This window comes from Mesorhizobium sp. WSM4844 (assembly GCF_055811775.1).
The window spans coordinates 57672-167478 of the sequence record NZ_JBVVQB010000009.1 but is presented as its reverse complement, the minus strand read 5'-3'; the positions used below and the strand labels follow the sequence as shown (position 1 = coordinate 167478).

Below are 109807 nucleotides of genomic sequence, written 5' to 3'. Positions count from 1 at the left end.
TCATTTAGGACTATGATTGCTGTCTGCTTTGGCTAACCTGTCGAAGGAATATCCCACTGAAATAATGATGGAGTACCGAACTGCCATGAAAGTCGGAACGAAACCGGCAATCCAGGAAGAAGTGCCATGGTCCGACAGCCTGACCACGTACGATAAGCAGCACCACACGCTGTACCTGAGGTTCCTGGATGCGGCCGCTGATGATGCCAGCTATGAGGAGATGGCGCAGGAGATCCTCGGCATCGATCCGGTACAGGAACCGGAGCGCGCCCGCAAAGCCGCGCGAAGCCATCTCGATCGGGCGAACTGGATGGTGACGACAGGGTACAAAGAATTGTTCGCGGGATAACGGAGAATGGGCGGCAGCCCCGCTCTCCTCAGCAGCAGATTGGTCCAGGCGTCCACTAGCAAGGCGATCCGTTGCTTCCGCAATGGCCTTCCTGATCCGGCGCTGGATCTTGCACCATCGAACCCCCATCTAGCGCCGTTTCCTTGCCCAGAGAGAACTCAACACCGAGACCGGAGCAACGGAGACGGCTCTTTCGTCGAGCCAGTTTAATTTGGAACATTATTTCTATGTTTAAGTCGATTATCTTGTTCAATAGCTCTGTTGACTCGCGATGAGACTTTCAACGCCGCGCGACATCCGCTGGCCGGATGTGACTTGCTGTCCCCTTCCAAGATCAATCAGGAGATCCCCATGAGCAATCCAGTCCTTGTCAACCAGACCATTCCCGACTCCGACGTTGTACCGCTGACCAGCCGTGTTGGAGCTGAAATCAGAGGCTTCCGCCTTGGCGGGGACCTTTCGGACGCAGCGATAGCAGCCATCAATCAGCTTCTTCTAAAACACAAGGTGATCTTCTTCCGCGGCCAGGAGCATCTCGACGATGCGGAGCAGGAATTGTTTGCGCGGCGTCTGGGTGACCTTGTACCTCATCCCACGCAGGGGCCGGCAGCCGGCACGGCCTCAATCCTCAATCTAGATTCCGGCCGTGGCGGTGGCAGGGCAGACCAGTGGCATACCGACGTGACTTTCGTCGATGCCTATCCGAAATTCTCGGTCCTACGTGGCGTCGTCATTCCGGCGGCGGGGGGCGACACGATCTGGTCCAACACGCACGCCGCGTACGAGAATCTGCCGGCGCCGCTCAAAATATTGGCGGACAATCTGTGGGCTATTCATAGCAATGCCTACGACTACGCAGCCGTGCGCCCGCGCGCCACAGCCGAAGAGAAGAAGCACTTCGAGGAAGTCTTCACATCGACGATCTACGAGACCGAGCATCCGGTCGTGCGCGTCCATCCGGAAACCGGGGAGAAGTCGCTGCTGCTCGGCAATTTCGTGCAGCGCCTCGTCGGCCTTTCCAAGAGCGATTCCGCCAAACTCTACGAGGTGTTCCAGTCCTACGTCACTGCCCCGGAAAATACCGTGCGGTGGCGCTGGCAAGTAGGCGACGTCGCTATCTGGGACAACCGTGCTACCCAGCATTATGCGGTCAACGACTATGGCGACCAGCACCGGGTTGTGCGTCGCGCTACGGTTGACGGTGACGTTCCGGTCGGCGTCGACGGTCGCCGCAGTATAACCCATGTCAAGGCAGCCAAGCCGGCGGCGAAGGCAGCCTGACCGTTTGAACAGGGGAAAGATGATTAAACTTCGTGATCGCCGCGGCCATATCGCGCTGCTTAACCGTCCCCCCAAAGCCTTATGATTCCGAGAAGCAAGGCGAGTTGCTGGCTCGAGGCTTGCCCCGAAATCGAGGTCCTGCAGCGTGGCGCATGGCTCGGGTCGCTGCTCGTGGCCTCGCTGCTGCGGTACAGGGCCCTCACCGCCCCACCATCTCGCCCGCCTGCACCCCGGATAGCGATCATTCACCGTTTGTTCATTATAATAGCGCACGATCATAACTCGACATGCTGGTAGCTCGTACATGCCTGAAGGCCCCGGCGCGCGACCCAGCGCAGGGGCCCTTTTTACTTCCCCAAAATCCATTCCAGCAACGCGGGCACTTCGCAGGATGTCGCAATCCCGCGCTTGCGATGATACGCTGTACAGCGAATGCGCGAGTCAAACGAATTTGGGTTCCTCAAATATAGAATCGTCGACACCGATCCTGATGGATCGAGCCTCGACGTGTGCCGTCGAAGCCGACATTCGCGAGGTCGGCGGTCAACAACGATCGTGGCGATCGCCCGCATCTTTCGTATTCACATAATCACCTGGCAGTTTTCGCAGCGGACGTACGCCATGATATGAGTCTTATCTTCCAAGCGCCGATTTGGCCGGATAGGGTTTGTAAGCGGGGCGAACAACCGGATGAACGAACGGAATGATACTGGAAAAACTGCGCGCCTGCTGGAGATTTAGCCCGACCGTCGATAGGAACGTAGCCTTGGTGGAAGGCTTTCTGAAGGGCAAGAGTTTCGCCGACCTGGCGCAGGAACATAGCCTGTCGAAAACGAGGGTGCGTCAAATCATCGAGAAGGCTGATCGGCTCGTGGGCGGCGGCATTCTGACCAAGGCTGAACCGTCCAAGGCCTCGCCTCGATCCGATTTCATGGTCGACTATCCGTATGTGTGGAACCTGGCCGAGATGCACCGGCTCGGTAGCGTCACGCCGCACCATTTCTTTGCGGAGCTGGAACGCGCCGGATCGCTGGAGCGGCTGGTTGACAAGATGAAGCGGTTGCCGTGGCGCTCACCAACGACACGTGAGCTGGCGCGCCTCGTGTGGCAAAAGGAGAGGGGCGAGAGCCCATGGCCTGCAATGAAGCGATCACGCGTTGCGATCGTGGAACCAAGCTGCCCGGTCGACCATCCGGATCGCCGCCTTCAATGCCAACTCGCCTTGGAACCGGCCTTTCAGCAATTGGCTGAGCGGGCAGCGGAATCCGGCTGGACCGAGAACGAAATAGCCTACGCGCTCCTCGAGCTCGCCGGCGCGCGCCTCAAGAACAACTCTGCCAATCGCGTGACTGAGAAGGCGATTGATCGTGCCAAGGCAACGAGATAAGCGGCACCTTCCATTCGATCCATGGTCCTGATCGTTGCTGACCACCAACATAGACATCGTCGTCGTAGCCATCGCAGGCGAATTGGAATCCACCATGCCCGGTAGGGCGATGAAAGTGTCACTGCCGGCGCCACAAATCGTTGAGGATGCCCTCCAGGGCAAGCATTCGGCCCCGTATAGTCGGCGTTGGCACCGTTTTCGCCTGCGCCCGCCCCCACAACATGCTGTCGAAATTGACCGTCAGGAAGCGATCGACGCCAGCGCATCCGCTCTCCGGGTTCGCTGATGTGAAGGATCGCATCTCGAATTTCTGGTTGATCCGCCAACTCGATCTTTCGCAACCCCATAAGAGTTGGAAAGTGCATGATCGCTTGGCTAAGCCATCGGCAGCGTCCGGCAGAGTAGCCGAAGCCCTACCACTCGAAACCAGCTTCCTAGTACTACAGTTGCGGATATTCGCGTCGTTTGTAGTGACAGATGGTGGCCGCGGCCCGATGTCGCCGTAGCCATAGCGACCAGCCGATGATGATGAAGGGCTTTTGTGTCGGCGGGAAGATGGAGGATCCGGGCGAGGAGATATCGGATCTCGGGGACGCTCGGGACCAGCGCAGTCATCCGAATCAGGCGGCGATTGGCTCCTTTGGACTCGTTTGGTTCGGTTGCTCCATGCGCTGTGGCGAAGATCAGCCGACAGCTTGGAGAAGAACGCCAGGGCGGCCATGCACAGGCTCATTTGGCGATGCCATCCGTGCCAGGACCGAGCCTCGCAATGATCAAGTCCGAGATCATCCTTGGCGCGCTCAAAACACTCCTCGACCCCCCAGCGTAGGCCGGCCACCGCCGCCAATTCGGCCAAGGCGGATCCGGGCGGGGCGAAGACCAGGTAGTGGGCTTTTTCTGTCGATGTCGATCGCTTGCGGCGGACCATAAGCCGATGCTGCAAGCCGTCATTTGACGTCCACGGGCGGCGGATGCGTGCCAAGTCGTAGAGCCGAGGCCCTTTGGCGCCTTCACCTGCCGCATGACAGACCCAGTCCTCAGGCGCGAGCTCGCTGGCCAGTTCCTCGGCGAGGCTCCCTCAACCGACAATTCCCCCACGACGAATGAAGTGAGCGCCTCGAACCGCCAGGACATAGGGCTGCTCGCGAGCTTCCAGCATCCGGCGACGGCTACTGTCGGCCCCGTAGACGGCGTCGCCCAGAAACGCACGGGACGCCGGCATCGAGCGCCGCCTCGACCATGGCGCGAGCCATCTTCGGCTTGGCCGCAAATTCGACCGTCTCCGGGATCGACGCCTTGGCACATCGCCCCCGATCCTTTGTCAGCTCTCCGGCAGATAAGGCGACGATCGACCAGCGCTTGGCCGTAGCGACTCGCGTAAGCCAAGGTGGAGCTAACGCGGGCGTATCCGATGATTATGAGTGTTCACTTTCCTCTTTGAGAGTTGGTGAACAATACAGAGTGACGGATAGTGCACACGTCAAGCGGCAGGTTCACGAAGGTATACCGTAGTGGCCGGCACGCGAGGCTGCTGCCGTTCTGGGAAGCTCAGACCGCGCCGTCTGTCGATTGGCCATCTTCGGCGGCCTCGGGTACTTCATCGGCCTCAGCACAGGTGTCGCGGCATTGGGTAGTGCCGTCAGTGGAGCATTCGTCTTCGGCCCCATCGGCTTCGTCATCGGGTGGCTGATGCCGGCGAAATGGACGGGTGCTAAGGCGCCGGCGACCGGCTCGTTGCTGGACCCAGTGGTGTTCGAGGCCGCCCAGGCACCCCTTGAGCAGCCGGCGGACCCTCGTGGAGACTACCAGCGCGTCGAGGACTCCTTGAACGAGATGATCCCTATTGTCGGGCGCGTCCTTGGATCCATCTGGAATCTGGAGATGAAGCTGCTGATGGCTATCGGCCTCATGCCGTACCTAGTGCGTCACATTTGGTTGCTGTTCGGCTTGGGCAGCAGGCATGGGAAGACGCTCCGGTTCACTGGGATAAATCGCAGTGGCACCGATCAAAGGCACCATCGAGAGTTCCCGCTTCGGAGCTTTCTGTTCGCCCTTTAGGTCTGCGATTTCCTCGTCACGTCTTGCTATTCGGCTTTCCAGATTGGCGATACGCTCGGTCAGCAAGTAGCGGCCGACTAGGAAGCCCCCACCTCCGAAGAGAACTGCAAACGTCGCAAAGACGGCCGGGTTCGCCAGCACCAGCGCCGAGTTGGCTTCTAGGAAAGCGATAAGGTCATGCATCGGGCAACATCGTCCTCGCGTGAGCGCCCACGGCTGTCACCCCAGGACTGGTGGCGTGTCGTCGTAGCTGACATGCACCAAGCCCGGATGCCGGTGCGCGAGAGCGACGATCTGGGTCTCAAGCTCACAATTGTAAGCCATGAGCGCCTTCACCGTCTCAAGCGGGCTGTCGTAGCGAGCGATGAGTCTCTCGGCTTCGGAGTGCAGTTCCGCCTTGGCCTCGGGGTCCAGATGCATTATGCCCATTTGGTGCCTCCTATCGCGTTGCCCGGCGCGGTGCCGAGAGTGCGTCAAGCCGCTCCTGAAGGTGGCCGTTGAGGACGATCATTTCCTTGAGCGCCTTCATTACGTCGCCCTGTAGACGGAAACAAACCTGTCGGCCGTAGCCTGTAGGGCGGCCTCTTGGCGGCTGTCCAATGTTACAATGCGGTCCATGGCAGTACCTCCAAAAGTTCCATGGGGCACAGTGAACAAAATAGGAACAAAACTGTCAAGAGCGAATTGACCAGAGGAGGAATGAGTTCCTATTCTGGATCATGCCTGACATTGGTGGAAGACGTAAACGCGGCAGCGAATGGAAGCTCAGCAATGCCCATGAGGTCGGGCAGCTCGTGCGAGTTCAATGCGGACTCTGCAATGTCAAGCGCTGGTATCAGCCGGGGGACCTGAAGGAAATCTTCGGGGACATCGAGGCCGACCTGATGGGAAGCAGAATGAGCTGCGCGCGATGCGGAAAGCACGATTTCATGCATGTCGAGACGCAAAACCCAACAGGTCGGGAGCGGCAGGGCATTCGCGTCAGGCGGCTGGCCGAAATAAGGACAGTGCGGCGGGTGATCTGGAGAGATGAATAGCAAAGGAACCCAACTTTCGACCCAAACGGGACACTAGGCTCCCCTAGCCGGGACGATATTGGCGGGTTTGCCTCAGGCATTCCGTCCCGATGTCGTCGGCAACGCAGTTGGATAATACTTGGAACGGTGGGAAATCTCGGCGGAAGGCCAGGCCAATGCACCAGTCTTTCTTCGCTCCTGGAATTTTCGCCACATGTCGATCATCGTCATTGCCATGCTGAGGGGAGCTCAATCATTTACCTATCCTCGGGAACAGAAATATGCAGCCTGAGTCTCGGCCTGCGATATCGACGCATTCTGCCACAGCGGAGGCGGCGTCGCTACATTGCTTGTAGGCAACGATGCGCTTTCGTGCATATCGTGTAACGATGTTCATCCCTTTGGAATCTTCAAATACTCCTTCAATGTAACTCAATTTATTTGATTTATATGTTAATATAAGTATGCTATCAGATTTAGTACTTGGTATATTTCTCATGTCGATGTTGCCGCTAAAGCGTGGTATGTCTCCCATACTATCAATGCCATAGTCTGTATTAGATGAAAGGCAAATTACTTGCTGATCTGGGAATTTCTGACGAAGGTCCAGCTTCCTTTCATTTGTAAAAACGCGTGAAAGATCGAGACGATTTTCGTTCTTTTTGAAATCACAGGACGCGATCAATGGGAAGAATAGAAAACAACACCATATCAAGTACGAATTATTCAGAGTACGCACCGCCGGGCAGTTGGTTGGGATAGATGTCAATGGACGGCTCAAGGTTGCCCAAGATGTCGCAAGGCGCGGGTCCATTGGCGGATGGCTTCTTGCGATGTGGTGAGGTTGTAGAGGTTGCACATAACGAGAGAATGCACAGAACCACCACGCTGTGCTAGGTACAACGGCTATCGCGGGTAACCAGCAACAAGGGGAAATAGATGTCGGAGCAGGGGGCGGGAAAGGGAAACTCGACTAAACGATCGAAAGTAGCTTTGATCATCGGCGCAATCGTGGTGACGGCAGGGGTCGTTGGGGGGATTGCGAAGTTCTCAGAGGATATACAGAAGCTATTGGGTGTCGCAGTTGCGGGGTTATCTGGACTGTCCGGCAAAAGCACCCCAATCCACGTGAGCATTCGAGAAGCCAAAATAGCTGACGTAAATCCCGCCGGGTTTGGAGGGCCCGAGCGGCCAAATAACAGCTTTCAAATCCATGTGCAGGCGATAGTTGATAAGACGGGAACCAACTCTTTGTTAGGATGCAGTGGAGTTCTAAAGGCCAATGATAGGGAATATGCAGACCACAAGGATGCAATTGCCGATGAGCAAAATCTGTTCGCCTTGCGCGAGGGAGATGACCAGATCATCGCGAAATTCATGTTCTTCGTTCCGGTTGGGGATTACCTCGAGAAGATATTTTTGAGGGTCGTTTGCCCCGGCATCGTCACAGATGAGTTTCCTGTCCAGAAACCTGCAAGTTAGTCGACGAGCCCAAAGTGCAATCGGCCACCCCCGCTACAATCGCTGGGAACGACTACCAGCGAAAGCCTAGTGGTTCCGCTGTATGGGGCACAAAAGGCACCGCTTTTGGCTGGGCTCCGGGGTCGGAAAGACTACGCTAGGGCCTTCTTCAGTGCCCGCCTGGCCACCTCAAGCCGTACCTCATCCCCGCCGTAGTCCTCCCCAACACTACCCGAGGAGTGCCCAAGGACGATGTCTTGGTCTGATTTGGTGACGCCGGCCAACCGCAGCCGATCTTTCATCAGGTGACGAAGGGAATGGGTGGTGGCCTTCGGGTCAGAGACACAGGCGCGGACATGCTTGCCGAGGGCAGCGGAGGCTGACGCCGGACCACGCGGCCTCCCATAGGCAGGAAACAGCATAGTGGCCTCGCCAGCCGCCTCAACGGCCTCCCGAGCTGCCTCTAGGGCGTCACCAATTAGCGGGACGTTCCTGCGAGACACTTTATTTTTAATGCGCCGGTCGGCATGCCATTCGACCGTCATGTGCGGCGATGCATGATCGAGGTGTACGTCGGACACTCTGAGCCCGGAAGCTTCTGCAAGGCGGCTGCCCGTGCCATCCAAGAGCCTCCAGATGTGCTGAAGGTCGTCCTTGGCGGATGACATGAGACGGGCGCGTATCGCTGCGGCTTCGTCCAGGGTGAAAGGGCGACGCGTACTCTCGGCTATAACGTCTCTCGCCACCACTTCGTGGTCGAAATCCCTACCGCCGCCTTGCCAATCGGGGTCAAGCTTCCATTGCCTGACTTGCTTATCGGCGCGTTGGAACTGGTCCAGAGGCGTGTCTACGGTCCCGAGTGAGGCAGCCTGAGGCGCTTTGATCCGCTGTGCGGCGTTTTTCAGTTGCTGATCCGCCTCGGCATGGACCTTCTTGTACCGCGCCAATGCTTCGGCCTCGGTTTTCCGAGCGGCACAACAATCTCACCTCGACCGAGAAACGCCTTGAGGGCGGGGGGTACTTTGCGCCGATAACGCCATCCGGCTTTGCCGCGCTTCTGAAGATATTGCACTAAAATCATCATTCCCGTGTGTACCCTTCGGTGTACCTGAAGGTGTACCTCGGGGGAAGCGCAAACCCTTGCAAACGTTGGAATGTAAGGCTTTGAGGCGTTAAGTGGCTCCCCGGGCCGGATGTGACTTGCTGTCCGTTCCAAGATCAATCAGGAGATCCCCATGAGCAATCCAGTCCTTGTCAACCTGACCATTCCTGACTCCGACGTTATACCGCTGACCAGCCGTGTTGGAGCTGAAATCAGAGGCGTCCGCCTTGGCGGAGACCTTTCGGACGCAGCGATAGCAGCCATCAACCAGCTTCTTCTAAAACACAATGCTTCGCCCTGCGGACAGCAGACGGCGAAGCCTCCGCGGCCGCGAAAATCTCTCGACGACGGCTCGATTCCAGGACCGGCCCGCCATTTTTGGGATGTGATCCGTGCAGATGCTTGAGCCGGGATCGGGACCTGACCGGCGTTGCGTCGAGATCCGGAGACTGAGGCGAAGAGCGCGAATCTCGATACGCCGGCCTAGGTCATCGTGGACGAATTCAATGTCTATGACCTCGCGGCCTCATCGGCTTTGGAGTGTACCGTTCCGGTAGGCCAGTTCACGCGACGTTTCATGGCGAAGGCAGCGGCGGCCATTCGGGCCAAACACACCCGCACATACCGCGGCAATGATCACCGCATGCTCGCTGAAATCCGGCACGTCCCTCAAAGGAGGCGGCCAAGGTGACGGAGGAAATCGCCGGCTACACAACAGAGTCGCAGGCGAAGTTGACGTCAGCCTTGGATCTGGTACGCGACCTCAATTGAAAGCATCCGCAGCCGGGCGGAGCTTCGCCGAGGTGATGGAAGGCCGACAAAAGGCCTCGGGAAGCGCTGTTTGCAATCGGTGCCAGGCGTTCTATGTCCTGTCGGACGTGGTTCCGTCCCTGATAAACACGCGTTCTTTGCGCTTGAAAAGGCAGTGCGTGCGGCGGGGACCACCAGCAATTAAGGGCAGCCAGGGTCGCGAGCGGCCACCGAAAGCTCCCCTGCGAAACGACCGAGTTGCAGACAGATCAGCCTTGGCTGAGTTCTTTCAGCCTCATTCATTTCTGCGTCGCTGCCTTCCTCAACCAGTCGCGCATTTGTCGCGCGGGCCGTGACAGGTGCGCCGTGTCAGGGGTCAGCAGATGATACTGTTCCCGTCCCGGCAGCACTGGGCCGGGAAGCTGAACAAGACGCCCCGACCGCAGATGTTGGCCGCAGGAGAGATGGTCGCCGATGGCAATGCCAAGGCCGCCGAGCGCCGCGTCGATGCACAGATGGGTGCGGTTGAAGAACAGGTGGTTGTCGAGATCGTCCAGCATGACGCCTGCCGCTTCGCAATAGCGTCGCCACCAGTAGAGCCCGCGCTCGTGGATCAGCCTGTGCGCAGCGTAGAAGCCTCGTGAGGCCGGATCTGGGCCCTTGGCGATCAATGCGGGCGAGGCGACCGGGAACGCGTTGAGATCAAGGAAGGGCTCGGAGCGAAAGCCGATCAGCGCCGCCGGTCCCCAAGTCAGCACCAGGTCGACATCGCCGGGCAGGCTGCGCGGCGGGTCCGGGCGGCAGCGGAGATCGACGTTGACCCGCAGCGCCTCCAGCGCCTGCGCCGTCAGGCGTGGCATGAGCCACAAGACCGCCAGATCGGTTTCCACATCCAGAACCACTGTTCCCTTGGCGGTGCCGCGTTTCAGGCGCCCGACGCCGAGCGCCAGATCGGCGAAGGACCGGGCGACGGTGCGGGCGAAGAGGCTGCCTTCGCCGGTCAGCACGACATGGCGTGCATGACGCTCGAAAAGTTCGACGCCCAGTTCCATCTCCAGATTGCGCACGTGGCGGCTGACGGCAGCATGGCTGACGCCCAGTTCGTTCGCCGCGGCAGCGAAGCTGCCATGCCGGGCAGCTGCTTCGAAGGCGCGGGTGGCGTTGAGGTTGGGCAGTTTGCGCATGAGACCAGCATAACAAAAGCGTTCGCTTGCAGCAAAAAATGTCGTTTGAGTGAAAGCTCAATTCGCGCGATTTCCTGGGATCCCCATCGCCAGGAGGATGCCATGACCCGTGCGCAGAACCCCCAAACCCGGATGATCGTAGCGCTGATTCTCGGCGTGACGATCTACGGCCTCGCGATGGGCACCACCTATCCGCTTCTGGGTCTCTTGCTATCGGATCGCGTGTCAGGCGCGCTCAATGGCCTGAATACGGCAGCGACCGGCCTCGGCCTCATGACCGGCGTGGTGCTGGTGCCCGGCCTCGCCCGCCGGTTGGGCGCGGGTCGAACGGCGCTGGCAGGCGTGGGGTTGCTGGCGGTGGCGCTCGTTGCACTGGCCTTCCTGCGGGACTTCTGGCCGGTCTTCGCGGCCCGCGTGATTCTGGGCTGCGGTGCAAGTCTCATGTTCATCGTCGCCGAAACGGCGCTGAACGCGGCTGCGGCGCCAGAGCGGCGCGGGCAGATCATGGGCGTCTATACCGCTGCCAATGCCCTCGGTTTCGTACTCGGTCCCGCGATGATCGCGCTGATGCCCGACCGCCCGGCCGCGCTTCTCCTCGGTTGCGCCGCGATAGCGCTGATGGCGCTGATCCCGTTCGCCGCGGTGGAACGGCCGGTGAGCCGCTTGGTGGTGCCGGGATCGGCGCGCCACATCGTGTCGGCGACCACAGCCTTTCCTTTAGCCTTCGGCTTTCTCTTCATCGCCTCGATGATTGATGCCATCGCCATCAGCCTCATGCCGGTCATCATGCTCGATCGCGATTTCGACGTCTCGCAGGCGGTGCTGCTCGCCGCGGTGTTCCATGTCGGCCTGGTGATCGGGCAGCCGCTGATCGGGCTGGCGCTGGACAAGGCTGGCCGCCGCCGCACGGTCCTTGGTTGCTGCGGCCTATCGCTCGCATGCACTCTGCCGCTGGTCTCCGGACCTGGTATGGGATTCTGGCCCGTAGCCGGGCTGATGCTGGTCTGGGGCGGCTCGAATTACGGGCTCTACACCGCTGGGCTCGCGCTGATCGGCGACCGCTTCCGGGCTGAGATGCTGACGGCGGCCACCGCCGCCCTTGCCTCCGTCTATGCTCTGGCCGCCGTCATCGGCCCCGTCGTCGCCGGCGGCATGATGAATGCGCTCGGCGCGAAGGGTCTATTCGGGGCAGCAGCGGTTGTCTATCTGACGGCGCTCTGCGCTGGCCTCTGGCTATTCCGGCCGGTCGAGCCGGAATGGCAGAAGCATCAAATCCGCTGATATCCGCAATGGCTCGATCGTGCCATTCGCAATGCATGTCGAGACAACTACAACCGCTCGGCTTCGACTGCGAGCGACTGCCGCGTGTGTCGCCCCTCGGACCTCGAACATCTGGAAAGGGACCTCGTGGTGGAAATCTGCCAGTCCAGCTCGTGTTCAATGTGCGAGCCGATCGGCCGGCACGCGGGCTCGGCCCGCAGCCCAATCCCGCTCTCTTGAGATGGCTTCCTGGTCCAGCTCCGGATCTTCCACGATCAACCCCTGAAGGGGTCCGCTCACATGGGACGTTTGTTGTCAATGCTGCATGCTAACCTCCGGAGAATTTCAGAATCCAGGTCTGAGCCAATTCCATGACACGGCTCACAGCTGAGCCTATCAACCTCACATCCGGTCGCCGGTAAAAGTCGGCTGCACCAATATCCCGCATACGGCGGCCAGGCTCAGGACGACGAGACCATTCTAGCAAAACGGCGGTTAGCCATGCGGACCCCCGGTTCGTCGACCTGGATCTGCCAGAACTGATCAGGTCCCGGTAGATTTCGAGAAGGATTGAGAACTTAGACTTTGTTTGTGATGACGCCTTCCATCAGCACACCTGATGTCACGTACTTCCAAAGTGCCACAAGCAATTTTCGCGCCAGCGCCACGATCGTCGATTTCTTCCGACGACCATGATTGGCTTGCGTACGCTCGCGAAACCACTTGGAGAGCGCGGAATTCGGTTGATGCCTCAACCAGAGCCAAGCCGTCTGTACAAGCGTGACCCGGAGTCGGGGATTGCCGGCCTTCGACACGCCTTGTTCCCGATCGATTGAACCGCTTTGCCACGGCGTAGGGGCAAGACCCGCGTAGGAGGCTATCTGGCGGCGATTATCGAAATGGCGATATAGTGCCTCCGTCCACAAAATCGTTGCGACCTCAGCGCCAATTCCCTTGATGCCCAGGAGCATTTCGACCTGAGGCTGGTTGGCTTTCTTGACCTGAGACCCAAGGAGCGCATTGCGTTCGGCTTCTACAGATTTGATCTGTTCGAGCAGCAGCTCCAGGCGATCCAGCTCTCGGCTGACCTGTCTTTTCAGGTGGACAGGTAGGTCGCGCCCGTCTCCAGTCTTCAACTCGTCGAGGCGCTTGCGGCGGTCTTTGTGCAGCGGCTCGTAGCCCGATATTCCCTGTGAATACAGCAGGCCCTTGATCCGATTTACGTGTGTAACGCGCTCACCGGTCAGTGTCTTGCGCTCGCGGGAAACTCGCCGCTGATCCTCTTCCTCGGGTGATGGGACGTGCACCATTGCGCATACGCGAGGCTCTCCTCTTTGTAGGCCATTAAGGTCCGCAGCAACGTTTCACCGTCAATACGGTCAGTTTTGGCTCGCCGGCGCCGGCGTGATGTTGAGATCGATGCCGGGTCAACGACATTGCTCTCGACGCCTTCCTTTTCCAGAACGCGATGTAGCCAGAAGCCGTCGAGACCGGCCTCCTGAATGGTGATGATCGGAAAGCTGGAGCCGGTTCTTTGGCGGCATTTCTCACGCAGCTGCGTGAATCGCGCGAACAGCCCGGCTGTATCGCCAGCCCGTACGGAATGCTTTGACATCTTCTCTCCGTTCGCCGGCGACAACGAGGTTACCAGCCAGGTTGATCGGCTGAGTTCCAACGAAACGAATATTGCGCGGAGATCAGTGCGGATGGCGGTCGGCCTTACGGGTTGGTCTATCATATGCATGGGTCGCCTTCAGAATGAGTGGGATGAATCAAGCAGCCTCATTCTGCAAAAACGCCGGCCGCCCTCCACCCATGGGATCTAGCAAGCTGCGGCCGCGCCGGCTTCGCCTTTGCGGTGATCGCGCCCGGAGCCCAACCTTTGAGGAGCCATCGAGCGGGAATTGGCCCGCTCCAATGATGGAGCCCTCAGATGCCGCACGATCTTTGCCTCGCCCAAAGCCACGCCTTCCAGCTCGCCCGCACCCTCATGGTCCCTGTCACGCTCTTCCGCTCCGGCGACGAATTCGGCGTCCTGCCGAGCGCCGAACTCGACAACGATGAGGTCGAGACCCTCGCCGAATACGATCCCTTTGAACACGGGCCGGCTCATTGAGCCGGCGTCTCCTCCCGGAGGTGCCACTTGCGAGCTTGCGGCGGCAAGGGAAGCTGCGCCGCGGCTGGCCCGCGGGCGGCGGCGCGAGGTGCAAAAACACACATTGGCAGCCGCGCCCTTGCCGCCTTTGCTCTTCGCGGCATCCGGAAGGCGTCCCGCAAGATGCGGGAAAGAAAACCTGAAGGAAGGCGGGCGCCTGCGGCGCACGAAAGAGGGACATGGAACAGAACGAACTCGATGAACTTCGACAAAGGGTGGCCTGCGCGGCCGCGCTGGATCACGCTGGTTACTCGATCGACCTGAAGGAGAGTACCCGACGTGCGGTCAAATACCGGCACGGCGACCAGATCGTCGTCGTGATCCATGACGGAAAAGGCTGGTTCGATCCGCTCTCCGACGCGAAGGGGGATGTGTTCTCGCTGATGACCCATCTGCATGGGGTCGGTTTCGCGGAGGCGACGTTGCTGGTCGCCCGGCTGGTCGGCCACGAGCCGCGCGAGCCTGTGTGGAAGAGGCAGGCCCGGAAGCGCGGGCCGGATCTCGGCGTCGCCGAACGCTGGAGCGGCCGCCGTAAGCCCTGGCCGGGATCGACGACATGGCGCTACCTGCGCGACGACCGCCATCTTCCGGAAGCCGTGATCAGCGCCGCCATCCGTCATGATCTGCTGCGGGAGGGCCCTCGCGGCAGCATGTGGGCCGCTCACAGGGACGGGGAGGGGGTTGTGACCGGCTGGGAGGAACGCGGTCCGGAATGGCGCGGTTTCTCGACCGGCGGCGCGAAGGTGCTGTTTCGGTTTGGCCCCTGCGATGCGCTCCGCCTCTGCGTCACCGAGGCCGCGATCGACGCCATGAGCCTCGCCGCGCTCGAGAGCACTCGCCGCGATAGCCTCTATGTCAGTACCGGGGGCGGCTGGGCTCCCGTCACCGATGCGGCTATCCGGCTGCTGGCGGCGCGGGAGGGCCTATTGCTGGTCGCCGCCACGGACAACAACGCGCAGGGCGACACCTACGCGGTTCGCCTCGAAGCGGTCGCCCGCGAGGCTGGCTGCGGCTTTGAACGTCTCCGGCCGGACGAGGAGGACTGGAACGCCGAACTCAAGGCAAGGGTGAAGAACCGGGTAAAGGGAGAAAAGAGGAAATAAGAAGCCTGGCTGCCGCATGCCCGCCGGCCGCGTCAAGGGTAAAGCGGCGCCCGCTTCGCGGCCCTTGACCCGGCCGGACGGAGAGGCGGCCGCGGAGGAGGGGTCAGGAAGGGCGGAAGAGGATGGCGACATCGAGAGGATGAGCCGCGCTCCAGCCCGACGAGGCTGAAAGGAGCCCACCCATGACCCTCTTGTCCGTCCGCAAGGTTTATCGCGGCATCGCCGATCGCCGGCAGATGTTCCGCATGTTCGACCGCCACGCTCAGCGTCCTGATCGGTTCCAGGACGATGCCAGTGCTTTGTACCGCGGCGAATGGTTCGAGATATCACAGGCCGAGCACGACTACATGTTCGAGATCCTGCCGCCGCTCTGGATGCGAGGCGAGATGTTCGCGCTGCGTGAGTTTCTCACCGACCGCATCACCAGCATCTTCAACGCCCTGAACATCGATGGCCGCACGCGGTATTTCCACGGCTATTGCGACCTGCTCGACAAGGGCTCGCCTGAGCGGATGCGCGATGCGATCGTCGAACGCGAAACCCGTCCCGTTCGGGCGATGACCCGCGAGGAGCGCCTGGAGCACATCTGGTCGAGCACCCACGACGACTATCGCGGCTACGCCGGTGAGCGCTGGCCGGAACGCGACCGCGGCAAGCGCACGGTGATGTTTTATGGCGGCGGCCAGGGCACTACGCTGAAGCTGCTGGACGACCTTACCGATCCGGAGATCGCGGCGAAGCTGCCCGTGCATCTGCGCTATCTCGCCGACGCAATCGCGGCGTGACGGAGGCCTGAGATGATGTTGACCTTCACCATCACCGCCGTCCGCGAGGTCATCGCTCGCGGCATTGTCGACGCGAAAGCCAATGGCGGCTTCCGCGATCCCCACCTCGGACTATCCGCCGCCGATAACCGGAAGCCCGGCCTCTGGCTCGTCGGAGACCACGGCGTCTACCTCTGCTCCAACGGCGAACTCGCCAAGGGGGCGAAGCCGTTCGTCGCCTACGCCGAGGAATGCGATCCGCGCAAGAACGACGACTGGTTCGAGATCAAACGCCGAACGTTCGGCGGCGACGACGGCGTGGACTTTCTCGACGCCGCAGGCCTTGAGGCCCTGATCGCAGCCAGTCCCGGCTGCACGCATCTGCGCATCGCGTTCCTACAGGACTCGATGCAGCTCTTCGTGATCGAGCGAGACTAGCGCTCCGTCGGCGGGCGCCGTCCGGCGGCGTCCAACATCCCAATCCCCCACATCCCGCGCAAGTCCGGCCGGCTGGTGTCTTCCAGCGGAACGGCGACGTGCGCCCTCATTCAGGAGATCCAGCCATGTCGCATGACGATCCTTTCACCATCGATCTTTTCGGCAACACCGCACTTTCCTCCGGCCTCGGCCTCGGCGTGACGGCCTTTGGCGACACTGTCGAGCCCCACGGTGACGACGATCCTGATCCGTCGTCGCCGGCGCCCGCGCTGCCGAGCGCGGCAATCGTGCGGCGACCATCGACCGCCTGCCGGGCGCGCGGGTCGAACTTCCATCTCGCTGGTAGCCGTGGCCTGGCGCGGGGCTGGAAGGAGCGTGCGCGCGACAATATCGCGGCGATCCGGCTCGCCGCCGAGATCGAAGCGGACGAGCGCCCGGCCACGCTCGGGGAGCAGAAGAGGCTGATCCGCTTCACCGGCTTCGGCGCGTCCGACCTTGCCAATGGCGTCTTCCGCCGCCCCGGCGAGATCGACTTCCGCAAGGGCTGGGACGAAATCGGCTTAGAGCTGGAGGATGCAGTCGGCGAGGTCGACTACGCCTCGCTCGCCCGCTGCACCCAGTATGCCCACTTCACGCCGGACTTCATCGTCCGGGCGATCTGGTCAGGCCTGCAGCGGCTCGGCTGGCGTGGCGGCCGTGTGCTCGAGCCCGGCATTGGCACGGGCCTGTTTCCGGCGCTGATGCCCGAAGCGCTACGTGATGTGTCACAAGTCACCGGGATCGAACTCGATCCGGTCACGGCACGCATCGCCCGGCTGTTGCAGCCCCGGGCACGGATCGTCACCGGCGACTTCGCCCGCATTGATCTGCCGGCGAATTTCGATCTTGCCATCGGTAATCCGCCATTTTCCGATCGCACCGTTCGTTCGGACCGTATCTATCGTTCACTCGCCCTGCGCCTTCACGACTACTTCATCGCCCGGTCCGTCGACCTGTTGAAGCCGGGCGCTTTCGCCGCCTTCGTCACCAGCTCCGGCACTTTGGACAAGGCGGATTCCTCTGCGCGTGAGCATATCGCCAAAACGGTCGACCTGATCGCCGCCATCCGCCTGCCCGAAGGCAGCTTCCGGGCCGACGCCGGCACGGACGTCGTGGTCGACGTGCTGTTTTTCCGGAAGCGCAAGGTCACCGAGCCCGAAGGTGATCTGTCCTGGCTCGACATCGAGGAAGTCCACCAGGCGACGGAGGATGAAGGCGCGATCCGCGTGAACCGCTGGTTAGCGCGCCGCCCGGATTTCGTGCTCGGCACGCATGCCACTATCTCGGGGCCTTACGGCGAGGCCTATTCCTGCCTGCCTCATCCCGGTGTCCATCTGGAGCGGGCGCTCACGGCTGCGATCTCCCTCCTTCCGCAAGCCATTTATGACGGCGAGCCGGACGAGATTGATCATGACGCCGAGGACAGTGCCGACGTTGTCGATGCCCTGCCGGAAGGCGCCGAAGTGCGCGAGGGCAGTTTCTTCGTCGCAAAAAATGCCGCCCTTGCGCAGATGATCGATGGCGCTGCTGTGAGCATCACCGTCCGCAAGGGCCGCACCGCCGAAGGCATCCCCGAAAAGCACGCGCGGATCATCCGCAAATTCATCCCCATCCGTGATGCCGTGCGTGAAGTCCTGAAGTCCCAGGAGTTCGACCGGCCGTGGAAACCGGCTCAAGTCAGGCTGCGCATCGCCTGGTCGAGTTTTGTGCGCGCCTTCGCCCCGATCAACACGACCGTCGTTTCCACCAGCGAGGACGCCGAGACCGGGGAGGTCCGCGAGACGCATCGCCGGCCGAACCTGCAGCCCTTCCTTGATGATCCCGATTGCTGGCTGGTCGCCTCCATCGAGGACTACGATCTCGAGACCAATACCGCCCGGCCGGGTCCGATTTTCACCGAGCGCGTCATCGCGCCGCCCGCAGCACCCATCATCACATCGGCCTCCGATGCGCTTGCCGTCGTGCTCAACGAACGCGGCCATATTGACATCGATCACATTGCCGAATTGCTGCATGAGAATGTCGATGACGTCATTGGCGAGCTGGGTGACGCCATCTACAACGATCCGGAGACCGGTTCGTGGCAAACGGCCGACGCCTATCTCTCCGGTCAGGTCCGCGACAAGTTGAAGGTCGCGGAAGCCGCAGCCGCCCTCGATTTCGCCTATGAGCGCAACGTCACGGCGTTGCAGGGCGTGCAGCCGGCCGATCTTCGTCCCTCGGATATCACCGCGCGTCTCGGCGCGCCATGGATCCCCGCCGCCGATGTTGTCGCCTTCGTCAAGGAGACGATGGGTGCCGAAATCAGGATCCAGCCGGAGCTGGCATCGTGGACCGTCGAGGCGCGGCAATTGGGATGGATGGCGGCCGGCACGTCCGAATGGGGCACCGATCGCCGTCATGCCGGCGAACTCATAGCCGACGCGCTGAACAGCCGGGTGCCGCAGATCTTCGACACGATCAAGGAGGGCGATGCTGAAAAGCGCGTGCTCAATGTTGTGGACACGGAAGCTGCCAAGGAAAAGCTGCAGAAGATCAAGACCGCTTTCCAGAACTGGATCTGGTCCGATCCTGACCGGACCGACCGGCTGGCGCGGGTCTATAACGACCGCTTCAACAACATCGCCCCCCGAAGATTCAACGGGGATCACCTGCAACTTCCAGGCGCCTCCGGCGCCTTTTCTCTTTATGGGCACCAGAAATGCGGCATCTGGCGCATCGTCTCGGCCGGCTCGACCTACCTTGCTCATGCCGTCGGCGCCGGCAAGACCATGACGATTGCGGCGGGCGTCATGGAGCAGCGCCGGCTTGGCCTGATCGCCAAGGCCATGCTGGTCGTTCCCGGCCATTGCCTTGCACAGGCGGCCCGCGAATTTCTGGCGCTCTATCCGACCGCGCGAATCCTCGTGGCCGACGAGACGAATTTTTCCAAGGACAAGCGGCATAGATTCCTGTCCCGGGCGGCGACCGCCGCCTGGGACGCGATCATCATTACGCACAGTGCCTTCCGCTTCATCGGCGTGCCGTCGGCATTCGAGCAGCAGATGATCAGGCAAGAGCTGGAGCTCTACGAGACGCTGCTGACCAAGGTCGAGAGCGACGACCGCGTCTCGCGCAAGCGCCTCGAGCGGCTGAAGGAGGGGCTCAGGGAACGGCTGGAGGCGCTGGCGACCCGCAAGGACGACCTGCTGACCATCTCCGAGATCGGCGTTGACCAGATCATCGTCGATGAAGCCCAGGAGTTCAGGAAACTCAGCTTCGCCACCAACATGTCGACGCTCAAGGGAGTCGATCCGAACGGCTCGCAGCGGGCCTGGGACCTTTATGTAAAATCCCGGTTCGTGGAGACGAAGAATCCGGGCCGGGCGCTCGTGCTGGCCTCCGGCACGCCGATCACCAATACGCTTGGCGAGATGTTCTCGGTGCAGCGCTATCTCGGTTACGAGGCGCTGCTTCAGCGCGGCCTGCACGAGTTCGACGCCTGGGCTTCGACCTTCGGCGACGTCACGACCGAACTCGAATTGCAGCCATCCGGCAAATACAAGCCGGTGACGCGCTTCGCCACCTTCGTCAACGTGCCGGAGCTGATCGCCATGTTCCGCTCCTTCGCGGATGTGGTGATGCCGGAAGATCTTCGGGCATATGTGAAAGTGCCGGCGCTTTCGACCGGCGCGCGTCAGATCATCACCGCCAAGCGGTCTGCGGCCTTCAAGCGCTACCAGATGGTGCTCGGCGCCCGCATCAAGGCCATCGAGGAACGCGACCGTCCGGCAGAACCTGGTGACGACATCCTGCTCTCGGTCATCACCGATGGCCGGCACGCCGCGATCGACCTGCGTCTGGTCGATCCGAACAATGACGATGAGCCGGACAACAAGCTCAACGCTCTCATCGGCAATGCCTTCAGCATCTGGCAAGAGACCGCTCGCAACGCCTATTTCCGCGCCGACGGCAAGCCGTTCGAGCTTGCGGGCGCAGCGCAGATGATCTTCTCCGATCTCGGCACGATCGGCGTCGAGAAAAGCCGCGGCTTCTCAGCCTATCGTTGGATCAGGGATGAACTGGTCCGCAGGGGCGTTCCGGCATCGGAAATTGCCTTTATGCAGGACTTCAAGAAGGCGCAAGCCAAGCAGCGCCTGTTCGGTGATGTGCGGGCCGGCAAGGTCCGGTTCCTGATCGGCTCCTCCGACACAATGGGCACCGGCGTCAACGCGCAGCTCCGCCTCAAGGCGCTGCATCATCTGGACGTGCCATGGCTTCCCTCCCAGATCGAGCAGCGCGAAGGCCGTATCCTGCGGCAGGGCAACCAGCACGATGTCATCGATATCTTCGCCTACGCCACGGAAGGATCGATGGACGCCCAGATGTGGCAGAACAACGAGCGCAAGGCCCGGTTCATCGCGGCCGCCCTTTCCGGAGACACGTCCATCCGTCGGTTGGAGGATATGGGTGAGGGGCAGGCCAACCAGTTCGCGATGGCTAAGGCGATCGCCTCTGGCGATCCGCGTCTGATGCAAAAGGCAGGTCTGGAGGCAGACATTGCCCGTCTGGAGCGCCTTCGCGCGGCCCACATTGATGATGAGCACGCCGTTCGACGGCAGATCCGCGATGCCGAGCGCGATATCGAATACTCGACCCGGCGCATCGGCGAGGTCGGGAAGGATATCGAGCGCCTTGTGCCGACCACCGGCCATGGGTTCAGCATGATGGTCGGGGGCGACGCGTTCACGGAGCGCAAACTCGCCGGTCGCGCGCTGATGAAGGAAATCCTGACTCTCGTGCAGCTTCAGCAGCAAGGCGAAACCACTATCGCCTCCATCGGCGGGTTCGATTTCGAATATTCCGGCGAGCGGTTCGGCAAGGACGGCTATCGCTATGCCACCATGCTGATGCGCACCGGCGCGGATTATGAAATCGAGCTCCCCGTCACCACCTCGCCGCTTGGCGCCATCGCCCGGCTCGAGCATGCCTTGGCCGGCTTCGAGGGCGAGCAGGCACGATATCGCCAGCGTCTTGACGATTCCGAGCGCAGGCTCACCTCCTATCGCTCGCGTGAGGGCGGCGAGTTCGGATTCTCTGGTGAACTGGCTGAGAAGCGCCGGCAGCTTGCGGAAATCGAAACCGATCTCGCGTCTTCGATTGATGGCCAGGATCAGCGTGCAGCCGCATAGCAGGCTCGACACAGCTGCCGGTCATTGTGTCAGGCATTGACCGGCGGCAAAGGCTCAAGGTGGCTCGGGTGCCGAGCGATGCAGGAGGCGCGCCGAACCCAACACAGTGCGGAAGCCGCGATAGAAATCGTGGCGGCGCCTGTCTCGCATCGTTCGGTTCTGGATCCACGTCGGAGGGAGGAGGAAGGAAAACGGAGGAAGGATAAGCCCGCTCGCAGATCGGGCGGGCCGCTGACGCTGGCGCTCAACCGCGCCGCTCGCGATCCCGGCCGATCGCTCTGCGCAGGGCTCGAGAGCCCCGCTTGATCTGCCCGGCAGGGATGCTCGGCCGCAGTTGCACCGGCCCGTCCGCTCCGCGGGCCGGGGGATGTCTTCGGGAAGAAGACGAGGAAGGACCCGCGAACGGCGGTGTCCGCAACCCTTGAAGGAGCATCTCCATGGAACTGAAGTTTGTCGATCCGCGTGCGCTGAAGGATAACCCTGACAAGGCGCGACGCTCGAAGTCCAGCCCGCAGGCCGACGCGCTGCTGCTGGCTACCATTCGCGCCGTCGGCATCGTGCAGCCACCTGTCGTGGCGCCGGAAGCGGATGGCGGCAACGGCTATGTCATTGATGCCGGACATCGTCGTGTGAGGCAGGCGATTGCCGCGGGTTTGGATGAGATCGCCGTGCTGGTGATCGAGCGCGCCGAGGATGGTGGTGCAATGCGGTCGCTGGCCGAGACGCTGGCGCATGAGCAGCTCAATCCCGTCGACCAATGGCGCGCGATTGAGCGGCTGGTCGCGCTCGGCTGGACCGAGGAAGCGATCGCCCTCGCTTTAGCGCTTCCCGTCCGCCAGATCAGGAAGCTGCGCCTGCTCGCTAATGTTCTGCCGGCCATGTTGGACCAGATGGCCAAGGGCGACATGCCCAACGAGCAGCAGTTGCGCACCATCGCGTCGGCTTCGCTTGATGAGCAGAAGGAGGTCTGGAAGAAGCACAAGCCGTCCAAGGCCGATCCCCAGGTGTCGTGGTGGAGCGTGGCGCAGGGCCTGACGAAGCGCCGCATGTACGCGCGCGACGCCAGCTTCTGTGACGATCTCGCTCACGCCTATGGCATTGCCTGGGTCGAGGACCTGTTTGCGCCGGCTGACGAGGACAGCCGCTATACGACGGATGTCGAGGCCTTCCTTGGCGCACAGCAGGAGTGGATGGCAAACACTCTGCCCAAGCGCGGCGTGATCGTGGAAGCCGGTCAGTGGGGCGAGCCGAAGCTGCCGCCCAAGGCCGAGCGTGTGTACGGCAAGCCGTCGAAGTCCGATCACACCGCCATGTATCTCGACCGCGACGGCAAGGTGCAGTCGGTCGCGTACCGCATGCCGGCGGCCAAAAAGCCCAAGGGCAAGAATGGCGCTGATGTTGAGGCCGATGGCGATGATATCGTCGTTGCGGCTAAGCCGCGTCCGGACGTGACGCGCAAAGGCATAGAGATGATCGGCGACCTGCGCACCGACGCGCTGCACGCGGCGCTGTCGCGCGCACCGATCGAGGACGACACGCTGATGGCGCTGCTCGTTCTCGCCTTCGCCGGCCAGAATGTGACAGTGGCATCTGGCGCCCGCGACATCTCCTGTTACGGGGCCGCAGGCCTTGGCGAACATGCCGCGCGCCTGTTCGACCAAGAGGGCAGGCTCGCGTTCGAAATGGACACGCTGCGCATTGCCGTGCGGTCCTTGCTGATCGACGTTCTGTCCTGCAGGGAGAATCGCTCGGACAGCGGCGTTGTCGCCCGTGTCGCCGGCACCGTCATCGCCGCCGACCACTACCTGCCGAACATGGGGACGGAGGACTTCCTGTCATGCCTGTCGCGGCAGGCATTGGAAGCCGCCTGCGCGGATACATCCGTCCTGCCCCGTCAGAAGGTCAAGGACACCCGTGCGGCCCTGGTCGAGCATTTCAAGGAAGGCCGCTTCGTCCACCCGTCGGCGCTGTTTGCGCCCACTCCGGAAAAGCTGACCTCCTGGCTGAAGATGAACGAGGCCAGGCAACAGCCTGAGGACGACGGCACGCCGGACCACCAGGATGAGCTCGACGGCGACGCGGTCGTCGAGCCGCCGCACGATTATGCCGGCGATGACGCTGAGGGCTTCCGCGAGGCCGCCGAGTAGCAGCACGCGCCTTCTTCCTTCCGATCGCATTACCGCCGCGGGTGACCTCGCCGGCGGCGGTTTCGTTTTCACCCTAAACACCGGAGACCCATCATGTCGGCTCAATTGATCTATGACCTTGTTCCACTCGGTTCGATCGTAACTTATCGCGATGGAACACCACGCCCGCCCGAACGGCATCGCAAGAAGCTCGCCGCCTGGGAGAACCGCAACAGCGGGGGCCGGCTGATCCGCAAGCAGGCCAAAACCCGCATCGGCAACACCACGTTGCCGGCGTCCATTACCCTGCACAAGGGTGACTATGGCAGTCAGAGCACCATCGTCCTGCGCGTTCACCAAAGCTTCTCGGTGAACAGCGACCTGAAGTTTGCGGTCAAGGAGCGGCCCGCTATCGGCACGGTTCTCGTGCTCGACCGCGACGGCGAAGACGCCGAACTGGTCTATTTCGCCAGCCATCGTGCGGATGCCGAGGAATGGCTGACGCAGCACGGCTATCCGCGAGCCGTTCTGCAAGAGATCACGGCCGATGCCGTGGCCGCGGATACCGTTGAGGGGAGGGCGGCGGCATGAGCGCGGCCGCTCCCCGGATACGAGACGACGAGGCGCCTGGTTATCCGGAGGTTTGTTTTGGCCGCAGCGCCGACGGTTATCCCGTTGCGCTTGTCGGTGAAACGGCGTTCGCCATGGTTCCGGCCCGGAATGGCCGGCACTATCTTGTCACGGGCTGGCGTATCCGCCGGCCCATGGCCGAATGGACGCGCAGCGATTTCTACGGCCATGCCGGTGAGCTTGCCGACGAGGCGGCGTTTTGCGCGCATGTCGAGGAGAACGCCCTCCACCAGCAGCAGCGCGTAGCGCTCGGTCGTCGCAAAATCCATTCCCGCGCCCACACGCCATGGGGAACGTCGCAGGGAGCGACCGTCTATGCCGAGGGCGTCGTGGCTCACTCAACGGCAGGCCATGGCGGGTTCCATCTGTCGGCGGAACGAAATCGCAAAGTCCATGACATGCTCCGTGCCGATGGCGGCTGGTATGAAGAGGACTGCCATTGGGCGGCCGTCGCCCAAGCCTTCCCGCAGCTCTTCACGGACTTCGAGAAGGGTTGAGCGGAAAAGACGATCCGCGACTGGTATCCGGACGCCTGGGAGGCGATCCACGGGAGGGTGCTCGAACCCGGCCTATCTGCGAAAAAGGACGAGCGGGCATTTTTCGAGAAGCATACCGATGACTGGGTCGTGGTGTCGGCGATCCGTTGCGAGAACCAGGCCGGTTTCACCGAGGTTATCGCGACGCCAGGCGGCAAGCGTGGACCGGGCACGGAGGAACGTCGCTTTCTCGTTCCGACCGACGAATACCATGTCGGCTGCTTTGGATTCGTCATCGATGTTGCGCGCCATCGTGTCTATGGCGGGCAATCGAGCTTCATGGATTGGCAGGGGAGGGACACATAATGTCTGTCCCCGATCGCCGCGCGCAGCTCTTTCGCATGGAGGAGGCACGGCGCCAGACACAGCGCCAGCTTGCTATGATCGACCGGGCAGATCATAAGGCGGATGACGGCGATCATTCCGCAGCTCAGACCCCATTCTGCCGGCTCTGGACGCGGGAGGGGCCCGGGGCCGGCAATGTTTCTCGAACGATATCGGGCCAACCTTGCAGCGATCACACTGGAGAGGCAGCACGAGATCGACGCTCTCTCCCGCAAGCTCGCAAGGCAGGATGCTGCAATCGAGGTGCTGCGTACCAGACTGCCACCGGACCTGAGGCGCGCCTGATACTGCGGCCTGGTCAGCGCTTGAATACGAACTCCGTTCGCAACACCAGCCCCTTGATCGCGTCATGCCGGCAGTCGATTTCGTCGGGATTGTCGGTGAGGCGGATCGACTTGATCACCGTACCCTGCTTCAGGCTCTGCCCAGCGCCTTTGACTTGAGATCCTTGACGAGCGCGACGGAGTCGCCGTCAGCCAGCACCTTGCCGGCGGCATCGCGCACTTCGATGCTTCCGGCAGTAGCTGCAATAGGAGCTATCTCCGACGCTGGTCGCCATTCCCCTGTCGCGTCGTCATAGACGTAGTCGTCGTTCTGATCTGTCATTGCCGCGGGTGACTCCAGTGCGTTGTCAGCCCGACGTGTGGGCAGGCCAAAGATCTGATCCGCAGCAGCGGACCGGCGCACTTCTCCGATACCGGCAGGAGCGAAGTTCAAACGCCGTCCCTCGCGCAGCCTGGCGGGCAGGCGGATCGTGTGGCGGCGGGAATTGAACAGTGCATTTCCTCCCGTATGCCGATGTCCGAATTCATCCCTGGCCGGTCTTTCCGGCGGGTTTGCTGCGGTCTGAACCGGCGGCTGGCCCCTTCAAGGCCGCTATCGCGCCGCGGAGCGGCCGGAACCCGCCGATCTCGGCAAGGCCGGCCCGCGTCCTGCGCAGGGACCAGTGAAGGACTGGCCCCCGCTTTTCCGCAAGCCGACCTCGCTCGCCTGGCAGGTCCCGGACCCTGAAGCGTCCAGCTTCCGCCGGTTCCTTTCGACCGCACCCGCAGGGAAGACCGGCAAGGGCCGGATCACCTGAAGGGCATCGCTAGAAAGGAAAGCTCAATGTCCAGTTCAACCCACTCCACCAGGACCAAGGCCCGCGTCGTCCAGCTCCGCAAGGGCACAACACTCGAAATGGTCCGGCTCTGCTGCCCGGACGGCCATCAGGCTACGCTCATCTCCGAAAGCTTCGGCCTTCCCGTCCTCGACAGCGACGGCATCCGCGAATTCCACGAGCGCAGCCTGATCGATGGCGCCGACTCACTCTCCGAGGGACTTTCCGACAAGGCGATGCAGATTCACCTGCAGAGGATCGTCGGCTCCTATGTCGGCTCGGCCTATGGAGCAGGCCAGTTCTACTCGAAGGCCGTCACCGAGGCCAAGGACGCCACAGCCAGGCTCGCCAACGACACCCGCGACGAGGACCTCGACGGTCCTGTCGGTTTCGACAGCAAGGCCCAGCGCAAGCGCGAGTTCGCCGCCGACATGGGCCTTCAAGCTCACGCGTTGCGCATGGCGGCCGAGGGCGCCGTCGCCGCCTACGAGCACATCGTCGGCGAGAGCTGGAGGCCCTACGAGCGACAGTTCGAGAACCCCGGCCAGGGCGTCAGCCGGCAGGCAGCCGATCTGCAGATGGCGGCTCTGGGCTAACTGCCACCAGGCGGAGCTTCGGCTCCGCCCGACCTTCTTCGTACGACGGGTTTTTGCGACACACTCATGTGACGTAGCAAGTCCCAGGATTAGCGCGGCTCTTGAGCTTTGCTCCAGAGGGACAAGCCGCCAACGCAGGCCGCAATGGCGAAGCCACACACCATGTAGAGGGTTGCCTCGTAGACTCCGGGCACCATTGTCGGTAGCAGATATATGGCAAGGCCAAACCCACTGGTAAGCAGGGTCGTGAAGGCTTGCACGCGGCCGATCATTGTGGTGTCCACGACTGTCAGAAGATGCCCATTGGCTGCCGCTCGGGCCACGTTCCAGAGCATGCCGGCCACGCAACAAAGAACAACGGCGACTGCCGGACTTGTAGCCAGGGAGAACAGAATCAGGGAGGCGCCCGCCGCAATCAAAATTGTGGGCGTAAGATTTCTGAGGCGTTCGGCAATTGATGGAATGCCGACAACCGCCAATGCGACCATCCCAGCGACAGCGGCTGTCATCTCGAGCAGTCCGAACAGTCCGCTATCTCCGCTGAGTGATCGGGTCACAAAACCTGGAAGGAGCAGATTGGTGATCTGGATCACGGCAAAGGCCAGGCCGACAGTCACCGCCGCCGAGAGCCTAGGGGTATTGTCGAGCAAATAGCTCAGGGCCTGCTTCGAAGCGGGAATGAGGCTGAGCCGGTGAGAGGTTTGAACATTGCCGCCATGCGACGTGATCATCTTCAGCATGGGAAGACAGGCCAGCGCCACCAGTGCGAACAACAGGGCAGACATGGGACTGCCGAGCCTGTCGATGGCAAGTCCGGCAGCACCTGTTCCGATCGCTATGCCAGCCTGGTTAAAGAGGGAGAGCCGAAGGGCGAATCCCATGCGCTGGGCTTCTGGGACAATCGCCTGCAAAATACCACTCAGCGATCCCGCCAAAAGCGCGAACCCGAAGGCTCCCAGTACGCCGGAAACGATGAGAAGCACTGGCAACAGAGAATCTGCGACAATTCCGGTGGGAGCGAGAAGGAGCAGCCCCAAGGCCCTGATCATCTGCCCTGCCACCGTGACGGTCCGCCGATCGTGCCGATCGACCAGATGACCCGCGACCGGCGCAAGCAACAGACCCGCCACGCTGGATGAAAGCAACACCAGTCCCACAAGTCGAGAGCCGCCGCCATGGAAAGCTATCCAGGCAGGCAGAACGAATCCGACACCAACGATGAAGAAAGAAGCGCACGAAAATGCAATGAATACCGGTCGTTCAAAAGCTCTCACGCGGTATTCCAGCCCTGATCATCATTGCTGCGCCTGGCACGCGATTCGCTGCAGGCACCTTGGCCTAAAAGCAATAGATGAGAAAAAGCAGGCAGACCACCTGATGCGGCCGTGCCAACCGCGGTCGTCACGAATGTTGGTCCTGCTCCGGTCCTCGGTCCGCTAAACGGCTTCGCCGTCCTCCACTAACGTTGCGGCCCTCAAGCGACGTGTGCCATCCTTGCGATTGCTCTTCTGCGGGTTCGCGGACCTGCGGTCCTGCGCTGTCGGACCTCGTGACGGCCGCGATTGGCGCGGCCTCGAATGGAGGTCCGGAAAATGGACAGGAAGAGCAACAAATCCCGCGTCGACATCTACACGAAGATCACCGACCGCATCGTCGCGGACCTAAAAAAGGGCGTGCGTCCGTGGGTGAAGCCGTGGAGCGCGGCGAACACCACAGGGCGTATCACGCGCCCGCTGCGCCACAATGGATTGCCGTATCAGGGGATCAACACCCTGCTTCTCTGGTCGGAGGCCGTTTCGAGGGGTTTTGTTTCCCCAACCTGGATGACGTTCAAGCAGAGCGTCGAGCTGGGCGGTCATGTCCGCAAAGGCGAAACCGGCTCGATGGTTGTCTATGCCAGCCGCATCGTACGCACCGAAACCGATGCCCATGGCGAAGAGATCGAGCGCGGGATCCCGTTCCTCAAGGCCTATACGGTGTTTTGCGCCGACCAGATCGACGGCTTGCCCGCGCAGTATTACGGCAATCCCGAGCCGGTGTCCGACCCGGCAGAGCGGATCGAACATGCGGATGCCTTCTTCGCAAATACCGGGGCCGTCATCCGCCACGGTGGCGACAAGGCGTATTTCAATCCCGCTCTCGATGTTGTGCAAATGCCGCCGTTCGAGAGTTTCCGCGACGGGCCCGGCTACTATGCGATCCTCGGACACGAAATGACCCATTGGGTCGGGTCGGAAAAGCGGCTTGATCGCAACCTCTCCCGTTACCACAAGGATCGCGAGTTCCGGGCCCACGAAGAGCTCGTGGCCGACCTCGGCGGCTGCTTTTTAGCAGCTGACCTCGGCATCGTGCCAGAGCTCGAGCCGCGGCCTGATCATGCCAGCTACCTGGCAAGCTGGCTCGAAATCCTCAGGAACGAGAAGCGATTCATCTTTGCCGCGGCGGCCCATGCCCAGCGTGCTGTCAACTATCTGCATGATCTCCAACCGACTGCGACACAGATCACGGAGGCTGCGTGATGTTGCATTCTCCGATCGTTGCCGGGGGTGGCGTGGAGCCATCCCCCATCCGCCTTCGTGTGCTCAGCCTCGGGGCAGGGGTCCAGTCCACCACGCTCGCACTGATGGCCGCCCATGGGCATTTCGGCCCATTGGATTGTGCAATCTTCGCCGATACGGGCTGGGAGCCTGCCGCAGTCTACGAGCATCTGCGCTGGCTGATGTCGCCGAACGTCCTGCCGTTCCCGGTGCATATCGTGTCGGCCCGCAATCTTCGGGAGAGCCTGATTGCCGCTGGCAACGGCAAGAGATGGGCGTCGATCCCGGCTTTCACCCGCACCGTCGACCGCCGCGGTAATATCTCGATCGGCATGATACGGCGACAATGCACCACCACCAGCAAGATCGAACCGATCCGCCGCAAGGTGCGGGAACTGGCTGGTCTCACACGCAAACGTTCCCCGACATACCCCGTCGTTCACCAGTGGCTGGGAATCTCGATGGACGAGGTGGTGCGCATGAAGCCGAGCCGGGCAGCGTGGCAACTCAACCGCTTTCCCCTCATCGAGAGCCGCATGACCCGGAAGGACCGTCTCGATTGGCTGAAAAGCCATGGCTATCCGAAACCGCCGAAGAGCGCGTGCATCGGCTGCCCCTTCCACAGTGACGCCATGTGGCGATCCATGCGGAACAACGACCGGGTGGCGTGGGACGATGCCGTGGAGGTGGATCGGGCGATCCGCACCGGCCTGCGTGGCATACGCGGCGAGGTCTTCCTGCATCGCTCCGGCGTTCCCCTCGACGAAGCCGATTTGTCTACAGCGGCCGACCACGGCCAGCTCGACCTCTGGCCGAATGAATGCGAGGGCATGTGCGGTTTGTAATCGTCCCGGCTGGCACACGTCGATGGCTTCAGCGCACAGGCGCCCCGCAGCCGGCTGAAGACCCCGCCATGGCACCGGTGAGTTCGGGTAGTTGCCCAAGGGGCCGAGTCAGATCAGCCGGCCGCTGTCAACGTCCACCCCGAGATGGGTATTTCCATGACCGTGTAGCGGCCATCCATCTTGAAGGGGCAGACGCCGGACCCGGACTTTCGCCAGTCGGCCGGTCGTCCTTTGACCGGATAGGAGGCGGCGGTGGCGTCCCTTTCCGGTTGGACGGTCTGTCGTTATGCGATCGCGCGTGACGGGGAGGGACGTGTTTGATGACGCCTCACCGTGGCTGCGGTTGCGCTGAATCATGCCGATAGGGTTCGCCTGTCGTCTGGCCGGCGGTTTCATGGAAGGGCGCACCACCTGCGTCCTCGATGTGGCTGGTCTGACCGAAGGCCGTCTTCGCTTCGCTACGCCTCGTTCTCAAACCCGCAACAGCCGGTCGCGACCTTCTTCCCCTGACGGCTGCGCCGCCATTCCGCGCGGAACAAGAAAGCCTCGCCCTGGCTGCCCTCCACTGCGTTGCGTCCCCTGCGGGGTGCGGGCCGATCGCCTCCGGTCTGTCGACCGCCATCGAGGTCGCGATGGTCGCGGCCCGAGAAACTCACGGAGACGACATCATGGCTACCATCGGCACCTTCACTTCCTTGGGCAACGGTTTTGCGGGCACGATCAAGACGCTCAACCTCAACGTCAAGGCCAAGCTGGTTCGCATCGACAGCCCCTCCGACAAGGGCCCGCACTTCCGCATCTTCTCGGGCAATGTCGAGCTGGGTGCGGCGTGGCAGAAGGTCTCCAGGGAAACCGAGCGCGACTACCTCTCGGTCAAGCTGGACGACCCGAGCTTCCCCGCTCCGATCTACGCCACCCTGATCGAGGTGGATGGCGAGGAAGGCCTGCAGCTGATCTGGTCTCGCCCCAACCGGGACTGATCGCCTCGACGAGGGCTCCGCCGCAAGGCGGGGCCTTCGGCCTTCCAAGCGAACGCCGGCAGGCGGAAGGAGTACCAAGCGCCGCCTTTCGGGGGTGCTGCTCCTCGCCGTCCATAACGGAGAACCACGGCAGTTGGCATGAGGTCGGCGCAGTCCACATGGCGCCCGGGGCTGTCGGTCCCGCGTCCGCCTGCGGCGGCGCTATGCTGACGCTCCTACTGCCGCCCTGTGAAACCGGGCTCAGGGCCACGAACTTTCTCCAGCACCGAACTGACTGTACGCCCTCGTTTGCTTTGGGTTGGGAGAGAGGCGCGCGTGAGCAGCCACTCTGCAACCTCACTGTGTGAGGCTCCCACGACCGCGATTTAATTTGGTGACTTCTCAGCGGCAAGGATGCCGAGTGGCCGAGGCTGAAAACCATGCTTAAAAGCCTCAGGCCCGGCGACCAGGTGCTAGCCGTTGCGCCAGGCAGGTCGCCATCCTAGAAGATCCAATCTCCGCCATGCAGTGGATCGCCGCCTGCAAAAAGCGGCGCGCGTAGGGACAGGTTGGGTTGTAGTTAAGCTTGGGGGCATTCCGTTCAGATTTTCACCGATCGCGGACAAGAGCGGAAGAATCTCCATCATCGCCGGTAATTCCGGCAAACAGGGATGACAGTGCTTATGGCGATCGGCTGGCCGCTGAGGCATCGAGTTGGCCTTTCGGGCCTGCGATCTTTTGCGCGATGTCGCCAGCCGCTAGTCCGGATCACAGTCGCGATATCCGCGCCGGCGCTTGGCACGCTGAAGCTTCATTGATGCGGTGGCCGCACTGTCTTCGGCATCGAAGGTTTCCATCATCGACTGGCCGCTGGTCCCGATGCGGCCCCAGTTGCGAATGACGGATGCTCCGCCGAACAAGGTCGGTTGGATCGCAACCACATAAAACCGCCGCATGTTCTGCGAAGGGTCGATGCGTCGAAGATGAACGGGCCGTGCCTCTTCGTTTTCCATGGCCGCAGTCTCACTTGGCTTGGAAGCGGCGTCCAACGAGTTCTTTGAATCCAACCGGCTCGACCGATTCATTGCGGTTATGGGTGCGGCGCGGTCGCTTCAGGAAGGTCATGATCACCGCGGTGGCCAGCAAGCTCGTCGCCGCACTGTGCATGATCGAAGGCGCACGCGTCGGACCGTCACGACGTAAGCGCGCAGCAATTCGGCCCCCGAGCCTATCAGACCGCCGGAACCAGGTGGGCGGCCCCTTGCGGGGGTTAATCGTCGTCATCAAGACTGCTCTCATCGCCTGAACCTTTGGCGGCGTTGCGGGATCATGTGCGGCCGTTTGAGCGGCGACCGGACAGGGCCTAGACCTCGTGCCTCTGGTTTCGTGGCGGCATCGATCGTGCCGCTTGTGCCGGATGCATGGCGGACATTCCGATATCTCCACTATCGTTCTTCGATGCCCGGACCCTCCCTGAACGGCCTCTCTTAAGATTGGTCTGACGCCGGCCCGGCCTTTGCCTGCAACGGCTTCGCCGACCTTCTTCCCCTGCGGCTTCGCCGCATTCCTCGCGGGACAACAAGCTCGGCTTCCGCCGTCCTCCGCTCCGCTGCGGCCCAGTGGATGCAGTCGGCCGGACCGTCGTCTCACGACCGCTATCGAGGCCGCACAGGGCGGCTTCGGACAAACCAGTCAGGAGCACACGAACATGGCTACTATCGGCAACTTCCAGCTGGCCGGCGAAGAATTCAACGGCGAGATCATCACGCTTTCCCTCCAGGCCAAGAAGGTCCGGATCGTCCCCGATACGCGCGCCAGCGGCGAAAACGCACCCAGCCACCGCGTGCTCGTTGGTCGAGTCGAGTTCGGTGCCGGCTGGTCCAAAAAGTCCAACGAGGGCCGCGCCTATCTGGGCCTCAAGCTCGACGATCCGAGCTTCACCGCCCCAATCTACGCCAATCTCGTCGCCGACGAAGGCGGTCAGAGTTACAGCCTCATCTGGTCTCGGCCGAACCGTCAAAACGGCGACTGACGAACACCGAATGGCGCCCCGCAAACAGCGGGGCGTCATTCAGATCGCCCAGCTACTCAGCGCCTCAGATCGATAGCTGGACGCGCCATGGGGCGGCTTCGGGCAAACCGTAAGAAAACGAACGCCAGGCATCCCCGCGTGATTCTTGTCTGTCAGACGGCGATCTCAATAACCCGCTCGCGGATTTTTTGATACTTTACTTTGTATGCTCCGCCTTGCAATCATGCCGAGTGAGTCTGAACGGAGGAAAAATCGAGCATAAAAAAACCGGCGCGGAGGCCGGCTTTTTCCAGGGAATAGGCTACAGGAGTTGGCGCTCCTGATCTCGCCCGAAGATTTTGTGAGACCGTAGCCCGTCTTTCCCGGCATTGCAAGAAAAAATGCGCTTCCGCGCCACGGTTTTGCACGGCCTGGCGAGAGGAAAGAAATGGATCTCTATTCAACGTTGAGCCTATGGCTCACGAACATTCGGTCATTGGCCGAGCTGGACGATTTTTGCCGGCAGATATGGAAGCTCTACGGCGAGGAGTTGCTGGGCGAGGCCGATGCGGAGCGGCTTTGCGAGAAGGCTGAGCGACAACGCGCCAACCTCAAGAAGGCCCCTGCGGATGGTCGCGCACTACCCCGCTCCTCTTATCCGCAACGCCCTCGCAGTGAGCGAGGCCGGCGCGAAGCTGCCCGCGGCTTGCGAGATCCCGTGCGGTGGAGACGCAAGCGGCGTCTCGCTCGCATGCAGGCTATCCGGCCCGAATTCGCCGGCGAGTTCACCGAAGGCGAAAGCGCGGCGCTCTACATCGTCATGTGCGACTGCCGGCAGCACGGCAAATGCGACCGATCCGTAAAAGAAATCGGCGATCGCGCAGGCGTCGGGCCGACAACGGTGCGCAATGCGCTGCGAAAAGCCGGCACGCTCGGCTTGCTGCGCGTCACCGAGCGCCGGCAATGGCGAGCCAGGAACCTGACAAATCACATTGTTGTCGTGCATCGGCGTCAGATCGCCTGGATCGCGAAATTTCGGCCCAATCTCGGCCTTAAATTTTATCCGACTGCCTTCAAAAAAGCGGCGTCCACAGGAAGCTCCCGCAATAAATATAGCAAAAGACCGTTTAACAGCCGATCCGACTGGCCCCCGGACGGGTTGAAGCCATTCCCCAGTCACGCATCGCCGACCGGCTGACGCGTTAGCCGCCAAAACCACGCTTGCCGCGGAACCCCTAAAAGCGGCACGAGGCTGTTTGAAAAACAGCCCTTGCGATCGGCTGCGCCAAGTCAGGCCGGTTGATGCTGGCTGTCGGGTTCCCGAAACAAAAAGGTCGCCGGATCGCGGCCGAGCGCCTCGCCGACGGCGGCGATCGTGTCGACGCTGATATTGCCGCTCGCGCGCTCGAGCTTGGTGAAGGTGATCTCCGACACGCCCAGGACCTCCGCCATTTGATAGCGGACCAGGTTGCGGCGCTTGCGCTCGCTGTCGATGATGGCGGCGAGGCGCGCGCGGATCGATTTTTCGGTGAGCTTATGTGCCCATGGTTCCACCGCCGCGTCGCCGACCAGAAGTGTCGCGATCGACACCTCGAGCGCCTGGGCCATCTGTTCGACCGTGCGCAACGTCACGTTGTTTCGTTTTCTCATGGTGCGAATGTAGGTTCGGTATGCCAGCCCTTGACCAGGCGACGTCTTGAACAGTTCCGCCATGTGTTGATGGCGAAGCTTTCGCCTGCGGCGCTCGGTTTCGAGGAACCAGGCGATATTGTCCCGAAGCGGGTTGTTCACCTCGCCCGCTTCGTTTGGCAGCATGAATCTATGTATTCGCACGAACCCGCCTGTTCGGTCTGCCCTTTTCCTTGAGCAAAATCCATAGTAAAGTGTCAAAAACGTTTCAGAGAGAAAGAGCCATCACCATGCTCAAATGTCTGATTATGGGCGCTGCCGCGATCGCGGGTGCCGGGTCTGTTCCCTCCCAAGCATTCGCATCCGAGTGGGGCTGCCAGGTCCTGCTTTGTCTGTCTGGTGACTGGCAGGGTACGCCCTCCTGTCATCCGCCGATAGATCGGCTGATCGACGCCATGGGCTTGCCGGGCTTTTCGTGGCCGACTTGTCCGCAGGCCAATTCGTCCGGGGCCCGCTACGATCCGTACGAGGCCTGCCCGCAGGGGTGGATGCCTTACGCACCGACTAGCGACCGGCCGGGACAAGGCCAGGCCAGCATGTGCCGAATCGCGGCTGGCAATCTCGGTCAGCCTGCCAACTTTGGAGCGCGGCATGGTCAGGCAGACGGAAGTCCGACGGGAACCGTCCATCTCGGCGACCGCACCGTGCCGGTCCAGCTTACTCATGTCTCCAGCGGAGCACATAACGATCGAACGACCACCCATTACGACATTCAACGCCCGCGCCGCGCGAAGCCTTACTACATCGATTACGACGACGCGAACGGGCTGCGGCAGCGCACCTGGTTCAACCTTAGCAGACCATGATCCCGAGTCACCCCGGGCGGCTAAATTAGTGGTAGGAAAAGAGGCAGTTACCCCGATGAAAAGCGTCAACAGGTTCACCATTCATGGCAATCTCGGGTCGGTCGCGCCCTTCGACAAAAGCACCAAGGTCAACATTGCCACCAATCGCAATTGGCGCGACGAGCAAGGCCATCCCAAGGAAGCCACTGATTGGGTCCAGGTGACGGTCCTGGAGGAGAAGCAAGCCGCCTGGGTGGCGGAGAACGCCAAGCCCGGCGATGTCGTCTTCGTCGAAGGCCGCATAAGCAACAACTCTTTCAAACGAAACGGCGAGACAGTCTATACGACGGACCTTATCGCGTCGACGTTCAACGTTTTTCCGAAGCCGTAATCATGTTCAATGCGGGGGCCCTTATCATGGCGGCGGCATCCGGAACATTGGTCGGCATAGGCGGCACGCTCGCATTCTATCCGGCTCAAGGCCAGCTCTCCGCGGCGATTGCGTCCGAGCCGGCACTGTGTGCGAAACTGGCCGCGGCCGGCCTTGAGATTCCATCGCCGGCCGAGGCTTTGGACGCTTTCCGGCGAGCGAAAAATACTGATCAAGCGACGTTGCGCATCGGAGAGTGCTCGAAGAACATCATGGGTCCCGGCGTGCAATGCGCCGTGAAGTATAAGCTTCGCACTTCCTGGAAAGGCGAAGGTGATGGCCTGGTCGCATTCTCCAGGGGACCCGATGGCTGGCAAGCGATGCAGCTGCAATAATTGTCTGCTAGCGAACATCTGGTTTTGTTCAGTTCCGGCGTCGATCAGCAAACCCTCGAAACCCTTCCTGCAGTGATCACCTCGCGAGCGGCACCGGGCCTATCTGACCCGCCATCCGGTCCGTCGAAGCACCTTCTTTTGTGTCGCCGCAATTCCCATGCCCAAAGAGCCGGAGCCGGAGCGCGCCCCCACTAGCGCCGTAGGGACGGCGGAGGCCGGAGAGAACGGGCCGCCGGCGGTTCCGGCTGTACAGAAGCCGTGCAGCGCTTTGGCGCGGGCCCGGTTCGCGACGCTCACTTGTGTGGGGTGCAGTACACGCCTTGGGATTCCAAAAGGACGGCGCCACCCTTCAATTCAGTGAGGGCACCCACCCAGGCGTCGGAATAGGTGCGACTGGCGTCCACCGCCGTCAGCCAGATGACGCGATTGTCGGCGAGTTCCACCTTGACCTCGCTTTGGAGAGGGCTGCCTTGCACTGTCTGCTGATAATGCCGTTTGATGCGGACATCGCCGCTCGCAAACTCGACGTTGTTGCTGTCGTAATTGAGCAGGAAATGAGCATCCCCTTGAGCGACCTTGCAGGAGCCGTCGCGCTCACACACAATTTTCGCTGCCGTCGCGCAATCCCATCGCAGCCCCGCGGGCCACATCGGATTGCTGCCGGCCTCCTTGGACTGATCACCTTGAGCGGCGGCGCCGACGCTCGCCGCCGCCGCTACGGCCACCAATACTGCCCTAATCATCCGTTCCGCACACCTTACTGTTCGGCACCATCAAGATCAGCTCGCGCTGGCGCATCATGCCGACGGACGCAAGCGCGCTGTAATGCGCCAGCGTGGCGGCTGCCGCATCAAGCGCGGCCTCGCAGCCGTCGCGCGTCGAGATCTCGGCCAAAGCTGCCCTGAACATCACTGTCCTGTCCGGTTGATCGCTCATAAATTGACACTACACTTTGGGTTCAGTTATGACAATTGCCGGGCAGGCGGTTGGCATAAAAAGCGGTTCATCGAAGGTCCCCCGAGCTATGATCATATCTGCCGCTATCGCCAAAGGTGGCACTGGCAAATCGACCCTGCTGCGCGCGCTGGCATCCGTCGCCCTTAAGCGCGGCTACGCGGTGACACTCATCGACGGCGACGTTCGCCAGAACATGAGCCGCTGGGCTCAGATGCTCAAGGAGGCCGGCAATCGTCCCGAGACACTCGAGCTCGTCAGCGCCACGAAGCCGCGCGAGATCCTGGAGGCGGCGGAACTGCACAATGGCGAGCGTAGCGTGGTGCTGATCGACACCGAAGGCACCACGAACGACAATCTCATGGCCGGGCTATTTGCCGCCGATATCGTCGTGGTGCCGATCTTCTTTGCGCTCGATGACGTGACCGCCGCAATCCAGATCACTGACCACTACATTCCGCTCGCGGTCGAAACGCGCGGCCGGCCGCTGCCAGCCGTGTTTGTCCTGACAAAACAGACCATCATCGATGCGAAGGCGAGAGCCTTGAGCGAACTGCGCGCAATCATTCAGGCGAACGGCACGCCGATCGCCGACCATGCGCTGCAAAACCGTGTCGCCTATCGCGACCTGCAAAGCGGCCAGACACTCTACAGCCCAGATCAGCCCGACGCGAAGGCGATTGCCGAAAGTGAAGGGGTCTTCGACGATGTCCTGAAGACCTTCACCGAAGCAATGAGGCAGGCCGCATGACCGACAAGAGCTTCCCGGAGTCACAGGACGACAAGAAGGCTCGCATAATGAGAGCGATCTCCACTGAGCCGCCGGCGCTACCGAGCATGTTCATCGCTCCCAAGTCCGATCCCGCCCCTCAGCCGCTTGCCGCCGCATCCGCGGCGGCATCGGAGGCCGAAGCTGCGCCAGTGTCACCTCGGCCGGATTTCCGCAAAATGCTGCGACAGGGCCAGAAGAAGGATCCGGTTGCCGGCAAGAAGATTCGCGACGAGGAAATGGTACGCTGCGGCTATTACCTTACGGCCGGGGAGCAGCGCCAATTCAAGCTGCTCGCGATCAGCAACGGCCACAGCATGACCGAGTTGCTGCGCCAGGCGGTGCAGGACTACATCAGGATTCATAAGCACAAGCTGCCGAACGATTAGGTCGGCCCGCTCCGCGGCATCCGCCGCGGTGAGGGTTAGCAGAGAATGCTGGAGGCCCATCGGCGAGGCCGCGCCATCGATGCCTGGCCCTGCGCAAGTCGGCCGTGCCTGTTGGCCCCGGTCGCGTGGCTCAGCTTATCCGCCTTACGTAGCCCATGGGGGTCGCGGCGATCCCGATCGCACGAGCTCATGTCCCTGCTCCTTGCGATCTGTCTCCATGTCAGCATGATGATTCCGCAGCAAGCTAACATGCTGAAAAAGAAACATGTCGCTAAGTCGGCTTGTCGCTAAGTTGACGATGCAATATGTTTCCGAGGGAGCATGTTTCCTTGCTAACATGTGCAGATGATTTGGAAATGAAAGCTGGGGTGATTTAGAGTACCACCGCAAAGATATTTGATGATGTTGTTTTTGTCTTTGGCAGGATAGCCTTTTTTGTGTTACACACGAAAAAAGGACGGCGCGGCCCAAGGGCCTTAGCGCCCGCAAGCGGGCTTGAAGATGAGACCCAACAACGGCCAAACAGAAACGCAGAACGCATCCCGGCGCTATGGCGACGTCCTGCATGTGCGCTTCTCGAGCGTCGAATTGGAGCGGCTGCGCACTATGGCTGACGGTGAGTCGGTGACGGTCAGCGAAGTCGTTCGCCGCCTTGTCCGCGCCGAGGCGGGCTTTCTGCCGGCAGCGACGGGGGAGCTGCGACCGTCCATTGAGGAGGCCACCGACCAGCTTCGGCGTGTCGGTGTGAATTTCAATCAGGCGGTCCGCGCGATGAACGAGGGCCGGGTGCCGTATGACGAAGACCTCGAGCGCGCCTTGATCGCCATTGGCGAGCTCGTTCGCCGGTTCCGCGAAGAATTGAAGGCGATGATTGCGAGGCCGCGGAAGCGCAGCGAGGTCAAGGCATGAGCGGTCGTCTCGCCGGATATGCTGCCGAAATCGAACGCTATCTGCGGATGCCGGGCGCTGGCGATCTCGAGGAGCTTAACGATGATAAGCTTTTGCAAGCGGCCCGTCGGGAGACGGCCGATCGTCAAGCGATGAACATCCGTGCGAGTGGCGTGACCCAGGCCCGCGTGGCTTCGCCTATGGCCGGCGTGGAATCGTCGATGGCGAGGCACCCGGGAGCGAGCTCCTGCGTCGCAAAGGCACCTGTTTCGTCCTCAGGTCGAGGAGGACCGCTCAGCGCGATACCGCTGTCTGTGGGCACCAGCGGGAGTCTGCGTTCATCCAGCGACGCAAATGGGGCGATAGCGATTTTCGGCCTCGCACTCGGCGCCTTCGTCAAGGAAGAGGAAGAAGAATGGCGGCGCCGTGGTGGGGGCGGCGGAAGGTCGGGCGCGCTCCCGTCCGCTCGACACTTCGCGCGGCCAACGCGAGAGGCGAGAGCGGTTGCGGCGCGAGCAGCCTATGCCGCCGGCGCGCAGCCGGCGGTGTTCAAGGTCCTGTCGAGCGCGGCCAATGGCAAACAGGCGGGCGCCTTGCTTGCCTATATCGGCACACGCGCCAATGAACAGGGCGAGAAGCGCGATATCGAGATCTTCACCGATAGCGGACAGGGGCTTGCCAATGCCCAGGACCGTCGCGGCTTCCTGCACCAATTCACGGAGACATTCGAGCCGCAGCTTAAGAATACGAATTTCATCGAGGTGCGGTTCGAGCTCGCCGGCGACGTCACGGACGAAGCGCTTGGCGAGGCTTTGAACGCGGCCTTCGGATCAAAGCCGTTCGTCTATGCTCGCACGGGCGACAGCGTCGCCGTTTATGGCCACACGGGAGAACGCGCCGGACCACTTGCCAAGATCTTAGCCGCCGGGCGGGCAAATTCACGCAGCAAAGCGCTCGGCAAGATCGAAGCAGGCTTGGACGAAGCCATGGGGAAGGCCGGTATTCGCGCGGCAGCGGAAGTGACCGCGGCCGTCGGGAACGAGCGAAAGGCGCAATATTTTCTGCAAAAATTCATTCGGGCGCACGAGCAGGTCCGTCGCGCGAATGGACAGGCGGTTTCCAGCAAACAGCCAACGAAGGCGGCCACGGCGATTTTTGAGGAATGGCGGCCACAACTTTCCGGCCGGGAGCGGCGCAATGCCTATCACCTGCTTTTCTCTGCCCGGGCTGGTACGGACGCGCAAGCCATCATGGCGGCCGCCCGTGCGGTGCTCGAAGAACGCGCTCCGGGGCACAAATTCGTGCTTGCACACCATGCCGAGACCAAGCACGTCCATATCCACGCCATGGTGCAGGCGCGCTCGGCCGATGGCGAGCGGCTGACATTCTACAAGGCGGATCTCCATGCCTGGCGGGAAGCGTACGCTGAGAAGGCGCGCGAACACGGAATAGCGATGGCCGCAACCCGCCGGTACGATCACGCAATGAGCCGACCTTATACGAAGGAACATGCGGGCGCCTACAAGCGCGCGCAGCACGATCCGCGCTACCAGGTCAGTGACAAGACGGTCGCGCGCGTGGAGGATAAGCGACAGCGTCGAATGGATAGCGGGTTGCTCGTCGCCAATGGCGGAGCGATCGCCGCCGTGTGGCAGCAGACGGCCACCGTGATGCGGGCGGCTGGCGTCACCGGCCAAGCGCTGACCGCAGCCCAGGCGATCGGTCACACTGTCCTCCAGGTTCATGCGCGTAGGGGAGGCGAGGAGCCGGCAGATGCCCGCTCAAAGTACGGCGGGGGACCGAGGCTAACCCCGTCGTTCTTGTCCCATCCCGGCATGAAAGAATTGACCAGGCTGATAGGAGCTACCGAAATGGCGCAGACACCTTTGGAAATGCGGCAGAAGATGGCGCGTGTGAACCAGGCGTTGGATCAGATGCGGGACACGCTTCCCAATGCTGAGCAACCCCGTTTCGAGCAATACCGCGATGGCGTGAACGACAAGATGCACGATCGACTGGCCCGCCTCCAGTTCGAGCAGCAAAAGGGTGCAGGTGGAGCCGGCGAGGCCGCGCCCCAAAGGGAGGCGCGCGGCCGCGATTTGCCGGCCCGAGACGATACGCGTCAGCCCGAAACCTCAGGACCGCAGGCCGAGAAGGCGCGACGGCGTGTTCAGCAGCAAAAAGACTCAGCCAAGCAAAAGGGCCGGCAGGCCGACGAACAGGACCGCAAGGCGCAGCGCAGCCAGGACGACGAATACGAGCGCTAAAGCATTTGGGCCGCAACCGCAGCCCGTTGCGAGACAGAGACATGCCCGAATTCAGCAATGGACTTGGGCGCTCAAGGCCTCGTCGTCTTCGACCGGCAACGCAGCAGCGAGTAGCAGCACTGGAGGTGTGGCACCCCGAAGGGACCGAAATTCACGATCCTTTATGACGCCAACGGCAATCAGTTCCAAGGTTTGATCAATGAGAAATAGGCCTTGTGCGCAAAGCTGCTGAAACGAAACCTTTCCGCTCGTGGGAGCCTCAGAATTTGATCTGCAGCCTTCGTGCGCGATCGCGGAACGCGGCCTCCCCGCCCTCGAGGATGTCGCACACCGTTTTGCGGATATCCGCCTCATCGAGACCGCCAGACCGGTAGGTTATGCCCGGGAGGCCGCTGCCGCTCATCTCCGAGACGTTGGCGATGATCACCTGGTCGGCGTCAGTGTTGATGACCAGATTGGCGTTATGCGTGACCATTATCACCTGACGATTGCGCTTAGCGCTCCGGAAAAGTGGGACCAGTTCATCGTAGATGGATTTGGGGTCCAGATTCTCCTCCGGCTGGTCAATGACCAAAGGCTTGTCATCAGCATCATCCAACGCGAGGTACAGGAGGATCAGGACAATCCCGCGGGTTCCGGGGGAAAGCTTTTGGATGTCGACGCCGTCGTACTTGATGCCGTACTCGATGGAGATGTGGTCCGAGCTGTAGAGCCACTGCGCAAACGTTTTCAACCATTTGCGTTGTTCCACTGGATCTCGGGGGCTCGGTTCGAGCAACTCCTCCCGATGTTTGTCCCAGAAACCTTCGACCGCACTGGCGATCGTGTCCGCATCCTGAGACTCCCAAGCGCCCTTCAGCTCCTTTGTGGCATCGTCAAGCAGCGTGCCTTTCCTGCGAAAAGGGCCGGTGCGCAGGTCAAAGAGTTCCTTCTCGGCCTTGTCAGCCCACGCCTTCACATCGGCGACCCTCGAGACCGTGAATGAAAGCCTACCCAAGGTCCCGCCCTGGGTGGCCAGTCTCACCATGAGCGGTGCGTAGAGATCCCGTAGCACAGCTTCTTCGGCGAGAATGGCCTCAAAACAGCGCCTGTAACCTTTCTTGCGCGACTCTATCAAATCACTACGGCGCTTCGAGGCCGCCTCGCAGTCTGTCAGCTTCTCTTTCAGAGCAGCAAGCTTGGCGGTCTCCTCTGCGATCCGCTTGGCGTTGAGAGAAAGTTTGTCGGCAGTCTGCCGGTCGGCAGCGACGACCTTCTGAATTCGCTCGATCTCCGCCTCCAAAACCGCCAGGGGGATCCTCACCAGGTCGGCATCGTCAAGGACATAGCTTCCGTTTTCCAGCAGCTTGGGCGCAGAGCCCTTCCAGTAGGCAAGCTCTTTGGTGGATTGGGCGGCTTTCGCTTTGATCGCGTCATCCACATCGCCGCTGAAGTCGAGAAGGAACCTCTCCCAAGCAGCTTCATCGAGCTTGCTCGCGGCATGTGCCTCTTTCAGGTCGCGAAGATGCTGGGGCGCCCGGTTCTGCCGCTGATCAACGACGTCGTTCTGAAGGTTCTCAAGTCCAGCCTGTTGTTTGGCATAATACCGGAGGTAACCCCGGACCTTGTCGGCGGCACTAAGGAGATCCTGGAGCCTTTGGGCGACCGCAGCGCTGGTCGTCGAAGGGACCAAGGCGGATCGGTCCTTCTCATACCCTTTGATGACGGTTTCCTTCTCGGCAATCTGCTTCTTGAGACCGTCGACGGCCAGAATCTTTTCCCGCTCCAGCGCGATTTGTTCAGACATCGCGCTGATGGCAGACTCTTCTCGCTGCCGCGATTCCCGAAGTCCTTGGGCGCGGAGCTCCAGCAGCTCGTGGAAATTCACCGCGCCGTCGCGATCCGTGTGGGCTTCGAAGATGACCCGCTCAATTTCCTTGATCATCTGAGGCATGCCCTCTGGAGAGCAAAGCCGGTCGACGAACTGCTGCGACAGATAGCGGACCCGCGGAAAACTATCCCAGTCCGCGCCAGGTTGATCCAGACGCTTCGCCGAAGTTGCTTCCCCACTCAACCAGTGGACCAAGACCTTCGCGTTCTTCAGATGCTCACCTGCCCTTTCGAGAAACGACGGGCGTTCTTCGTCCTCAACATAGGCGTCGCATCCGGCTGCGATCATATCGGCAAGCGCTGTCTTACCGGACCCCCTCGCCCCAATGATGGTTACCAGTCCCGGATTCAGGCCGATGGCCGGGGTGCGGGCCCACGGCGCATCCAGAATCTCGATGTGACTGATTGTCTGCGACTCTGATGACCATGCAGGCGGATTCGGGCCTACATAGGCCCTATCGGGATCGATACAGGCCTGCCGCAGGCCGTCAAACGTTGCCTTGCCCTTGATCCAGCAAAGGCGATCTTCCGCAGGCTTGCCAACGAGCGACATTTCATGGGCATCACATCCCCATAGACAAGGCTTGAGGGCGCCATAGTCGTCTTGGATCTCCTGGGGCGTTGCTGCAGGGCCTAAGCCAAGCCAGAAATCCCGCTGCTTGGGGCTGCTGGCAAAGATAACCTGGGCAAATTTTTCAATCTCTTGTCTGACCGCCCGGTCGGCGGCCTCCCGGACGCCTGAGGTCCCATCGGCATTGCCCGATACGGCAACGATGATGTTGTCGCGAGCCCACTCCATGCTCCTGAAGGCTGCCTGCAGTCCGCTGCGGGATACCTTGAACTGGGTGACCCCCGCCCGCAACGCCGAGGCGTTGTCACTGATCGACCGATCCATACGCTTGCCAAGCTTCGTCAGGTCGTCGGGCGTACAGCTGTATTCATCATCCGCGGTCGAGAACTTCAGATGCCGCAGAAACCTGTTCAGTTCCTCAACGTGCCCCGGATCCTCGGGACTGACGAGGAGATGGATGTTGACGAAATGGCCCTTGACGGTCCCTATCTCGAGCCTCAACTCGACATTGGGGAAGAGAAGATCGCATTGCTTCAGGCGGCCGGCATCCTTGGCCGCTTTTACCCGCTGGTAGGACGCGGTGACGCAATAGTCGGTGATGCCAATCGCGCGCATCGCCGGCGTCGCAGACTCAAGGGCATTGAGATAGGCCTCAAATCCCTCGGCCGGATAGCGGTCTTCCAAAACGGTACCTGGCGCGTGGATATGTGGCTCCCACCGCAGCCAGTCAGAACCTTTTGACAACATGGTGACTTCTGCCCCCCCGCCAGAACTGTGAAATGCAGTCGGCACTTCAGCAAGTGATTCGCATCTGCTCCACTCGCGTTTATGCTTGCTGGCGGCTCAGCACATTGTCCATTCCAATTACATAGATCGCCTTTCGTCCGGGACGACCTCGGCTTCTCGGTCGGTGACGGACTGTGGTCGACAATCGGGTTTGTTCGCCGCTTCGCTGCTGGTTTCCGCACCCTATGCAACCCGGACATCCAACTTTGGCTGAGATGTAGCGCCTTGCATGGATTGACATCGCCTCGCTACGCTTGTCGGCGGAATTAATCATCCACAACGTCCGGCAATTCTTCTGCGATAACGCTTAAATTGCGGTCGAACGTCTCGGGGTCGGTCGACTGCGGACGGAAGGATTTGGCCTGAGCAAGAATGGCCGCAATCACGGCCTCTTTTTGCGGCGAGATCCTGGTCGACGCCGCCCGGGCGGCCAAAGCCGAAAAGTCGACAGCCTGTGGCGAAACGGGCGCCGCCGTTTCCGACGGGATATGGGTCGCCTCAAGCTCATTCTTTTGTGCGGCGGGAAAGCGACGGCGAGCGACTGGCCGCTCGGCACGTCCGATTTTTGCAGCGAAGGTCGCACCGCGCTGCAGCCGCGACTGTGTGATGCCGGAGCGGTAGCGTGGCCCGACTGGCACGATCGACTGGACGGACGGAGAGGGGAGGGCAGCGGCGGCAGTGACTGGTTTGGCGTGCTGTACGTTCGCCGGGAGCGCCATGAACGCCCGCCTGGAGAGCTCCCGATCAGCGAAATAGAAATTGCGAGTCGCAAGGATTGCATTTTCGCCGCGCGGCAGAATGACGACCTTGTTCTTGTCCATGGTGCGAATTTCGTCCGGACGCATCAACGGCCGACGAACTTGCTTGCTGTGAACGGAGCGCGTGTAATAGGTGTCGAAAAGGCTGGCCTGCGTCCTGGTGACGTCCTTCTGGGGTTCGGACGTTTCGCCTATCTGCTCGGAGACGTAGCGCAGATCGTCGGTCTCCTGGGCGCCGAAGAAGATCTGGACTCGGGCAGCGTTGATCAGCGTTTCGCGGCTTTCTTTCCGGTAGATCTCGTCGACCGATTTGAGCGACTGCACGAAAAACCACATCGGCACGCCGTGCCCGCCAAGGACGGTCGCCATGTCCGTCACCTTCTCGAGCTTGCCGAGGTTCTGAAATTCATCGAGCAGGACAAGCACCTGGTGCTCGTCGGGGCGCGGCATGGATTCGGACATGAAGTTCATCATCTGCGTGATGAGCACATTGAAAAGCGGGCCCAGCGAAGCCATCTGCTCGCGCCGGAAATCGAGATAGAGCGAGACTCGCTCGCTCTTGAAATTGCGGATGTCGAACGAGCTCCGCGAGGTTGCCCGCATCAGCCGCTCGTTCAGGAAGGGCGCCATGCCGGTGCGCACGCCGGCATAGAGACCGGAAAACTGCTTCTCCGCCATATCCACGTAGGGGAGAAGCGTCTGCAGCGTGAAATCGGACACTTCATGCCGGCGGGTGTCGCGCAGGCTCGCCAGGAACTCCAGGATCGGCTCGTCGACGCCGTTCATGATCTTGAGGATGGTGGCGAAGCTGCGGTTTTCGTTGGCGATCCGCGGGGACTCCATGACGTAAGAGGCAATGCCGGTGAAGAGGAGGCGGGCATCGTTGACCCAATAAGGGTCGGCGTTGGCAGGTGGCCGCGGAAAGAGCGCGGCCGCCATGTTGCGCAGGTCGATGTCCCGCTGAGCCGAATCAAGCGAAATAAAATCCATCGGATTATAGAAGGCGGTGTTGCCATCGCGGTCGGCCGGCGCGAAGCGGACGACCTGGCTGAAGGTGGCCCGATGGCCGGCCGTGGCTTCATAGGTCTCCCCGCGCAGATCGAGCACGACCAGCGAATGGGGCCACATTAGCGCGTTCGGGATGATCAGCGCCGCGCCTTTGCCCGATCTGGGCGGTCCAATGACGAAGCCGCCGACGTCATCGCCGTCGATCCAAAGTTTCTTGCCGCCGCGAACTCTGGGGCGCGTCAGCCGCAATTTGCCGGTGCGCCGATCGCGGTGCGGGGCAAAGACGTTGACCAGTCTGCCGCCGGCGCGTCCGATGAAGATCCCCTTGGGCTTCAGCAGGCCAGCCCGGCGAACATCGGCCATCGACATGAATTTCGCGTCGTTGCGCTTGGCCGGCCGCATTAAGAATGCGATGACGAGGGGCAGGACGAAGCCGAATAGGGCCGCGGCGCTGGCGTATTGCAGCTTTGCGAAGCTTCCAGCTTTCAGGTCCGTCCAGGCGTAGGCGAAGACCGGCCGCGGGTCCGCATTCAGGCTGTCGAAAAGAAAATGCGATCCGGTCCTGTACCAGTCGGTCGCCGCGTATGCGACCACAAACAGCAACGCGCCCAGCGCCACAGCCATCAAGGCCAGAAAGGTCCTGCCGGCGATCTTTTCCATCATGCGACCTCGTCAGATCGTCTCAGCCTTCGTGAACTTGATTTCGCTGATTGATCGGCGTCCGCCGTCGCCGCGCACCATCTGCACGACGACCGGGATCACCTCGCGCAGATAGTCGAGGATCTCGCTGTGAGAGAGCCCGACATTGCTTTGCATGACCATGAGAGCCAGGCGCTCATAGGCCGAGCGGGCTGAATTGGCGTGAACGGTTGTCAGCGAACCGGGATGGCCGGTGTTGATGGCTTGCAGGAAGGAAAATGTCTCGGCACCGCGAAGCTCGCCGAGCAAGAGCCGGTCGGGCCGCATGCGCAATGACGCCTCGAGCAGCTGTTGCGGCGTAACCCTGGCAAGGCCCTGATCGCCTTTCGAGGCAAGCAGCGTCACGGTGTTGGCCGTCGCCGGCTTGAGTTCTCGCGTATCCTCGATGGTTATGATGCGCTCATGAGAGGGAATGATCTTCAACAACGCATTGAGGAACGTCGTCTTGCCGGTCGACGTGCCGCCGGAGACAATGAGGGAAATCCGATTGCGAACCGCGTATTGCAGAAATTTCAACGGCGAGGTGTCGTTGAGCATCTCGGCGAGCTGCTTTTCTTCGGCCGAGAGCGCCAGGCCACTACCCATCTCGGTCTGTTCGAAGGCGCCCATCTTGGCGTAGTCGCCAAGGGTCATGTCCATGATGACCTGCTTGCGGATGGAAAACGCGCCGCCATCGGGGGCCGCCGGCGGCAGCACGCATTGAAAGCGCTCGCCTGAAGGGAGAGCTGCCGAAAGGACCGGGGTGACCTCGTTGACGACCTGGTTGGTGGCCGAAGCAACGCCGACCGAGACCGAGCGAATCCAGTTTCTGGTGAGCTCGCGTTTGACGACGTGCTCCATCTCCTTTGTACCCAGGCGCTCGATGAAAACTTCGCCGGGTCGGTTGACGGCGATTTCGGAAACCGCTTCTTCCTCCATGTAGGGCCAGATCGGTTCCAGTTCGGCGCGCAGCACCGGTGCGCGCGCCCAAGGGTTCGGCACAGGCTGCACATTCATCTCACCGGACTCCCGTAGCCTGGATAATCCGGATCAGCCCCCGACGTCGGCGCCATGAAGAGCGGCGTCGGATCGACGGCCTTTGCCGGCTTGCCGCCGCGCTTCAGTCGAGCCAGCTCCTCTTCTACCGGATCCGAATAGAGCTCGGAAAAATCCAGATCCCGGCGCACGAAGACGACGATCGGCGTCCCCTGGTCGACATAAATTGTCGGCGGGATGTTTTGTGTGTCGCGGAACGCTTCTTGTGCCAGCTGCTGCAGCGCCGTGGATGATTTGTCGAAGGCGATGCTGCGGGCGTCGCGTTGGGAACCGGAGCCGCCATAGGTGGTCGTGACGGTCTGCCCTGTCACCGGATCAACGGTCGTCACCTGCCGTTGCTGGCTGTCGCTGCCATTATCGGCCAGGGAGGACAGGTACTCCGAAACGCCGCCAACGACCGAAAGCATGATCGCATTGCCATAGCGTTCGAGCCAATGCGTATCGACGCGGCCACCGAGACCGCCCCGTCCGAGACGGTCGGCGCCAGGCGAGGCGATGTCGACCGAGACGCCGTCGGAACGGATGACGCGGTTCCAGACGATGAACACACGCTTTTGCCCGCGCGCAATCCCCGAACGATATTCGCCGGTCAGCCGAGACCCCTTCGGGATCAGAATGCGACGGCCGTCGAGCGCATAGACGTCTTCGCGCGCCACCGCGCGAACCATGCCGGGCAGATCGGTGTTGATGGCGGTTTCCAGAAATCCGCGGATCATCGTGCCTTCAGGGATCAAAGCATCGGTGCGACGGAAAACCCGCGCCTTCGCCATCGCGTTCGAATGTGTTTCCGATTGCGCGAGGAAAGCTTTGTTCGGGTCGTTGTCGGCGCCCGGCACCGGGACAAGCTGACCGTCGGCGGCGATCTGCGCCTGGGCCGGCTGATCGTGCGCGGCGGCCGAGTTGGCTTCCTCGCTGGTAATCATCTGGTTCGACCGCAGGCGCTCCCACATTGCCTTTTGCCGCTCAGCCTCCTCGGCCTTGCGGCGCGCCTCCTCGTCGGCCGCTTGCTTGCGGCGGGCCTCTTCTTCTTCGGCTTTGCGCCGAGCCTGCTCGGCCGCCAATTGGGCTTCGATGGCGCGCCGCTGCGCATCGAGATCAGCGCCCTGCTCAACCGTCTGATCGACATTGTCGGCCTGTTGCTTATTGGCTTCGCCTTCCGCGGGCGGCGGAACAACGATCTGGTCGATAGTCTTGTCGGCCGCTTGTGGCGTCTCGGCCAGCACCGGCGGGCGAAATTCAGGCGGGTTGAAATTTTCGCTAGCGGTCGAGGCCGCATCGCGAGAGCGCGGCTCGCGGGGCCAGTTGATCCAGATCAGCGCGATCGCAACAATCAGCCCTGCGGCGACCATGGCGGCTTTTGCACCCACTCCGGCATAGCGTCGAGCGACGGTCGGACCGCCATCAAGCTCGTTATAGTCGATGTTGCTCATCTAGCGTCCCCTCGCGGTCGGGGAGGAGAACGGGCCGGACCCGCGCACCAGCTTCTTCGGCCCGTAGACGTCAGAGACAGGATCTGTCTTCGACGGCCGGGTTCGATTGTAGAGGCAGAGCGTTTTGCCGTCGGCCCTCAGCGTGAATTGCCGGCCGATCTTGTCGACGATCGTGTATTTTCCCTGGGTGCGCTGATTGACGAGCGATTCATGGCCTTTTTCGTCGACGACGAAGATGGCCGGAATGTCGCCGGTGAACTCCAGGAACATCTTGGTGCCGTCGTCGAACGCAACGCGCGGTTTCAGGCCATCGTCGCCGATATAGACGTAATTGTAGTTGAGATCGGCATAGTTGAGGTTCTTGAGATCGGGATCGGCGGCGCTTTGCTGGGCCAAGGAGAGCAGGCGCGCGTCTTGATCCTCATCCGCGTATCTGAATCGGACCTGGAACGACGCACGGTCGCGATCGCTGTCGGTGGCTTTGAGCAACAGCGAATAGACGCGCCGGTCGGTAACGACGTTGACGTTCGTCCAGGCGTCCCGTTCGAGCGGCTTGATGAAGAGAAAGCGCGAGCCGCGTTTGGGCACAATCGACCAGCCTTTCGTGTCGCCGGCCGAAACGGTCTCGATGACTTCGGACGGGCTGAGCTCGATCATCGTGGAGACGCCGAGGGCGGCATTGACCGTGGTCACATTGTCGTTGTCGAAAGGCACGTAGCGAATACGAAAGTCGCGCGCCGCAGCTGAACTGGCCGTGCCAAGCAAAATCAGCAGGGACAGGGCGGCCCCAATGTGGGTCTTCATTGCGCGCTCCCTGCCGTCGGCGCCGACTCCTGATCGCGACGGTATTCCATCACCTGGAAGCCGAGCGGATTGTCGAAGCGCCATTCGTTTTTTATCGGCGTCGTCGTGTAACGGAATTTCACCACGGCCACCCAATTGTCGGTCGTGGAAGAATTCTCGCGACGCGTCGTGGTCGAAAACCGCACCGACGCGGTCGTGCTGTTGAGCAGGGACACCGACTTGACGTCGACGGAAACGGTGACGTTGCGCCCGTAGACCTTGTCGAGCGATTGGGCGTTGGAAGGCGTGTAAGCCCAAGTCAAATCCCTGGCCGCCGTTCCCGTCGAATAAAGCTGCGCAAGATCGTAGTTCTGCTTGATCTCGCGTGCGTCATAGGTTTCGCGGGCGCGAATATAGCGAACGAGATTGGCGGCCGTGACCGCCTCATTCTGCGACAGATCGCCGGGTTTGAGCGCGCGCGCAACTTCGAGATATCCGGTTGTCTTGTCGACCTCAATCACATAGGGCTCGAATTGCTTGAGTGGGAGGATGAGCACGAGCGTCAGCAACGACAGCCCCGCAACCACACTCGCGACGCCGCTGACGAGCCAGGCCAGCGTGCGCGAACGTCTCAGAGACCGGTGTGTGTCGTCTTCCCAGGTCGCGCCGGCCTGATAGTAGCGCTCGTCAACGAGTTTGCCGGTCTCGGCGGGGATGCTTGCCTGTATTTTTGTCACTTTACTTTAGCCTTATTGCCAAACTCCCACTGCAGCCCTGAAGCCGCGCCTCTTAGGCGGATGCCTGCGCTTCTAAGCCAATGGTCTCGCGTTATCGCGCGCCGCCTGCTGAATGGATGACCGAGCCGCCTCGCTGCTGCGGGATGATCTCAGCCGCTGCCACCGGGTTGCGACAAACCTAGCTCCGGAATAGCGGGCAACATTGCTGGGCACATTGCCGTAGGAGCGGTATGCGCCGACCGTGCTTAGATACCCGCCGCCGTTCAGGATCGAGGCGATCGCCGGGATCTGCATGAGCACATAGATGCCGATGATCGTGACCAGGACGAGCGGCAGGACCATCGACATCTTGTTGTCGACGCTGGCGCCTCCCGACGTGGCAGTGTTCAAGGCAAGATTGACCAGCGAAAAATAAAAGCCCAGGAAGCCGTAGATCAGGATTTGCTGGATGATCAGATAGGTGGTGAGCGAAATGAATCCCTCGCTCATCCGCGTTGACCACCGGTAGAGCCAAAGCACAATCCAGATCGGCGCCAGCGCCAAAGTGATGAACAGCATGATCTTGGCCGCGATGATTGCGGCGATCGCAAGCGCCGAAAAAATGATGGCGGCCAGTAGCACGATGGTGGAAAGCAGCGCACCGAATATGTCGTAAAAAGTGCCGCTGTAGACCTGATTGGCAACGTCCTGGGCACCTCGGTAGAGATTGTCGATCAGGGCTGGGATCGCATCTTGATCCGAGAGCTGGTTGCCGGTGGCGCGCGAGACGGCCCCGACGATGATCTTGCCGATTTCGCTCGGCACGGCCTGCACCAGCTTGTAGATCGTCTCGGAAAACGTGCCCCAACCATTCAGCAGCAGATAGATGACCACCGCGCGTCCGAGGCGATATGCCGACTCGATCGGGGAGATCGTCTCGCGGCCGCTGAGGATCGAGTAACCCCACCAGATGATGTAGACGGTAAGCATGAGCGCGTATACATCCCCCAGCGCATAGCCAAGCTGCATGTAGACGCTGGAAACAAAGCCCTTTCCCACGTCGTCGATGCCTCCCAGAATGCTTGTCGCCAGGCCGTTCATTCATCCTCGACAACACGATCGAAGGGCGGGGCGTTGACCGGCTTCAAGGGCCCGCAGCTCGCATCGCCCACATAAGCCAGCGGCGCGCAGGGCGCCTTGAGCTCGCGAGCTGGCCGGGCGCAACCACTCACCATGACAATCGCGACCGCGACGGCGACCACACCGGCCCGCCGCCACCAAGGCGGTATCAGTTTCGCACACACGGTCAACGATCAGTTCCCGCTTGTGCCAAAATTCTGGAACGGATTGATTTGCGTCGGCGTCATCAGCTTTTGCACCTGGCTTTGCCGCAAAAGCCGCGTCTTCATTTCCTCGTTGAGCGCGGCGACGGCACCATTCTGCACGCCGATGAGCTCGTTGACCGCACGCGCGTTCTCAAGCTGCATGCGCGTGTTTTGATCGACCGAGCCTTTGACGTCCTCGGCCTGTCCGATCTGGCCGCTGGCCGACTGCAACGACTGTTCGCGTTGCGCGACCCCTTGCGAGGCCTGCGAGGTGAGGGCGCTCAACAGCGACGCGACGTTGACGCTGCCGCTATAGGCAGTGTTGACGGCACTGCTGCCATCGCCGGTGAGTTGCTGGAGCTGTTTGACCAGCTGCAGGCCGTTGATCACCGCTCCGGCGATCTTCTGGATTTCCGGCGACAGCCCGCCGAAGGAGAGGGCGCCGCCATTGAGGATCGAGCCGAAGCTCGGCGCCTGCGCAATCGACATGTTGCCGCCCAGGCCCATTTGGCCGATGCCGAGAGAGCCGTTGCGGCTGCCCGTCAGGGCTTGCAGGATCTGATTGCTCTTCTCGAGGATGTCCTTGTTGGAGCCCATGATCGAATTGGTGTTGTCCGCATTCTGGCGGGCAATGTCCAAATTCGCATTGTCGATGACGGCGATTTGCGCATGAGCGGCGCTCGCCAGAAGTGCCGCCCCTGCTGCGATAGCGATTTTTCTCACATCAGCCTCCTATTCCTGGATTGCTTCGATCGCGCGCGCCGCGCCGGTTGGATCGGCGTTGATCTGCACCGACTGTGCGTTCCCGGAAGCGGTGTGCGCGTTCTGGCTGGCACAAGGTAGCCATTGGTTTTGATCGATCCGTAGGCGTTGAAGCTCGGCCGGGTCGCATGAAAATGGATTTGGGGATCCTCCTTGAGGCGGGGCAATGATGCGCGCGGTCTGCGAGGCTCCGACGTTGTTCAACGAAAGAAACTGACCGAGGAGGGCAGTGAAGTCAGAGGCCTGACTGATATATTGGCCGGTCACGCCGGCATTGAGACTTCGAGCGGACGAGTTCAGCTCCCAGGCGTCCTTGTATTCTTCAACCTGTCCGACGCCACCGCTAAGCGCGTCGATCTGCGAGGAATTGGCAGTCATCTGTGCGGAGCTGGTGTTGAGGCCGGCCGCGGCCTTGGAGAGGGAATCGAGGGCGCCGCTTTGGGCAACGCCGCCAGGTCCGCTCGATGTCACGATGCTGATCGCCGGCGGGGACGCCGCCGGCGCCTCTCCGCTGGAGACGTAACTGTCGAAGGTGCCGTGCCATCGGCCGACGCCCGAGGCCCACTCAGCTCGTTCGGCGGCATTCGAGCCGTTATAGAAGCTCGCCAGGCAGCTGTAGTTGCTGGCGCCACACTGCGCGACGCCTTTGCCGAGATACTTGACCCCACCCTCGACGTTTTGCTCGTTGATGTCGCGATCGAACCCGAGCTGCCTGCCCGTTCCCTTTGTCAGTTGCATCACGCCCTTGACGCCGGTGTGGGAGCCGGCGCAGCTGTCGAGGCGGGATTCCTGGTAGGCGACCGACAGCGCCAGCCCCTCCGGAACGCCATATTTTTGCGCATAGTAGCGGATGAGCTTTGCGTTCTCGGCGTCGCGGCTCAGCGCCTCGCCAGGCGAGCGGCTGAACATTTGCGACCTGTACTTGTTCGAATAGGTGCAAACGAGGCTCTTTTTCTTCTCCTTTTCGTCGGATTTGGTTTCTTGCGATTTCGTGCTGTGCTCTTCGTCCTGCGCGCGCTTGTCCAGGTTGGAACCGTCGATGACGGCGATCTGGGCCAGCGCCGGGAGAGCCGTGATCTGCCCAGGCATGATCGCGACCGCTGCGATCACGTTGCTAAGCCGCTTCTTCATGCTCGCTCTCCCATCCGCAAAGGTATGGCAGCCACGCTTCCGGCTCCTGCCCGTAAGTCTCGCGCAGCCGTTCGCATTCCTTGATGTTGGCTTCGTTGGTCGACAGCACCTTGATGAGGTCGGGCATGGCCGAGAGATCGAGTTTCGCCACGATGGAATCGCTGTCGTGCTTGACCAGGAAGGTGCGCGTTTCCTTGGCGGTGCGGCGCACGAACTCGAACTCTTTCGCTGTCAGCGAGAAGCGCGCCATGTAGGCGTCCTTGCTCGCCTTCGGATTGGGGAAAAAGATGTTGGTTTTCGTCTGCTCGATCAGCGAGGACGAGATGGACGAGTTGACCACATCCTCGGCCGTCTGCGTGCCAAAGCCGACGACACCGTTGCGCCGGCGGATCGTTTTCAGCGTCTCGTTGATGAAGGCGGCAAACACCTCGTCATCGAGCAGCTTCCAGCCTTCATCGAGGAACATGAGAAGCGGCGTGCCGTCGATGATCTCTTCGAGCCGATGGAAGATGTAAAGCAGGGCGGCCGAGCGCAATTTTTTGTCGGCCAGGATTTTTGTCATGTCGAACCCGACCACCGGCTTCGAGAAATCGACGAGATCGACGGGGTTGTTGAAAAGCCAGCCCTTGTCGCCAGGATCGAGCCACGGTTCAATTCGCGCCGCGAGATCGTTCATCCCCGGCGCCAGCGAGCCGCGCAGCACTTCCGGCAGCAGCTCGAACGTGCGCTGTTGGCGCGGGATCTTGTAGACCTTGTCGACGGCCGTGTTGATCACGCGCATTTCCGCCACGTCGAGCGAACCGTCGTCTGGGGTCAGGATGTAGCGCAGCAGCCCCTCGAGAAACGTGCGGTTTTCTGCCGTGTCATCCAGCTGGAGCGGCGCAAAGCCGGTGGCCTGCATCGGCTCCATCACCTCATAGCGGCCGCCGAGCGCGCGAATAAAGAGCTCGGCGCCGCGCATGTAGTCGAAGTAGACCGAGCGGGGTCGCGGCGAAATCCGCATTGCCTGCGCCATCAGGAATGACAGCACGACCGTCTTGCCGGAACCGGTCGGTCCGAAAACCGTGAAATGGCCGACGTCGTGGACGTGAAAGTTGAAATAATAGGCTGTCTGGCTTGTCGTCTCGAGGAGCGCGATCGGCCGCTTCCAGTGCAGTCCCTCACGCTGGCCTGAGGGAAAATTGTGGCCCGAGAACAGTCCGGCAAAGTTCAGCGACGAGATCAAGGCGCGGCGCGCAATGTAGCTGAAATTGCTGGGCAGCTGTGCCCAAAACGCAAGTTCGGTGTTGAGCGTTTCCCGCACCGGCACGATCGACATGCGCGACAGTTCGGCCGTGATGTCGGACAAGGAGCGGTTGAGCCCTTGGACGTCGGCAGCGAGCGCCATCACCGTCATGTGGTGCTGCCCGAAAACCACCTCGCCGCCGGCAAGCTTGTCAGCGCCGGCATGCACGGAATCCTCAACCGTGGTTCCCGCCTCATCCGAACCGCTGACCTGGTTCGAGATGGTGTTGATGCGGCGCATGGCCGTCACGCGATCTTCAATCGCGAATGACTGCGTCAGGATAAATTCATGCGGCAGCCGCAAAAGGCCATCGAGCGACCCGGGTGCCGTGAAGGGCGGGTATTCCTTGATGGACACCATGGCGCCGATCTTGCGTTCATGCGCCCCCCTGATCTCCAGAGCGGATTTGCCGAAGAAGATTTGTCGGGTCGCACAGGCGCTCGCCAAACTCATGCGCGGCAGCGGCATTTCCACATCCGCGCCGCCGGCAAGGACCTTGGCGATGAACTCGGCAGGTTCGGAAAACACGCTGTCGCGTCGCGTCACCACGCCCAGGAGCCGCGCGCCATAGGCGGAAAAGTCCTTGGTGACGCCATTGAGGACATCGTGCAATTCGGCGATGGCCTCTTCACGAGTCTCTTCGCCGGCCGTGCTGATGCGCAACGCATTGAGCGCCTTGTCGACCCAGCCGACGCGCCCGACCATCGGGCGGCGGATGAGCGTCAGGAAAGCCTCGTTGACGAACAGATTCTTCGAGCCCAACTCGTCCATGTAGCGGGCATCGAGCTCCGCCACGAAAGGATTGTCGAAATCCCCTTCGATCTCTGGTGTCACATGACGCCGGATGATGGTCGCATAGGCGGCAAAACGGGACGTGGAGAGATTGCGGAATGTCGTGTTGCGATTGAACATGCGGTTGTTGAGCTCTGCCTGATCCATGGTCTGGAAGGGCAGGCCGCTGAGCTGAATGACGCCGAGCAGAAAGCCGCTTTTGGTGACGACCAGGTTGTCGTCGACATGGCGCAAATAGGGGACATGGGCCTCGACAGGCTTTTCCCGCTTGCGCGCTTTCGCGAATTTCAGGTCGGCGTTCACGCTCACGGCGAATAGCTCCTGGCGCCCCAAAAGCCCGAGTTCGCGACCGCGTCCCGTTTCGACAGTCGGCGTTCGACTATGTGGAAGATGTACGGGTCGCGCTGGCACAGATAGGCGCTGATCAAATGGGTCGCGCTGAATAGACCGAGGCCGAGCGTGAAGCTGCTGGTCGCGATGAATGCGATGACGGCTGCCATGCCGTTAAGCGCGAACACCTCGTAGCGCACGCCCCATTTCATCGGCGGGCGCGTCAGAGGCAGGCTTACCGGCTCGACATAGACCTCTTCGTCCTCCATCCGTCACGCGCCTCCAGCGGTAGACCGGATGGAATCGACCAGAGCTGCAGCACCGAAGACCAGAGCGATGCCGATGATGATCGAAAGCGCCATCATCCATACCAGCCTGCCGGTCATGGCAAGGAAGCCGAGAAAGCAAACGGCTATGATCCCGAAAGATCGAGCAATGCTGCCCTGCAGCACACCTACGAACCATTCCAGTACGCCCTCGACCGGGGCGGCTGACTGCGCGTATGCGCTCGCCGGCGCGAGCGCCGTTCCGATCACCGCAGCGGCCATAAACTGGACGGCGAATTTGCCCGCCTTTTTATAATCCATCGTCATCTCACTCCTTTTCAGTTGCCAAAATCCATGACGTGTCCGTCTTGCCAGGCGACGCCATCGACCGCCTCGGTTGCGGCTGCAGGACGATGATCAACAGGGTTGGGAATGGGAGCCTTGATCAGCTTGCCGAGCTTCCAGCGATTGAGCACCTTGACCACATATTTCGTGGTCTCGTCGTTCACGGGGATGCCGTTGGCTTTGTAAACGTTCTGCTCGCCTGCATTGTAGGCCGCCAGCATCAACAGCGGATCATGGAACTCCTCATAGAGCGCTTTCAGATAGCGCACGCCGGCACGGATATTGGCTTTCGCGTCACATCTGTCGGTCACACCGAGACGCGACGCTGTCGCCGGCATGAGCTGCATAATGCCGAGAGCGCCCGCGCGAGACGGGCCTTGATTGCCGCCCATGTCGCTTTCCGCCCAAGCGACGGCCTCCGTCAGATCGGGATCGAAGCCCTCTTCCTCGGCGATCCGGCGCACCAAGGCCGCGGCCCGCCCGCGATCCGTCGGCGCACACCCGCCGCCAATCGTCGAACCGTGATCAGCGTCCGAACGGGTCGAAACCGCCGGGCGGGCCGGCAGCGCAAACGCCGCCGCGATGCGCGTGGAGGTCGTGTTGTCCGCATGTGCGCCGAATGGCGCCGTGGCGGCTGAGAGAGAAAGCGCAAGGGCGATCCGGTTTTTCATTGCGCTACCGATTTTGACATTTTACTATGGGTACATGGTGCCAAAGTAAAGTGTCAATACGAGAAGCAGAGTCGAGGCCATTTTTCCGATGAAGCAGTTTTTCTTCCTCGCGGCATTGTTGCTCCACAGCACCGTCCTAGGCGCCGCCGATCTGGGCACGAACGAGCCGCATCCGTTCGTGCAGCCGTCGACCGCGTATCTGCACAAGTTCGCCAAACCTGGCGAAAAGACCTTCGTCTACGAGCGCTACCACGCACGCGGAGGCCTTTTTCAGCGCGACGTAACAGCGCTAACCAAGCCGGTGGAGATCACGTCCGCGACCGAACGCGTCATAAACGGCGTCACCTATAGGCTGCGGGGCCTCGCGGCCTGTCCGAAGCCCAAGATCACCTACAAGGCTGAGGAGTGGGATTGCACGAAAGCCGTGCGGGACTACGACGAGGCCGTCTATAACACCCGTGCATCCGTCGTGTTGTGCAAGACGCTGGTCCTCAAAAGCCAGCCCAGCGTTCCGGACGCGGTTTCGTGCTTTGCGCTCGTCGGGGCCGGCAATGCCAACGATCCCTATTCGGTCGCTTACGACGACGATTCCATGGTCTTCTTCGACATGGCTGCGATCGGCCGCAATAAGGAGGGCAGGTCCCTGCGGCCAGATCTCGAACATGCCTCCGAGCTCGGCAAACAGTTCCAGACCGATGAAGCGAACTAGCCTCGCCGCGCTCTTTACACTCACGTGCGCTCACGCCGTGGGCGCCGAAGGCGCCGCGCCAGTAAACGCGACAGCCGCGCCCTTCCGGGTGTCGAAAAGCGTCGAACTGCTGACCGGAGATACGTGGCGCGACCGCGGCAAGCTCTACCGGCTTTATGGCGTGCAATCATGCTTGCGGGGCACGATCGCCCTGGATGCGAAGGGCAACGAGCTCGATTGCGGCAACGTCTCGCTCGCCCACCTGGCCGCCTTGTTTTCGACGGCGGCCGTGACCTGCCAGCCGATCGCCTTGGCGCTCGACAAAGCGACGTTTGTGGTATGTGGCGCGAAACTCGACGGCAATACGATCGACCTTGGGACCGCCCTCATCGCGGCCGGCTACGCGTTCGCTGCCACCGACCAGAAAGGCAACACCGTCAGCGCCAGCTATCTGGTGGCTGAGCTCAACGCGAAGATGAAGGCGGATGGTCTGTGGGCGACGAAGTTTCAACATCCCATCGAAATTCTGCTGAAACGGGCAGGGGAGCGCAAGCAATGAACCACGAGGATCAATCGAGCCGCTACTACTACCCTGTCGATGGCCGCACGGACGGTGCCATAGCCGGGGCGTTCGCATTCATCGCCATCATCGCGGTGCCGGCGCTGACCTATGCCGCATGGCACGCGTTCGCGTCTTGGATGTCCGCCCTCTTTTCTTAGATTTGAAAGTCCACGAAAGATCGCAGCAGCTCATGCAAGTCATCCGCATCCACGTCGCACCAACCGTCGTTCATCAGCCGCGCGAAATATGCGGCCTTCATTTTCAGCTCGCAAACATCGGCCACCGGCGCCATCGCTGCCTGGCGGCGGACAAGCGCCTCGTCCGCCATCACGGCGTCAAGCCGTGGTCCGATCAGCGCGGCCTCGGCCTCTTCGGCCTGCATCAACCGTTTTCCGAGACTCTCCACCTTTGCCACGGCATGGCGATGCGCCGCGATCAGATCCACGACTCCATCCGCCTCTCGTGGCTCGCCATTGCTGCTGCACACAAGGTGGATCGGCATCGACTGCTCCGAGTGGTTCGGCTCCTCCCGCATAACAAGACTGTCCCGGTCCCGCCGCGGAAAAAAGGGATGATGGCATCCCTATTTTTCCGTCGCGAAAGATGAAAACCTGCCTGCCAAGTGATCAGTGAGGACCTGCTGCCAGTGTTTCGCGCGCTCGTTGTCGAAGATCAGAATCTGATGCGGCTGGCGCTTATGGACCAGATTCGGGCGAGTCTCGGAAATTGCGTTGTCCTTGGCGCCGAGACATTGGAAATCGCTGCGCGAGAGCTTCGGAGCGCTGAGTTCGATCTGGTCGTCATTGATCCGGGACTTCCCGGCTTCGATCCGACGCTGGACGCTGATCGCGTTGCCGTCGTCGGCACAATCATCGAAGCCTCGCCAAGCGCGATCCACATCGTCGTGACAGGCTCAGACAGCGATTCTGAGGCCGAAAATTTTCGTCAAATCGGCGCGGCCGGCTACCTCGGCAAGACCGGGCTGGAGCCCGGGGTGTTTAATGACGTGCTCGACGACATTTCCACCAACGGATTTGCAGTTCGGCTTTCGCGTGTGGCGATGACCATGCCCGACGTTCGGTATTCCGTCCTGACGCCAAGAGAACAGGAAATTATCGACATGATGACCCGTCGCGAGCCAGGCATGACGCGTACGCAGGTTTACCAGGTAATGGCGGATCGCCTCGGCATCGATCCCAGCTCGGCGGAAAAATATTACAAACAGGCGCGGGCAAAATTGATGAAGAACGGACACAGGTTACCGCAGGGTCTCTAATCAGATGTCATTGATAACCGTCCATGGGGTCAAGGTGCCCCTGCGTCCTGACGACGTCTCGCCTGTCATCTGGCAGGCCCTCGACAACGAAACCTATGAAGCCAAGGAAGCCAAGTGGATATCGAAGGCCGTGAAGCCCGGTGATCGCGTTCTGGAACTCGGCTCAGGCATCGGCATCATCACCTCGCTTATCGCTCAGATCCCGGACGTTCAGGTGTGGGCCTTTGAAGCAAATCCGGCGTCGGTTGCCCTTGCCAAGCGCGTCGTCGACGCCAACGATCTGGACAACGTGGTGCTACTGAAAGGGATTCTTGCAGCCGGTCCGCCACGCCCATTCACCTTCTATCTCCGCAAGGACCTCTGGATGTCCTCGATGGACAAAGATCAGGGGCCGTACGAGCGCGAAATGACGATTGTCTCGACTGACGCCGACGACTTCATCGTCCAGCATGGCGCCAACGTCCTTGTTATGGACATAGAGGGCGCCGAAAGGGAACTCTTGCAGCACGCCAAGCTCCCAGGCATCGAGCGCATCTACCTAGAGCTGCATGATCACTTGTATGGCCTGGATGGAATCCGCGATATCACCCACGCATTGGCGCTAAAAGGCTATGCGTATGATCCCCGCGGGTCCCGCGGACCGTGCGTGCTTTTCACCAAGGACGACGGCCCACGCGAATATGAAGAGGTTGAACCAGATGCGGCGTGATGCTCTTGCTCCTTGTCTTGCCTTCGCAGTCGCCATGGCTGTTGCCGGGCCAACGGCCGGCAAGGGCGCCTTCGCGGATCCCGATACACTCACGCTCGAAGATGCATCGGGCAAGGCCATCCAAACCCTTACCGTCGAGCAGTTGAAGACCGAATTTCCGCAACAGACCTACGATACGCGCACGCCCTGGACGAAAGAGGACGAGAAGATCGTCTATCGGGGGCCCCTGCTGAAGGACATATGGGCGAAAACCGGGCTCGCCAACGTCGCTAAAGTCAAGGTGGTCGCCTACGACGACTTCGTGTCTGAACTCCGCATGGACGAGATCCAGTCATATGCGCCTATCCTGGCGGTCGAGCGCCAATGTACAAAGGATGACCGCAGCCAAGGACGATGCAAAGGCGATCAGCAGTTCCGCCCCATCACCATGAACGAGAAAGGTCCGATCTTCATGGTCTGGCCATTCGATCGCCTGCCCGCCTCCTATGTCCCAGCCCGTAATGCTATCTGGGTCTTCTTTCCGGTGGTGCTGCGCGCGGACCAATGAGATTGGGCACCAGCCGCTTTTTTGCTGCCTTGCCTTATCTTGGGCTGGCGCTCGCCCTCCTCCTCAGCACTTGGGCGTTCGTCCGATCGGACCGCTACAGGCAAGAGACGGACGAGATCCTCAACCAGACCTACGAGATTCAATGGCGTGCGACCCAGGTGCGCGAGCGGCTTGTCAGGGTCCATGGCTATATCCGTCTCGCCGACGAAGCCGGCAAGCTCGATCCTGACATCAACCGGCAAATGGCTCTTGTGAGCGTCAACATCGCTCAGCTTCTGGCGCTGCCGTACCTACAGCATTTCTTCCCGCAGAAAGACATCGAACTCCTGGAAAACGTGCGTCGGACAGTCGAGCAAAACGTCGCGCCGGTCGTCGAAGCTGGTTCCAATTATGCGGATGCCCTCGACCACATGACCAATCTCGAACAGGACATGTACGAGATCTCTAGCGCCACCGTTGATCACAGCACGACGCTCCAGGAAACTGCTCAAATCGATATAGCCGCATCCCGCAACTGGTTCATGTTCGCGATTGCGCTGGGACTGGTCGCGATCTTCTATCTCATAACCCACCAGCGTCACGCTTACGTCAGCCGTCGCGATCGACACATGCGCTCATTCGCCTCGCTGTTCGCGCATATGACGCGCTCCCGCGTCACCGCTTTGCGACTGTTTCTGGAGGGCACCGGTTCGGAGCAACCTCTGAGAGAAGAGATGTTGAAGGCTGCCCGCAGTGCGGCGAATGAGCTCGAATCCATCAATGACGGTTTGCTCAAAATCGCCTTTTCGCAACGAGATTCGCATGTCCTGCCGCTCGCCAAGCTTTTGCTGGACCTCAAAGATCGGAACGGTATCGTGCAGCTGTCAGTCGATTCCGAGGCGGGAACACAAGCCGTGCCGGCAACCCAGTTTCAACTGGTGCTGAGCGAGCTCGTGCAGAACGCGCTCACGGCGGTCGAAAACACCGACAGGCCGAGCGTTGTCGTAAAGGCATCGGTCGTGCACCGGCCTATTTTTCGCCGCAACGTTCTGTTCCTGGAGGTCGCAGACAACGGTGTCGGCATGACGCCAGAAGTCCTGCGCAAAGCAAAGACGCCCTTCTTTTCGACCCGGGCCGGGAATCACGTCGGCCTCGGCCTCACCGGCTGTTCCCAGATGGTCGCCACACTCAATGGGAGGCTTTTCATCGATAGCAAACCCGGAGCGGGCACTGTCGTCAAGGTCCGCATCCCAATAGGTGCATAATGATTGGCCTTATGGGGCATAGGCCTGGCTCTTCCCTTCATGCGTGTCACTCGATGTCGAACAAGACTCCTGGGCGAGTGGCAGTGCATTGGAGCAGTTTACGGTATTGGTCGCGCGCCGAATGTACGCCTTCCAGGCGTCCGAGCCGGACTCGCGGCCGCCGCCTGTGTCCTTTTCGCCGCCGAACGCGCCGCCTATTTCGGCTTCCGAGGTGCCGATATTGACATTGGCGATACCGCAGTCCGAGCCGTCGGCGGAGAGGAAGCGTTCGGCTTCCTGCATGTTGAGCGTGAAGATCGAGGACGAGAGGCCGGCGGTTACCGCATTGTGTTCCGCGATGACCCGGTCAAAATCGGAATACTTCATAATGTACAGGATCGGCGCGAACGTTTCATCGAGCACCGGTCCGGACTGCCTCGGCATCTCGACGATCGCGGGCCTCACGTAATAGGCGCTATCCCTGCCGGCATCGAAGACACGGTCGCCCCCGTCACCGAACCGCCTTCGGTCTTCGCCGAAGCGAGCGCCTTCTGCATGTTTTCGAACGCTTGCTTATCTATCAGAGGACCGACGAGGGCAGACGTTTCCAGGGGGTTGCCTACCGAGACGCTCTGGTAGGCCTTCGTCAGGCGCGGAACCGGCTTATCGTAGACACGCAGCGTCGCGCAGCGCTGTCCGGCCGTACCCATGGCCCCCGAAGGCTAGCGCGCTGAGCGCCATATCGAGATCGGCAGACGGGCATACGATGCCAGCGTTGTTGCCGCCGAGCTCAAGGATAGAGCGTGCGAAGCGCTGCGCCAGGCGGGACCCAACCTCTCTGCCTATGCGGGTCGACCCGGTTGCGGAAACCAGCGCCACCTTCGGGTGATGAACGAGGACCTCGCCTATGGAGCGGTCGCCGACAAGAACCTAGGAGAGGTTCGCCGGAGCTTCGCCGAAGCGCGCGATCGCGCGTTCGAGGATCGCCTGCGACGCAAGGGCAGTCAGCGACGTCGTCTCCGAAGGCTTCCAGACCACAGGGTTGCCGCAAACCAGCGCAAGGGCCGCATTCCATGACCAAATGGCAACCGGAAAATTGAACGCCGAGATCACACCGGCCACGCCCAGCGGATGCCAAGTCTCCATCATTCGGTGGCCAGGCCGCTCGGTGGCAATGGTCAGCCCGTAAAGCTGGCGCGACAGACCGACGGCGAAACCGCAGATGTCGATCATTTCCTGGACCTCGCTGAGCCCCTCCGACGTGATCTTGCCCGCCTCGATCGACACGAGGCGGCCGAGGTCCTCCTTGGCTGCTCGGAGTTCCTCGCCAAGCAGGCGGACGAGCTCGCCGCGCTTCGGCGCGGGAACGAGCCGCCAGGTCTTGAAGGCTTCGTGAGCGGCTTCGATGGCCTGCGCGGCGTCGATGCCCGACACGGTCATCAGCGCGCCCACTTGCTCACCAGAAATCGGACTATAGGTCGCCATGTCGCCCCCGGACCCCAGACCACGCGGGAGACGGCCCAGCTTGTCCAGGAGGCGCGAGGTTTCCTGTTTCACCTCGACGGTCTTTGTCATAAGTGGTCTAAGTCCAGTGTGCGCGGCGTCAGATGATTGATGTGAGGCCCTTGAACGAGACGACGTCGGCGACTAGCCGATGAGCGTTGTGGAGCCGCTCGTACATGTCAGCGCTGACGATCGCCTTGTCGTGCCATCTGAAAGTCTGGAGCGCCTCCCTAACAAACCGCTTGGCGTCCTGCCCGTCTAGGCCTCCCTGTCGCTCCGCCTTTTCGACAAGGTCGAGAGCGCCGTCCGTGAATATTTTCCGCTTCGACAGAACGTCGGCGGCCTACTAGTTGCGCAGGACCTCGTTTTTGATGAGGTCGAGGCGGACCAGCGAGGTGACCGCGCGGAACGGGTTGATCTTCAGGCTGGCGTCGCCGACGGGCCGGAACGCCGTCGAATGCACGGGGACGCCCGCGGTGGAGAGGCTGCCGGGTCCACTTCATGAGGAACGTGCTGACTCAGAGCTGGTTGCCCGCCGATCCCGCCGTATTCACGGAGTTTGTCACGGCGCTGATCGAGCGCGCGGAGCAGGAGGACGCCGACATGAAAATCGACGGCATCATTCTACCTGAATACGCGCTCACTTGGGATCATCACGAGCATCTCGTCGAGCATTTGGCGAACAATCACGATGAAATCGAGTTCGTCGTGTCAGGTTCTCGGACAAACCTGCGAACAGGCGGAAGGGAATTTCGCGCTTACAAGCTCGATTAATCGATCGCGGAGCGGCAAGCCGATTATCCAAACTAACTCGCGAGGCAAGCATCACCGCTGGCGCCTGGATAAGCCCCAGATTGAAACTTACGAGCTCCAAGAGCGGCTCGATACAAAGTTGAAATGGTGGGAGGGTATCGCGCTGCATCGTCGTCAGGTTCATACACATGTCCTTCGAAACGCGTCCTCTTTCATGACATTCATCTGTGAGGATTTTGCACGCTCCGACCCATGCCACGAGACTGTGCGAGCGCTGGGGCCAACATCGTGTTCTGCCTTCTAATGGACAACGTCCAAGTACCGATTCGCTGCCCTGGGCGATACGCGGCGATCTTGGCTGAAGATCCAGGCTCGTCAGTTCTGACTTTCACTTCGCGCGGCCTGATCGCTCGTGCAGCCGAGTCCGAAAAGCGATGTGAAAACGGTCGGGGAAGCGCGCAGAGAGCGGCTGGAACCGGATACGCAAGAGCCGTCAACTGGTCAGTAGGGCTATGGCGAGACAATGAGAAGACCTGCGAACTGCATTGTCCGCCAGGAGATCATGCCGTCGTCCTCAGGCTTAGGAATCGGCCTGTTCAGGATGCCTCGTACGATGACCGTGTGGACCGCGACGGTATGGTATGGATTCACGAGGAGTCTTATCCCGTTCGGTTGAAAGAAAACGATTCTCGTCTAGTAGCCTTAGAGCGTTACGACCGTATGAACTCGTCAGATCGACACGGCACTGCAAGCGACCCACGCGACAAACAAGCAGGATGAGACGCGCGCAATTTGGGATCTCGCCGCCGCAGCGCATTCATCAGGCAGCCGTTAAGGCAACACTCTAAATGCTTTCGGGGAACTTTGCGGAATTTAAGTGCCCCGACCCCTTTCAAATTTGGACCGAATTCCCGCGTCCCCACTGCAAATAGCTGGGATGCCGTGATCACGCCTGCTGTTGACAAGCATATGATGCTGCCCGCTCGTTCGCGTTCATCCAGCGAACACTTCCTTGTAACCGGTCGTCACCATCCAGTTCGCCCGGTCGAGATGGCTTCGCACGGCTTTCCGCGCCCGCTCCGGTTCTTTCGCCGGATCGATGCCGAGGATGATCTTCGCCATCTCCTCATAGCTGGCATTGTCGGCACCGGCATCCAGAAACCTCATGTAGGTCGTGAAGTGCTCCTTGTCGTAGGCGGTCAGGCCGTCGGACCAGGGGACTTCGTCTTTAAGACCTGGTTGAACTTCTGGGTATTTCGTCATGATTTCGGACTCCGGAAAAAGTAGTCGGGAGTTTTCTTTTCGATGGGCAGCGGATGGAAACATCGTCCCTAAGGCGAGATCCGTCATGGTCCGCAAATGCCCGCTCGATGAGATAAGCGATCCTTTTAGCGATGCAGCTCTAGGTTAGGGATGAATTGCAAGAAGCTCAAGACTGTGTGGCTCTAGCGGTGGTCAACGCCCGAGGACGACTGAAAGAGGCTCTGCAACGTAGCCGGGATGCGGCGTTGTGTCGTTGGCCGCGGGCACGATCATCGGCGCGGGCAGCGATTCGTCGATCTTGGCCGGTCCGATCCTTTCCCAGTCGTAGAGGAAAATGTCCTCGTAGAACCTGGCAATGTCGCGGTCGTAGAAGATCAGGCTCGCGTCGCGGTTGAATCCAGTTCCGGCCGTAGTCCAGTTGTGGCTTCCGATAAGTACCGATTCGCCGTCGATGAGGATGCCTTTGGTGTGACAGTTCATCTGCTTGCGGATTTTCCCCGTGTCGAAGCCGTAATCCTTGGCATTGCTGATCGTGTCGCGGTCTTCCGAACCGAAAGAACGGAAGATGATGCGGACGTCGAGACCTGCATTTTGCTGTGCCAGAAGGGCATCGAGCAGCTTGCGGTAGTTCTCTCCCACGGTCTTTGTATTGAAGCTCTGGTTTTGGAAAAAGACCGTACGCCTTGCCGATCGAATAAACGGCAGCACAACGTCGATGTAGTTGTCAGGTGTAAGGACCGGCTGCACGTCGATCTCTCGAGTGTCCGTCATCGGCTGGAAGTATCGTGGCTTCGCTGCTGCTTCGAGCGTATCGACCGTCTGATCAGTCGGCACCCACACCAGCGGCTCGTCCATCACCGCTTCTGGCGCTCCTTTGGCCTCCTCGAGGTCGCGCAGGATATGCGCTTCGTAGAGCTCGCTTAGCTCCTTGTCTTCAAGCACCACGTGCCACTCGCGGTTGTAGAGCCTGAGTGCTGTCGCGTCCCCTGGGTTGGTGAGAGGCGCTACGTCGGGCTGATTTGAGCTCTGCCAGTTTCCGCTCGACAGCCACATTGCCGAGCGGTCGCGCACCGCGACCTTGATATGGTAGGCGGAATCGAAGATTCCTGTCTTGCCTACGCTCGCCGGAGCGAAGTTGAACTTGCTGCCCTTTTCGTCACGGATTTTAGTCACGGCTTCGTAATCGGTGAAATCGCCCGCGTGTACCTTGCCGCCCATCTGCAGCACGAGAGACATCGTCTCCGCTTTGGCCTTGACCGCGTCGAGAACGCCGTTCACCACGTTGACGGCGCCAAAATCGTACATCGCGACAACCAGTGACTTCGTCGTTGCTGCCAGGAATGGCCCCAGGACCGGCCAGCTTGCGTCGGGTCCCGTATGCAACGTGAACTTTGTCGATGTCTTGCGCCGCGTGAGAGGCAGATCAGGCCGCGGCTTGTAGCTGGTATGCCAGGTCGGAGGTGCCTCGTCCCCGGCACTGAGTCCCGTAAGATCCGCTGTCGAGGCAACCGTAACGTCGGTACGCACGCCATCGATGTAGGAGGGCAGCGGCATCACCCCGCGGGACTCAAGCGCGCCGAGGTCGATCTTGCGTTTGACTGCGATGACCACTGCGCGCTGGTCGGTAATCTCGCCATTCTCGAAGCGATAGCCCGGTTTGACCGCAACGACGTCTTCGCGATTCGCGAGGAGAGCGCGTGCGGTGCGTACGGCGGCGAGCGTCTTCTCCTTGTCCGGAGGAGGACCGCCCGGCGGCGGTGCAGCGGTGGTCGAACCCGGGCCGGCGGAAGGAGTTGGCATCGGGCCGGCCGGGGAGGCGGCAGCAAACGTTGGCGATGCACCGCCGTCGATCTCCACTGTAATCCTGAGTGGCACCGTGAAAGTGACCCCACCCCGTCCCGAGGTCGGACTGCCTCCCCCTCCGCTGTTTTCTGGCATGACAGATCCTCCAGTGTTTTGTAGCAGGCCGCGGGCGCGTGCAAGGCAGCGCCTGAGCTGGTCCACTGGCACCGCGTCGTTCTCAATGAACTCAATGCCGCGATAGTGCAGCGCCACCACTTGTCCGGTACCGATGTCTATGACGGGTGAGCCAGAGTTTCCACCTAGCGTCGAGCAAGAATGGGTAATGTTTTCATCACCAACGCCGAGCAGGTTGCCCACCGCGACCCGCTTCTTGTCGTAGACGCCACCGAAAATCTTGTTGGCGAGCTGCTGATCCGAGAACCGGATGTCGCTTGCCGGATATCCGACCACGGCCACAGGCAGCTTCGCCGGCGGCGGGTCACTGGCGAGCTGCAGTTTCACCCGACCGATGGCCGACGAGCTCTGCCCGAGCTTTAGGAAGGCGACGTCGGGTAGATTTTCCGGCGCCACCCAGACGACGCGCTCGACAGTCACAGGATCCGAAGCAGCGTTCCCGTATTCCTGGAGGAAGTCGATATCGGCGCCGATCGGGGTGCGCGCGTCGAAGCCGAGTTTGAAGGTGAAGCCTGCCCCGCTAGTCTGCGCAAAGAGGTTTGCGACATGCCGATTGGTGACAACCAGCCCGTCGTCGATCACCCAGGCAGTCCCGATGAACGGGTTGTCGAAATTGCTGACGTCGACGCGCCCGATCGAGGCCATGCTGCGATTGAGCATCGGCGCCCTGGTCATCAGGATCTGCCGCCAAGCCGTCGCCTCGGCGCGGGCGCTGTTGATGTCGATAGTATTGTTCTGGACGAGGAAGACCGGAGTACCCACGGCGAAGACGATGGTTTCGTCGTTGGTGATCGGCGGCGGCATTGCGCCACCCGCCCCGAAGGGCCGTGGTGCGGTGGGTGGGGGCGGTGCGCCGCCGGCCGGTTCCACGCCCTCCTGGACCGGCTGCGGAGCGGCCCGCGACATGCCGCCATAGCGCGCGTTCATCGCCTTGGTGGCATCGTCCACCCATTCGGATTGCTTCGCCTGTCTCTGCACTTCGCCGATATTGGCCAGCACTTCCGACGAGCTCGCGTTGGCAATTTGGTTCGCTACGGTGCGTAGGCGTTGCGAGTCGGGGAATGTCATTTTGGTCCCTCCGTCCAAAATCCCACACGGGTTTCTTGGCCCGCATAACGCAAAGCATACGATGCCAACGCTATTAGCCGACGCAAGTTATTATACGATTTCTACATCAATGTCGTCTTAAATCACAGGAAGATAACATTCGTGATACATCAATTGTCGGCACAATACTAGACGGTTTGCATGGAAACCAAAGGACGCTGTCCACCTGGCTCTACTGCTGAACGAGATTGCGCTTGGTTCCAGCGCATTAACGACCTGCATCCGTCCTACAACTCCCTCCGAAGCGAGCTTTGGCTGATATCGTTGAAAAGGTGCGGGATCTCGGCCCCATCGGCGGATATAGGGTCAGGATCAGACGTCTCGTGCCGGGTCAAGCGGCGAGCGACCATGTCAGCGCAGTACAAAGGCGCTGTCAGGTCATGGAAGTCGGCCTGCCGGTGCGGCGTGCATGCTGCACAGCGACAGCTTCAACTCGCTCGGCGTCGGCATGGCGCTGCGCGAGCCGATCGGCATCGCATCCTCGCCTCGGGCTGCACGATGGTGGTGAAGTCTTCGGAGGTCACGGCCGCAACGACGATGCTGCTCGCCGAGGTGCTGGCTGAAGCGGGCCTTCCGGCTGGTGTCTACAACGTCATCACCGGCTCCGGCCGCACGATCGGTCAGGCAATGTCAGAGCATCCCGCTGTTGATTGCTCTCCTTTACAGGCTCGACGGCCGTCAGCCGTTCCTGTGTCCACGCTGCAGCCGTAGCGACACGGACCTGCCGTCTGGTATTGTCGAACCGACGCGTAGGTTGTAATGGCGTCATATGACGCTAAGGGCAGGAACTTTCCCTCAACCGGGACAAGTGTTGATATGCGATTTTGGACCAGAACCCGACAAGATTGAAGAACCAGGGATGATGAAGGGCCCGCTCGGCGTCAAGCCTGAGATGTACAAGGAGCGTCACTTCGTTGTCCTGAGTGCGCTGCGGTACCGTTGTTCGAAGAGGCGCGGGAGATGTTTTCTTCGATCGGCCGAAAGAGAACGGACGAGGTCTTCACCTGCGGAGAGGCGCTCTCGAGGGTGCGCGAAAGGGCCCCCAGCCAGGAAGTGTTCGAGCGATGGTCGAAAAGCGCATGCAGCCTGACGAGGCGAGCGGCGAGCAACTACATCGCGGTTCACAACAACCTGCGTGAGCATCGGAACGTCTTGGTCGATTGCAGCATGCCGGCAGCGGCAATGTACGCTCTGGCGACAGCCGAACAGGAACTCGTCGCTTACGTAGTCGCGGACCTGAAGGCAGGTAAGCGGGCGACTGTTCGCGAAATCAAGAGCCTCGTTTCCGGTGAAAGCCAAAGCCCGAAACCAGATCCTGCCGACGCCGCTGGAGCGGAGGGCCTAAGGGCGCTCGCACGGCAGAAGATCCAGGAAGCAGTTCCGATCCTCGTCGAGCGGCTGTGGGGCATCCTGAAGGATGTCCAGGAGGCGCTCGATCCGCATTTCGAAGGCAAGAAAGTCGCCAAAGGAGCCCTCGTCGGGAAAGTGGAGCATTCAGCATATAGAGCCGGAGCAGAGCTGCAGAGCCTGGCGGTCTTCGTCGAACCGAACTCCCAAAGCAGCAGCGATTGGATCGTACATCCGGCGCGATTACCGCACGGAAGCCAGCGGTGGAAGGTTTCCCAGGTTCTTTACAAGCTCGGCGGCCGCGAGGATTGGCCGGATGCTCGGAGGCTGGCTCGTGAGGGACGTCGTGCCGGCGCTCGAATTCGCTGTCGGGCAACCCACTAAAAAGGTGCTGGGATAGGTAAAAGGAAAGCGGTCGCCTCCTCACGGGGCGAACAGCTGACGCCCAGCGCGTACCTGGCATTGCGGCCCGCACCGACCACGTCTCGGTGGGATCCTTCACCCAGCTCGGCGAACTTCCGCGTCGCGGACAACCGTGGCCCGCGGCCGAAGCTCCAAGAGAAAAGGACCCGCTGATCGGCGAAGGCAAAGGCGTCGCTCTCCGTTGCGACGTGGTGAGGAAGGTAGGCCGTCAGCGGCAGCTTAGGTGGGCTATTCGTGACGCTCCTGCCCACTTCTCGGTGCGAAGAAGCCCTTCCGCCTGCAGGAGCGGCTCGACTCGCGTCATCCGGGGAGGGTAGCGAGAGAGTTGCCCGAGTCGGACGGGACCGTTGGTGGCGTCGAGATCGAGCACACCGAAACGATCCGAACAATGCCGCCTACCGAAGGAAACGCTTCTCATCAGCCTTGGTCTTCTCCATGCGCTGAAGCCGGAAAATTTCCTCGACGGGGACGATATCCTTGTGGACGTTCAGCACGCCACCATCGGCGATGATGCGACGGAAGGTGTCCTGCATGCCAGTCGCGGCGGCGCGGATGCCGTAGTTGCCATAGATCACCATCCGGATATTGCCGAGCGCCTGAATGCGCTTGGCGTCGAGGTCCGGAAAGGCGTTCGGCACGATGGTCAGCGGCACATCGCAATCCCACGCCCCCGCGAAGCTCTCGATCTCGGACGGATCGTTCTTCTTGGAATGGATCAAGATCATGTCAGCCCCGGCTTGCACATAGGCCTTGGCGCGCTGCAGCGCCTCTTGCTCGCCGAGACCGGCGATCAATGCCTCGGTGCGGGCGATGACCAGAAACTCCGGATCGCCGCGGGTGCTGATGGCCGCTTCTATCTTGCCCTGGAATTCCGCGACCGGGAGCAATTCTTGGCGTCCGCCCGCGGCGAGGCTGGTGACCTTCGGGAACGTCTTGTCTTCGATCACAACCGCCGAGGCGCCGGCGCGCTCATATTCGGAAATGGCATGGATCACATTGACCGCATTGCCGTAGCCGGTGTCGATATCAGCAACGATCGGCAGCGACGACCGGCCAGCGATCGCCCGCAGCATGTCGAGGTGCTGCGTCATCGAGATGAGGCTCATGTCCGGCAGACCGTAAAGGGCGGAGAGCTCGAAGCCTGAGGCCCAAATCCCGTCGAAACCGGCTTCCTCGGCCAGGACGGCCGAAAGCGGGCTGTGGGCGGCCATGATATGGAGGAGGCCGCGTTCGGCTATACGGTCACGCAGTTGCTTTGCTTTGCTCATGGGTCTTCTCGCTTTCGGAAAGGGCTGCGCAGGCTGCGAGGATGCGGCCGCAGGCGCGCTTCAACTCGTCCTCGCATGCGGCATAGGAAATGCGGATATAAGGCGAGGCCATGAAGCCGCTGCCGGGCACGACCGCGACGCCGAACTCTTCCAGCAGATGCATAGCGAAATCCATGTCACTCTCGATCACCTTGCCCTTGCCGGTCACTTTGCCGATGACGCCGGCGCAGGAGACGAAGACATAGAAGGCGCCGTTCGGAACGCGACACTTCAGGCCCTCGGCACGATTGATCTGCTCGACAACGAGATCGCGGCGCTTGCGGAAGGCGGATACGAAATCGGCGATGTGGTCCTGGTTGCCAGCAATGGCTTCGATCGCTGCATATTGCGAGATCGAGCTGGTATGCGACGAGGTCTGGCCCTCGATCGTGTTCATCGCCTTGATGAGATCCTTTGGACCGGCACCGTAGCCAAGGCGCCAGCCGGTCATGGCGCTGGACTTGGAAACCCCGTTGACCGTCAGCACCCGGTTGATGAGGTCCGGCGCGGCCTCGGCTATCGTCGCGAAGGGCATATCATAGACGAGTTTTTCGTAGATGTCGTCGGACAGGACGTGGACTTCGGGATGCCGGCGCAGGACTTCAGCCAGGCCGGCCAGATCGGCCTTGGAATAGACCGCGCCAGTCGGATTGTTGGGCGAGTTCAGCATCAGCCATTTGGTGCGCGGCGTGATTGCCGCCTCCACGTCTTCCGGCTTCAGCTTGAAACCCAACCGCTCGGGGCAGGGGACCAGCACCGGCTGGCCGCCGGCCAGCCGCACCATATCAGGGTAGGAGACCCAGCAGGGCGTGGGGATGATGACTTCGTCCCCCGCGTCCAGGCTGGCGAAGAGCGCGTTGAAGACCACCTGCTTGGCGCCACAGCCGACGGTGATCTGGTCGATGTCGTAATCGAGGCCGTTGTCGCGCGACAGTTTCTCCCGGATTGCCTCGCGTAGCGGCTTGACACCGGCGACCGGCGTATAGCGCGTCTTTCCCTCGAGGATGGCGGCGACGCCGGCTTTCTGGACAGCCTCGGGCGTGTCGAAATCCGGTTCACCCTGGCTTAGCGTGACAATATCGACACCTTGTTCGCGCAGGGCGGTCGCCTTGGCAGTCATCGCTTTTGTCTGGGAGGGACGGACGGCCTGCAGTCTTTTGGCGAGCAAGGGCAATGGACTTTCCTCAACGCAAGGGAGTTTCTGCCCAGAGCTAAATGAGGCGTCCTTCGCACGCCAGTTTTGGCATCGCGGAAAGCGGCCGAAACGATCGCGTTTTGCGATGCATCATTGAGGCCAGGCCTATTTCCCGGTGTTCTCCTCCTCGGACTTTTTCCGGCAGAGCCGGGTAAGCCAACGGCAGAAAGCTCGGGCGAGATCCGGATTGCCGCTGCGGTCGACCGCATAGGCCCGGTATTGCATGCCGCTCGGCGCACGCGAGCCGGGAAACACTTCCAGGAGGCCTTGCTTGATCAGATCCACAACGACGATATGGGGCGTCACTAGCAAGGTCTGGCCGGTCGTGACCGCCGGCAAGGCCAGATAATGGTGCTCGTAGCGTGCCCCCGAGATGATGTCCGACGTCTTCAGATCCATGCCGCGAAGCCAAGTCGGTAGGATGTCCGGCCGCGAGGTGACGGAAATCACAGGTGTGGTGCGCAGCGCCTCTAAGCCGCGACCGGCGATACAGTCCGGCGCGCCGACGCAAACTAGCTGCTCGTCGTAGAAATCCCAGCGATCTCCAGGTTCGGTCAGGGTCAGGTCCCGGGTCAGAAGCACGTCGAAGCTGTCGGTTGAGGCCGGGGTCGACAGGGTGCTGATGACGTCGACCGTGACGCCGCCCATTTCCTTCGAGAAGTCGCGCAGATTGGGGATAAGCAGCGTGAAGGCGAAGGTCGAGAGCGACGTCCTCACGACAAGCCGGTTAGCATCTTTCCCGTCAGCGCGGCGCATTCGCTTTGCCGTAAAAAAAATCGCGTCGAGCGGCTCGGCAACGGCATCGGCGAACAGCCGCCCGAAATCCGTCAACTGACTCTGGCGTCCGTACCGTTCGAGCAGCTTGGCGCCGAGATATTCCTCCAATACCGCGAGGTGGCGGCTCACCGAGCTTTGGGTTATGCCAAGGGTTTTGGAGGCCCGGGTGACGCTGTTGTCTCGTGCGACCTGCACGAAAGCCCGAACGGCGTTGAGCGAAAGATCCTTTTCCTCGGTCAAGTCTCACCCCTTGCGCACGTGCGGCAACCATCCGGATTCGCCGGTTTCCCATCGCATTATTCGATATATGTCACGCACCTGTAACAAAAGGCTTTGATCATCTGCCGCAATAACAGTTCAGTAGTGGTGGCTTTCCGCCGCGCTCGGCTGAAAGAGGTAAAGCACCATGGCGGCCATCACCATCGAAAAAATAGAAAAATCATTCGGCGTCACGCCTGTGCTGTGTGACGTGTCGCTGCAGATCGCTGACGGCGAGTTCCTGACGCTTCTTGGCCCTTCGGGTTGCGGGAAATCGACGCTGCTGCGAATCCTCGCCGGGCTCGAGGTGCAGACTGGCGGCTCGATCGCGATCGGCGAGCGCGTGGTCGACGGCGTGCAGCCGAAGCGGCGCGACGTGGCGATGGTGTTCCAGTCTTATGCGCTCTACCCGCATATGACGGTGCAAGAGAACATGGCCGTACCGCTCCGGATGCGTCGGCTGTCGGCTTGTCAGCGCCTGCCGATGGTCGGGCGTATCCTGCCGGGTACCAAGGCCATGGTCGCGGAAATCGAAAAGGACGTGATGCGCACCGCCAAGGCGCTCGGGATCGGGCACCTTCTGGCGCGCAAGCCGGGCCAGCTTTCCGGTGGCCAGCGGCAGCGGGTCGCCGTCGGCCGCGCCATGGTACGCCAGCCAGCCGTCTTCCTAATGGATGAGCCGCTCTCCAATCTTGACGCGAAGCTTCGAGTGCAGATGCGCGCCGAGATCAAGGAACTGCACGACCGACTTGGCGTCACCTTCGTCTATGTGACCCACGACCAGTCCGAAGCCATGACCATGTCCGACCGGGTCGCGGTCATGCTGGATGGCGAATTGCTGCAGGTGGCCGCGCCTCAGGAGATCTATGCCGATCCCGATGATCGGCGTGTCGCCGAGTTCATCGGCTCGCCGAAGATCAACATGCTCGAGGCACGAGCGCGCGATGGCGGGCTGGCCGAGACGGCAGCCACGAGCTTCTCCGTTACTGCCGATATCGCGCCGGGGACCAGCCTCGCTCTCGGGATCCGGCCCGAGGCCTTCCACCTCGTCGAGGCGGGCGGACATAACGTCCTGACCGGTGCTGTCCGGATGGTTGAGCACATGGGCTCCGACCTTTATGTGCATCTCGACGTTCTGGGGGCGGACCATCCCGTCATCGCACGCCTGCTTGCCGAGCGTGCGCCGCAGATCAGTTCCGGCCAGACGCTGCATCTTGGCGTGAAACCGGAACGGCTGCTGCTCTTTGGCGTCCACGGACAGCGCCTGCGTCCTCATGGCCAGACGAGCGCGACCGTGCTGCGGATGAAGGAGCGCGCGTAATGAGCATTGCCTCTTCATGTACAGCGGATGCGGTCACATCCTTAGCTGATCGCCGCGCTTCCCAAAAGGCGCTGCGCCGTCACCGGATCACTGAGATGCTCGCCGCTTGGTCGCTCGCTGGTCCGGCACTTCTGCTACTCATAGTCCTGTTCTTCCTGCCGGTCTTCGCCGTCTTTACCATCGCGCTCACCAACTGGCAGTTCGGGGCAAGCTCGCTTTCCTTTGTCGGCCTTGGAAACTTCGAAGAAGTCTTCGCTGACGAGGGGTTCCGTACCTCGCTGGTCAACACGATCGTCTACGTCGCGATCGTCGTGCCCGGAACGATCGTCTTCGGTCTTGCGATCGCGCTCCTGATCGAAAGCGGCAAGTCGTACCGGGCCTTCTACCGTGCCATCCATTTCCTGCCCTACATGGCGACGCTGACCGCCATGGCGATTGCCTGGGAGGCGCTGCTTCACCCGACCATCGGCCTCGTCAACCAGACGCTTGCTTGCCTCGGACTTCCAACGGCCAACTGGCTGCGCGATGACAATACGGTCCTACCAGTGCTTGCGGTCATCGGCATCTGGCAGAACCTCGGCTTCGCCATGGTGCTCTTCCTGGCGGGGCTGAAGTCTATCCCCCAGGACCTCTATGACGCGGCCGACATTGACGGCGCCGACCTTTGGCTCGACCGGCTGCGCACCGTTACCCTGCCGATGCTCGGGCCGGTCTTCATGTTCGTCTTCATCGTCGTGGCGCTCAAGGCGTTCGAGACCTTCGACACCGTGCAGATCCTGACCCAGGGCGGGCCGGGGCACGCCTCCGAGATGCTGCTCTTCACGCTCTACCGCGAGAGCTTCGAATATCTGCGCGCCGGCTATGGCGCCTCGGTGGCCGTCGTCTTCCTCTTCATCGTTGTCGCGCTGACGCTGATTCAGGCCCGCGTCATGGACAAGAGGGTTCACTACCTATGAGCGCCCATCGCCTTGCATTCCCGTCAGCCATCTTGCGCCATGCCGCGCTGCTGATCACCGGCGCGTTGATCCTCATCCCCTTCGTCTGGATGGTCTCGCTCTCGATCAAGCCCCCGGGCGAGATCTTCCGGGCCTCCTTCAGCTTTTGGCCGGAGCAGTTCTACGGGATCGAGAACTACACCAAGGCGCTGACGAACTCGCCGCTGCCGCGCTACATGCTCAACGGCGTTATCGTCTGTGCGATGATCCTGGCGCTGCAGATAGTCGTCTGCGCGCCAGCCGCCTATGCACTGGCCAAGCTCGACTTCCCGGGCCGCAACCTGCTGTTCGCAATGGTCCTGATCGCGCTGATCCTGCCGCATGAGGTTCTGTCCCTGCCGCTGTTCGTCCTGGGCTATCAAATCGGCATTCTCAACACTTATGCGGCGCTGATCTTTCCGTACGTCGTCTCGCCCTTCGGCATCTTCCTGTTCCGGCAGTTCTTCAAGACCATTCCCGACGACCTCATCTACGCCGCTCGCCTCGACGGTCTGTCGGAACTGGCGATCGTCTGGAGGATCATGGTGCCGATGGCGCTGCCGGCGATCATCGCCTTCGGGATCTTCTCGGTGGTCGGCCACTGGAACAGCCTGTTCTGGCCGCTGATCGCGATGCGTGATCAGAACCTGATGCCGCCGCCGCTTGGCATCATGGCCTTCAAAAACGAGGAGGCTGGCAACGACTTCGGCCCCCTCATGGCGGCATCAACCCTCGTCGTGCTCCCACTCATCATCGCCTTCCTGTCCGCCCAGCGCTGGTTCGTTGAGGGGCTCACAGGCGGAGCAGTTAAGTAAGCCAACCAAACGTCGAACGGAGCTTCACCATGTCCCCTATCACGCGACGAGACGCACTTATTGGGGCGGGCGCGATCGGCGCAGCGTTCTTCCTCAATCGCAGCCCACTGCTAGCCGAGGAGCGGATTGAATTGCGCGTCACCGCAGCGCCCTCGACTGTCGCCGATATGTACAAATCAATCGCGGAGGCTTTCGAAGCCCAGCATCCCAACATTTTGGTCAATCTTGACACGACCCAGCGTGATTACGACGCCCTCGTGGATGACACACTTCGTGACGTGCTGACCGGCCAGTTGCCTGATCTTTCCATCCAGGGAAACAATAAAATTCGTCTCTTTGTGGACCGCGGCCTTGCCGTCCCTCTCAACGACTACCTGGCAGAGGAAGCAAAATTGCCAACCAGTACGTTGTCGCCGTCCGTGGCTTCGATCGGACGGTTTGGCGATAAGGTGTACGGGCTAGGGCTCTCGGTATCCACGCCCATAGTTTTCTACAATCTCGATCTGGTGAAGAAGGCCAATGTGGACGCAGTCGCACTTCCTACCACATGGGAAGGCATTCTTGATCTCGCGGCAAGGATCCATGATCCGAGGACCAGCACTCTAGGCGGTTATCTGAATTATACCGGCGGGGGTTGGATGTGGACGGCCCTGATCGAGAGCCAGGGTGCACGAATGATGACTGCCGATGAAGGGAAAGTGGGTTTCGACGGGCCTGAGGGGCTGAAGGCCTTGGAGGTTTTGAAGTCCTTCGGCGAGATCGGGCAATCCACAGTAGACATGCCGCGCGATCAGGTCCGGCAACTTTTCTCCTCGGGAAAGCTTGGCATCCTGGTCGATTCAAGCTCCAACCTTGGCATCTTCGAACGGCAAGCTGGCGGACGCTTTGACATCGTCACCCGCGCTTTTCCCCTTCTTTCGCCGGATGCGCGCCTGCCGGCAGGCGGTGCGCTCGGTGTGGTCTTTGCCAAGGATCCGGCGCGCCAGAAAACAGCCTGGGAGTTCCTGAAATTTGCCGCCAGTGCAGAGGGGCAGACGATAATTGCCGACAAGTCCAGCTACATGGTGGCAAACAGCCTTGTCGCGACCGACGCTGCCCTACTCGGCGGATATTATGCCGAAAGATCAAACATGGCGCCGGTTGTCAATCAGTTGTCCATTCTCGACGGGTGGTACGCCTTTCCTGGACAGAATGGCAGCAAGATCACCAAGGTCATGGAGGACCATTTGCAGTCCGTCGTCAGGCTCAGGGTCGAACCGGCAGAGGCACTGGCTGCCATGTCACGGGACGTGACGGCCCTTCTCCCGCGCTGAGGCTCGCCAGGCCATCAACACCAATGGCGATTGGAATGATGGCGTGGCCGCCGCTTTGGCGACGCACCCTTATACAGGACTCGTTTTTACGTGAGAGAGCTACCCGCCTGCGCCATGCATTGTCGGTAGTGACGTCGTGCCCGACCGGCAAAGATCGTGTCAGGCCGGCCATATCCGTGTTGCTCAGCCGCGCTGAGATCGGGCCGACCCGGCGCCGCCCAAATGCGTTCAGAGGCGTCGGGACAATCGGTCGACCGCGGCGGCCTGAGAGCCGCCCCGACATGTTCAGCGAACAAGACCATAGAAACAGGATTTGTTGTGACACCCTCGGACACGCTCAATCATCTCTTCCCCGAACAAACAGGAGACGCGGGATCGTGCAGATCTGGCGCGGGCGTACTGCACGAAAGCCCTGACCCTGCTCCCGTCGAATACCGGACGGCCACGGACCTTGCTGCCGCGCTGGTGGCCCGCAAAATTTCATCCCTAGAACTGGTCGAGAATGCCATCGCCCACATCGAAGCAGTCGATGAGAAGATCAACGCCGTCGTGGTGCGCGATTTCGACCGGGCTCGCTACGCCGCACGCTTGGCGGATGCCAAACTCGACCGGGGAGAGCGCGCTCCGCTGCTCGGCATTCCGATAACGGTCAAAGAGCACTTCCACGTTGCGGGGCTGCCGACGACTTGGGGAAATCCGGCCTATCAGGAATGGCGATCGAACATTGATGCTCTCGCGGTTCAGCGGTTGAAGGCTGCCGGGGCGGTTCTCCTTGGCAAAACCAACGTGCCGGACCAGAACGGAGACTGGCAAAGCTACAATGACAACTATGGAACGACCAACAACCCCTGGAACCCAGCATTTACTCCAGGCGGGTCGTCCGGCGGAGGGGCTGCGGCACTCGCTGCCGGTTACGTCCCGCTGGATCTTGGGTGGGACGGTGGCGGGTCATTGCGGACGCCAGCGCATTTTTGCGGAGTATTCTCACACAAGGCGTCACTCAACCTCGTGCCTCTGCGTGGCTTGAGCCCTCCGGATGCGCCCATCGTTCCGCGCCGCGACGAGGGGGCCGCGATCGGCCCAATGGCGCGTGGCGCAATCGATCTGGAATTGGCTTTGTCAATCATCGCCGGACCTGACGAACTGTCGGATGGCGTTGGTTATAATCTTTCGCTGCCGCCGGCACGTCATGCGCAGCTCGCTGATTTCCGCGTGCTTGTCATCGACCAGCATCCGTTATGCCCTACCTCCGATAGCATTCGCACGGCATTGAATGACATTGGCGACCGACTTTCCAAGACCGGTTGCATCATTCTGCGCCATAGCCCGAAACTTCCGGATCTGGCACTCACATCCCAAGTATTCGAGAAGCTCAGTTTCGCCAAGCGAAGCGCGAAGCTGCTGCCAGAAGAACGTACCGAAATTGAGCGGCAGGTGCGGGAATTGGCCCCGCACGATCACAGTCTGGTCGCCTGCATGTTACGCGGTTACCTGATGAGCCACGCCGAGTGGGCGGCGCTATGCCAGCTTCGAGATGACCTGCGAGCCCGATGGCAGGCCCTGTTCGAGGATGTCGACGTGGTATTGTGTCCGCCATCCTCCGTCCAGACCTTCAAGCATGACCATTCGCCGGTGCTTTCCCGCAAAATAGAAATCAACGACACGTCAAGGCGCTACCGCTGTGATTTACATGCCTGGGCCGGTATCGCCAATATGATTGGGCTACCCTCAACGACCATGCCCATCGCGGAGAGCAACGGTCTGCCGATCGGTATGCAAATCATGGGTGGCTTTCTAGAAGACCGCACAACGATCGGTTTCGCTGCGCTTGTCGAACGAGAGTTCGGCGGGTTTAGGCCACCGCCGGCCTAGCCGGACGGGGCGGAAATTCGTGAGTTTTCCACTTTGCGTCGACGTGTTCAGTTCCCGGATCGGTGGCGTGGCCGACGATCCGGCGGAGGTTAGCTCAGGGTGAAGGGTGGCCCATCCGGACGCTGGTGTGACCCGTCTGTGAGAGCATGAAGAACTGTGTGGCAGTGTGCCAAAGCTCGCCTGAACGAGACATAGGCTGATGGGAAATTTTCGATGAGGCCCTCAGTATTGAAGCCGACACGCAAGAGAGAAAGTTCGCCCGCGGCGACGGGCCAATCCTCTCGGACCGGCAGGCATTCCTTAGCGAACGAGAGGAAACAACGATGAATTCCACCAGCGTCTGGACAGACATCGATCTGGAGCGCGAAGGCCGCTCCCAAGGGTATATCCGAGTACCTTATTCGGGCAACGACACCGGCCACGGCTGGATCCCTGTGCCGATCGTCGTTTTCAAGAATGGAGAGGGACCAAGCGTTCTTTTGATGGCCGGTAACCACGGTGACGAATACGAGGGCCAGGTCCTCTTGATGAAACTCGTGCAGAACCTTTCGGTCGACAAGATTCGGGGAAGGCTCATCGTCTTGCCTGGCGTGAATTCGCCAGCCGTGGCAGCCGGTACGCGGCTTTCTCCTGTCGACGACGGCAATCTTAATAGGCTGTTTCCGGGCGACCCGGACGGCACGCCGACCCAGATGATCGCACATTACATTGACAGCGTTCTGCTGCCGCAGGTCCGCTATTGCTTCGATTTTCATTCAGGCGGCTACGCCTCGGAATTCATGCCAATGGCGCATCTCGCTGCACCGGCCGACCCTGAGTTGCGTGCCGAGGCGATCGGCTTCCTCAAGGCCTTCGCCATGCCCAATTCGATCCTCGTCGAAGGACTCATCGGTGGGGGAAAACGTCTCCTCGGGTCGTGTCGGCGACTGGGGATCGGTCACATGTCGACAGAGCTTGGTGGTGCCGGGGCCTTTTCCATTGAGGCATACCGCGCCGCCGAACGAGGGTTGCCCCGGCTCTTGCACCATGTCGGCGTGCTGTCCGACGTGGACGAGGAGGCGCCGCCGAAAACGCGCTTTTTCGTTCGCCAACCGATGCGGGATTTCGTCTTTGCCGAGGCGACAGGCGTCTTTGAAGCTTATGTCGGACTAGGCGAGACGGTGCAAGCTGGTGCGCCGGCCGGAGCTATCCATTTCACCGAGACGCCGTGGCGCAAGCCCCATCCCGTCGTTTTTACAAGCAGCGGAACAGTCTTGTGCAAGCGCAGCCCCGCACGCACCAAGATCGGCGACTGCCTGTATGTGATCGGAGCCGCGCTGGACGATGAATGATCGCGCGAATGCTGCAAACGACGTTCTCACGCCGCCTCGTCTGCAGCGGTCCGATGGCGCAGGCGATCAATGCGATACCGAAGGAAGAAAGAACATGACGACGATCGACCCAGACATGTTAGCGGCGATCAAGAAGCACAAAGAACTTCAAGAGGGTGACGGTGGGGTTCCCGATACGCTGATAGAGAACCGCCGGCAGCAGGATCGTTTGGCTCCATATTGGTCCGATGGAGCACCGGCCGTCGCGAATATTGAGGACCGGAGGATCCCCATTCTGGGGGGAGATCGAGAGATCCGCATCTACCGGCCTCACAATGTGAAGTCAGATGCGGTCATTCTGTTCTTGCATGGCGGCGGATGGGCAAGGGGAACGATTTCGACAGGGGACTGGCCATGCCACACATTTGCGGCAAAGACCAGTCTTGCCGTCGTCTCACTTGCCTACAGTCTTGCGCCGGAAGCTCCATTCCCTGCCGCGATCAACGATATCCGTGCTGCGATGGACTGGTGCGCAGAGCATGGCGATGAGCTCGGATTTGACGGACATCGCATTTTCCTGACGGGCACCTCCGCCGGCGGAAATCTGTCTCTCACAGGGGCACTGGCAAGACGCGATCACCGTGAGTTCATGCCGATCGGGCTTGGGCTGCTGTTTGGGGCTTTTGGGGACAACCTGGAGACCGATAGCTACAAAGAGTTCGGTCCCGGTCAGTTTGGCCTCTCCTGTGCCAGGATGAAGCAATATTTCGAATGGTATGTGCCGGCCGGAAATACCTCTCGTGACCCGCTGATTTCTCCGCTCCATGCGGATCTGTCCGGCCTGCCGCCAACCTTTATCGGCGTTGCGGAATTCGATGTCCTTCGTGACGACTCTTTCTTGCTGGCAGGCAGACTCGCTGCAACGGCAACGTCTCTGACTGTGCGTCATTATGAAGGCCTTGCTCATGGCTACGCGATGTTTGCCCGGAACATCCCTGCGGCGCGCCGCGCCTTGTCGGACACGGTGGCCTTTTTCCGCGAAATCGCTTCAGCCCCCCGTGGCCAATGAAGTGGAGGGGCAACGATGCATGATCTTGAAGCCTTTTCGCGCGGTCTTGCATTGGCAGGGCAAGGGGTAAGCGATTGTCATGTCCATATCTTTGGATCGAGCCGCGATGAATCAGCCCCCCGTTTTCCGCATCCGGAAGAGCCCGCAACGTTGGCGGATGTCGAAGAGCTCAGCGCACCGCTCGGCGTTCGGCGATACGTACTCACTCAGCCCAGCTTTCTCGGCTTCGACAACAGCCTGATAATGAGCGCGCTTGAGGCACGCCCTGGCGATCTCCGGGGAGTGGCCTGGCTGGCGCAGTCCGAACCTCCTGCCTCAATCGCCAAGCTCGCGGCGAAGGGCATCGCCGGATTGCGTTTCCCCCTGAAATACTCCGACTGCGTTCCCGACTGGTCTGCGTATTCGGATCTTGTCGTGGCCGCCGCGCAGAGCAATGTGCATGTCGAGCTTAACCTGACAGGTCGCGCGCTCGTACAGGCCATTCACATGGTCCTTGAGCATGACGGACAGGCGGTCCTGGCCCATCTTGGCATGTTCGATCGCGAGCTGGGTCCCGATAACGATCCCGTATTCGATGCAGTCATGGAAGCCGCGCAGACGCGGCGCGTCTGGATAAAGCTGTCCGCCGCGTATGCCTATCAGAAGGCTCACGCGGATCGTGCCTGCGAACGCATTCTCGATTGCGTTGGGCCAGATCGCGCAGTTTGGGGATCAGACTGGCCGCATGTCGGTCCAGGGCTCGACCGGCGAAGCACATATGTACTGACTTTGAATTGGCTTCTGAGCATTGCAACCGATGAGGCCATGCGTCGGCAGATTTTCGTGAAATCGCCAGAGAAACTGTACGGCTTCACGCCTGCCGATGAGCTCCCAACACCAACCCAATCTCAAGAAAATGGAAGAGCAACATGACCAACGCAGATTGCATCCCACCCACGCCGATTAGTCTCGAGCGCTCGACTCCGCCCGCTTCGGCATATTTGAAAGCTGCGGTCCAAGAAGGGCTGCAGGCGCTCAGCGAATTGCCGCAGGTTGACAACGTTTTGAGGATGCACCGGTTTTCCGGCACGGAAGAGGACAAGTGGACAGCGGCAAAGTGGCTGGCCGCTCGCTTCGAAACTTCCGTGGATCCGAAACGCATCATCCTTACCAATGGCGCTCAGAATGCCATGGTTCTTGCGTTGGCCTCCATTGCGGGACCGGGCGACACGGTCCTCATGGAGCCGCTGAGCTACCACGGCTTCCGAAAGCAGGCGCATCTTCAGGGTATTCGTACCGAATTCATTGCCATGGATGATGACGGCGCCGAACCGGAGGCGTTCGAGCGTGCGTGCCGTGAGTTCAAACCCAAGGCGCTGTTTCTGATGCCCACTGTTCACAATCCGACGACCATCGTCATGTCGCGGCAGCGTCGGGAGGAGATCGCCCGGATCGCGCGCAAATACGGGGTCGGAATTATCGAGGACGATGTCTACGGTCTTCTTCCGCAGGGTGTTCCGGTGCCCTTCGGGGCATTGGCTCCGGAAATCACCTGGCACATCACAAGCTTCGCCAAATGCGTCGGGGCAGGCGTGCGAGTGGGTTACCTCGTAGCGCCTGATGACAAGACAGCGCGAAAGACATGGGATCGTTTCTACGGCATGTCTTCCTGGTACCCGGCGTCGCTTTCGGTGGAACTGCTGAACCTTTGGCTTGCGAATGGTGCGATGGCCAAAATGGTGTCAGGTGTGCGCGAAGAGGCCATCGCCAGACAAAAAATCGCGGTGGAGTGTCTCGGTGATGTTCCGTTTCAGACGCGGGATGATGCGCTCTTTCTTTGGGTCAATCTTGAAGGGATCATCGATCAGGATGAACTGGTCGCTGAGTGCGCCTCCAGGAATGTGATCATCAGGCCCGGCAGGCTGTTCGCAACGGACCCCCAACATTCTCCAAACCGTGTTCGCCTGGTGATCGGCAGCCCGGATAGCCGCAATGACCTGAAAGCGGCCATGACGGTGATCGGAGAACTGCTGCAGTCCGCACGTGGAGCAAGGGCGGCGAGGCTCGCACGGGATTTCGCCAGGCCCGGTTCGGCGGCGCAGGCTTCGTCGCCTGCGCCATATCCGAACGTTCGAAACTAGGCGCAGGGGTGCGGATTGCCGGCCCGCCGTCGTTGAAGAGCGGGAGTCCACGACGGTTGTCGGCAGATGCGACTGCCAGCGTCGACCGAAGCGTCAATCATCATCAAAATTCAAAGCTGACAATTGGAGATGACCTTGAGTCGGATGAAAGTCGCGGTTCTCGGACTGGGAGCCATGGACAGTGCCGCCGCGGCAGTTTTAGCACATCGCGGCTGCGAAGTGATTGGTTTCGAGCAATATTGGCGCGCGCACAACCAAGGCTCAAGCCATGGTGACACGCGCGCAATTCGTAAGGCTCATGTACGGAAAGAGCAGTATGCACCCCTCGTGCTACGGCGCCGGTTGGAGCAGGACACCGGTGCCGAGCTCCTGCGCGAGATCGGCGGGTTGGTTGTTGCGCCATCCGATAGCCGAACGCTGACACGGTCGATTGCCACTGCGACCAAATATGAAATCCACTTTGAGATTCTGGAACCTTCAGAAGTAACGCGCCGTTGGCCGACGATGTATCCTCCCGCTGGAACGGCGGCATTCTTCGAGTGCAGCCAGTCGATCATGCCGCCGGAAAAGACTGTTGCAACCCACGTCGAAATGGCCATTCGGGATGGTGCCAAGCTTCACTTAATAAACCGGTGGTTTCATGGAGGTGCACGTCGCAGGGCGTCGAAGTCTCCACTGGTGAGAAGACTTTTCAGGCCGACAAACTTATCATCGCCGGTGGCGCCTGGTCCGAAAGCCTATTCGGCAACGCGTTTCCGATTAAGGCCGAACGTCTGTTCCAGGTCTGGGTCGAGCCGGAAATTGACGCTGCGGCTTTTTCGGCCAGCCCACCACCCGCGTTGGGTGCTCGAGAACGCCCAGGGGAGGACAGCCTACGCGTTCCCGATCCTTGAAGGTCAGGATGCAATTAAAATGGCTTTCACTGCTGGAACTCCGTCCGACCCCGGTCAACTGGAGAGGGCTGCGTTCCCTGGAGAGGTGGAGGCCCTCGTCGACTTCATGGCAGAACTCGTTCCCTCTATCCGAGGCAGAAGCGCTGCTCGTGTTGCGGCATGCTTTTCGGGCAAGGCGCAGGATGACAACTTCATCATCGGGCCTCATCCAGAATCCGATAACGTCATCGTTGCGGCCGGGTTTGGGAGCCACGGCTTCAAGTTTGTTCCGGTGCTTGCGGAAATTCTGGCTGATCTTGCCCTGGATGGACGGACAAGAAGAGGTGTCAGCTTGTTCGATCCAAGGCGCTTCGGCCGTCAAGCTTGAGTGACGGGAAGTCCCTAATGAATACTTCAGCTTACAGGTTCCTGATCGTAAGTTTTGACGGTTTGCGTCCCGAGCTCGTCTCGCCCCAACTAACGCCGAACCTCTACCGCTTGCAGTCCTTGGGCGTGACGTTGTCAAATCATCGCACGGTCTATCCCAGCGAGACCCGTTCGGCCTTCCCGAGCCTAGTGACTGGCGCGACAACCGGTCGGCACGGCATGGTGGGCAACAAATATGTCGACCGCTCGGTCTCGCCACCGCGCTATATCGACACGGCCGACGCGGTGCTCCTGCGCAGCCTCGACCTGGAAAGCGGTGGCCGCTTGATGTCGGCGCCGACAGTTGGCGAAATCCTCGCATCGGCCGGACGCAGTCTTGCCGTGCTCGCGACCAACACGCCAGGCACGACGCGCTTCTTCCACCATAAGGCGGAGGATTTCGGGCACGTCCGCCTCTCGGGTCATTTCCGCGAGGCCTGCACGCCAGACGAAGTATTGGCGGAAGCCGAAGCCGGCGTCGGTCCTCTGCCGGCGGAGCCGCCGAAAGTCGAACCTGATACGGCCGGGCAGGACTGGATCACCTCCGCGTTTCTCCAGGTGGTCTGGCCGAAACATCGGCCGGATGTCACAATCCTCTCCTACGGCGAGCCAGACATCACCTCGCATTTTCACGGCACGGGCGCCTCGCCGACACGCGGCGTCATCGCCCATTGCGACCGACAGTTTGGCCGTGTGCTCGACTGGTGGGAAGCGGAGGGACGCGCTGAAGGCGTGCAGATCATTGCGATCTCGGACCATGGTCACATCACTGGTCATACCCGTGTTTCTGTGATCGACAGCCTGCAAGGAGGGGGATTCAAACCGGGAACAGCACCTGCGCCGGATGTCGATGTAGTGGTCGTTCCGGGACAGGTCGGCGCGCTCTATCTTTCCGATCCGAGCAAGGAACAGATTGCTCGGCTCGTGGCGGCGATCACGGGCGAGCCGTGGTGTGGGCCGATCTTCACACGTGCGAAAAACGAATCCGAGGGCATCACGCCGGGCAGCCTCGGCAATCATCTGATCTTTGCTGATCACCCCCGCGCACCGGACGTCTCCTTTTCCTTCCGAGCAGATGACGGCGTCGACCTCTTCGGCCTCTCAGGTCGCACGTTCTATGACAACGACCGCCGCACGGGCCTGGGCGTACATGGCGGTCTTCATCCGAAAGAACTGGCCGCCCTCGGCATTGTTGCCGGCTCGGCCTTTCCCGCGCAGGGGTCCGTTTCAAAGGTCCCGTCGGGCATCTGCGATTTCGCTCCGACCCTTCTGCACATTCTTGGGATTGCACTGCCCGAAAGCATGAGCGGGCGCGTCTTACACGAGGTTCTGGAACATGGATCGAAGTTGGCCCCGAACATCCGCAATGAAGCCTTCACAGCAAGGCTAGGCAGTTTCAGGCAAGTTCTGCGCCGTGTTCACGTTGGAGGCGCCACCTATATCGAGAGCGGCACGGCGGTAGGGTGAGCGACCTAGAAGAACTCGAGTAGCCGTTCCCGAAACCGGAATCAAGGCGACGCCTCGATTGAAGTTGCAACAATAGAGTTGAGGCGCAGGGAGGATTGGTGCCCTGTTGGAGCGAGAATGGCGAACTGTTCACAACTGTTCCGCCGTCTCAGACTGTTAGGCTCACCTTGTAGTCGGTCAGGAAATCCTGAAGGGTCAAGATATGCTCCACCCATCTGGTGTTGTCGGTTGTGTTGAGCAATGCGCGGGAGCCATCCACGGACAGCAGCGGTGCCACCGCCGCGCTGCGGTCATTCAGGAGCGCGGCGAACTGGGCGCGCAGCATTCTGTCGTAGTTCGGATCCTGGATAGCCGGGTACCCGCTCTTGACGCGCTGCACCACGGACTGCGGCAGTAGGTCCGCGGTCGCGGCCCGCAGGAGGCTCTTCTCGCGCCTGTCGAAAGTCTTGTGCGACCATGGGGCTCCGAACACGTACTCAACGAGGCGGTGGTCGCAGTAGGGAACCCGCACCTCGAGACCCCACGCCATGCTCATCCGGTCCTTGCGGTCGAGCAATCTCGGGAGGAAACGCGTGAGAGAGAGGTAGCAGACCTCTCGCATGCGACGCTCGTGCGGATCGGCTGAGGTCGGCCCGGTCAGGGCGGGTACTTCCGAAAGTGCCCTGCGGTACTGCTCGTCGAGGTACCCGGGGAGGTCCAGTTTCTCGAGAAGGCCTGGATCTAGGTACTGCCGGCGGATATCAACGTCCAACCAGGGAAACGTGTCGGCCTGAACGCGCGCGGCATCGTGGAAGTACGAGTAGCCGCCGAAAATCTCGTCGGCCGACTCCCCGGACAGAACCAACGTCGAGTGTTGCCGGATTGCCCGGAACAGCAGATAGAGCGAGCTGTCTTTGTCGCCCAAAGTGAACGGTAGGTCACGGGCGCGGAGTGTGCTGGCCCGCACGTCAGGGTCCATGAGTTCGTCCGCGGACAATGTGATGTCCGCGTGGTCGGTAGCAATGAACTTCGCAACCTCCTGCACGTACGGCCCGTCGGGTGTGGTGCGCCTTGGGTGGGCGGTGAAGTTCTCCGTGTATCCGACGAAGTCGACAGCGAAGGATCGGATCCGTTCGCCGCTGAAGCGTGCCGCGAGGGCGGTCAAAGCCGAGGAGTCAAGTCCGCCCGACAAGAGCGTACCCAGCGGCACGTCTGCGATGAGCTGGCGCTGGATCGTATCCTCGAGCAACTCGCGGACGCGCCGAACGGTGGTAGGCACGTCGTCGGTGTGGCCACTGTCGGTGAGCTGCCAGTAGCTCATCTGATGGATGCCGTCGCGGGTCACGCGGACGATATGGCCGGGCGGTACCTCACGCATACCGCGAAACACGGTATTATTCGGGTCCGCGATGAAACTTAGGGCGCGCCGAAGCCCGTCCGCGTCCATAACCCGTTCTGCGAGATCATTGGCAAGGATCGCCTTTGGCTCGGAACCGAACAACACTCCATGCTGGGTGGGATAGTAGTAAAGCGGCTTGATGCCGAGCCGGTCGCGTACGAGAAGTAGCTCGCGCTTGGCGGTGTCCCAGAGTGCGTAGGCGAACATCCCGTTGAGTTCGCTCACCGCGGTGCTGGGGTCGCGTCGGCCCCACTCCCTGTGGGCGTGCAGCACCACCTCTGTGTCACTGCACGTGTCGAACCGATGGCCGAGGGCGACGAGCCGTTGACGCAGCTCGCGATAGTTGTAAGTCTCGCCGCTGTAGACGAGCACCAGTGTAGATCGGCCGTCCTCCTCGAGCGTCATCGGCTGGCGACCGCCCTCGAGATCGATGACCGCAAGGCGGCGGTGTCCCAGCGCCGCGGTCCCGTCCATCCAAGTTCCCTGGTCATCCGGACCGCGGCAGGCCATGGTAGCGGTCATATCGGCAAGCTCCCGTCGCGCCTCGGGATCCCCTAGGTCACGATCGAAGTCAATCCATCCACAGATACCGCACATGTTTGGCTCCTTGGGTTCGGCAATTGTCGCGCAACTTCGGGGGCTCAGAGGCATCGAAGGCCGCGAACACATGATAGTCCTCGTGACCGTCACATCGGCTCAATCCAAGTAGATTCGATGAATCGTGACGGGTTTCCAACAAACGCTGCCCCTAGCACACACTCCAGGCAATGCTTACCGACCTTTTCTAGTAGGCTAAGATTGGCTTTAGATGCGCTGATTTCCGCCCTCATACAAAAACGGGCTGCTTGAGATCTCTGACATACAACGCATGTAAGCCGACACCGGTGATGTCGAAAGCCTCGCCCAAGGCTCGAAAGCCATTCCCGAGGTAAAACGCTTCAACCGACGTGCGCCCATAGCACCAAACCCTTGTGCCGTTCCTCGCCATCACTTCTGCCAGACTGCCTTCCATAAGTTGCCCACCAATACCGCGCCTTTGTTGATTCAGTTCGGTGGCCATGCCGCGCAACCGCCAAGTACGACCCACGTCTTTGCTGTCGTCCTTCATCGGTTCGATCAAAAACGAAACCACCGCTACAAGCTGGCCGCACCGGAACGCCCCCATGTGAAAAAAGTCGGACGTCGGATGGAACGGGAATTCCCAGCCAGGGATACCGGGACGCAGCACTCTCCTTCTAAGGTCCGCTCCTTCTTCCAGAGGGATGAGCCGTAAGTCGAATTTAGCGGTCGGGGTGTGCGGTGCTGCGGAGTTTTCGCAAGGCATGGTTCTGCTCTACAATCTTCTTTTCTCTTCGTCTCCAAATTTATTGCTAAGAGGGAATGTATTGCGAAACGATTGTCAGCGCGTATTCCAGCAAGTCCACTGTCTCTGGATTTCCTATACCGATTCGGATCGCCTCAGGAGGCTCAAAGCTTTGAGATGCATATGAGTTACTGGCGGCGACCTGTACGCCATCGTCTTTGATGGCGTCCTCCAATTCTCGACTGGATGTGCCTTCGGTTAACGGCAACCATACATGCAGGCAGCCAGGATCCGTGACATAATGGCAATTGCGAAGGATCTGGTCGAGAAGTCTGTGTCGGCTGCGTAGCTCGTTCCTCACCGCCGACAAGACCGCCTGATCGTCGCCTCGGCGAATGAAACCGGACATCAAGGCAGCGCTCATCGGCGTTGCCATCCAATAGGTCGCACGAACTCCCGGCCAGAACACGCGGGCAGCTTCGTCCGTTGTAGGAGCGACGAGATACGCCAATTTCAGCCCGGCTGCGAAACTTTTCGCTGTTCCCAAGAGGTACCAGGATAGTTCCGGCGCCATTGCTGAGATCGGCGTCAAGGGCGACGGGCTTAGAAGGCTATAGACGTCATCTTCAATGATTTTGACGCCATAGCGCCTGGCGATCTCCGCGATAAGCGCGCGGCGCCCCAAAGACATCGTGATGGTTGTGGGATTCTGATAGGTGGTCAAAAGATAGATCGCGGCGGGTTGTGCTTCTTTGCAAACATCCTCGAACGCATTCGGCTCAACACCGTCGGCATCGATGGGCACGTCAATAACCGGAATTCCGTAGCGCTCGGCAAAAGTTCGTACCGGCGGATAGGTCATTTGTTCTACGACAAGCGCTCGACCTCCAGGGATAATCCCGGGGAGGATCATATGCATGGCCGCTTGTGTACTGTGGGTCAAAACAACCCGGCCCGCATGCGGTTGTGTTCCTAATCGGCGGCCCGTGAATTCGGCTCCTCTCGACCGATCCTCGTCGGTGCCTGTCCAACGATGTGTCTTTACAAGGCTGGAGGGCGACACGGTCAGAAACAGTTCCGCAAGCACATCCTTGAAGATTTGATCAAAAGGCTGGGGAACAGGAGGGGGATGGTTGAGATTAAGTCGGATCAATCCATTCTCATCGACACACCTGTCGACCAGCGATCCAGATTGGACGTTTATCCTATTCATTTCCTAGACCTCCCGTCTTCAATGCTCACCAGCTTTCATTATCAGCCGCATTAGGTGAGACAGACTCTCTCGTGCCAAAACAGCAGAAGTCCAGACCGCAAGGGCTGTTGCGACCGGAATTGCCCGGCCCCGTATCGCCGGCACCTTAACCGCGCTAGTCACGTGCAGCATGGCGAGGGCGATGAAGGCGATCGCGAAGACTGGCGGAAACGACGCAACCGGGAAAACTGGCCGCGCCATCAGCAGGATCGCGACCAACGGAGTATCATAGGAGACAGGAATGCCGGTGAACTTGGCATCCGACGTCAGCCCGAAATTCTCGAAATAGCTGAGGCGGATGGCGCCGGCCATGATGAGGGCGAGAATGGACACGAATGACAGAACGCTCCCGTTCCCAACAAGTACGACAACGACGGACGGAAATAGAACGCCGTGGATGAAGTCGCCGAAGCCATCGAGACATTTTCCGAAGTCCGCAGCTCCTGGACGGCGGCTGTCCTTCGTCTTGCGGGCGACATGACCGTCCCAGTGGTCCAGGAACCACATCCAGAGCATTGATGCGGTACCGAGCTCGATTCGCCCGTTCAGCGCTAGGAAAAGTCCGAGGATCGCGAAGACATAGCCCGCTGCTGTAATGGCATTGGCGTAGTCTCGAAGGTAGATCAGCATGGGCGTACTTTCTTGACAAAGCTCTTGGCGGCGGCACCGGGCGCCGTCGGTCCGCAAGTGGAAAGGATGGGCGTGCGATCTCCATAGTTGATTCCGGAGAGCGAACGCCGCTCGCTGCTTACCTTTGTCAACCCGGCCTCCAATGGCTTCGATCAGGAGCCGCCTGACGGCTTTTCAGGCCCTTGAGTGCAGCGACGACTTTCTCCAACGCCGGTTCGAGTTCTTCCGGTGGCGCTCCGAATGAAAGCCGCAGTCCTGCCTCGTCGCCGAACGTGGTTCCGGCGACCGAAGCGACACCTGCTTCCTCAAGAAGGATGCGGGCAATATCATCTACCGTCCGAATTGAGGTCGTCCTTGGCAGGTTGCCGAGAAGGGGCGCGAGATCGAGATAGAAGAAGAACGAGCCATCGGCACGGGGTGGCGCGACGTCCCCCAGCTTAGAAAGAATACTTAGCCCCGCCTTCCGCGCAGCGGCGAGGCGCTTATGCACCTCCCGCTCATAGCTGCCGTCGCCGACTTCGAGGTGATGCAGTATGGCGTGTTGAGCAATCACATTCGCATTCGATGTCGTAAGGCTCTGAAGCTTCTTGGCCGCAGCGACGATTTCCGGTGGTGCCGCGAAATAGCCGAGACGCCACCCGGTAATGGCCAACTCTTTGGAGAACGCGTTGACTAGGATGGTTCGCGAACGAATGCCCGGATGAGCCATGGTAATCGACTGATGACGATCACCGGTGAAAACAAAATTGGAATAGCATTCGTCGGAAAGGATCCAAAGATCATACTTTATTGCGAGATCACCGATGGCCTGGAGGGTCGCCCGGTCATACACCGCTCCCGTCGGATTATTCGGCGAGTTGATGATAATCGCCGCGGTCTTTGATGTTACGACGCCACGGATGGCGCGGATTTCGGGAACATAGGAAGGCGGCCTGGCGTCCACGAAGACAGGCTTTGCGCCCGCCAGAAGGATCTGCGATGCGAATGTCGGCCAGCAGGGACGAACAACGATGACTTCGTCGCCTGGATCGAGGAGTGCCAAGGTGGCATCAAGCAACCCCTGTTTCGCACCTGCAGTGATGACGATGTTGTCGGTATCCCAGGCAAGCCCGGTTTCGGTCGACAGCTTCTCGGCAACGGCTCTGCGGAGGGACGTCAGGCCAATGGATTCAGTGTAACGGTTTGCACCGGCATTTATGGCGGCGATCGCGCCTTCGCGAACCGAGGCCGGTGGCTCGGTGATCACCTCGCCGGCGGCCAGGTCCACAATCTCGCGACCTTGAGCTGCCGCTGCCTTGGCTGCTTCCCGAGCTGCCGCGGTCCCTGATCCGGAAAGGAGCGAAATTCGTTGCGCCAACATGTCTGTCTCCTGTCTGTTGTCCGCCTCTGCCACGCCTCAGCCTGCAGAACCGCTCGCTGCCAGGAGCTGGACTGCCGTCAGGCCCTCTGGCGCGAAGATCCTTTCGGCGATCAGAAGATCCTCCTCGCTGTCGATCTCGTACCATTTGAGATCGTCGCACCGGGCCGCCGCGATCTGCAGGCCCTTCTGCTGAACCAACTGAGACAACAGCTCTTCGGTGTAGGATTTGACGGCGCCGGCGCCGATGAGAGCATCGAGATGCGGGATGATTGTCGTGCGCAGATCCTCGCCGGAAAGGCGGATGAGGTTAATGGTCTTGAACAGCTGCAGCGAACCGTCCGTCAGGTTTGCAGCGGTCTGTCCCATCCGCACTTCGGCGATGTAACCGCGATCCGTCAGGACCACGGCGGAACCTTCCATCGATGCGCCGAACGGGGCGACGGCTGCTACATTTTTTGCCTCGCTCATTGCGAGGCAGTGAAGCGCGTCCGGCTCGAAAAAGACATCACCTTCGAGAAGATAGGTATCGCCCATCAAGAGGGCGTGGCGCGCCAGCCAGAGCGAATAGGCGCTACCGGTTCTGTCGAAAACATCCGATTCGACATAACTGATGTCGAGACTTCCGAAGCAGTTGCCGCAGGAGTATTCGATTGCGTCCTTGCGATAGCCGACGACGATAGTGACTGCTTCCACACCAACCATCTCGAGGTTTCGCAGCGCGTTATGGAGGATCGGAGTGCCATTGACTTCAACCAGGGGCTTTGGCCGCAAGTCGGTCAGCGGTCGCAGACGCGACCCGAAGCCAGCGGCGAGAATGACGGCTTGCCTTGGATAGTTGTTGGTCATGGGTTATCCCTTGGTGCGATGCTTTGGCGGACTATTCGTAGTTGCCAGGCGCTGAGGCCAGCAGCGAGCCAGCGAAGGCCATGTTGGGGCCTTTCGGCGGAATGCCATCGAGATGCGCAGCCCGTGGGCTGATACAGCCCGAGCGGGTGTTGCGATCAAAGCCGTTCGGATGGCTTCGATCGGCCCTCCCCAAATCGTCGGGACCAGATCGCTCCAGATTTCGCTAGCCGTCAGATTGACGATCTTCCGGCCGGCGTCGCTGGCAGCCTTGGCGGTGGCGCCCGCCGCCGCCGTTCCCGAGGATTTTAACAAGCGTGTCCGTTGCGCCAGCACGGGCGCCTCCTGCGTTTGCAAATTGCACTTTCAAGTCGACCGATCGTCTCCGGTCGCTCATGCGGCACCGTTTCCGGTCTTCGGCTGAAGATAATGCGTCTCGGCGGCGGCGAGCTCGTCATAAGCCATCAATTCGAATAGCTCTTCTAGCGGGGCGACATCCGGCTCGATGCCAGCTATGCCTTCCTCGCGAATGATGCGATTGCAGATGTCGCGCATGGCGGCGATCGCAGCGCGCAAATTGTGGTTTGCCCAGATCACCGTCGAGATACGTGCGGCGCGATATTCGGCGACCGGCGTGCGGTAGTATTTCGTCGGCACGATCACAACAGGAAGGCGGTTCTGCCAGGCTCGCGCGAAGGTGAAGATCTCCTCCGCGTCGGACTTGCGGGAGTGGATCAGGATCGCATCGGCGCCGGCGTCCGCGTAGGCGTGCGCTCGTGCAAGCGCCTCGTGCTGACAATATCCGGCGATCAGCGCCTCGGTTCGAGCGACGAGAACGAACTCTGGATCCGGAACCTGGTCCTTGACGGCCTTAAGGCGACCGCAGAACTCGCCAATCTCCGCCAGCGTATGGCGGTCGCCGACGAAGGAGTTCATCTTCGGAAACGCGGTGTCTTCGAGACAAACGCCGCTCGCGCCATGCTGCCGCAGCTTGCGAGCGACCAGACGGGCGTTGTTGAAATTGCCAAATCCGCTGTCTCCGTCGACGAGGATTGGAATTTCCGCTGCGTCCGCAATCCGTTCCACTACGTCGACCACCTGGGTCCAAGAGGCCTCGTTCGCATCGCGGTAGCCGAGGCTGGAGGAGATCGAGAGGCCGGACGCCCAAAGCGCCTTGAAACCGGCCCGCTGCGCGATCGCTGCGGAGAGCGCGTCATGGGCTTCCATAAGGAATGACGGTTCGTCACGGCTGCAAATGAGGTCACGAAGCGTAGATATATCTGCGTCCGCTTTGCCGCCCGGATTCCGCGGGTGATGCCCTTTTTCCGATAGTATGCGCACCCGACGCAGATCTGACATGCTTGCTTTCCTCCCTTAGTTCCATCGATCGCGATATCAACCACGACATGAAATCGCTCGGCAGCTTCTGCTGCCTTCAGGAGGAAGCATCAAAACCCATGCCAACTGCGCAGAAAAAGCCTCAGAAAAGGGTGTCCCCGATATTCAATGACTTGAATGATGGTCCAACGAAGCCAAGCCGAAAAGCCCCGTGTCACAGACTCGACAAATCTGGCAACAGTGTCGATTGCCCGACGTCTTCCCAGCAATGGCGGACAGAATTCCTCCGTGGAAGGCGGAACTCATGCGTCATTCGGACCGCTTTCCGCGTTGTCCAATGTCCGCCATGTCATGGCTTCTCCCAAATTCGCTGTAATCAGTCCGGTTCCAGAGACTGGGTCCGCAATCGGGCAGGTGCCCTGTCATCTCTGTCGACAGGGTGATTGACACGATGGAGGAGGCGACCTTGACACACCTTCCGTTCTGACCAAACGCCGTTCCCTTATAGGTTTGCGCTCCGTCAAGGTAGGCCAATTTGCGAGAGCCATGGTGACCTTGCCCCCAATTTCTATCCAGTTTTGAGTTCGTTTCCGGCGTGGGTTGACGTGCTCCCCATCTTTGGATCGCCCCGGGCAGGAACTTCCGGGGGTGATGGCTCAAGGCGGAGCGGGCGAGCGCAGTGCTGTTCGCCGATGCCGCGGGCGCTGTGGTACTCGCCCATCCAGCGATCCCACCCACGGCATCCTCGGCTCTTCCTTTGCTTCCGATGGGTCCGCTTATGGCCTGATTCATATCCCGGCGGGCGGCAGCAACCGTCCCTTCACGCAGCAGATCGACATCGCCGAAACCCGCATGACCATTACCAACGGCCGCGAGGTCTTCGCGAAGGCGGTCGAGATGATGAGCCGCTGTTCGAACGAGGCGCTGGCGGCAGCCGGTCTTTCGGCGCCGGACGTCGCTCGCTTCGTGCCGCACCAGGCGAATGCCCGCATCTTCAACGCGGTCGGCAAGTCGCTCGGCATCGACGACGAGCGCATCGTCAAGACCATAGCCGAGTACGGCAACTCGTCGGCCGCAACGATCCCGCTATCGCTGTCGGTCGCGCATGGCGCCAATCCCTTTCAGCCAGGCGAGAAACTGCTGCTGCCTGCAGCCGGCGCCGGCTTGACAGGCGGTGCACTGGTGGTCGGCATTTAACCGGCGGATCCCCGTCAACCCGGTGCGCCGGCAGCGCCATACAAATCCAATCTCAAGGTTTGATTCAAGATGACGAAGCCCTGCCTCGTATTCCGGCCAGTTCGTCACCCTGGTGCCAAAGCGGCGTCTGTCGATAGCAGCAGCAAGCTACTTACGGTGCGTAGCATCGACTTGTTATTATTGTAACGCTTCATGAGTTAGATATCCAATTCAAGAGTGGACCCGAGCGAAAGCTACAAGGGGATCTCCGTCAGCGATGGGTTGCATGCCACGCGACGTAAATAAGCTGAAAGTTCCTCACCATTTCGGCGGGACATGATCGGGAATACGGTTGCTTACCACATTGTTTCTCCCAGTCTGGCAGCTCGTCGGATCGGCCAACGTTGCGTCTTCGCCGGCAGCTCTCTAGCAGCCACAAATCGCAAAACCCATGCCAGTTTCCTGACTTGGCTCGAAAACATAATTTTCTCACTGCTCTTCTTCAGCTATTTATGTCAGGGCGAAACAAGAGAATGGCCAAATATTTTGTCGGGGATCAAACAAATCCGACATGGTCGAAGCGCGTGCTTCTGACATCCTCGACGGATGTTCCGAGCCACATATGCAATGGCGCGTCCTCAGTGTACCGGCTATTGACATAATCCCGCATGCGGGATCGGGCGTTTGGTCAGAACCGGAAAGGCGCTTCGTCGACGCACTCAAAGCGAGAAAGAAGGGTGGCGGCCCGCCGGAACAGGCGCTCCGGTTCTTCGAACAGCTCTATCGGGTTGAAAGGCAGGCGCGGAACGAAATCCCCGATGACGGCGAAACGCGAGATGAGTGCATTCGCCGCTTCCGCCAGCAACATAGTGTCCCCATCCTCCATGCTCTCAAGGCATGGCTCGACGACATCGCCCCAAAAGTCTTGCCCGGACAGCAAGCTCGGCGACGCCGTCTCCTACGCCCTGAACCAATGGGAATATCTGACGCGTTACACCGAGGACGGCAGCATGCCGATCGACAACAACCTTCTGGAGCGGGACATCAGGACTAGTATCGGAGGATGATGGCAACCGGTGGGTGTTCCGCCATCCAACGATTACCGACGCCTTCGCCACCCTCGTCGCAGCCTCGCCCGAACTGGTGGAGCTTTATGCTCACGGCGCTAAACTCGACCGCCTGCTCGGTGAAGTCGCGTGTAATTCAAAGGCAGCAGAAGACGGGCGGATCCGGGTCCCTCCCGCTCTCTACCCGGGGCTCATCGAGCGGCTGAAGGCCAGCCCTTTGGATAAATCGTTGAAGTCTTTCCTAGGCGCACGCTGCGAAAGAGCCTTTCTTGTCATGGTACTCGAGGCCCGGCCAGACATTTTGGAGTGGGCCGCACGGGCGCCTGCGAGCGGTCAGGCGCTTGGCGGAAAACTCCTGGTCGTCTGGCGTCGTGGGACCTGCTGCCGGAGGAAGTGCGCCAGAGAATGGTGGCGGACATCCGCGAGCAATCGATCACTTGGCTGGACGCCAAGCCGCTGACGGACACATTGCTCCGACAGATATTCAAGGATGCTGAGTTCGCCGACTACGCCGAGGGCGTTTCGTAAGTCGATTTTCCTCCGACGACGAGGCGGGCATGTACAAGGAATTCAAGGAAAATCTGAAGGTCGCGCAGGCCTACTTTGAGCTGAAAAGCGACGACTCTTTTGACGAACTTTACGCCGAGATCGACGCCCACATCGAAGAACTTGAGTCCCTGCAATCGGCTCCGGATAGCTCGGCCCGGAGCCCCACCTCGATGAAGAAATCGGCAGTACTGCCCTCTGACGGACCTGGCTTAATTTTCCACGACGTCGACAGCTAGGCGGTCAGTTTGCCGGATCGGGTTTCGCAAGAGGCGTGATCGCAATCGAGCGTGTTGGTGACGATGCGTTGCCTTCTGGTTAAGGAGCATTCGTCAATGTCCGACGACTGTGGCAATGGCTGAGCGGCGATCAACGCTCACGCAGCAGGCATCTACGGCCAAGCCGCATTTCCTTGACGATCTAGCATGGGAAGAAAATGTGTTAGCCGTCAGTTTTCAGAACTGGTCCGCCGTAAAATATCGTCGGTACTGACATTCCACAATTGAGCTTTCGAGAGGATGAGCCGGCGAGCCAAACTTTGAACGTTGAAAACCTCATAAGGGCCAAGGAATTCAGAGGAATCGCTGAATCCATGTGCCGTCATGAAATTTCGAATGAAGCTACTGGTGTGGAGTGCGTCGGGGATTGTCAATTCGATATCACGAACAACTTGGCCGTCACCGTACGGAGTCGGCACTCCAAGCGTTGGCTTGATGCTATCTTCCGACTTGGATTTCTTGCCCCTCACGATCCAATTCACCTTTTGGTCAACATCTATCCCCGCGTCCTGGAGTCTATCCAAAATATCTTTCAACACGGCAGTGTTCCACTCGCCTGCCAGAAACCGCACTTTAGCTGGGCTCGACTTCACTTGGAGTTTGATCTCTTCAATCGCTGAGAAGGCAAGATTGATTGCTATCGAGGTGTTTACGTGAGCTGAGTGGAGCTCGGAGTGTTTGTCGAATATCTGGCCGTACCTAGGGTGAGTTGACCACCACGTGATGCTCTCCGTTTCGAAACTTCGCGATAGTTTATGGATTGCATACACCAGACGTCTGTCCTGCCACGCAGTTGCAGCCAACGCCACTGCAAGCGGGAAGTCAGAATCATGGTTGAATTGCTCAAAGAAACCAAGACTCCGAAACATATCGCGGAAAACGCCTGTTTGTTCAGATGGATCGTCAGGCAGTTCAAAACCTTCGCGGAATGGGGCGTCTTGCTTGTAACTTCCCTCCATAACGTCGTTCGCCGCGCGGACCAGGCCAATAATGTTGTTGGCCGTCGTCTCGTCCGAATCGATGACCATTAGTTGGCCGGCTATAGAGCCGGTCGGCCGCATAGTGAGCGCGTCAGGATGCGAGATCTCTGTCACCCCATTTTTGTAAAACCAAAATCGTTCGGACGGGTCGGCAATAAAGCGAGTTTTCCAGCCCGCAGCGGAGCACATAAAATCGACGGCCTCGACGTGAGTGGGATTGAATACGAGGAAAGTGCAGTACGACGTCATCCTATTCCTACACAGTGAAGCCGGGCAAATTCTTCAAACGGATTATGATGAGACGTCCCGCGGGATCTTTCGTTGCGCATCTCTCGCAGAAGGTCATGCCCGTTGACGAGGAACGAACGTCCAGAGCGAGAGTGTACCCCTCTTGCCTTGCCATTCCCGACCCGCCGTGGTGAAGCCGGACCGCTTAAGATTGTTTCTCATGGTGTTGCTGTCGGTCGTGGCATAGGCAGGCTCGCGGAGCTCTTTGAGGATAGCGTCGACGAGGCCGCCGGAGAGCCCTTTGCCCTGCATCTCTTTGGCGATCACAACATATCCCAACTCCGGCGCGGTTTCGTAGCCTGCGATCGGAGCCGCGGCCGCGGCGAACGAATTTACCCGGTATCCTGGTTGGGGGTTTTTTAGTGTGGCGACGCCGACGATGCGGTCAGTCGCCTTGACGCGGAGTAGCGCCAGCGTCCGTGTCCGCCCCAGTCGCGCATCAATTTGATCCGGGGTGCCCTTGACGGCACCGCCCTTAATGACGAGTTGGGTCACCGACAGTCGGTCCTCCGAGTTGAGATCGCGGAAGACGCCGCACCACAGGTAAGTCTCGTTTTCGTCCATATAGAACGCTCGGCGAGTAAGAGGGTAATCCAGCCCGATGTTGGGCCCTCAATTGGGCTTTGGCTGGTAGTAGATAGCATCGAGCATAGCAACACGCACATCCCACAGCTCCATTTCCCATGTCGTGGGGCGCGGGGTGTTGTACCAAGGCGCCTGTTGGATGGGGTCGATCACCCGCTCCCAGTTGTTCTCGAGCTTAATGGTGGTGGGCGTAACGCGAGTGCGGTGGCGAGATCCTGCCGTGTTGCCACCGTTCACGCAGACGAAGAAGTCGGGGCGTTTCATTGCGAGGAGCCGGGTTGCCGGAGCAAGACGCGCGGTACGCGGGGATTGCGAGAAGGCAGCGGTGAATGCCGCGACGTAGTCGTCAAACTGCGCCTCCGTAACGTTCCCGCGCTTCGGGATTGCGTCGAGCGCTTTAGCCAGTGCCTTATTTTCCAGGCCAATCAGTTCGGCAAAGGTTCCCGCGCCACCCATTGATCCGAACCATCCCCAATCCAGACCGTCGAGGCTTGCCTCCTGAGCTTCCACGCGGCCAAGAACGCCCGCGACGCCCTTTGCTTCGGCGATTGACAGGTTGGCGAACGAAGAAGTCTTTGCGAAGATTTGTTGGATCGCGAGTACCAGTCTCAAACGCTTCTTGTAGTCATGATGCAGGTCCTGCTGAGCCAGCCTGGCAAACTCCTTCCATGGCATAGTCGCGAGAGGCGAATTAAAGCTTTTCCGGTGCTTTCCTTCATCCGGTAGCACTGGATTCTTGGGCCGCGGCGAACTGCTGGCGGCTCTCGATTGTCGACGATAGCTGTCAGCCAGTGGTTGGGTGATCGGAAGGCGCAGAGGTTTGTAGCGGTCGAGCTGGTCCCTAACTTGCTTGAAAAAGGGATCTTCAACCGCACCTCTGACGTGGACGCTTGCCTCCAGATTTGGCCCGAGGCACCCCTTGTGAAGTTGGGCACTGCCGACGATCGGTTCAGCAGTGGTACCGGACTCGAAATAGAAGATCTTGGGGTGGAAGCAACCTGGTCGATTCTTGACGACGAAAGCATTCGGGACATTGACGAGACGATCGATGAGGTCAGGATCTGTCGCGGAAAAGTCGACGCCGATGAGAATGGATTCAAACTTGGCGCTGTTCGCGAGAAGTGTATCGGCAACCGACGTGATTCCGCCCCAGGCGACAGCGAAAGAAATACGATCATGCTTTTGGATCAGCGCCGACAGCCAGCGCGAGTCGATTTCGCCTCCAACAGTGATACTTGCATGCCCCACGTTCCCCCTTGGCTATTTGAAGTGATCCCGGATCGGCGCACGATCTCACATCGACGCAGCATAACCCAGGCCATCGCTTGGAACGGAGCGGCGGAATCTGTTAAAATTGGTCGGTTAGGTGGCCTCGCCGAAAGCGAGGCTGCTGTGGAGGAATCCACGTCAACAATGATGAGATCGGAGTTGCCTCATGGCCGACGTACGCCAATATTCCAAACTATTCGCTTGCCTCTATGACGAACCGGCGCCGGTTGGTGCGCTCGGCCGCGGCACCCATTATTCAGTCTTTCGTAGCGTCGAGTGGCTCGACGTCACGCGGCGCCGGCTTGATCACCCGCAGATCCATGACTTCGCCGTGATCTGGGACGAGGATCACGACGAGCGCGTGATCGAGGCGGTGGAGCGGATCTACATGGCCGGACTGCTCTCGCCTGTGCAATTCATCGGCGAACGCAAGGGCGGGCTGACCGCGATCGTTGCTGCGAAATTCTATTTCACTGGAAGCGATGATGACACCGAGGCATATCGCGCCGCGATCGAGGCGATCGCCCAAGGGCTCGACGATCCGTGGCCCTCGCAGCTCGGTTCTTTCGACCGGTCACCCGGCAGCCCACATCAGAGCTTTTTCAAAGGGCTGATCCAGGACAGCGATCACCGGGTCGGGCTCTATCTCGCCAACATCGACTCGCTGTGGGGCCTTGGCACCAAGCCTTATTTGCCGGCGGCACCCGCCTGTTTCCCTCCGCCGATACAGCCAGCGGCTCCGGGTGTCATGCCACCGCCACCGCCACCGCCGCCGGCGCGTAAGCCGTTCCCGCCTATGCCGCTGGCCCCGCGAGGCTGAGTCTTGAATGCGCACACTCAGTGAGCAGCGCTTCCAAGCGCTAGCGGGCTACACCCGGCGGCCCGATTTGATAACGCTTCTGCAGGAAGCGGCGTGGTTCTCGACGCCTGACGAACGGCTCCTGGGTATTGTAACCTGGGATCGCATAGACCACGATTTCGGGTGGGTACTGCTCGGCCGCGATCGACGCCTGCGATTTCGCGGCATCGCCGTTAACACTTCTCTGGCGTCGTTCGAAGTTGCCCGCGCTTCGCTCGCCGCTGCGATGGCAGCCCATGCGCTCGAACCAGACTCCACCTACTATCAGGGCGACGAGGACGGTCCGCCGATCGATTTCTTCGCGCCGATCGTCCTCGAGACGCGGCTGAACCCAACGTTCCGCGTCTTGCTCGAGGATCTGCGCTATTCGCCGGCGCGCGAACTTATCCAGGCGATGATGCGCTTCTATGAGGATGCCAACGGTAATTTTATCGAGCAGTTCCAGACCACGGGCTTCGATCCTCGCGTGTGGGAGCTGTAGCTTGGTTTTGCACACGAACAAGGCGTTGCTGTGCCCGACCTCCTGCTCACCAGCCCCAGGGGTCGGTTAGCGGTCGAGGCGACGACGATCAACCCGCCGCTCCGAGGTAACGCGCCCCAGCCTAACACTGCTGCCGAAGCGCGGGCATATCTTGAGAATTACATACCGATCAGGGTCGCGCGTGCGCTCAAGCGGAAGCTTTACCATAAGACGCGCTACTGGACGGTGCCTGGGGTTACGGACATGCCGTTCGTAATCGCGCTGCAGCATTTCCACGCCCCGCAATCGATGTCGCGTATCATTATGCCGGCGACCGAATATGTGTTCGGTGTGCGCCATTCAATTGTTGACGGTGCGCGCCGGATCGAGCGGATCCGCGAGCACGCCTACGAAAGCTGGCAAGAGCCGTCGAATTTCTTCGGCCTGCCCGAGGCAGAAAATGTCAGCGCGGTGATGCTTAACCCCGTCGGGACGATACCGAAGTTCAACCGCATGGGCTTCGTCGCGGGCTTCGGAGATCGCCGTCTTAAGATGACACATGCTGGCATCCGGCGCGGCGAGATAGATCCCAAGGGGCCTGCCCCCCTGCCCTTTTCACGGGACGTCCACGCTCCTGGTTATTCGGAGAAATGGATAGAGGGGGCGGTCATTCTTCACAATCCGAGCGCGCATTCCACTCGAGCCGGAGATGATCCCGGGCGCCAATCATGAATTCCTCCAGCCCGATGGCTCGATCCTCTCGGTGCTGCCAGACTTCCAGCCATACAGCTCCGGGACGTTCATCACGCTAGAGCGCGATGATTTTAGGTTGGGACATAGCCGGCCTCGGTGAAGTAGTTGGCGCATTCCTTTGATGTGACGGTGTCGAGGATTTGGCCGATGGCGCTGCAGACGGCGTCGGTGGTGCGTCTGGCGGCCTTTCGCAGCAGGTGCTTGAGCTTGGCGAAGAGCAGCTCGATTGGATTCAGGTCCGGCGAGTATTTGGGCAGGAAGAAGAGCTTGGCGCCGGCTTTGCGGATGGCGTGCCGGACGGCCTTGCCCTTGTGCGAGCCGAGATTGTCGATGACGACGATGTCGCCCGGCTTGAGGGTGGGCAGGAGCACCTTCTCGACATAGAGCCGGAAGCGCTCGCCGTTGATCGGCCCGTCGATGAGCCATGGGGCGTCGACGCGGTCGTGGCGCAGGGCAGCCAGGAAGGTCATGGTCTTCCAGCGTCGATGCGGCACCTTGGCTTTCAGGCGCTGGCCGCGCGGCGCCCAGCCCCGGAGCGGAGCCATGTTGGTCTTGGTCCAGGGGTGAGTAGGCCGGAGGAATTTCACCTGCCGGCCTCTCGCAGAACGGTGCGTGAACCTCTCGATTCACACCGCTCCCATCAGGCAAACGTATTCGTTCCGAACGCCTTCCAGTGCACAAACAGTCCTGGATTTTCCCGCGCCAGCTTTCTCACGAAGAGGCTGGCACGCGTCTTATGGGACTGAAAGCGCTTGAACTTACGCATGATCCACGCCCTGAGCTTCCGGTTGACGTAATCAGCCAGAGTGGACAGGGCCGAACGGCTGTAGCGGCCATAATAGGCTATCCATCCGCGAAGGAGTGGATTGAGCTGTTGGGCGATTTCAGCCAGCGTCCCCGGCGTCTGCCGCGGGATGTTCAAGCTTTTGATCGTGGCCCGCATCGACTTCATTGCCGTTGGGCTGGCCGCAGGCGTGTAACCACAGAAGAACTCATCTCGCCGTGTGTTCGCCACGCGTCGCGGCCGGAACTGATACCCGAGGAAGTCGAACACGACATTCGGGTATTCCCCCCTGCGCCTTTGGTCTTTGCAGTAGACGATCTTGGTCTTTGTCGGATGCATTTGAAGCCGGCATGCTGCCAGTCGAGCACCAAGCTCCGCCTTGAGGGCTTCTGCCTGCTGCTCATTCCGGCAATGCACAAGGCCATCGTCCGCATATCGACACCATGGAAGGTCAGGATGCGTCCGGGTCATCCACAGATCAAATGCATAGTGCATGAAGAGATTCGACAAGATCGGGCTAACAACGCCCCCTTGCGGGGTACCGCGTGTGCGCTCGACGACTTCCCCGTTCTTCTCCATCGGCGCTGCCAGCCATCTTTCGATGTAGAGCAGAGCCCACTTGCATGTGACGTGCTTTCTGACCGCCTTCAGCAGGAGATCGTGCGGAAGATTGTCAAACAGCCCTTTGACGTCGAATTCCAGAACCCAGTCATGCTTCCAGCATCGCTGACGCGTGACGCCAACTGCATCCAGAGCCGATTTTCCCGGCCTGTAGCCGTAGGAGTCTGGAAGAAAGAGGGAATCCAAATCCGGCTCAATCATCTGCTTGACCACCATCTGCGCGATCCGATCGCTGACGGTGGGCACACCCAAAACCCTTTCGCCCCCAGTCTTCTTCGGAATGGAGACAGCGCGAACCGGCGGTGGGAAGTACGTCCCTGAGGACATCCGATTCCAGACCTTGTAGAGGTTTCCTGCAAGGTCCTTTTCGAACATCTCCAGGGTCTGCCCGTCCACCCCGGCTGCGCCATGGTTGGCTTTGACCGCTTTGTAAGCTTCGTACACTTGACGTTTCTCTATTCGAAACGGCTTGTCTGTCGTATCTTCTGAAGTCATCCTGTTTCCAGTTGTTCCAAACAATACGACCACCTGATCCGACCCCTTTGCTCCGGCCCCATTACAGGGCCTTCAGCGCTCATACGGGCCGGTCCGCCCCAGTCTCCTGCATCGGTACTCTCGCCTTGCGGTTTGGCCCGCTTGAGCTTCTCCCTTTGCATCAGGAGCCTGGTTCCTGCAGTTCCGCGTGAAAGCCTATGTCCAACTCACGCCCCCTCTACGCCGGTCGCCGCCCGCCCGGTCATCAGGCGTCTGGCGGACTTGTCCCAGGATGACGAAACGGTCCTGGTTTCGACGACACTTACGTTCATAACGACGCGTCCTCGGAGGGTTCACTTTCGTTCGTCTTTTGGACATGCACCTGCTCGGGTCTCGCCCGAACGTTTCATCCGACGCTCACCACCACGGCTCTTTACCGCAGCAGCTCGGACTGGTTTGGGACCTGCCCCTGAAAGCCGATCCCGGAGGGCCGTCCTCCATCATTCACGCAGCTTCACGTTACGGGGTTAGCTCATACTGAACTCCTTCCGTGCCTCTGCAGCACACTCTCGTCGATGAAGACCAGGCGGGAGGCGGCGATCCGGCCCTGATGGGCCTTCCACTGCGCCCGCCGACGCGCCACATCGGGCCGATCCTGCTCGGCGGCGATCAGCGTCTTTTTTTGTGCGTCAGCTTCTCGGCACGGACGAACTCCCACACCGAGCGGTAGTCGACCTTCAGCCCGCGCTCGGCCAGTTCTGCCACAAGGCCGCGCAGCGTGAAGTCTGTATTGCGGCAGCGCTCGATAAGCCAGTCGCGGTGCGCACCGGCAATCTTCTTCGGCCGTCGCCCGCCCATCTTGCCGGGCTCCACCATGCCCGTTTCCCGCAGCCGGCGAACCCACCGGATGACCGTGCTGATGCCGACCCCAAAACGCGCCGCCGCCTGCCGCCGCGACAGGCCCTCCTGCTCAACCGCACCAACAACCCGCTCGCGCAGATCCATCGAATAAGGCTTGCCCATCCATGCTGGCCTCCATCCCCAGCCAGCATGTTGAATCAAATCCCCGCTGATTTGGGAATCCCCCTTCGATTCAGCCTCTCTTCATCCCGCTCTAGACGGGGCGTGCCGCCCGGGCCGGCATAGATGCGCAATTAGCCGGATCATGCATTGGCCTCATCAAGGCTGACAAGGCGGCTCGCTTCTGCGAGTAGCCAGTCTGCATGAGCGTCCCCTTCCTCGAGCTCCCAGCCACGAGCCTTGGTAATTTCGTATCCGACGATATCTCGCGCCTTTGACCACGACCAAGCCATGAATTTCATCATGCTTGTCACCTCTGCGGCTACCTTGAACGCGCGTGATCGATGATCGTTGTATTCGTCTATCGCTTCTCGAAGCGGTGCGTTCGCCAATGCCATACCCGTCACCTGGTCGAAGTCGATCTAGCGGTTCGATCTCAGCCTAGGCATCGGCGGCGATCGCCGCCGCCAGGGTGGGCGGCAGGGCTCGCACGCGATCGACGACGATGCGCCATTCCTCGAGCCGTGCGTCCTCATCCCAGTCGAGGTCGTAGACCAGCGGGTCACGCTGCGGCCGGCGTTCCGCCTGCCCGTCGCGCTCGCCGGCGAACGTGCGGTCCGCTTGCGCGATCGCCGCGTCGACGGCTGCGAAGGTCGCCGCCAGTGTTTCGTCGAGCTCAGCGTACGGCCCGGTCGTTTCGCCCTCATCCTCCATGTCAGTCGCGTTGCCGGCGCGGAAATCCGCACGCCCCTCGCGCTTCAAGCCTTGGGCTCTGCCCTACGGCGAAGCCCAGCCAGGCCGGCTGAAGACAGCGCGCAGCACGGCGCGTGCACGGGTGAGCTCATGGGTTGCCGTTCGGACATCCATGCCGGCGTCGTGGAGAACGAGATCGACGGACGAGCTCGCCCTTGAGCCACAGACTGGCGCAGGCTTCTGCGAAGTGAGTCCGCGCGATCCAGCCGACGCGGATCGGGCTTTTGGCAAGACGCTCGTCGAGCCGCGCGGTCGTGTCCTCGGCCACGGCGAGTGCACCGGCGATCGGTTCCCACACGGTAGTGGATCGGGGATATGGATAGGCGGTCTGCAACGTATTGATAACCTTAACGGGTATCATCGATACGGAAGCTAACACCACATTGGCTTCCGTCATAGCGATGTCTTTCTGGCGCCAGCTTTAACTATCGATAAGTATCTCCCATCAATATTGCTATGGCAAATTACGCGGTTAACTTCAACTGACAGCTTTATGATCTCAAGATTTGCCCACCATCGTCCGCTTCGCTCGTGAGAGGCACTTTCTTGACGTTGAAGGGCTCACTAGGGGGAATACGAGTGCCTCAGCCCGGAACTGCCCCTTGTCCGAAAAATGCCCACAAATCTTGGAAACGCAACTGCCGGCGGTTGCTCCGCGCCACCGGGACAGTCAATCCTCGATCTCTGGGTCGGCGTTTTGATGGTTGGAAGAAAAGTCGGGCACAATATCCCCGGCCAGCAGCTTCTCCTTCGACAGCAGCCCTGCGTCCTCGATCGAGCGCAACGACCGCATCGTTCTGTCCGAACGCGACGGACTGCGTGTTCTGGAGGCGCTGGAGAACCCGCCTGCCCCCAACGAGAAGCTGATCGCGGCGGCGCGAGCGCTGCCCGCCGATCTATGAGCCTGCCGGCGTGGGGTGAGGAGCCCGTCGCCCGGCACGACCGCGACAGTTTCGACTGCGGCGACGCCGCCCTCAATGAATTTCTTCGTATGCATGCGCGCCGCAACCATGAGCGGGGCGCTTCGAAGACATTTCTCGCCGTGG

At 60.6% G+C, this 109807-nt stretch carries 96 protein-coding genes and 14 pseudogenes (1 of these 110 running past the window's edge); 58 read left to right on the top strand and 52 right to left on the bottom strand.

The window, feature by feature from the left end:
* Positions 1–85: 85 nt before the first annotated feature.
* The 3 genes from AC0L2A_RS10840 to AC0L2A_RS10830 all read left to right on the top strand — a co-directional run bounded on the left by AC0L2A_RS10840 (position 86) and on the right by AC0L2A_RS10830 (position 3017).
* Positions 86–349, top strand: coding sequence for a DNA -binding domain-containing protein (locus AC0L2A_RS10840; protein WP_164895833.1), 264 nt, complete (start codon positions 86–88; stop codon positions 347–349).
* A gap of 351 nt (positions 350–700) precedes the next feature.
* A complete protein-coding gene (locus AC0L2A_RS10835; protein ID WP_473608744.1) occupies positions 701–1630 on the top strand; it encodes a TauD/TfdA dioxygenase family protein in 930 nt (309 codons plus the stop codon).
* A gap of 769 nt (positions 1631–2399) precedes the next feature.
* The gene (locus AC0L2A_RS10830; RefSeq protein WP_473608754.1) at positions 2400–3017 is read left to right on the top strand and encodes a hypothetical protein; all 618 of its coding nucleotides are present in this window, start codon (positions 2400–2402) and stop codon (positions 3015–3017) included.
* A 620-nt stretch (positions 3018–3637) separates the two neighbouring features.
* On the opposite strand, the pseudogene AC0L2A_RS10825 reads toward AC0L2A_RS10830, so the two are convergent.
* From AC0L2A_RS10825 to AC0L2A_RS10815, 3 genes and pseudogenes are all read right to left on the bottom strand, one after another.
* Positions 3638–4406, bottom strand: a pseudogene (locus tag AC0L2A_RS10825) (IS701 family transposase); the annotation flags it as partial.
* 528 nt (positions 4407–4934) lie between these two features.
* Positions 4935–5258, bottom strand: coding sequence for a hypothetical protein (locus tag AC0L2A_RS10820; protein ID WP_473608743.1), 324 nt, complete (start codon positions 5256–5258; stop codon positions 4935–4937).
* A gap of 36 nt (positions 5259–5294) precedes the next feature.
* A complete protein-coding gene (locus tag AC0L2A_RS10815) occupies positions 5295–5504 on the bottom strand; it encodes a hypothetical protein (RefSeq protein WP_287381639.1) in 210 nt (69 codons plus the stop codon).
* Between the two features lie 290 nt (positions 5505–5794).
* On the opposite strand from AC0L2A_RS10815, the gene AC0L2A_RS10810 reads away from it, so the two are divergent.
* Positions 5795–6112 carry a hypothetical protein gene (locus tag AC0L2A_RS10810; protein ID WP_473608741.1) on the top strand — a complete coding sequence of 106 codons (318 nt, stop codon included), beginning with the start codon at positions 5795–5797 and terminating at the stop codon, positions 6110–6112.
* Positions 6113–6831: 719 nt separating this feature from the next.
* On the opposite strand, the pseudogene AC0L2A_RS10805 reads toward AC0L2A_RS10810, so the two are convergent.
* Positions 6832–6952, bottom strand: a pseudogene (locus AC0L2A_RS10805) (SOS response-associated peptidase); the annotation flags it as partial.
* 78 nt (positions 6953–7030) lie between these two features.
* On the opposite strand from AC0L2A_RS10805, the gene AC0L2A_RS10800 reads away from it, so the two are divergent.
* A complete protein-coding gene (locus AC0L2A_RS10800) occupies positions 7031–7573 on the top strand; it encodes a hypothetical protein (RefSeq protein WP_473608740.1) in 543 nt (180 codons plus the stop codon).
* 131 nt (positions 7574–7704) lie between these two features.
* Here AC0L2A_RS10800 and AC0L2A_RS10795 read toward each other — a convergent pair whose 3' ends face one another.
* Complete coding sequence (locus AC0L2A_RS10795) at positions 7705–8499, bottom strand: tyrosine-type recombinase/integrase (RefSeq protein ID WP_473608739.1); 795 nt, start codon at positions 8497–8499, stop codon at positions 7705–7707.
* Between the two features lie 288 nt (positions 8500–8787).
* Here AC0L2A_RS10795 and AC0L2A_RS10790 point away from each other — a divergent pair.
* A pseudogene (locus tag AC0L2A_RS10790) lies at positions 8788–8940 on the top strand (TauD/TfdA family dioxygenase); the annotation flags it as partial.
* A gap of 763 nt (positions 8941–9703) precedes the next feature.
* Here the strand turns inward: AC0L2A_RS10790 and AC0L2A_RS10785 are convergent.
* Positions 9704–10588: a LysR substrate-binding domain-containing protein gene (locus tag AC0L2A_RS10785; protein ID WP_473608738.1), complete on the bottom strand. Its 885-nt coding sequence runs from the start codon at positions 10586–10588 to the stop codon at positions 9704–9706.
* 102 nt (positions 10589–10690) lie between these two features.
* On the opposite strand from AC0L2A_RS10785, the gene AC0L2A_RS10780 reads away from it, so the two are divergent.
* Positions 10691–11869, top strand: coding sequence for an MFS transporter (locus tag AC0L2A_RS10780; protein ID WP_473608736.1), 1179 nt, complete (start codon positions 10691–10693; stop codon positions 11867–11869).
* Positions 11870–12426: 557 nt separating this feature from the next.
* On the opposite strand, the pseudogene AC0L2A_RS10775 reads toward AC0L2A_RS10780, so the two are convergent.
* Positions 12427–13586, bottom strand: a pseudogene (locus AC0L2A_RS10775) (IS110 family RNA-guided transposase).
* Between the two features lie 195 nt (positions 13587–13781).
* On the opposite strand from AC0L2A_RS10775, the gene AC0L2A_RS10770 reads away from it, so the two are divergent.
* The 9 genes and pseudogenes from AC0L2A_RS10770 to AC0L2A_RS10730 all read left to right on the top strand — a co-directional run bounded on the left by AC0L2A_RS10770 (position 13782) and on the right by AC0L2A_RS10730 (position 25440).
* Entirely contained in the window at positions 13782–13964 is a 183-nt protein-coding gene (locus tag AC0L2A_RS10770; RefSeq protein ID WP_473608735.1) for a hypothetical protein, read from the top strand.
* Positions 13965–14182: 218 nt separating this feature from the next.
* Positions 14183–15106, top strand: coding sequence for a DUF3991 and toprim domain-containing protein (locus tag AC0L2A_RS10765; RefSeq protein ID WP_473608734.1), 924 nt, complete (start codon positions 14183–14185; stop codon positions 15104–15106).
* A 182-nt stretch (positions 15107–15288) separates the two neighbouring features.
* A complete protein-coding gene (locus AC0L2A_RS10760) occupies positions 15289–15891 on the top strand; it encodes a DUF1419 domain-containing protein (protein ID WP_473608732.1) in 603 nt (200 codons plus the stop codon).
* 15 nt (positions 15892–15906) lie between these two features.
* The gene (locus AC0L2A_RS10755) at positions 15907–16308 is read left to right on the top strand and encodes a DUF3085 domain-containing protein (RefSeq protein WP_473608752.1); all 402 of its coding nucleotides are present in this window, start codon (positions 15907–15909) and stop codon (positions 16306–16308) included.
* Positions 16309–16433: 125 nt separating this feature from the next.
* Positions 16434–21518, top strand: coding sequence for a lactate dehydrogenase (locus AC0L2A_RS10750; RefSeq protein WP_473608731.1), 5085 nt, complete (start codon positions 16434–16436; stop codon positions 21516–21518).
* A gap of 437 nt (positions 21519–21955) precedes the next feature.
* A complete protein-coding gene (locus AC0L2A_RS10745; RefSeq protein WP_473608730.1) occupies positions 21956–23665 on the top strand; it encodes a ParB N-terminal domain-containing protein in 1710 nt (569 codons plus the stop codon).
* Positions 23666–23758: 93 nt separating this feature from the next.
* Complete coding sequence (locus tag AC0L2A_RS10740) at positions 23759–24235, top strand: hypothetical protein (protein ID WP_473608728.1); 477 nt, start codon at positions 23759–23761, stop codon at positions 24233–24235.
* Positions 24232–25116 (top strand): annotated as a pseudogene (locus AC0L2A_RS10735) (DUF7007 domain-containing protein). The gene AC0L2A_RS10740 and the pseudogene AC0L2A_RS10735 overlap by 4 nt, the downstream one beginning before the upstream one ends.
* Positions 25116–25440 (top strand): annotated as a pseudogene (locus AC0L2A_RS10730) (hypothetical protein). Before AC0L2A_RS10735 ends, AC0L2A_RS10730 begins: the two co-directional pseudogenes overlap by 1 nt.
* 13 nt (positions 25441–25453) lie before the next feature.
* On the opposite strand, the pseudogene AC0L2A_RS10725 reads toward AC0L2A_RS10730, so the two are convergent.
* Positions 25454–25761 (bottom strand): annotated as a pseudogene (locus tag AC0L2A_RS10725) (alkylphosphonate utilization protein).
* Positions 25762–26262: 501 nt separating this feature from the next.
* On the opposite strand from AC0L2A_RS10725, the gene AC0L2A_RS10720 reads away from it, so the two are divergent.
* Entirely contained in the window at positions 26263–26850 is a 588-nt protein-coding gene (locus AC0L2A_RS10720; protein ID WP_473608727.1) for a hypothetical protein, read from the top strand.
* A gap of 89 nt (positions 26851–26939) precedes the next feature.
* On the opposite strand, the gene AC0L2A_RS10715 is transcribed toward AC0L2A_RS10720, so the two are convergent.
* Positions 26940–28124 (bottom strand): MFS transporter, encoded by a 1185-nt coding sequence (locus AC0L2A_RS10715; RefSeq protein WP_473608726.1) that lies wholly within the window; start codon positions 28122–28124, stop codon positions 26940–26942.
* Positions 28125–28442: 318 nt separating this feature from the next.
* On the opposite strand from AC0L2A_RS10715, the gene AC0L2A_RS10710 reads away from it, so the two are divergent.
* From AC0L2A_RS10710 to AC0L2A_RS10700, 3 genes are all read left to right on the top strand, one after another.
* Positions 28443–29369, top strand: coding sequence for an ArdC family protein (locus tag AC0L2A_RS10710; RefSeq protein WP_473608724.1), 927 nt, complete (start codon positions 28443–28445; stop codon positions 29367–29369).
* Positions 29369–30232 (top strand): hypothetical protein, encoded by an 864-nt coding sequence (locus tag AC0L2A_RS10705; protein WP_473608751.1) that lies wholly within the window; start codon positions 29369–29371, stop codon positions 30230–30232. The genes AC0L2A_RS10710 and AC0L2A_RS10705 overlap by 1 nt, the downstream gene beginning before the upstream one ends.
* A gap of 668 nt (positions 30233–30900) precedes the next feature.
* Entirely contained in the window at positions 30901–31212 is a 312-nt protein-coding gene (locus AC0L2A_RS10700) for a DUF736 domain-containing protein (protein ID WP_473608723.1), read from the top strand.
* Between the two features lie 737 nt (positions 31213–31949).
* Here the strand turns inward: AC0L2A_RS10700 and AC0L2A_RS10695 are convergent.
* Both AC0L2A_RS10695 and AC0L2A_RS10690 read right to left on the bottom strand, forming a co-directional pair.
* Positions 31950–32204: a WGR domain-containing protein gene (locus AC0L2A_RS10695; protein WP_135909297.1), complete on the bottom strand. Its 255-nt coding sequence runs from the start codon at positions 32202–32204 to the stop codon at positions 31950–31952.
* 10 nt (positions 32205–32214) lie between these two features.
* Positions 32215–32478 (bottom strand): hypothetical protein, encoded by a 264-nt coding sequence (locus tag AC0L2A_RS10690; protein ID WP_473608721.1) that lies wholly within the window; start codon positions 32476–32478, stop codon positions 32215–32217.
* Between the two features lie 421 nt (positions 32479–32899).
* Here AC0L2A_RS10690 and AC0L2A_RS10685 point away from each other — a divergent pair, with 421 nt between their 5' ends.
* Together AC0L2A_RS10685 and AC0L2A_RS10680 are read left to right on the top strand one after the other, a co-directional pair.
* Complete coding sequence (locus tag AC0L2A_RS10685) at positions 32900–33223, top strand: DUF736 domain-containing protein (protein WP_292337286.1); 324 nt, start codon at positions 32900–32902, stop codon at positions 33221–33223.
* 427 nt (positions 33224–33650) lie between these two features.
* Positions 33651–34400, top strand: a complete 750-nt coding sequence (locus AC0L2A_RS10680) for a hypothetical protein (protein ID WP_473608720.1) — start codon at positions 33651–33653, stop codon at positions 34398–34400.
* Positions 34401–34492: 92 nt separating this feature from the next.
* Here AC0L2A_RS10680 and AC0L2A_RS10675 read toward each other — a convergent pair whose 3' ends face one another.
* Positions 34493–34915 (bottom strand): helix-turn-helix domain-containing protein, encoded by a 423-nt coding sequence (locus AC0L2A_RS10675; RefSeq protein WP_473608719.1) that lies wholly within the window; start codon positions 34913–34915, stop codon positions 34493–34495.
* 206 nt (positions 34916–35121) lie between these two features.
* On the opposite strand from AC0L2A_RS10675, the gene AC0L2A_RS10670 reads away from it, so the two are divergent.
* From AC0L2A_RS10670 to AC0L2A_RS10660, 3 genes are read left to right on the top strand one after another with little or no spacing between them, the layout of a single operon-like run.
* Positions 35122–35697 (top strand): hypothetical protein, encoded by a 576-nt coding sequence (locus AC0L2A_RS10670; RefSeq protein WP_473608717.1) that lies wholly within the window; start codon positions 35122–35124, stop codon positions 35695–35697.
* Between the two features lie 55 nt (positions 35698–35752).
* Complete coding sequence (locus AC0L2A_RS10665) at positions 35753–36067, top strand: single-stranded DNA-binding protein (RefSeq protein ID WP_473608716.1); 315 nt, start codon at positions 35753–35755, stop codon at positions 36065–36067.
* A gap of 26 nt (positions 36068–36093) precedes the next feature.
* Positions 36094–36441 carry a hypothetical protein gene (locus AC0L2A_RS10660; protein ID WP_287100234.1) on the top strand — a complete coding sequence of 116 codons (348 nt, stop codon included), beginning with the start codon at positions 36094–36096 and terminating at the stop codon, positions 36439–36441.
* A gap of 293 nt (positions 36442–36734) precedes the next feature.
* On the opposite strand, the gene AC0L2A_RS10655 is transcribed toward AC0L2A_RS10660, so the two are convergent.
* On the bottom strand, positions 36735–37166 hold the full coding sequence (locus AC0L2A_RS10655; protein WP_287100235.1) for a hypothetical protein: 432 nt from the start codon (positions 37164–37166) through the stop codon (positions 36735–36737).
* 10 nt (positions 37167–37176) lie between these two features.
* Positions 37177–37377, bottom strand: a complete 201-nt coding sequence (locus AC0L2A_RS10650; RefSeq protein WP_190234312.1) for a hypothetical protein — start codon at positions 37375–37377, stop codon at positions 37177–37179.
* An 88-nt stretch (positions 37378–37465) separates the two neighbouring features.
* Between AC0L2A_RS10650 and AC0L2A_RS10645 the strand changes: the two genes are divergently transcribed.
* From AC0L2A_RS10645 to AC0L2A_RS10630, 4 genes are all read left to right on the top strand, one after another.
* Positions 37466–38146, top strand: a complete 681-nt coding sequence (locus AC0L2A_RS10645; protein WP_287100236.1) for a ParA family protein — start codon at positions 37466–37468, stop codon at positions 38144–38146.
* Complete coding sequence (locus AC0L2A_RS10640; protein WP_473608714.1) at positions 38143–38553, top strand: hypothetical protein; 411 nt, start codon at positions 38143–38145, stop codon at positions 38551–38553. The genes AC0L2A_RS10645 and AC0L2A_RS10640 overlap by 4 nt, the downstream gene beginning before the upstream one ends.
* A 501-nt stretch (positions 38554–39054) precedes the next feature.
* Positions 39055–39462 (top strand): MobC domain-containing protein, encoded by a 408-nt coding sequence (locus tag AC0L2A_RS10635; protein ID WP_473608713.1) that lies wholly within the window; start codon positions 39055–39057, stop codon positions 39460–39462.
* Positions 39459–41708 carry a relaxase/mobilization nuclease domain-containing protein gene (locus AC0L2A_RS10630; protein WP_473608712.1) on the top strand — a complete coding sequence of 750 codons (2250 nt, stop codon included), beginning with the start codon at positions 39459–39461 and terminating at the stop codon, positions 41706–41708. The genes AC0L2A_RS10635 and AC0L2A_RS10630 overlap by 4 nt, the downstream gene beginning before the upstream one ends.
* Positions 41709–41967: 259 nt before the next feature.
* On the opposite strand, the gene AC0L2A_RS10625 is transcribed toward AC0L2A_RS10630, so the two are convergent.
* The 13 genes from AC0L2A_RS10625 to AC0L2A_RS10565 form a co-directional block, all read right to left on the bottom strand.
* Positions 41968–44895: a TrlF family AAA-like ATPase gene (locus AC0L2A_RS10625; RefSeq protein ID WP_473608710.1), complete on the bottom strand. Its 2928-nt coding sequence runs from the start codon at positions 44893–44895 to the stop codon at positions 41968–41970.
* A 305-nt stretch (positions 44896–45200) separates the two neighbouring features.
* Positions 45201–47363 carry a type IV secretory system conjugative DNA transfer family protein gene (locus AC0L2A_RS10620; RefSeq protein WP_473608709.1) on the bottom strand — a complete coding sequence of 721 codons (2163 nt, stop codon included), beginning with the start codon at positions 47361–47363 and terminating at the stop codon, positions 45201–45203.
* 9 nt (positions 47364–47372) lie between these two features.
* The gene (gene virB11, locus AC0L2A_RS10615; RefSeq protein ID WP_473608708.1) at positions 47373–48395 is read right to left on the bottom strand and encodes a P-type DNA transfer ATPase VirB11; all 1023 of its coding nucleotides are present in this window, start codon (positions 48393–48395) and stop codon (positions 47373–47375) included.
* A complete protein-coding gene (gene virB10 / locus AC0L2A_RS10610) occupies positions 48392–49864 on the bottom strand; it encodes a type IV secretion system protein VirB10 (protein WP_473608706.1) in 1473 nt (490 codons plus the stop codon). The genes virB11 and virB10 overlap by 4 nt, the downstream gene beginning before the upstream one ends.
* Positions 49865–50668: a TrbG/VirB9 family P-type conjugative transfer protein gene (locus AC0L2A_RS10605; RefSeq protein ID WP_473608704.1), complete on the bottom strand. Its 804-nt coding sequence runs from the start codon at positions 50666–50668 to the stop codon at positions 49865–49867.
* The gene (locus tag AC0L2A_RS10600) at positions 50665–51384 is read right to left on the bottom strand and encodes a VirB8 family type IV secretion system protein (protein WP_473481897.1); all 720 of its coding nucleotides are present in this window, start codon (positions 51382–51384) and stop codon (positions 50665–50667) included. Before AC0L2A_RS10600 ends, AC0L2A_RS10605 begins: the two co-directional genes overlap by 4 nt.
* Before the next feature lie 72 nt (positions 51385–51456).
* Positions 51457–52464 (bottom strand): TrbL/VirB6 family protein, encoded by a 1008-nt coding sequence (locus AC0L2A_RS10595; RefSeq protein WP_473608703.1) that lies wholly within the window; start codon positions 52462–52464, stop codon positions 51457–51459.
* A gap of 212 nt (positions 52465–52676) precedes the next feature.
* A complete protein-coding gene (locus tag AC0L2A_RS10590; RefSeq protein ID WP_473608702.1) occupies positions 52677–53411 on the bottom strand; it encodes a type IV secretion system protein in 735 nt (244 codons plus the stop codon).
* Between the two features lie 9 nt (positions 53412–53420).
* Positions 53421–54581: a transglycosylase SLT domain-containing protein gene (locus AC0L2A_RS10585; protein WP_473608700.1), complete on the bottom strand. Its 1161-nt coding sequence runs from the start codon at positions 54579–54581 to the stop codon at positions 53421–53423.
* Positions 54565–56967: a VirB4 family type IV secretion/conjugal transfer ATPase gene (locus AC0L2A_RS10580; RefSeq protein ID WP_473608699.1), complete on the bottom strand. Its 2403-nt coding sequence runs from the start codon at positions 56965–56967 to the stop codon at positions 54565–54567. Before AC0L2A_RS10580 ends, AC0L2A_RS10585 begins: the two co-directional genes overlap by 17 nt.
* Positions 56964–57257, bottom strand: a complete 294-nt coding sequence (locus AC0L2A_RS10575) for a VirB3 family type IV secretion system protein (RefSeq protein ID WP_473608698.1) — start codon at positions 57255–57257, stop codon at positions 56964–56966. The genes AC0L2A_RS10580 and AC0L2A_RS10575 overlap by 4 nt, the downstream gene beginning before the upstream one ends.
* Before the next feature lie 3 nt (positions 57258–57260).
* A complete protein-coding gene (locus AC0L2A_RS10570) occupies positions 57261–57575 on the bottom strand; it encodes a TrbC/VirB2 family type IV secretion system protein (protein WP_473608696.1) in 315 nt (104 codons plus the stop codon).
* Between the two features lie 17 nt (positions 57576–57592).
* Entirely contained in the window at positions 57593–58063 is a 471-nt protein-coding gene (locus AC0L2A_RS10565) for a lytic transglycosylase domain-containing protein (RefSeq protein WP_473608750.1), read from the bottom strand.
* Between the two features lie 295 nt (positions 58064–58358).
* Here AC0L2A_RS10565 and AC0L2A_RS10560 point away from each other — a divergent pair, with 295 nt between their 5' ends.
* The 3 genes from AC0L2A_RS10560 to AC0L2A_RS10550 are packed head-to-tail and all read left to right on the top strand — an operon-like array spanning position 58359 to position 59678.
* Positions 58359–58979 (top strand): cystatin family protein, encoded by a 621-nt coding sequence (locus tag AC0L2A_RS10560; protein WP_473608695.1) that lies wholly within the window; start codon positions 58359–58361, stop codon positions 58977–58979.
* 37 nt (positions 58980–59016) lie between these two features.
* Positions 59017–59517, top strand: a complete 501-nt coding sequence (locus AC0L2A_RS10555) for a thermonuclease family protein (protein ID WP_473608694.1) — start codon at positions 59017–59019, stop codon at positions 59515–59517.
* The gene (locus tag AC0L2A_RS10550) at positions 59514–59678 is read left to right on the top strand and encodes a hypothetical protein (protein WP_473608692.1); all 165 of its coding nucleotides are present in this window, start codon (positions 59514–59516) and stop codon (positions 59676–59678) included. Before AC0L2A_RS10555 ends, AC0L2A_RS10550 begins: the two co-directional genes overlap by 4 nt.
* Here AC0L2A_RS10550 and AC0L2A_RS10545 read toward each other — a convergent pair.
* Positions 59675–59965 (bottom strand): hypothetical protein, encoded by a 291-nt coding sequence (locus AC0L2A_RS10545; protein ID WP_128176383.1) that lies wholly within the window; start codon positions 59963–59965, stop codon positions 59675–59677. The two genes, AC0L2A_RS10550 and AC0L2A_RS10545, sit on opposite strands and share 4 nt — an antisense overlap.
* A gap of 177 nt (positions 59966–60142) precedes the next feature.
* Here AC0L2A_RS10545 and AC0L2A_RS10540 point away from each other — a divergent pair, with 177 nt between their 5' ends.
* The 4 genes from AC0L2A_RS10540 to AC0L2A_RS10525 are packed head-to-tail and all read left to right on the top strand — an operon-like array spanning position 60143 to position 63296.
* On the top strand, positions 60143–60796 hold the full coding sequence (locus AC0L2A_RS10540; RefSeq protein WP_473608690.1) for a response regulator: 654 nt from the start codon (positions 60143–60145) through the stop codon (positions 60794–60796).
* A 4-nt stretch (positions 60797–60800) separates the two neighbouring features.
* Positions 60801–61505, top strand: a complete 705-nt coding sequence (locus AC0L2A_RS10535; RefSeq protein ID WP_473608688.1) for an FkbM family methyltransferase — start codon at positions 60801–60803, stop codon at positions 61503–61505.
* Between the two features lie 34 nt (positions 61506–61539).
* Positions 61540–62052, top strand: a complete 513-nt coding sequence (locus AC0L2A_RS10530; protein ID WP_065010545.1) for a hypothetical protein — start codon at positions 61540–61542, stop codon at positions 62050–62052.
* A gap of 2 nt (positions 62053–62054) precedes the next feature.
* Entirely contained in the window at positions 62055–63296 is a 1242-nt protein-coding gene (locus AC0L2A_RS10525) for an ATP-binding protein (protein ID WP_473608687.1), read from the top strand.
* Between the two features lie 46 nt (positions 63297–63342).
* Here the strand turns inward: AC0L2A_RS10525 and amaB are convergent.
* Positions 63343–64850 (bottom strand): annotated as a pseudogene (gene amaB, locus AC0L2A_RS10520) (L-piperidine-6-carboxylate dehydrogenase).
* A 28-nt stretch (positions 64851–64878) separates the two neighbouring features.
* Positions 64879–65241: pseudogene (locus AC0L2A_RS10515) on the bottom strand (2-oxoadipate dioxygenase/decarboxylase family protein).
* 38 nt (positions 65242–65279) lie between these two features.
* Here AC0L2A_RS10515 and AC0L2A_RS10510 point away from each other — a divergent pair.
* Positions 65280–65552: a hypothetical protein gene (locus AC0L2A_RS10510; RefSeq protein ID WP_473608685.1), complete on the top strand. Its 273-nt coding sequence runs from the start codon at positions 65280–65282 to the stop codon at positions 65550–65552.
* A gap of 972 nt (positions 65553–66524) precedes the next feature.
* Here the strand turns inward: AC0L2A_RS10510 and AC0L2A_RS10505 are convergent.
* A complete protein-coding gene (locus tag AC0L2A_RS10505; protein ID WP_473608748.1) occupies positions 66525–66794 on the bottom strand; it encodes a DNA -binding domain-containing protein in 270 nt (89 codons plus the stop codon).
* A gap of 192 nt (positions 66795–66986) precedes the next feature.
* Positions 66987–69839, bottom strand: coding sequence for a phospholipase D-like domain-containing protein (locus AC0L2A_RS10500; protein WP_473608684.1), 2853 nt, complete (start codon positions 69837–69839; stop codon positions 66987–66989).
* A 537-nt stretch (positions 69840–70376) separates the two neighbouring features.
* Between AC0L2A_RS10500 and AC0L2A_RS10495 the strand changes: the two genes are divergently transcribed.
* Together AC0L2A_RS10495 and AC0L2A_RS10490 are read left to right on the top strand one after the other, a co-directional pair.
* Complete coding sequence (locus AC0L2A_RS10495; RefSeq protein WP_473608682.1) at positions 70377–70589, top strand: aldehyde dehydrogenase family protein; 213 nt, start codon at positions 70377–70379, stop codon at positions 70587–70589.
* Between the two features lie 249 nt (positions 70590–70838).
* On the top strand, positions 70839–71609 hold the full coding sequence (locus AC0L2A_RS10490) for a hypothetical protein (RefSeq protein WP_473608681.1): 771 nt from the start codon (positions 70839–70841) through the stop codon (positions 71607–71609).
* 434 nt (positions 71610–72043) lie between these two features.
* On the opposite strand, the gene AC0L2A_RS10485 is transcribed toward AC0L2A_RS10490, so the two are convergent.
* From AC0L2A_RS10485 to AC0L2A_RS10475, 3 genes are all read right to left on the bottom strand, one after another.
* The gene (locus AC0L2A_RS10485) at positions 72044–72916 is read right to left on the bottom strand and encodes an isocitrate lyase/phosphoenolpyruvate mutase family protein (protein ID WP_473608680.1); all 873 of its coding nucleotides are present in this window, start codon (positions 72914–72916) and stop codon (positions 72044–72046) included.
* Positions 72891–74075: a pyridoxal phosphate-dependent aminotransferase gene (locus AC0L2A_RS10480; protein WP_473608678.1), complete on the bottom strand. Its 1185-nt coding sequence runs from the start codon at positions 74073–74075 to the stop codon at positions 72891–72893. Before AC0L2A_RS10480 ends, AC0L2A_RS10485 begins: the two co-directional genes overlap by 26 nt.
* 180 nt (positions 74076–74255) lie before the next feature.
* On the bottom strand, positions 74256–75167 hold the full coding sequence (locus tag AC0L2A_RS10475) for a LysR family transcriptional regulator (RefSeq protein WP_473608677.1): 912 nt from the start codon (positions 75165–75167) through the stop codon (positions 74256–74258).
* Positions 75168–75333: 166 nt separating this feature from the next.
* On the opposite strand from AC0L2A_RS10475, the gene AC0L2A_RS10470 reads away from it, so the two are divergent.
* The 11 genes from AC0L2A_RS10470 (at position 75334) to AC0L2A_RS10420 (ending at position 88744) form a co-directional block, all read left to right on the top strand.
* Positions 75334–76506, top strand: coding sequence for an ABC transporter ATP-binding protein (locus AC0L2A_RS10470; RefSeq protein ID WP_473608676.1), 1173 nt, complete (start codon positions 75334–75336; stop codon positions 76504–76506).
* Between the two features lie 95 nt (positions 76507–76601).
* Entirely contained in the window at positions 76602–77462 is an 861-nt protein-coding gene (locus AC0L2A_RS10465; RefSeq protein WP_473608674.1) for a carbohydrate ABC transporter permease, read from the top strand.
* Entirely contained in the window at positions 77459–78295 is an 837-nt protein-coding gene (locus AC0L2A_RS10460) for a carbohydrate ABC transporter permease (RefSeq protein WP_473608673.1), read from the top strand. The genes AC0L2A_RS10465 and AC0L2A_RS10460 overlap by 4 nt, the downstream gene beginning before the upstream one ends.
* 29 nt (positions 78296–78324) lie before the next feature.
* Positions 78325–79608, top strand: a complete 1284-nt coding sequence (locus AC0L2A_RS10455; protein ID WP_473608672.1) for an extracellular solute-binding protein — start codon at positions 78325–78327, stop codon at positions 79606–79608.
* A 222-nt stretch (positions 79609–79830) separates the two neighbouring features.
* Positions 79831–81480: an amidase gene (locus AC0L2A_RS10450; RefSeq protein WP_473608670.1), complete on the top strand. Its 1650-nt coding sequence runs from the start codon at positions 79831–79833 to the stop codon at positions 81478–81480.
* 323 nt (positions 81481–81803) lie between these two features.
* Complete coding sequence (locus AC0L2A_RS10445; protein WP_473608669.1) at positions 81804–82811, top strand: succinylglutamate desuccinylase/aspartoacylase family protein; 1008 nt, start codon at positions 81804–81806, stop codon at positions 82809–82811.
* Entirely contained in the window at positions 82804–83859 is a 1056-nt protein-coding gene (locus tag AC0L2A_RS10440) for an alpha/beta hydrolase (protein ID WP_473608668.1), read from the top strand. Before AC0L2A_RS10445 ends, AC0L2A_RS10440 begins: the two co-directional genes overlap by 8 nt.
* Positions 83860–83874: 15 nt before the next feature.
* Entirely contained in the window at positions 83875–84771 is an 897-nt protein-coding gene (locus AC0L2A_RS10435) for an amidohydrolase family protein (RefSeq protein ID WP_473608666.1), read from the top strand.
* A complete protein-coding gene (locus tag AC0L2A_RS10430) occupies positions 84768–85979 on the top strand; it encodes an aminotransferase-like domain-containing protein (RefSeq protein WP_473608665.1) in 1212 nt (403 codons plus the stop codon). The genes AC0L2A_RS10435 and AC0L2A_RS10430 overlap by 4 nt, the downstream gene beginning before the upstream one ends.
* 129 nt (positions 85980–86108) lie before the next feature.
* Entirely contained in the window at positions 86109–87239 is a 1131-nt protein-coding gene (locus tag AC0L2A_RS10425; protein ID WP_473608663.1) for an FAD-dependent oxidoreductase, read from the top strand.
* Positions 87236–88744, top strand: coding sequence for an alkaline phosphatase family protein (locus AC0L2A_RS10420; protein ID WP_473608662.1), 1509 nt, complete (start codon positions 87236–87238; stop codon positions 88742–88744). The genes AC0L2A_RS10425 and AC0L2A_RS10420 overlap by 4 nt, the downstream gene beginning before the upstream one ends.
* A gap of 148 nt (positions 88745–88892) precedes the next feature.
* Here the strand turns inward: AC0L2A_RS10420 and asnB are convergent, their stop codons facing one another.
* The 7 genes from asnB to aepX form a co-directional block, all read right to left on the bottom strand.
* Entirely contained in the window at positions 88893–90719 is a 1827-nt protein-coding gene (gene asnB / locus AC0L2A_RS10415) for an asparagine synthase (glutamine-hydrolyzing) (protein WP_473608660.1), read from the bottom strand.
* A gap of 229 nt (positions 90720–90948) precedes the next feature.
* A complete protein-coding gene (locus AC0L2A_RS10410) occupies positions 90949–91350 on the bottom strand; it encodes a GNAT family N-acetyltransferase (protein ID WP_473608659.1) in 402 nt (133 codons plus the stop codon).
* Positions 91351–91492: 142 nt separating this feature from the next.
* On the bottom strand, positions 91493–92638 hold the full coding sequence (locus AC0L2A_RS10405; protein ID WP_473608658.1) for an aminotransferase-like domain-containing protein: 1146 nt from the start codon (positions 92636–92638) through the stop codon (positions 91493–91495).
* A gap of 18 nt (positions 92639–92656) precedes the next feature.
* The gene (locus AC0L2A_RS10400; protein WP_473608656.1) at positions 92657–93307 is read right to left on the bottom strand and encodes a CDP-alcohol phosphatidyltransferase family protein; all 651 of its coding nucleotides are present in this window, start codon (positions 93305–93307) and stop codon (positions 92657–92659) included.
* A gap of 127 nt (positions 93308–93434) precedes the next feature.
* The gene (locus tag AC0L2A_RS10395) at positions 93435–94667 is read right to left on the bottom strand and encodes a pyridoxal phosphate-dependent aminotransferase (RefSeq protein WP_473608655.1); all 1233 of its coding nucleotides are present in this window, start codon (positions 94665–94667) and stop codon (positions 93435–93437) included.
* A gap of 36 nt (positions 94668–94703) precedes the next feature.
* Positions 94704–95513: a phosphocholine cytidylyltransferase family protein gene (locus AC0L2A_RS10390; RefSeq protein ID WP_473608654.1), complete on the bottom strand. Its 810-nt coding sequence runs from the start codon at positions 95511–95513 to the stop codon at positions 94704–94706.
* A 390-nt stretch (positions 95514–95903) separates the two neighbouring features.
* Positions 95904–96869, bottom strand: coding sequence for a phosphoenolpyruvate mutase (gene aepX, locus AC0L2A_RS10385; RefSeq protein ID WP_473608652.1), 966 nt, complete (start codon positions 96867–96869; stop codon positions 95904–95906).
* 640 nt (positions 96870–97509) lie between these two features.
* Here aepX and AC0L2A_RS10380 point away from each other — a divergent pair.
* The 4 genes and pseudogenes from AC0L2A_RS10380 to AC0L2A_RS10365 all read left to right on the top strand — a co-directional run.
* Positions 97510–98045, top strand: a pseudogene (locus AC0L2A_RS10380) (3-oxoacyl-[acyl-carrier-protein] synthase III C-terminal domain-containing protein); the annotation flags it as partial.
* A gap of 676 nt (positions 98046–98721) precedes the next feature.
* Positions 98722–99073, top strand: a pseudogene (locus AC0L2A_RS10375) (IS66 family transposase); the annotation flags it as partial.
* 423 nt (positions 99074–99496) lie between these two features.
* Positions 99497–99619, top strand: coding sequence for a hypothetical protein (locus tag AC0L2A_RS10370; protein WP_473608651.1), 123 nt, complete (start codon positions 99497–99499; stop codon positions 99617–99619).
* A gap of 29 nt (positions 99620–99648) precedes the next feature.
* Positions 99649–99876, top strand: a complete 228-nt coding sequence (locus tag AC0L2A_RS10365) for a hypothetical protein (RefSeq protein WP_473608650.1) — start codon at positions 99649–99651, stop codon at positions 99874–99876.
* Between the two features lie 209 nt (positions 99877–100085).
* Here AC0L2A_RS10365 and AC0L2A_RS10360 read toward each other — a convergent pair whose 3' ends face one another.
* From AC0L2A_RS10360 to AC0L2A_RS10350, 3 genes are all read right to left on the bottom strand, one after another.
* Positions 100086–101144, bottom strand: coding sequence for a hypothetical protein (locus AC0L2A_RS10360; protein WP_473608648.1), 1059 nt, complete (start codon positions 101142–101144; stop codon positions 100086–100088).
* Positions 101145–101237: 93 nt separating this feature from the next.
* Positions 101238–101747 carry a GNAT family N-acetyltransferase gene (locus AC0L2A_RS10355; protein WP_473608647.1) on the bottom strand — a complete coding sequence of 170 codons (510 nt, stop codon included), beginning with the start codon at positions 101745–101747 and terminating at the stop codon, positions 101238–101240.
* A 48-nt stretch (positions 101748–101795) separates the two neighbouring features.
* On the bottom strand, positions 101796–103016 hold the full coding sequence (locus tag AC0L2A_RS10350; RefSeq protein WP_473608645.1) for a hypothetical protein: 1221 nt from the start codon (positions 103014–103016) through the stop codon (positions 101796–101798).
* A gap of 187 nt (positions 103017–103203) precedes the next feature.
* Here AC0L2A_RS10350 and AC0L2A_RS10345 point away from each other — a divergent pair, with 187 nt between their 5' ends.
* From AC0L2A_RS10345 to AC0L2A_RS10335, 3 genes are all read left to right on the top strand, one after another.
* Complete coding sequence (locus AC0L2A_RS10345; protein ID WP_473608644.1) at positions 103204–103857, top strand: hypothetical protein; 654 nt, start codon at positions 103204–103206, stop codon at positions 103855–103857.
* A 7-nt stretch (positions 103858–103864) separates the two neighbouring features.
* Positions 103865–104377 carry a hypothetical protein gene (locus AC0L2A_RS10340; RefSeq protein ID WP_473608643.1) on the top strand — a complete coding sequence of 171 codons (513 nt, stop codon included), beginning with the start codon at positions 103865–103867 and terminating at the stop codon, positions 104375–104377.
* 243 nt (positions 104378–104620) lie between these two features.
* A complete protein-coding gene (locus tag AC0L2A_RS10335; protein WP_473608641.1) occupies positions 104621–105088 on the top strand; it encodes a hypothetical protein in 468 nt (155 codons plus the stop codon).
* 92 nt (positions 105089–105180) lie between these two features.
* Here the strand turns inward: AC0L2A_RS10335 and AC0L2A_RS10330 are convergent.
* The 7 genes and pseudogenes from AC0L2A_RS10330 to AC0L2A_RS10300 all read right to left on the bottom strand — a co-directional run.
* A pseudogene (locus tag AC0L2A_RS10330) lies at positions 105181–105669 on the bottom strand (IS630 family transposase); the annotation flags it as partial.
* A gap of 80 nt (positions 105670–105749) precedes the next feature.
* Positions 105750–107009 carry a group II intron reverse transcriptase/maturase gene (gene ltrA, locus AC0L2A_RS10325; protein WP_473608640.1) on the bottom strand — a complete coding sequence of 420 codons (1260 nt, stop codon included), beginning with the start codon at positions 107007–107009 and terminating at the stop codon, positions 105750–105752.
* Positions 107010–107553: 544 nt separating this feature from the next.
* Positions 107554–108011: pseudogene (locus AC0L2A_RS10320) on the bottom strand (helix-turn-helix domain-containing protein); the annotation flags it as partial.
* Between the two features lie 140 nt (positions 108012–108151).
* Positions 108152–108406, bottom strand: a complete 255-nt coding sequence (locus tag AC0L2A_RS10315) for a hypothetical protein (protein ID WP_473608639.1) — start codon at positions 108404–108406, stop codon at positions 108152–108154.
* Positions 108407–108449: 43 nt separating this feature from the next.
* Positions 108450–108770 (bottom strand): DUF1612 domain-containing protein, encoded by a 321-nt coding sequence (locus AC0L2A_RS10310; RefSeq protein WP_473608637.1) that lies wholly within the window; start codon positions 108768–108770, stop codon positions 108450–108452.
* A 79-nt stretch (positions 108771–108849) separates the two neighbouring features.
* Complete coding sequence (locus AC0L2A_RS10305; protein ID WP_473608636.1) at positions 108850–109158, bottom strand: hypothetical protein; 309 nt, start codon at positions 109156–109158, stop codon at positions 108850–108852.
* Between the two features lie 273 nt (positions 109159–109431).
* Complete coding sequence (locus tag AC0L2A_RS10300; protein WP_473608755.1) at positions 109432–109773, bottom strand: hypothetical protein; 342 nt, start codon at positions 109771–109773, stop codon at positions 109432–109434.
* On the opposite strand from AC0L2A_RS10300, the pseudogene AC0L2A_RS10295 reads away from it, so the two are divergent.
* Positions 109660–109807: pseudogene (locus AC0L2A_RS10295) on the top strand (GNAT family N-acetyltransferase) (it continues 373 nt past the right edge of the window). The gene AC0L2A_RS10300 and the pseudogene AC0L2A_RS10295 sit on opposite strands and share 114 nt — an antisense overlap.

Excerpts from the sequence above, each read along its gene's own strand:
- AC0L2A_RS10605 (WP_473608704.1), bottom strand. The coding sequence starts at position 50,668 with ATGAAGACCCACATTGGGGCCGCCCTGTCCCTGCTGATTTTGCTTGGC.
- AC0L2A_RS10680 (WP_473608720.1), top strand. The coding sequence starts at position 33,651 with ATGGATCTCTATTCAACGTTGAGCCTATGGCTCACGAACATTCGGTCA.
- AC0L2A_RS10785 (WP_473608738.1), bottom strand. The coding sequence starts at position 10,588 with ATGCGCAAACTGCCCAACCTCAACGCCACCCGCGCCTTCGAAGCAGCT.
- AC0L2A_RS10430 (WP_473608665.1), top strand. The coding sequence starts at position 84,768 with ATGACCAACGCAGATTGCATCCCACCCACGCCGATTAGTCTCGAGCGC.
- AC0L2A_RS10815 (WP_287381639.1), bottom strand. The coding sequence starts at position 5,504 with ATGGGCATAATGCATCTGGACCCCGAGGCCAAGGCGGAACTGCACTCC.
- AC0L2A_RS10340 (WP_473608643.1), top strand. The coding sequence starts at position 103,865 with ATGCGCACACTCAGTGAGCAGCGCTTCCAAGCGCTAGCGGGCTACACC.
- AC0L2A_RS10440 (WP_473608668.1), top strand. The coding sequence starts at position 82,804 with ATGAATGATCGCGCGAATGCTGCAAACGACGTTCTCACGCCGCCTCGT.
- AC0L2A_RS10370 (WP_473608651.1), top strand. The coding sequence starts at position 99,497 with ATGGTGGCGGACATCCGCGAGCAATCGATCACTTGGCTGGACGCCAAG.
- AC0L2A_RS10510 (WP_473608685.1), top strand. The coding sequence starts at position 65,280 with ATGAGGAACGTGCTGACTCAGAGCTGGTTGCCCGCCGATCCCGCCGTA.
- AC0L2A_RS10720 (WP_473608727.1), top strand. The coding sequence starts at position 26,263 with ATGTCCAGTTCAACCCACTCCACCAGGACCAAGGCCCGCGTCGTCCAG.
- AC0L2A_RS10485 (WP_473608680.1), bottom strand. The coding sequence starts at position 72,916 with ATGAGCAAAGCAAAGCAACTGCGTGACCGTATAGCCGAACGCGGCCTC.
- AC0L2A_RS10305 (WP_473608636.1), bottom strand. The coding sequence starts at position 109,158 with ATGACGGAAGCCAATGTGGTGTTAGCTTCCGTATCGATGATACCCGTT.
- aepX (WP_473608652.1), bottom strand. The coding sequence starts at position 96,869 with ATGTCAGATCTGCGTCGGGTGCGCATACTATCGGAAAAAGGGCATCAC.
- AC0L2A_RS10480 (WP_473608678.1), bottom strand. The coding sequence starts at position 74,075 with ATGACTGCCAAGGCGACCGCCCTGCGCGAACAAGGTGTCGATATTGTC.
- AC0L2A_RS10425 (WP_473608663.1), top strand. The coding sequence starts at position 86,109 with ATGACCTTGAGTCGGATGAAAGTCGCGGTTCTCGGACTGGGAGCCATG.
- AC0L2A_RS10765 (WP_473608734.1), top strand. The coding sequence starts at position 14,183 with ATGGAACAGAACGAACTCGATGAACTTCGACAAAGGGTGGCCTGCGCG.
- AC0L2A_RS10685 (WP_292337286.1), top strand. The coding sequence starts at position 32,900 with ATGGCTACTATCGGCAACTTCCAGCTGGCCGGCGAAGAATTCAACGGC.
- AC0L2A_RS10450 (WP_473608670.1), top strand. The coding sequence starts at position 79,831 with ATGCGTTCAGAGGCGTCGGGACAATCGGTCGACCGCGGCGGCCTGAGA.
- AC0L2A_RS10840 (WP_164895833.1), top strand. The coding sequence starts at position 86 with ATGAAAGTCGGAACGAAACCGGCAATCCAGGAAGAAGTGCCATGGTCC.
- AC0L2A_RS10390 (WP_473608654.1), bottom strand. The coding sequence starts at position 95,513 with ATGACCAACAACTATCCAAGGCAAGCCGTCATTCTCGCCGCTGGCTTC.
- AC0L2A_RS10800 (WP_473608740.1), top strand. The coding sequence starts at position 7,031 with ATGTCGGAGCAGGGGGCGGGAAAGGGAAACTCGACTAAACGATCGAAA.
- AC0L2A_RS10650 (WP_190234312.1), bottom strand. The coding sequence starts at position 37,377 with ATGAGCGATCAACCGGACAGGACAGTGATGTTCAGGGCAGCTTTGGCC.
- AC0L2A_RS10740 (WP_473608728.1), top strand. The coding sequence starts at position 23,759 with ATGTCGGCTCAATTGATCTATGACCTTGTTCCACTCGGTTCGATCGTA.
- ltrA (WP_473608640.1), bottom strand. The coding sequence starts at position 107,009 with ATGACTTCAGAAGATACGACAGACAAGCCGTTTCGAATAGAGAAACGT.
- AC0L2A_RS10670 (WP_473608717.1), top strand. The coding sequence starts at position 35,122 with ATGCTCAAATGTCTGATTATGGGCGCTGCCGCGATCGCGGGTGCCGGG.
- AC0L2A_RS10455 (WP_473608672.1), top strand. The coding sequence starts at position 78,325 with ATGTCCCCTATCACGCGACGAGACGCACTTATTGGGGCGGGCGCGATC.
- AC0L2A_RS10395 (WP_473608655.1), bottom strand. The coding sequence starts at position 94,667 with ATGTTGGCGCAACGAATTTCGCTCCTTTCCGGATCAGGGACCGCGGCA.
- AC0L2A_RS10755 (WP_473608752.1), top strand. The coding sequence starts at position 15,907 with ATGTTGACCTTCACCATCACCGCCGTCCGCGAGGTCATCGCTCGCGGC.
- AC0L2A_RS10835 (WP_473608744.1), top strand. The coding sequence starts at position 701 with ATGAGCAATCCAGTCCTTGTCAACCAGACCATTCCCGACTCCGACGTT.
- asnB (WP_473608660.1), bottom strand. The coding sequence starts at position 90,719 with ATGTGCGGTATCTGTGGATGGATTGACTTCGATCGTGACCTAGGGGAT.
- AC0L2A_RS10595 (WP_473608703.1), bottom strand. The coding sequence starts at position 52,464 with ATGAACGGCCTGGCGACAAGCATTCTGGGAGGCATCGACGACGTGGGA.
- virB11 (WP_473608708.1), bottom strand. The coding sequence starts at position 48,395 with ATGAATGTGCAGCCTGTGCCGAACCCTTGGGCGCGCGCACCGGTGCTG.
- AC0L2A_RS10585 (WP_473608700.1), bottom strand. The coding sequence starts at position 54,581 with ATGAAGAAGCGGCTTAGCAACGTGATCGCAGCGGTCGCGATCATGCCT.
- AC0L2A_RS10500 (WP_473608684.1), bottom strand. The coding sequence starts at position 69,839 with ATGACATTCCCCGACTCGCAACGCCTACGCACCGTAGCGAACCAAATT.
- AC0L2A_RS10625 (WP_473608710.1), bottom strand. The coding sequence starts at position 44,895 with ATGTTGTCAAAAGGTTCTGACTGGCTGCGGTGGGAGCCACATATCCAC.
- AC0L2A_RS10300 (WP_473608755.1), bottom strand. The coding sequence starts at position 109,773 with ATGGTTGCGGCGCGCATGCATACGAAGAAATTCATTGAGGGCGGCGTC.
- AC0L2A_RS10405 (WP_473608658.1), bottom strand. The coding sequence starts at position 92,638 with ATGAATAGGATAAACGTCCAATCTGGATCGCTGGTCGACAGGTGTGTC.
- AC0L2A_RS10495 (WP_473608682.1), top strand. The coding sequence starts at position 70,377 with ATGGTGGTGAAGTCTTCGGAGGTCACGGCCGCAACGACGATGCTGCTC.
- AC0L2A_RS10360 (WP_473608648.1), bottom strand. The coding sequence starts at position 101,144 with ATGACGTCGTACTGCACTTTCCTCGTATTCAATCCCACTCACGTCGAG.
- AC0L2A_RS10810 (WP_473608741.1), top strand. The coding sequence starts at position 5,795 with ATGCCTGACATTGGTGGAAGACGTAAACGCGGCAGCGAATGGAAGCTC.
- AC0L2A_RS10560 (WP_473608695.1), top strand. The coding sequence starts at position 58,359 with ATGAAGCAGTTTTTCTTCCTCGCGGCATTGTTGCTCCACAGCACCGTC.
- AC0L2A_RS10470 (WP_473608676.1), top strand. The coding sequence starts at position 75,334 with ATGGCGGCCATCACCATCGAAAAAATAGAAAAATCATTCGGCGTCACG.
- AC0L2A_RS10665 (WP_473608716.1), top strand. The coding sequence starts at position 35,753 with ATGAAAAGCGTCAACAGGTTCACCATTCATGGCAATCTCGGGTCGGTC.
- AC0L2A_RS10640 (WP_473608714.1), top strand. The coding sequence starts at position 38,143 with ATGACCGACAAGAGCTTCCCGGAGTCACAGGACGACAAGAAGGCTCGC.
- AC0L2A_RS10630 (WP_473608712.1), top strand. The coding sequence starts at position 39,459 with ATGAGCGGTCGTCTCGCCGGATATGCTGCCGAAATCGAACGCTATCTG.
- AC0L2A_RS10700 (WP_473608723.1), top strand. The coding sequence starts at position 30,901 with ATGGCTACCATCGGCACCTTCACTTCCTTGGGCAACGGTTTTGCGGGC.
- AC0L2A_RS10535 (WP_473608688.1), top strand. The coding sequence starts at position 60,801 with ATGTCATTGATAACCGTCCATGGGGTCAAGGTGCCCCTGCGTCCTGAC.
- AC0L2A_RS10435 (WP_473608666.1), top strand. The coding sequence starts at position 83,875 with ATGCATGATCTTGAAGCCTTTTCGCGCGGTCTTGCATTGGCAGGGCAA.
- AC0L2A_RS10745 (WP_473608730.1), top strand. The coding sequence starts at position 21,956 with ATGGAACTGAAGTTTGTCGATCCGCGTGCGCTGAAGGATAACCCTGAC.
- AC0L2A_RS10460 (WP_473608673.1), top strand. The coding sequence starts at position 77,459 with ATGAGCGCCCATCGCCTTGCATTCCCGTCAGCCATCTTGCGCCATGCC.
- AC0L2A_RS10705 (WP_473608751.1), top strand. The coding sequence starts at position 29,369 with ATGTTGCATTCTCCGATCGTTGCCGGGGGTGGCGTGGAGCCATCCCCC.
- AC0L2A_RS10570 (WP_473608696.1), bottom strand. The coding sequence starts at position 57,575 with ATGGATTATAAAAAGGCGGGCAAATTCGCCGTCCAGTTTATGGCCGCT.
- AC0L2A_RS10400 (WP_473608656.1), bottom strand. The coding sequence starts at position 93,307 with ATGCTGATCTACCTTCGAGACTACGCCAATGCCATTACAGCAGCGGGC.
- AC0L2A_RS10490 (WP_473608681.1), top strand. The coding sequence starts at position 70,839 with ATGTTTTCTTCGATCGGCCGAAAGAGAACGGACGAGGTCTTCACCTGC.
- AC0L2A_RS10645 (WP_287100236.1), top strand. The coding sequence starts at position 37,466 with ATGATCATATCTGCCGCTATCGCCAAAGGTGGCACTGGCAAATCGACC.
- AC0L2A_RS10635 (WP_473608713.1), top strand. The coding sequence starts at position 39,055 with ATGAGACCCAACAACGGCCAAACAGAAACGCAGAACGCATCCCGGCGC.
- AC0L2A_RS10530 (WP_065010545.1), top strand. The coding sequence starts at position 61,540 with ATGGCTGTTGCCGGGCCAACGGCCGGCAAGGGCGCCTTCGCGGATCCC.
- AC0L2A_RS10770 (WP_473608735.1), top strand. The coding sequence starts at position 13,782 with ATGCCGCACGATCTTTGCCTCGCCCAAAGCCACGCCTTCCAGCTCGCC.
- AC0L2A_RS10335 (WP_473608641.1), top strand. The coding sequence starts at position 104,621 with ATGCCGTTCGTAATCGCGCTGCAGCATTTCCACGCCCCGCAATCGATG.
- AC0L2A_RS10355 (WP_473608647.1), bottom strand. The coding sequence starts at position 101,747 with ATGGACGAAAACGAGACTTACCTGTGGTGCGGCGTCTTCCGCGATCTC.
- AC0L2A_RS10315 (WP_473608639.1), bottom strand. The coding sequence starts at position 108,406 with ATGGCATTGGCGAACGCACCGCTTCGAGAAGCGATAGACGAATACAAC.
- AC0L2A_RS10620 (WP_473608709.1), bottom strand. The coding sequence starts at position 47,363 with ATGATGGAAAAGATCGCCGGCAGGACCTTTCTGGCCTTGATGGCTGTG.
- AC0L2A_RS10505 (WP_473608748.1), bottom strand. The coding sequence starts at position 66,794 with ATGACGAAATACCCAGAAGTTCAACCAGGTCTTAAAGACGAAGTCCCC.
- AC0L2A_RS10695 (WP_135909297.1), bottom strand. The coding sequence starts at position 32,204 with ATGGAAAACGAAGAGGCACGGCCCGTTCATCTTCGACGCATCGACCCT.
- AC0L2A_RS10710 (WP_473608724.1), top strand. The coding sequence starts at position 28,443 with ATGGACAGGAAGAGCAACAAATCCCGCGTCGACATCTACACGAAGATC.
- AC0L2A_RS10550 (WP_473608692.1), top strand. The coding sequence starts at position 59,514 with ATGAACCACGAGGATCAATCGAGCCGCTACTACTACCCTGTCGATGGC.
- AC0L2A_RS10465 (WP_473608674.1), top strand. The coding sequence starts at position 76,602 with ATGCTCGCCGCTTGGTCGCTCGCTGGTCCGGCACTTCTGCTACTCATA.
- AC0L2A_RS10365 (WP_473608650.1), top strand. The coding sequence starts at position 99,649 with ATGTACAAGGAATTCAAGGAAAATCTGAAGGTCGCGCAGGCCTACTTT.
- AC0L2A_RS10760 (WP_473608732.1), top strand. The coding sequence starts at position 15,289 with ATGACCCTCTTGTCCGTCCGCAAGGTTTATCGCGGCATCGCCGATCGC.
- AC0L2A_RS10445 (WP_473608669.1), top strand. The coding sequence starts at position 81,804 with ATGAATTCCACCAGCGTCTGGACAGACATCGATCTGGAGCGCGAAGGC.
- AC0L2A_RS10820 (WP_473608743.1), bottom strand. The coding sequence starts at position 5,258 with ATGCATGACCTTATCGCTTTCCTAGAAGCCAACTCGGCGCTGGTGCTG.
- virB10 (WP_473608706.1), bottom strand. The coding sequence starts at position 49,864 with ATGAGCAACATCGACTATAACGAGCTTGATGGCGGTCCGACCGTCGCT.
- AC0L2A_RS10780 (WP_473608736.1), top strand. The coding sequence starts at position 10,691 with ATGACCCGTGCGCAGAACCCCCAAACCCGGATGATCGTAGCGCTGATT.
- AC0L2A_RS10345 (WP_473608644.1), top strand. The coding sequence starts at position 103,204 with ATGGCCGACGTACGCCAATATTCCAAACTATTCGCTTGCCTCTATGAC.
- AC0L2A_RS10750 (WP_473608731.1), top strand. The coding sequence starts at position 16,434 with ATGTCGCATGACGATCCTTTCACCATCGATCTTTTCGGCAACACCGCA.
- AC0L2A_RS10675 (WP_473608719.1), bottom strand. The coding sequence starts at position 34,915 with ATGGCGGAACTGTTCAAGACGTCGCCTGGTCAAGGGCTGGCATACCGA.
- AC0L2A_RS10660 (WP_287100234.1), top strand. The coding sequence starts at position 36,094 with ATGGCGGCGGCATCCGGAACATTGGTCGGCATAGGCGGCACGCTCGCA.
- AC0L2A_RS10575 (WP_473608698.1), bottom strand. The coding sequence starts at position 57,257 with ATGGAGGACGAAGAGGTCTATGTCGAGCCGGTAAGCCTGCCTCTGACG.